Source organism: Acidithiobacillus ferrivorans (assembly GCF_016250455.1).
In the GTDB taxonomy this organism is placed as follows: Bacteria; Pseudomonadota; Gammaproteobacteria; order Acidithiobacillales; family Acidithiobacillaceae; genus Acidithiobacillus; species Acidithiobacillus ferrivorans.
In genome coordinates this window covers 600,001-715,343 of sequence record NZ_CP059488.1, presented here as the reverse complement: position 1 = coordinate 715,343, position 115,343 = coordinate 600,001, and the positions used below count along the sequence as shown (strand labels likewise).

The following is a 115,343-nucleotide window of genomic DNA, read 5'->3' as shown; positions in this document are numbered from 1 at the left end:
TGGCGCTCATGCGCGCGGGCGAACACGAAGTCGCCAGGGCCTATGTGCTGTATCGCGAGGAGCGCACGCGGGAGCGCCGCCAGCAGGCAGCGACGGGAACCCCAGCCGAGATCCCGGCTATTAAGGTCAGCCATCCGAATGGCAGCCAGCGGACACTGGACATGGAACGACTGCGCGCCGTTATCGAAGAAGCCTGCAGTGGCCTGGGCAGCGCCGTGTCGATAGATGCCATCCTCGGCAATACCGTCAAAAATCTCTACGACGGCATCAGCGAGGATGAACTGTTTCAGGCTCCCATTCTTGCCAGCCGGGTACTGATCGAGCGTGATCCTGCCTACGCCTATGCCTCAGCGCGCCTGCTCCTCGACCGCGTGCGCTGGGAAGTGCTCGGTGAAGCAGCAACTCAGGCGGAGATGACTGCACGCTATCCTGAGTATTTCCGCGACTATCTGCAAACCGGCATCCAGAATGAGCTGATTGACCCGCGGCTGGGACAGTACGATCTGGAGCGTATTACCGCCGCGCTCAGGCCGGAGCGGGACCTGAACTTCCAGTATCTGGGTATGCAAATTCTGTATGATCGCTACTTTTTGCACGTGCGGGAGCGTCGCATTGAATTGCCGCAGGCCTTCTGGATGCGGGTGGCCATGGGTCTGGCGATGGATGAAATCGACCGCGAAACCCATGCCATTGCCTTTTATGAAGTGCTGTCCAGCTTCGACTTTGTCAGTTCGACGCCCACCTTATTCAATGCCGGAACCTTGCGCCCGCAGTTGTCCAGTTGCTTCCTGACCACCGTGGGTGACGATCTGGATGACATCTACGAAGCCATCAAAGAAAACGCCATGCTCTCCAAGTTCAGTGGCGGCCTGGGGAACGACTGGACGCCGGTGCGCGCACTGGGGTCTTTCATCAAAGGCACTAATGGCAAGTCGCAGGGCGTCGTCCCTTTCCTTAAGGTAGTCAACGACACAGCGGTCGCTGTGAATCAGGGCGGCAAACGCAAAGGCGCGGTCTGCGCCTACCTGGAAACCTGGCACATGGACATCGAGGAATTCCTCGAACTGCGCAAGAATACCGGTGACGACCGCCGCCGCACCCACGATATGAATACCGCCAACTGGATCCCCGACCTCTTCATGGAGCGCGTGGAGAGCAACACGATGTGGACGCTGTTCAGCCCCAACGAAACGCCAGATTTGCATGACCTCACCGGGTCAGCCTTCCGGGAGCGTTATGAACACTATGAACGCATGGCGGATGCGGGCGAAATCGAATTGTTCAAGCGCATGCCCGCCATTCATCTCTGGCGCAAAATGCTGACCATGCTCTTCGAGACCGGCCATCCGTGGATCACCTTCAAGGACCCGTGCAACCTGCGCAGCCCGCAGCAGCATGTCGGGGCGGTGCATAGCTCCAATCTCTGCACCGAGATCACCCTCAACACCAATGCCAGGGAAATCGCCGTCTGTAACCTGGGATCCGTCAACCTGGTATCTCATTTGCGGGCAACGGCGAGCACCGACACTAGCGCATTACGCGAGGACAGCAGTCCGGAAGAATTGCTGGCGCTGATGGACGAAGAGAAGCTAGGACGTACCATTCGGGTAGCCATGCGAATGCTGGATAATGTCATCGACATGAACTACTACGCCGTTGCCAAAGCGCGCAATAGTAATATGCGGCACCGGCCAGTGGGTCTGGGGCTGATGGGTTTCTCCGATGCCCTGTTGCAGATGCGGATTCCCTACGCTTCGGCCGCAGCCCTCGCCTTTGCCGATATCAGTCAGGAAATCATTTCCTACCACGCCATTGATGCGTCGGCCGATCTGGCCCGGGAGCGGGGCAGCTATCAGAGCTTCCCGGGGTCCTTGTGGAGTCAGGGTATCCTGCCCATCGACAGCATCGAACTGCTCGCGGCCAGCCGCACGCAGGGTGTAGACGTGGACCGCAGCCAGCGCCTGAATTGGACCGCCCTGCGTGACAAGGTCAAAGCGGGGATACGCAACAGCAATTGCCTGGCTATTGCACCGACCGCTACCATCTCCAACATTGTCGGTGTCAGCCAGGGTATTGAGCCGATTTACCAGAACCTCTATGTCAAATCCAACCTGTCCGGCGAGTTTACGGTGGTGAACAGCTATCTGGTCCACGACCTGAAACGCCTGGAACTCTGGGATGAGGTCATGGTCAATGATTTGAAATACTTCGATGGTTCGGTCATGCCCGTAGACCGCATTCCAGCCAGCATCAAGCCCTTGTATGCCAATGCTTTTGAAACCGACCCGGCATGGCTGGTGGAAGCAGCAGCCCGGCGGCAGAAATGGCTGGATCAGGCCCAGAGTCTCAACCTCTATTTCGGCCAGCCTTCCGGCAAGAAAATTGACGAAACCTACCGGCTGGCCTGGAAACGCGGCCTGAAAACCACCTACTACCTGCGCTCACTGGGCGCCACGGCAGCGGAAAAATCTACGGTGCAGACGGGCACTCTCAATGCTGTTGGATCAGGTCAACCCAAAGCCTGTGCGCTTGATGATCCGACTTGTGAGGCTTGTCAGTAATACGGGAATTGTTTAACAAAGGAAATTATCATGCTACGTTTTGAAGAAAATATTCGCAAAGAACCTATTCCCGATGGGCCGTTAACGATGCGTCCAGAGCATGTTAGTGGTATCGAAGAGACTGCCATGACCAGTTTTGAGCGGGTGCGTGCCGAAGATAAACGCATTATTAACGGGTGCGCCGATGTCAACCAGTTGGTGCCCTTTAAATACCAGTGGGCCTGGGATAAGTACCTCGCCGCCTGCGCCAACCACTGGATGCCGCAGGAGATTCAGATGTCCAGGGACATCGCCCTGTGGAAAGACCCCAAGGGGCTGACCGAGGATGAGCGGCGCATCGTGAAGCGCAATCTGGGCTTTTTTGTGACTGCGGACAGCCTGGCGGCCAACAACATTGTACTGGGCACGTATCGTCACATCACCGCCCCGGAATGCCGCCAATATATGCTGCGCCAGGCCTTTGAAGAGGCTATTCATACCCACGCCTATCAGTACATTGTCGAATCCATTGGCCTCGATGAAGGCGAGATATTCAACATGTACCATGAGGTGCCATCGGTACGGGATAAAGATCAGTTTCTGATGCCCTTTATCGACATTCTGGCGGACCCCCATTTCAAAACCGGCACCCTGGAAAATGATCAGAAGTTATTACGCTCGCTGATCGTGTTTGCGGCAATCATGGAGGGCACCTTTTTCTATGTGGGTTTCAGCCAGATTCTGGCGATGGGTCGACAGAACAAAATGGTGGGCGCGGCGGAGCAGTATCAGTACATCCTGCGCGATGAATCCATGCACTGCAATTTCGGTATCGATATGGCCAACCAGATCAAGGTGGAAAATCCGCAGCTCTGGACAGAGGCTTTCCAGCAGGAAATCATCGACCTGATCCGCCGTGGCGTAGAACTGGAATGTGCTTATGCCGACGATACCATGCCCCGCGGCGTGCTCGGCCTGAATGCACCGGTCTTCAGAGAATACGTCCAATATATCGGCAATCGCCGCTTGGTGCAGCTCGGTTTGCCGCAGCAATATCCGGGCGTACAGAATCCCTTCCCGTGGATGAGCGAAATGATGGATCTCAAGAAAGAGAAGAACTTTTTTGAGACGCGGGTCACCGAGTATCAGACCGGCGGAGCGCTGAGCTGGGAATAAGCCATTGGACATCATTGGACGACACATAAAGTGAGACTGGCGCGACACATAAAATGAGATCAAGCGATACCAGGCAGCCAAACGTCGGCTGCCTATTTTGGTGTAGTGATGCCAAAAGATAAAAACCTCGGCTCGCGCGTAATGTGTACCCATAATTCGAATGTCCACAGGGCAGCGTAACCGGACGTACAAAAGTTGGTGGTCAGCACCCATCACAGTTGGGTGACGTTTGCTGGACATAGAAAGATAGACGGCTTTATCGACACACTCAGGGCCAGAAATGGCCCTAAAAGTATCATAAAATAGAGGCGTCATAAAACGTTCATTAAAGTGAGTGGCAAGCTAAAATCGCCAAAATCCAGTTATCCTAACTCAAACCCCACCGTGAGCGCATCTAAATCATGGAATGAGGCGATATTCGCGCATGTGGCCTAGGTGCTGCACTATGCTCTCATGTGTGTCGATGCAGCCTGTAAAGCCCGCACTCCTAATTTTGATTGTGCTTTGAACCATGTCAAAGTCGGTATTCAGCCAACCATCAAGGAATGGCCATGCGGCAATTTCTGCCCAAGGCGTCGCCTGAAGTTTATTCTTTTTGACAATTCTCTCCCATATTGAAGCTTTGTCGGACATCTGCTCAGAGAGCAGCATCGGCTGAGGTGTCGCGGTTGGCATATCGAAAAATTCGGCTATTTCTGACCAAAGATGCTGCCACCGAAAATTATCACCATTAGTGACATTAAAAATCTCATTGCGCGCAGTCTTCGTCGATAATGACCAGAGAACGGCTTCGGCCAGTACCCCTACGTCAGTCATTTGATGCAACGCCGACCACGCACCGAGACTGCCGGGAAAGCGGAGAGGAACACAAAGTTCTCGACTGATCGAAGCAAAACTCGCTAACCCCGTTAGCATATTCATTGGCGAACCGATACTTGGTCCGATCACACCGTCCGGTCGCAGGACGGTCCAGCTAAACCGATCTCGTTCGGCCTGCTCCCACAAAATGTCTTCTTGGTCATTGTAGAAGATAGGCCCCAGGAAGCGCGCATCACTTTCCTTCGCAGGTGTTTTGTAGGGACCGAGGTGCTCACCATAAGATTTGCCACCACCAATCAGCACGACATGATTCAGATTGGCTCCTACATCTTTTAAAGTGGTGATGGTGTTGCTTAACATGGTGACATTGGGGGCAATAGTCGCGGCCATAGTATCACGCTCCGTATAGGCGCAAAACACAATATCCGTGACTGTGGTCAAGCTAGAGAATGCTTTCTTCGTAGATGCCAGGTCCAGCAAGTCAACCTGAACATGTGGTGGTGCAATTTTGCCATTCAACAATTTGTGGGGGGCTTCGCGACGTGCCACGGTCGTCACCCTCCAGTTTGGTAACGGAGAAATTGCATCGACAACGCCGTTTCCCACTACGCCATAACCGCCCACCACAATGAGGTGGCGTGAAAAATTCTTATCAGTTTTATTTTTAGTCATGAGAGATGACTCCATCTTAAGGTAAGCAACTGAGCAGTGCTGAGATTTATATTTTAGCTCTGTTCCCGTTGGAACTTCGGAAGATCGGGATTCATAAAATCCCAATGTGCCGCACTAGATGTGAATATATCAACGTTTGGCTTGAACAGTGAAGCATCATCTAGTGTGCCAGCACGCAGTCCTAAGAGACCAAGATACCGCTCCAATTTTCGAATAATTGAGAGCCACATTTAGGGCAGAACCCGCGACTATCTTTCTTACCGCTGTCGGCTATTGGTTCGTAGCATTTGGCTTCCCCGTATATTTTCACGGAACCATCTGGCATAAATATCGCTGGTGTAAATGCTCCACCAGATGTTCTCTGGCAATCGCGGCAGTAGCCGTTCCCCAAGAAAACCGCATCCCTGTAGCCTCATATAGAACATCTCCACAGAGGCATCCACCATGCATTTTGTTTGTCATAAGCTTGTTATCCCATTAATTGTTTGTTAGGGAGACCTTTTGCATCATACTGTTGCATGGTCGCTGATTCAGGGCTGCAAGTTTGTGGCTATCGTCGAAAAACATGCTAAAGACTAGTGTGTTGTTGTTTTTTAGCTATGCTTTTCCCGCCTATTATCCAACCTAATAAAGGAAACTACCATGAGCAAGTTCACCACCGCCTTGAAAGTAACCGCGCTGATTTTGCCCTTGGGCTTGGCCGGTTGTGCGACCACCTCTGACCTCGGCAAAGTTGCTGCCAAGGCTGACGCCGCACAGTCCACCGCCAACGAGGCTTTGGCCAAGGCCAATTCCGCGCAGAGCACCGCGACAGACGCGCTGAGCAAGGCTAACGCTGCGCAGAGCACTGCTGGTCAGGCGATGAACACAGCCAACGTCGCCAATCAGAAGGCTGATGAGGCCAACGTGAAGGTAGAGCGGATGTTCAAGAAGGCGATGATGAAGTAATTCTCGCGCCGATTGTTTGCGATGGGTCCTGTCGATTCTTTGGCGGGACCTTTTCGCGTTTGAGCGTCGGATAGGATTCGGCGGCAACTTCGTCCGTGTTTGATGCTGGCCACCGTGGTACCTATGTCATAAAAAATCGGCTAAGTCATGCAACTTCATGTCAGGAATCACTTAATTTTTTATTATGTTCAATCGATTTGTTGGTTGGACAAATCTACCGTGGCATGTCCGCCGCCTCGTCATCCATCACGGGCCGGCCTGGGTCGGTACGGATGGCCTGCCAATAGCTGATTTTCGACCCACAACCAGTGCCCGGTATCGGTATTACCATTTGTTACGCCTGTGGCAGTGCTTCGTGCTGGATGTGGCGTCCCCCTTGAATCGCTCCACGGTAACCAGAAGCAGTGCGAGCGCAATAAAACCCACCAAAACCCCCAAGGCATTTGCCAAGGCTTGCTCGTAGCCCAGTTCCGCCGCATTAATGAATGGATAGGGGTAAACACCGGACAGGGCGCCGCGTGTCATGGCATACACAAAATAGAGGACCGGGTAGAGCATCCAGGTGAAAACACTCGTCCAGCGCACATCCCCTCTCGGGACGGCAACCCACCAGTAGACCAGAAAGAGCAACGGCATGACATAATGGAGTAGCATATCGGCCACGAGTTGGAGCCCTTCAGGGTGCCATAGATGTTGCAGAAGCAGGGCGTAGGCGATACCCACCAGGGCGATGCTTGCCGCAATACCTGTATTCACCCCCGGTCGCGTAAAGAATTCGGCAACGCTAGATCGTACCCGCAGCAGAGAGGCGGTCAGCGCCAACGCCACCAGAAAGTTCGTCAGGATGGTGAAGAAGCTGAAATAGATGACCAGCCCGCCAAACACGCCCTTACCGTGCGCGATGGACAATTGCAGGGACAGGTAGAACTGCAGGGCGAGGGTCATCCAGCCGAGACCTGCTGATGTGGCCACGAACGATTTGAACCTGTGCCCCCATATCACGGCCATCTGCGAAGGGAACCTATTCAATGCCGCATCCCCTGCAAACTGTCCACGAGTACACGGTCGGCAAAGTCCACACGGATAAAACCCAACCGGGGATATTCCATATCCATGATGGTGAACAAGGTAACAGAGAGTGCCGAGGCAAAGAGAATAGTCTGTAGCCAGGATATCTTGGGACTGGAGGCCATGCCGTAGCCCGCAAGCAGGGCAGCTATCAGCGCCACGCCGAATAATACGATGAAGATGATTAGGGGCGGGTGGGTACGCGCAGCAACCAGTCGCGTTGTAGTCATGTCGAATGTCGCATTGAGCGCCATGCCATCAGACTGACGATGGCTGTGTTGTTCGTGGCCAGAGGGCTGCGGACGTGCCTTGTTGCCAAAGGGCAGCCTGCAATTTGAGGCTCTGCAAATACGCCGTATGTGCGGCTGGGGATCCCACCGGGGCAAAGTAGTCCGATCAGGGTAAATACGGTTCCATTGATGTGGCTGACCCCGTTATTATCGTTGTCGCCGGACCGGCTTCTCTGTTGTCGGCCGAGATGGTAACCAAAACGCACAAAAACAATGAGAAGAACAAAAAGGGCGACGGAAAACATCCATATGCTATCGTAAGACTTGATCATGAACATCCTTTGTCATTAAACCAGGGTGTAACGAACCCTTTTTTCCCATGCCGGTCATTACCGTGCCAGTGGATTATTATGGCTCATGGCTCCATCGAGTTCGATAGTTCGCCAGTGAACATCACCGATTTTGTCATTTTGCTCCAGCATTTGCTCAGCGCCTATTTTCTGAAAACGCTGTGATGGCACGTGTTGTCTCTCAATGACACGTGCTTTTACACGCTCGGAATGATACGCAGCGAGCCCTTGACCCCTTGACCATATCCCTAGCCGCCGATCGGAATGACCTGAAAATCGACAAGCTCGTCCGGTTCTCCGCTATAGACCTGATACCCGGTGGTCTCGATGGCCAAAAAAGCGCCATGAGCCAACCCTGCCGGGTGCAGAAGGTAGTCCCCCGGGAAAAGACGCTGCCGTCCCGACTTGTCACCGTGGCCGCCAGCGAGAATGTAGATGTGTTCGTCGGAGCGGGCGTTCGCCACGATCTTGATGAGCATTCCTGGGGGTGGGGAGAAGCGGACGATCTGCGCCATGCCGCCGCCTTCGGATCGGCGGTCGCTCAATACCTTGAAATGAACCGTTTCCTCGCCTTGGAAGAGGGACAGATCCCCCAGTGCCTGGCTGCCGGGGATCCACGGAATCTGCTCTGGCGTGGCGATGATGGGGTGCAGGGACATGACATTCTCCTTTTTTTGCGCGTTCACGAAAGAGCAGCCACTATACTCCCGTGAAGGAATCACTGGTTTCGATGATGATCGAAATATGGAATAAGGAGGGAGTGCGCACATGGAGCTGCACAAAGTGGTCGCGTTGCTAGGCGTTCCGGCCCGTGCAGCCATGGCCTGGGCCCTGGTTGGAGGCGACGCGTTACCCGCCAGTGAACTGGCCTACCGGGCAGGGGTGACCCCCCAGACCGCTAGCCACCATTTGGCCCGGATGGTGGATGGTGGACTGCTTGCGGTGGAACGCTGTCTACGCTACCGCTACTATCGTTTGGCCAGTCCGGCGGTGGCCGAAATCCTGGAGAGTCTGATGGCACTATCCGGCCCGCCGATCCTCAAGAATCGCCCAGACCGCGCCGCAGTGGATCCATTGTGCCAAGCACGGAGTTGTTACGATCATCTGGCGGGGAGTCTTGCGGTCGCCTTGGCAGATACCCTACGGCGCAACGGGTGGATAAACCTCCAGGAACGCGATTATCAGGTTACAGAGATTGGCGAACATGGATTCGCGGCTTTCGGGTTGGATCTGCCCGCCCTACGTCATCAGCAGCGGCTTTTCGCGCGGCGCTGTATCGATTGGAGCGAGCGTCGACCCCATATCGGTGGAGCGCTGGGGGCCGCTTTGATGACGCGCTTCCAGGAGTCTGGATGGATACGGAAAAACCCCGGAGATCGAAAAATATGGGTTTCGAGTGTCGGCCAACAAGGGCTGTGGAAAACCTTCGGTGTTGATGCGACACCATAAGTGGTCGCGCTATGCCGATGCACCGCCAAGAAGGCTCGGTCCATATCCTGCCTCTTGCGCATGAATAGTCGCTCCATAAAAACCTCCCTGCTCCGCAAAAGAGGTCATGATAAATAAAACTACACAACGTCGCCGCTGCCTATGGATGACCGTGGAATTCGTGGCCGGATGAGACTGGAATACGTTGGCCCTATGGTGGACTATACGGATAATGTAATGTGATCACCGCCAATGAACGGCCACAATCAGTTTGCAGTCGATGATCAAGCCGCCAACGGCGGCAGGGCAGCGTTATGTATACCTCGCGATTATGTATAGTGGTACAGTTGCGAGCCTTGCTACGCCTGGGTTGTAGGGCCGAATTGTGCTCGCGAGCTCTACATAATAAACGCCATTTTGGAGACTCCAGCAAGATGACTGCCCACCGGCGGTGCCGAATATTGGTGTCAGGCTTCCGGATCGGAAGAAGTGCTAGGATTCACAGGCAACCACCTTCCCGAGCAGTAAGTTAATGGTGATCCAAAGATCTCTGATCAGCATTGTGGCCATGGATCAGACCGGTAGCTGGGGTGTTGATCTGTGGCGCATGCGGAGCCCTGTCGTGGTGACTACACACCGAACCGACCAATTTTATGTATAGCATCACGCGATACCGCTCCTACCAAATGGCGAGCATTGACAGGGCTTACAGCCAGCTCGACATGCGCACTATACATAATCACGAGGTATACATAACGCTGCTTATGTATACATACACATAAGCAGCGGAAGCAGTCATTCACCTGCCAGGAAACTCATCTCGCTGGTCCAAGCAGCTCCATCTAGCCTTTGGGCAGGCGGTATACTCTGAAAAACCAGCCGCAGGAGATGTGTGCCGCATACGAATCTGAGGTCCCCTTTTAAAGAACTTGGCTTTCGATAATGAATCACTCGCCGTCCCTACAGCAGTACCGCGTCGGCTACGGTGGTCACGTCTCGATGATTCATGCCAGTGAGTCATATGAAGCTGACTGGTAATCAGCGTAGACATTCGATTCATTATGGATAGATATCAAAGACTAACCACACAAGAAAGCCCATGACGCAATTCTACTCATTGTTTGCCAGGTCATATCGGCACCTCTCATAGGAGGTGATGAAAAGATGACCCATCTAAATTTAGGGAAACAAGACCGCCACGCAAAACATGCACTACTTTGGTGCATGCAGTGATTGTATGGTGCAGACATACATTGTGCACGGTTCGGGGAGAATTAAAGAAATAATATCCGATTTTAGTTGTAATATGGTGACATGTGAATATTTATGACGCCTTACACCAGACAACGTAAGTTAATGCACAAAATCTGTGCGAACAAAATAGTGCAATAGCCTGTATCAAGGTGATCATACAACTGACTATTTATGTTGAGATTCACCATTCTCTAATGCGATTGGTAGTTCCTTAGCCACCCTCGATATAAAAAACTGCGCCTCGAATCAAAGATCTATCGCCGCCTAAATAGATAGTTTTATTTATGTGTTTCATGCAGATAGCAAGTCACAGGCTTCGCAATGAGGTTGTGATCTTCCGGCATTCAGACCTTAATGTTAAGAGTAATCCAAAAACAAAATATTACATGAGGCGGTAAGAAGATTTACTTGGCACGTCTATTGCTTGTGGTAGGTTGTCGATGTGGCAACCCAGTTGAACCAAATCGACTTATTGAGCAGTAAAGTAAACAATTATTTGACAGACGAAGGATAGAGATTTCTTCAACGTTAAACGCGATGGAAAATTAAATATGTAACCCCAATGTGAAAACCATGCTTGAAGTTATTTTCGTGGGGCAAAGGAGCATACTTGCCTTTATAACTACACCAAACAAAAGATTTTGATAGTCTACCAGATCAACTTGAAGAAATTATGTTTTATAAACGATGAGCATGAAGCAGTTAAAGAATCTCATACTTTTCAGCATGATAAATAACAGGTTAAAAATGATAAAACGTACCGCAATTATATCGACTTGCATTCTAAGTCTAACTGGCATGACACGGATAGCATCAGCCGCAACCCCAGCTTGGTTGGTTGGATCGACCATCAAAGGATTTATTGCTTCATATGACTGGACATCAATAAATAATCAATTCTCTAAATATAACCAATATACATTAACAGAAGGTGGAGGACTATTCCTTGGGACACCAACATATGACGGATTTAGTGTCGCTGTAGAGCCACTGGTGCAAAGTGGTCTCGGTCTTCATGCATCAAACCCAAACCATGTGTCAAGAACTCTGGGGCCATCCGTGACGGCATTAGGTCAAGCCTATATTAAATACCATAATTATAGAACAACATTTAAAGTCGGAGACTTCGAGTTGAAAAACACTCCATGGAACAGTTCTGCCATGGGAATAAGGTTGTTGCCAATGACATTTCAAGGTGTTCACATAAAAACTAGTCCTATGACTGGATTAACTTTTTATGCCACGCGGATTTTTCGTTTCCGATATGTCAACCAAAGTCAGTATAACAGAGGGACCGTATACAGTACTTATAAACCAAACATATTAGATCGAGCATCTTCCGGTTTTTTAAGCGTAGGCGCAGCCTATAATGGAAGGATACTAGGTGATCCCGGAATAAAATCAAACGACAGCTTATGGTTTTGGGATTATTATCAATATGCTAGGCTGTATTTGGCGCAATCTATAAATTCAGTAGAAATGGGATCTATTAAGGGCCTATTTGGCGTTCAGTTGATGCACGCTGGAAAGAAAAATGGCTTTCTTGGTTCAGTCAACGCACAACTATATGGTGGTGAAGTTGGCATGGCATATAAGCCGATTAAGGTTGTGTTCACATATGACTACCTCCCAGCACATCCTGGGACATTTAACTATGGGGGACTGGTAACACCATATAATTCAACAACTGATTCTGGCCCATTGTTTTCCCAGCCAATAACCGACAGTACAGAAGACTTTGGCTCGGGTTCCGCCTATGGGGTACATTTTTATTACACAGGAATAAAAAACTTGTTTACACAACTGCGCTTTATATACCTGCACATGCGCACCTCACAAATTTACTCTAATTTCCGCGATATAAGCCTTATAACGTCATATAAGTTTTCCCATGTACATGGCCTAAGAGTTAAAAATATCGCAAATTTTGCAACGAAGTTACCAGGAACAAATCTACCTAATTTCTTCCAAAATAGACTGATGCTGATATACAACTTCTAGTCATCCACAACTTTTTAAGGAGATGAGATGAACACTATTAGAAACGTGGCACTATCGTTGAGCCTTCTCACACTACCGCTTACTGCATTCGCATCAACCAATCTGCCTGCATGCGTGGCCCTCCAACATCAATATCCTGGATTCGATGGAAAAACGCTTACGCAGGCGCTGACTCCGTATACACCAGGTTACGAGTCCCTTGATCCGAACAATCCTACTAAATATATAGGTTTTGATGTAGATTTAGCGAAAGCTATAGGAGGTTGCCTAGGTTTTAAAGTAGCGTACAAACCGGTTGCTTTTGATGCACTGCTGCCAACGCTACAGGCTGGCCGTGCAAGTTTTGTAATGTCCGACATGTATGCCACAAAACTAAGAGCTAAAGCTGCAAACTTCATTACGTATGGGAAAGTATATGTCGGAAGTCTTGTAGCAAAAGGGAATCCGCTTCACATTACAGGCATTAACACGTCACTTTGTGGGCATACCGTTGCCGAAAATACAGGTTTTGTGGAAGTACTTTTGGTTAATGCTGTTGGACCAAAGTGTACGGCCATACAAAAAGCCCCACCGCATGTGTTACTGTTCAACAACAATGCAGATTGTTTTGAGGCGGTCTTAAATGGTAGAGCCAATGCCTACTTTAATGATGCTAATACAGTAGATCATGCAGTTGATAAAAACCCATCAAAATTAATGAATGCAGCAAACTTAAAGTTGCCGTATTCTTTAGGTCTTGCAGTTCCAAAAGATAACAAGACAGAACTGCCTGCTTTCAAATCCGCACTAGTTATTATTCAAAAAGCGGGTATTCAGAAAATTCTGCTAAAGAAATGGGGGCTTCCTACGAACCTCCAAGAGACCCCAAGAGTTGTTACGTCAAAATAGAAAAGGAATCGCTAAATGCACCTTTTTCTCCACTATTTATTTATGAAGTACCTCCTCGGAGGTATTAAAATTACAATATACGTAACTTTTCTGGGCCTGTTTGGCGGCGCTTTTTTTGGTATTATACTGGCTGGATTGCAACACTCTCGGATAAGACTATTAGCTCTTCTTGCTAAAATATATGTTGGAATATTTAGAGGTACACCTCTGATATTACAAATGGTTTTTGCCTACGATGCATTACCTTATATAGGCATAATGTTACCGGGAATTTTTGCGGGAGGCCTAGCGCTGGCAGCTAATGAAGCACCGTTCATTTCAGAATTAATAAGAAGTGCTCTTTCGAGTGTAGGTAATGGACAAGTAATGGCTGGTGAAACTCTGGGGCTAACCAAGCTGCATAGATCAGTTTATATCATCTGGCCGCAGGCTTTTCGTGCAGCACTCCCAGGTATAGGTAATGAAACAATATCAACGTTAAAAAACTCAGCACTAGCAATGGTCATAGCTGTTCCTGAATTAACGCTGAGGAGTACCCAGCTAGCATCATCTACATTCGACTTCTTCTCAATATTTTTTGCGGCTGGGGTTTGGTATTTGGTTTTAACTGGAGCAGTGAGCTTGGCTCAGGAAGGATTTGAAAGGATTTTAAATCACGAAGGTATTAAGTCGAACAAGAAGTATAGGTTTATGAGCTACTTCAGTAAAAACACATGGAGAAAACCAGAAATTGCCGATTCTGATTTAAAAAAAGTAGTTAATCAGGTGAACATGCAAATCTTAGAATCTAGGTCAAACTATGCTGATATAAGAGACAAAGCTCCTGGCAACTATATAGAAATAAAAAATTTGCATAAAGCATACGGTGGAAATATTGCAATAGCAAATATAAATCTAACTCTCCCTACCGCTACCACAACCGTTTTGCTTGGTTCAAGTGGGGCTGGAAAAAGTACCTTGTTGCGTTGCATAGGTCTTTTAGAATTGCCTGACGGTGGTAGCATGAGGATTGGAACGAGAACGTTTTCATTCGACTCATCAAAGCGATCATTTTATGATGCTGATAAGATGGCTGAGGAGCGTAAAGCAGGTGGCATCACTGTTGTATTTCAGAATTTTAATCTTTTCGAGCATCTAACTTCCACAGAGAATGTAATGCTCGCATTAACTTCTTCTTACAAAATACCCAATAAATACGCAAGAGATGTTGCCACTGAAGCCCTAAATTCTGTTGGATTAAAGTCTCATGCCAATAAATTGCCTAAGCATCTCTCTGGCGGCCAGCAACAACGTGTTGCGATCGCAAGAGCATTAGTTATAAAACCCAAAGTGCTTCTGATGGATGAGCCAACCTCGGCGCTAGATCCTGAGTCTGTGAATGGTGTGATTGACCTTGTCAATGTGCTAAAGGGCAATAAAGATTTGTCTATTATAATAACAACACACCAGCTAAAAGTAGCAAGCTGCTTAGGAGATAGAATAGTATTCATGAATAATGGTGGCATAGTAGAAAGTGGCACCTCTGATAACATATTATTAAATCCTAAGAATCCGCAGACGATTCGCTTTATAGAAGCTTTCCAGTGATTTTATTTGGTCAGAGTGTTTTTCCTTTTAATGTACAAATATGACTTTTTATCTATATTTTTGTGGCCAATAGTTTTCGCATGCCAAACAGTTATAAGGAGGCAAAATGCGGGTTGAGTTTAACATGGTAGCAGGAGCACCAAAGAGAATAGCGCCATATTCACATTCAGTTCTATGTGGCGATTTTCTGATGGTTACTGGACAAATGCCTATAGATCCTACAACTAATGAGTGGGTGCGTGGCTCCATAGAGAATCAAACCATGGTCGTAATGGAGAATATTAAAAATATTCTTATCTATTCACAAATGTCTATTCGGAATATAGTACAGTGCAGAGTCTTCTTATCCAGCATGGAGTTGTATGACAAGTTTAATGTTGTTTACGAGAAAATATTTGTAGACGGTGATCTTCCAGCTAGGACATGCATAGCGGTAAGTGGATTGGCAGGTGATGCCGATGTCGAAATTGATGTTATTGCATGTAGACGCACGGATTGATTTATTCTTAGGAATGTCAGATCTCATAGAGGGATTTATGTTATACAAAATAGTGGCGACACCAAAAAATGTTCATTGGGGATATTTTGATGCCTCATTAAGTCCAGTCCAAATTGTAAAAGACGGAGATATAATAATGATGGAAGCAATTACCCATCATGCTGGTGATGCTCCTAACCTGATGATGGATAAGGGAATAGAAAAAATATTCACCGACATACCAATTGAAGACAGAAATCCTGGTGTTCATATTATGACAGGACCGCTATATGTCCAGGGTGCAAAGCCTGGAGACATGCTTGAAGTCGAGTTTCTAGCTATGGATGTCAGAAATCCGTATGGGTCTAACTATGCTGCACCATGGGGATATCTTTATGAGGAGACAGATAGGAGTGAGAGAGTAACAATATATCGTGCAGACACGGCAAATATGTTTGTCCGGGCTGTATATGCATATGATTATCCAGACGAATATAGTTATCCTGGGAAAATAGTCAACGATGCATGCTGTTGCCACGAGGCGGCCTGCGAAGGGATAGCTGTTACCATGGCTCATCACCTTGGGACAGCAGGCGTTGCGCCCGATCTGCCGGGACGGATTAGCACAATACCTCCTGGTGCGCATGGTGGGAACATAGACAATTGGAGAATTGGTGCAGGGTCGAAAATGTTTTATCCAGTTTTTGTTGACGGCGCTTTATTTTCCATAGGAGATCCTCATATATCCCAAGGTGATGGTGAACTTAATGGTACAGCGATAGAGGCCTCACTGGATGTCGTTATTCGTGTTAAAGTTCGCAGAGATTTTTACTTTCCTACGCCACTTCTTGAAACATCAAATGAATGGCTAGTACACGGATTTGATGTTGATCTTAATGCTGCCATGCGTAATACTGCGGCGGATACATTACGGTTTCTTACTAAAATTAAGAAACTAACTAGAAATGATGCCTATTCTATTGCTAGCATTGCCTGTAACTTCGGAATTACACAAGTTGTTGATGATAAAAAGGGAGTTCACTCCATTATCCCCAAGTCCATGTTCAGACCGGATATAATTAAATTTTTTTGACTTATAAAAAGTTGACAATCATTTTGAAAAAACAAACTTTATTCTTGTCAAAAAAAATGAATGTACCGGAGCTTTAAAACATCTTTAAAAATATTATAAATAACGTTAATAGTGATAGTTATTGGGTTTTGAAATATACTATTATCTATTTTAGAAACCAATTTTGCGGTGATCGTGATTATTAGTTCGTCTTCTATTACGCTAATCGCGTGATTCATACGAGCGACCCGCATCCCTGTGACTACCCCTTTAGTTGCATGCTATAAATCTTATCCAGATGACTTGTTACGTTTTTTTAATGTGATATAAAAGTGGAATTCAATATGAGTATTATTTTTATTTATTTACTGGCTGGTGCATTCGCCGGAGTGTTGTCAGGCATGCTTGGGGTTGGCGGTGGCATCATCTTGGTTCCCATCCTAATCTTAATATTTAGCAGCAGCAGTATGCCGGCAGGCTTGGTGGCGCATATGGCTATTGGGACTTCATTGTCAACTATTATTTTCACTTCAATGTCCGCAATTTATGCTCAGCATAGACGAAGAGCGATTGATTGGGTGCTGACTAGAAAGCTTGCCCCTGGAATCATTCTCGGAAGTTTAATTAGTGGATATCTTGCGGGTCTAATTCCTGGGTTAGTTTTAAAAGTGATGTTTGGCTTGTTTTTATCAGTGGCAGCTTTACAATTGTTTTTTGAATGGCGTCCCGCTCCCTATCGGACATTGCCTGGTCAGGTAACTCTTGTGGGCACTTCGAATAACAAAAATTTCACGACTTGAGAATGGAATATCCCCCTTTCCTCGCCACTTTCAGGCGATTTTTACGCATTATCCCTACTTTATCTGCGTATTTCCAGTATTTTTAGCCTTTTTCGTGGGCTTTGGACGGATTGATCCCTACCTGGCCACCGATTGCTGCATTAAGCAGGTAAATCGCCGCATGTTATAGACCAGATTCATCATGCCGATTTTGACTTCAGCGCGAGCCATACCAATGGTGCGCAGAAACTTACCACCCTGCTGTACCATGGCGCCAAAGGCATGCTCAACCCGTGCGCGGTGGTGTGACCGGCGCGTGTTGGCCAACTCCTGGGCCTTGGTCAAGGGCGGTTGCGTTGCGCCTTCTCGTGGATTCGGCTGCGGTAACCTTTTTGACATAGCATTTGCTCCGCTTCCGTTGAACGATAGGCGCTGTCCGCAAAAACCTGTACGCCCTGATTCTCCGGGTCCAGAAGCGCTTCCAGGCACTGACTGTCATGCACAGCGGCATCCGTGACCATGTACTGATGAATCAGCTTGTGGCGCTTGTCCACGTTGATATGGTTCTTGTATCCGAAGAAACTGCGGCCATTCTTTTGGTCCAGCGGGCATCGGTGTCTTTCTGGCGGCGCTTGGCGGGCTGATCCTGCCACGTCTGGGGCGTTTCGCCCTGATTGACCTGTTCCCGCTCCTTCCGGTGCATCCGTTGCCGTGGAACCGTCACAAAACTCGCGTCGATGATTTGCCCGGCCCGTGCGGCGTAGCCGGCTTCCCGCAGAAAAGCATGGAAGGCCGTGAACAGTCGCTCCGTCAGTTTGGCCTGGGCCAGTGATTCACGGAATAGCCATAAGGTCGTGTTATCGGGTACGGCTTCCTCCAACCCAAGCCCCAGGAAACGCTGAAAACTGAGGCGATCCCGAACCTGGTATTCGGTTTGTTCGTCGCTGAGATTGTGCAGTTGCTGTAACACCATCATCTTGAAGAGCAGCATCCGGTCGTAGGGCTTCCTCCCTCCCGGCCCTTTGGGTTTGGCCTTCGGCACACTCTCCAGAATTGGGCGGAAGCGCTCCCAGGGAATGAGCCGGTTGAGCAGCGGCAGGCCGTCGCCCAGCAAATCCAGTTCCCGCAACCGGCGGTCTCCGGGGAAAAATCCTGTTTGCCCTACCAGTCCTGCCATGGTTGCTCTCCCTTCCAATCGGCTCCCTATATTTTACTGGAAGTGGGGAGTTTTTCGAACCGCCCTTGTGAGTATTGGTACAGGTATAGGAGCGCTTTCTGCTCTACTAGGAATTGGAGGCGGCACGATTTTGGTTCCATTTTTCCATTGGTGTAATGTTGATTTGCGAAAGGCTATTGCTACGTCAACGACTTTGGGCTTTGGGTTGGCAGTTTTAGGCACTATCGGTTTCATCATGTCCGGGCTTGAACGGTCTGGCCTGCCTTCTGGCAGTTATGGTTATGTTTCTGTACCAGCTTTAATTGGCATATCTAGTACAGCAATGCTATTTGCGCCGTATGGCGTTTATTTGTCGCATCGCGTGCCTTTGCGTAAACTTAAACGTATATTTTCTTTGCTCCTATTATGTCTGGCGGTCAACATCGTTGTTGGTTTAATCTGAATATCTTATCGTGCAACAATTCTTTTTCTATTGTTTGTTGCCTTATCACCGGATTTTTACTTGTGAGAATACGTTATGGATAGTACCGACCATGAAATCCTTGCTTTGCTAGTGGAGGACGGTAGAATGTCTTTTGCGGATATTGGTAGAAGTATCGGGATAACCCGTGCAAGTGCGAGGGAGCGTGTACAAAATTTAATTGGGAATGGATTTATTGAAAAGTTTACAATAGTTGTAAACCCTGGACTATTAGATAGAAGCGTCTCTGCCTTTTTTGATGTTCAGGTGACCGCCCAAGCAATTGCTATCGTAGCAGAAACTTTAGCCAATCTAAAAGATGTTTCAAGTCTCTATATTATGAGTGATATGTGCAGCTTACATATGCACGTCTTAGTGAAAGATATGGGCGCGCTGGAAGCCTTTACTCATGCACATCTATTTGGTCATCCAGATATTGTAAACATACAATGTAAGATGCTTATGTCTCGGATAAAACAGCGACGCGGCGGTCCACGAATATAGTAGGATACGCATCATATTTATGAGACTCTTCATCCATATTCTGAGGCAATTCCTCATTTTGTACTATTTTCTGTGTGCTGAAATGGTAAAGATCTTCTGCGTCTACGCTCGCCTCGCCGTCTACTATCCCAGTATGGTTACATTTTTTGTGTTACCTAATGTAGCAAAGGCACCTGCAGACTGGGTAGAATTTCACCGTTCTTATGGCAAGTTGCAATTGTTCGCGAACGACCGCTTCCAGTCTGCTGCCGACCATCGGGGCTTACGGTGGACCCATTGGTCAAGACAGATAGAGGGTGAGTTTAAGCTGGTCCGGTTACTTCCACTGCAGCGGAATGGCGCTGCCCCAAATCATCCATGAGTAACGGCTACGCTGCGATCTTTGGATACTTGTCCACAATACAGGCCCCGCCGCCTTGGCCGGTCAGGCAAACCTGATCCGGTGTAGCATAACCGAGAGACTGGTGCAGACGGCGACCATTGTAGAACTCAAAGTAGGCGGTCAGCCCGATCATCAGCTCCGGCACTTTGCCATAGCCCTTTATGTAGACCTCCTCGTACTTTACGGTGCGCCAGAGCCTCTCCACAAATATGTTGTCCAAGGCCCGACCGCGGCCATCCATACTGATCCGTACATCATGTGCCTGAAGCACGCCAGTAAAGGCCTCAGAGGTGAACTGGCTGCCTTGGTCCGTGTTGAAGATATCTCCGGCGCACCATAGCGTTGCAGAGCCTCTTCCAGGCAGGCCACACAGAACTCCGCTTCCATGGTATTACTAATCCGCCAGCTCAATCCAAGTAAACCACAAGAATCAGGGTACCTCAGTTAACCAGAGCAGCGGCTTATTTTACAAATTTGGTGCGATTTGCCGCAAGGTCGCCAAAGTGGGCTGAAAGAGGTTCCAGACGCTTTGGTCCACCTGAAAACTCTATATCGCCTATGATGCTGGACACGATTCGCTAGCAATTAAAATGCCTTGAAGAGATGGACAAGGATACTGCAGAGATTGAAAAGCGTTTGACGCTGTGGAAGAAAGACCAGGAGGCAGTGACTCGATTGATGGCCATCCCCTGCGTGGAGCTGCTTGCTGGTGGTAATTCGCGGCAAACAGGTCGGTTTTGATCGCGCTCTTTCGTGGTGTCATCTGTCATACCCCATAATTTTCAAATGGTTATATTTTAACATATACGGCTGAAATGGGAAGATTCTTCGAGGCGCCCCAACGTCATCTCCCCTTCTATCGCGTGGGAGGGTTCAGCCACCGAACAGTGTCTGGTGTCTCCCGTCCCATGGGCATGGTATTTACCCTCTCAATGCATCCCAGGCATACCCGGAATCATGGGCATCGTCCGCAGATACAGCTGCGAGAACATCCACCAGGTCAACCCTATCGTAATTACAAACAAGGGAATAAACATGATCAGGGCAACGGTGTTCCAGATGCTGTGTTCCGAAAGGTCCATGTGCAGCAGGAAATAAACCTGTGCGATAATCGCCAGTCCGGCGCAACCCGTGATCGCCAGCAACAGAGCGAAAGGCGGCAATAGATGCCCGCTGACGAGAACGGTCGCCGCCGCCATGAGCAGTGACGCGACGATAAAACCCGTCACATAGCTGCGGTTATTGGCCATCTGCACTTCAGGATGCGCCAACGGGTTACCGTGTCCATGTCTCATGACATATACCCCCACAAATAGACAAACACGTAAATAAACACCCACATAACCGCCTGGAACTGCCAGAACATGCGCAGACTGATCAGCCGGCCGATGACATCCTCGGTAAATTCTTTACGCACCACCTGGTAGATCATCACCAGCATCCAGATTAAACCGAAGAAGATATGCGCGGCGTGTACCTGGGTCAGCATGTAGAATGCCGAGAGGCCCCCACTGGTCTGCGGGGTGATGTGCATACTGAACATCCGCAGAACATCGTGGATATCCAGCCCGAGAAAAACCACCCCCAACACGCCAGCCGCAAGCAACCCGTTGATTACGCCAGCCCGATTGCCACGCTTCAGTGCGGTCATCGAAAACCCATAGGCGAGCACACTGAGAAACAGCACCATGGTCTGAATGAAGGTGTACCAGGGCGCAACAAATTGCGCGGGCGTCGGTCCGGTATAATAGCTGTGCGCATAACTGAGCACACCGTAGGCCGCAAACAGCGTGGCGAAAAGCATGCCGTCGCTCAATATATACAACCAGAATCCGAAGGTGCGCGTGGAAATCACGTCATGTCCTTCATATTCACCGGCCCACAGCACCACCTTTTCCGGATCCACTTTCTCTGCTGCAGAACTCATAAAAACTCCTTATCTGTTTGTCGGTCAGGTGAGGCCGTGAGTCATATCACGACCTCACCTGTACCGCGCGCTTCAGGGACGATGATCGGGAGCACCCCGCAGGTTCGCGGAACCTTCGCCAGCCGCCCCAGAATCGTAAGCGATGGCGCCGCCAAGCACGCCACCGGAATGCCGGGGCAGATCGGCGCGCGGCATGGCGCGTTCCGCCTCACGATCCATACACTCCACTTCTTCCGCCGGGATGACATGGCCGGGATCCCCCTTCGCCGAGCGGTAGATCATCATGACGATGATGGCCAGGAGGCTGATCAGGGAGAGCCACCAGATGCGCCAGGTCAGAGCGAATCCCAGGACAAAGGTCAAGCCCCCGATAATGATGGCGATGCCGGTGTTATTGGGCATATGGATCGCGTCGTAATGGCTCGCGCGCCGGGCCGACAGCCCCTGCTCACGCCGCCACGCCACCTCGTCCCTGGCATTCACCTGCGGCACCACGGCAAAGTTGTAAAACGGCACGGGCGACGCTGTCAGCCATTCCAGAGAGCGGGAAGTTCCCCAGGCATCCGCAGCGGCCCGATGTTGCGCACGATCACGGATGCTCACGTACAGCATGACCACAAACGCCAGTATGGAAAGCACATACACCAGGATGCCAAGCACCTGAATATCCAGGTAAGGTGCCCAGTGTGGATCAAACGGCCAATCCAAACGCCGCGTCATCCCCATGAAACCTTCCATAAACATGGGAATAAAGACCAACGCAGTCCCGGCGCTGAAGAGCCAGAACATGGCCTTGCCCCAGGCCTCGTTTAATTTATAGCCGAATACCTTGGGAAACCAATAGATGACGCTGCCGAAAATCGCATACACGATGCACAGGAGCATCATGTGAAAGTGCGCCACGACGAATACGCTGTTATGCACCATATAATTGATGGCCGGAATAGACAGCATCATCCCCGTCAAACCGCCCACCAGCAGCAGAAATAACGCGCCTAACGCCCAGCACATGGCGGCCGTATAGGTCAGCCGCCCACGGTACATGGTAAATGCCCAGTTGAACACTTTGACACCGGTGGGAATCCCCACCAGCATGGTCGCCACACTAAACTCCGTACTCACATAGGGTCCCATACCCATGGTGAAAAAGTGATGCAGCCAGACCAGCCACGATACGCCCGCGATGGCAAAAGTCGCCAGCACCATGGTGACATAGCCAAAAAGCGGCTTCTCGGAAAACGTGGGGATGATTTCTGAGATCATTCCGAATGCGGGGAGAATGACAAAATATACTTCAGGATGACCCCAGAGCCAGAAGAGATTGGTATACAGCATAAGGTTTCCACCAAACCCCGCTGTAAAGAAGTGCGTACCCAAATAACGATCAGCTGCCGTCAGTCCAATCGCCACCTGCAAACAGGGAAAAGAGGTCAACGCAATGATGTTGGCGGACAGCGAAGTCCAGGTAAACATCGGTAGGCGCGACCACTTCATTCCTGGTGCCCGCATTTTTACAATGGTCGCGATGAAGTTGATGCTACCGAGGGTCGTGCCGAGCGCCACCAGTTGGAGCGTCCAGATCCAGTAGTCCACACCCACCCCTGGACTATAGGCCAGTTCAAAAATAGGTGCATAGCCAAACCAGCCGTTGTGGGCAAAATCACCCACAAACAAGGAAGCCATGATCAGCACAACGGCCGCCGCCGTAATCCACAATCCGAGGGCATTGAGATAGGGATAGGCCATATCACGGGCACCAATCTGCAATGGGATCACAATATTCATAATACCGACCAGTAATGGCGTGGCCGCCAGGAGAATCATGATCAAGCCATGTGCACTATAAACCTGGCCAAAATGAAAGGGGGTAAGATAACCGTGTATGGCGCCCATCATTCCCGAAGCATGTGGACCGACCGCCATCGCCTGCTGAGTGCGCATCATCAGACCATCAATGAAACCCCGAAATAGCATGACCAAGCCAAGAATGATATACATGATCCCCAGTTTTTTATGGTCCACCGTGGTCAGCCATTCTTTCCAGAGATAACCCCACTTCCCATAATAGGTAATACCGGCGACCATCAGCAGTCCGACCACCACCACGACCACGAATAACGGCGCAAGAATTGGATTCGTATAGGGAATTTCGGAGAGTGCCAGGCGCCCCAACCACGGGTTCCATGGACCAGGTAAATTTACAAGCATAGCGATTTCTCCTTCAATCCGGTTAAGCCCGGTGTTCCGCGGCCTGTTTCTTCAAATAGCCCACCATGTTTTCGGTCATAAACATGGGCAAAGGCCACTTCCTGCCATGCATCACTTCCAGGATGACCTGATTAAATAACCCCTTCTGAACCTGAGAAAAATACTCTATCTTATTGTTTATGTTTATATAAGGTTCGGCAAACTGGTTAAATCCCGCAATGCTCAAATTGCCGGTGGATTGCTGGGCATGGTGCACCCAGCTTGCGAAGTCACCCTTGGATAGCACATGGGTCTTAAAGAGCATCCACGAGGTGCCAGCACCACAGTAATCGGCAGCGACGCCCTGATACTGACCAATGCTGTCGCTCTCCAGAGCATCCTTGGTCCGCATGCCGGGCATCACATCAATCATCCCCAGCAATTGCGGCACGAAGAAATCCGTCGTCACCGCCGTAGAAGTCAGTTTGAAGAAAACAGGGGTATGGGCAGGCACCACCAGTTCGTTAGCCACCGCCATATGGTATTGCGGATAAATGAACAACCATTGCCAGTCCGTGGCAATCACATCCACCTCGATGGGATTACCATGGGGTTTCATGTGACGGGTAATCACCGTCGGATTATATGGGTTAACGGCAAATGATCCATTTATCGCTACCGCCCAAGACAGAAACCCTACGGCCACGATGGGAATACCCCAGACGAACACTTCAATCGTGGTCGAATGTGCCCATTTCCCATCATACGTACCGCGGTTTTTACCCTTGTGATAACGCCACATAAACCAGACAATCATAATGCCGGTCAGGCCGACGATACCCAACATCACCACCACGTCGATCATCATGTAATCAAAACTGGCCTTGGCGCCGACCCCGCGAGGATCAAATATCCACCATATAGAGTGCGTCGCGCAGCCATTCAGTAACAGCAGTAAAGGAGCCAGCGCCACATAGCGTACCCAGCGTAGCTGTTGCCATTTTCTAGTAAACATGCGCACCTCTCTGTATCTAAAAGATTGATATTATGCAGTTTTAATGGGATAGAGGCCCATGACCTGTATCTACGATGGGTGGCTCATCTAAAACCTCGCGCGTCGGTTGCCGAGTGGAAGGTCTGAACGCGGTGCCGGAGGCGGCGCCATAGCCGATCCCGGCGATTGCTCGTCGGCGTGATAGCGATATTCGGCAACGACCGTCCTGGCATCCCAGTTACCTCGTTCACGGAGCAGGTAGTCGCCGCGCCCTGGATCGGCGCAAATTTTCAGCGTAAAATCAAAGTTCTCATGGCGACAGACCGCGCCGTTAATAGTCGTTGCCCACGTCCCGTCCGCAGGTTACCCTGCGGTGTGTTTTGGTAATACCCCTGCTTTTTCCAGATAAGTCGGCAGGGTTGCCAAGACCCGGATGCCACGCTGTACATTGGGATCTTTAAGCATGTGGTAGAGCCCGGCAATGCCGCCCGCCTGGTCTTTGGGCTCATGTTCGGTGGCTTCGGCGAGGGCCTGAGTCATTGCCTTGCCGCCGTGCATCAGGCTGGCGACGAGAGCCGGGAGCGGACTGTTTCTGCTGAGTTCGATGAAGGGACCGATCAAGGACTCGATGTCGATGGTCTCCGTCATGAGCCCGATCTGACGGCTGATGTCGGCTACACGGTGCAGATTGCCGTCCTCTTGCAATTGCTTGAGCAGGCGTAATGCTTCGACAATGGTGGTATCCGCCGAGGTCTCTTCCCAGAGGTCGCCAAGTTCCTTGAGTCTGGTTACCAGCGCGTTACCGGCCGGTCCCTTGAGGAAGGTCAGGATATCATCCACGCGCGACAGCAGGTTGCCCAGCATGTGCAGTGCCGCCAGCCATTCGGTAACTGGGATGGTGTGCAGGGTTTCGAGAATTTTGGGTGCCAGCGGTGCCAGGAGTTGCAGGCTTTCGGTCACAAAAGCGGCGTTTTCACTGATGAGTTTGAAGGCGCCAGCCTTGCGCAAGGCCTTCATGGTTTCCAGAATTTCCTCAATCCCGCCATCCAGATCAAAACGCTCGTTCCATTGACCGGCACGTAGTGCCATTGCCATGGGCAAGGTGCCCGCCGGGCCACCCATGAACTGCTCGGCGCCATTGGCGAGATCGCCCAGGCGGGCGAGCCCCACCCATTGCTCGGGGGTTAAAGAGGGGATAAAAGCGTCTTTCGGTTGTGCTGCCATGTGCTGTCTCCTTATGCTTTGCTCGCGGATCAGGGGCCGTAGCCCCCTTGCGTCAGGCCGCGAAGAGTTTCTCGGCAAGCAGTTGAGAGGCATCCAACCCCCACTCCGGCATCTTGCCCTTATTCTTAAAGAAGAGGTTTTTGTATTGCATCTTCAGCAGGAAGGGCATATGGCCCATTTTCAGGACCTGATCCGGACCACCAAACCAGCTGTTGGAACGGATATAGAAGGCTTGGTTGTTGCCCATGTCACCGATGCAGTAGACCACGGGCTCCAGCGGCTTGTCGGCTTCTGCCGCTGCTAGCTTGCCCAGATCCTTAGCGATCTGCCTGGCCACGATCGCGCACTGGGCATGGCCAATGCCGCCGAGCTTGGGCACGGTGATGGCGGCCGCGTCCCCCGCCGCAAAGATGTTTGGATACTTTGGGTTACGCATGGTCACGTCGGTCACCACAAAGCCCTCATTATCACTGATCGGGAGCCCCTTCATGAAGTCGTGGGGTACCCAGTCCGGAAAGACAATTTTCAACTCCGCCTCGATCTTTTTGCCGCTGGCCAGTTCGACCCCCTCTTTCGTGAGACGGGTAATGTCCTTGGCTTCGTTGACGTAGTTAAAGCCCATGCCTCCGGCAATTTCCAGCAGCTTGCCGACTACTTTTTCACCGGCATCTTCGGCGATCAAGCTGCCTGGAGTGAAGACCGTGATTTTGTCCGGTCCACCTTTGCCATGCTGACCCAGCCAGGTGGCCATGGACAGCATGACCTCAACGGGTGGTCCCTCGCAGGCCGCTTCAGCACGGGGGAAAGGATGCCCGCCATACAGAGTGATGTCTTTGGTGCCATCACCCTGATGGAACCGGGCAGAACCAACGGCGATGGGGCCGCCTTTGTAGTCATTGGCCAGAAAATGGCGCAGTTTGTTACCATAATAAAAATCGCTGACGGTCTGACCATGTTCGGCAAAGCCTTCGATTTTGTCATAAGCCAGCCGGTTGCCGACGGCAACAATCAGGTAATCATAGGAGATGCTATCCGGTGCGGCACCGGGCCGCTCATTGGGAACAAAGTCCACCCGCCGGGCCTCAGGATCAATGGCTTTGATTTCTGCCTGCAGGAATTGGACATGGTCCTCTTCCAGGGCGTCCGGGATGTTCATGCGTAATGTCTTGCCCGGATCACGGCCTTCAAATACTTCTGCGGGCACATTGGGAACGAAGAGCAGATAATCCTTGCGGTCGATGACGGTGATACGCACGGAATCACCACAATATTCACGAACCTTCTGGGCGGAGCCAAGGCCAGCAAAGTTACCGCCCAGGATGACGACATGAGAGTTCATTGAGAGTTCATAAGATTTCATAGATGTGTCCCTCCGATTTTTCGACATGAAAAAGTAGGAAAACTACGCATTACCACTAAGGGTAGTACAGATTGCGAAAAGTTCAACGGACCTCCTGCGAGATATTCATTCCGGTGCTTTTGGACAGGATATCCCCCACTAAATATTTTCCTTTAGAACATCAGTTTTTTGCGCCACATGCCCTGTTCCATCATGGGCGCAAAAAACATATAATAGGGACCCTTATCCAAGTGCTGTAATACGCCGTTGTTATGTATCTGGCGCAGGTCATAATCGACCATGACATAACCGAGTCCAGTATGCGCATGTGCAGGAGATTCCCATTCCATGTGAATCAGGTACTGTGCAGGTGTTTGTGCTGGAATAGGCGGCTGAGTAGGGATCTTGGATCCGTAATTGGTATTGTATTTCGGCGGGTTGGCACCCAATGTAGCTTTCAGCATTCCTTCAGGGTCAAGCTGAAACGATCCGATTGCCGAGGCTCCAGTTTGTTTCAGAATCATCCAGCCGATCATGCCCGGAACCGACGCTTTCAGCCATTCGAGAGTCTTGATAACACCCACCTCAAAGTCCTGTTCGTGCCCCTTCATAACCCAATGGTCCCCTACAGTGATAGCGCGTTGCTCCGCCAAAGCGACTTTAGGAACCGGTTGTTGCTTGGCAAAAGCATCTCCCAAAATGGTCGGCACGTCTGTTATTCCCATAATAGGCGGCAAGTCAGATTTGATTATCTCGTAATAGACTTCCCAGGGCCCTTCAATCACCATATCCAGACAGCTTCCACATAATTCGTAGATGGTATCAAAGTTGTCGTGATGCATTTCTTCGTGAGAATGTACATCTTTCCATACCGTGTATTGGTACATGGCGATTGGATTTAAGGTTTCCCGCATGTCTACGGAACCACCGCCATAGCGGCCTGCCATCGGATGAATGCCCGTTTGTATGAGTTGTTCAAAGCCCAGAAATCCCGGGTGGTTGGCCGTGGTAATACAGACTTTCGGTCCTACCTTCATCATGATTTCATGACTTTCTGGACGATTGAATATTTTGGCCTGATTGATCGCAATAATTGGGTTCTTGCTCATGGTTTGATCTCCTCTTGACATAAAATTGTCAGAATCTACCCAAAGCATCATAAATTTTACATATCACTTTGAGTGCTGTATGTGCGGCACAACACATACTTAATGTGTTGTGATGATTTATGATAAAACTTACCGACCAGATTTAACTATAGGCCTTTATGTGCCACTTTGCAAAATGCCAAGGCTGCCTGTAACAGTTTTATTGTATTTGATTGTGTATTTATATTTTTTTTAGTTCAAATTATCGTCTGAAGTTTAGACATTCAATTGCATTCTTGATGCAGTTTAATGGTTGGCATGGTACAACGGAAAAATAGACGGGGCCTTTCATCAGGGATGAGTTATCAATGACCGAACAGATAAGGAGCTGTCCAATGACTTTCAAGACCATCATGCGCCTCGGGCTCGCGGCTTGCGCCATTGCGACCGGGGTGAGTTGTACGGCGCAGGCGGCGGACACGCCTTCGTTCTGGCCGATGTATGCGATGCAGCCAGGCCATAATGCGGCGATGAAATCGCCGTTTCCGGCAGTGAACTGGACCTACGAGGTGCCGGGGGCGGCGGATGCGCGCAAGGCAGTGAAGAACAACACGATCATCCGTGATCTGGTCGGGTTTCCGATAGGAGTTGCGGTGGTCGACGGTGCGGTGTTCGCGCCGAACGATAACGGCTATTTGTACAAGCTCGATGCCAGGACCGGAAAGCTCGAATGGTCGTTCAATGCCCATAACCAGTTGATGAGCACGCCGGTGGTGGCCACTGCCGGTGGCAAGCAGCTTGTGTTCATCGGTGCCGGTAACTCGGTGTTCACATACAGCCATGCCAAGAAATTCGGCGTCAATGGTGTTGCGGTGATTCGTGGGTCCGATGTTTCGGCGGTTGATGCCGTCGATGCCGCGACAGGCAAGCTCGTGTGGACCTATGGGACCAAGGGCGAGGATATGCCCACGGCAGTGTTCGACAAGGGGATGCTGCTGTTCGGCAACGGTGGCGGGCATATCTATGCGCTTGATGCCGTGACCGGGGCGCTCAAGTGGAAGACCGCGATTATGTCCTTCGTCAGCATGTCGTCCGCCACGTTCGATCCGAAGAAGAATGTGATCATCATGGGTGGCACGCATCCAAGCAATATCTATGCGCTCGATGCAGCGACCGGCAAGCCGTTGTGGACGGTGCATCCGAAGAACATCTTTTCGAGCAGCGGCGGGGATGGAACCTGGGCGGTCGGGGGTGATGTCACGATCGGGCAGATCGAAACCCGGACGTCTTCCCAGAAGGCGACCTCGGGTTCGGAGGAAATCGCGATCGATATCGGGACCGGCAAGATCATGTGGTCGAAGACGCTCGGGGTTGGCAAGACGCCGCCGCGCAACAAGGATGCAGTTCCAGCGATCATGGATGGCGTGGTCTATACCGGCAGCCCCGTGACTCACGACGAATATGCGATCGATGCCAAGACCGGCAAGATCATCTGGACTGCGCCGCTCAAGGCGGGAATGAAAGCGGCCCCGACGATCGTGGGAGACGACGTGATCCAACCGACCGGCAAGGGCAAGATCTTCACGCTTGCCAAATTGAGCGGCAAGGTCACTCATGTTTATGACCAGAAGGAGGGCGGCTACGGCCCGCAAAACGGCGTTGCCGTGGGCAGCACGTATTTCATCGGTACCAATGATGGATTCATGCAGGCAATACCACTGAAGATGCTCGGCGCATCCGAGTAGGCTCGATGGCTGGTGGGGTCAGCGCGATTTTTTCGAAGTTCGGGGTTGAGACTGAGGCCTCGGGTTGGAGGGTTTGGAGAGCGGTTTGTCGAAGCGGCAGTCGTCGTCGGGTGGGAAGGTGAAGCTGTAAAGAATCTGTTGAGTGGTGTTCTTGTTGGATCAACCTGAAAGGAGAATGGACATGATCAACAAATCAAATCTGTTGAGCCGCAGAGAAGCAATGAAGCGTGCGGTACTGGGCGCAGGGGTGGTAGCGGTGGGTGCTATGGGCGCCAGCGCCAGCGCCAGCGCCATGGCTGCGGGGATGAGCGGAAACCCAGGTAACCTGTTGCCCCCCGGGGCCAGCACACTGCAGGAATTGAGTAACCGGCTGGCCAAAGCGCCCCGGCGGCGCGATTTCAAAACCGTTCCCATGATACTGACCAGCCCGGACCAATGGGACAGCGAGGCGCTGAACGAGGTGCTTCACTATGCTGGCGGTCCTAAACAGGTTTGGGATAACACCGTCTTGAAAAGCCCGTGGCTCAATCTCATGCGTAATGCCATGAACAGCCAGATATGGTCTTTCAAACATGCTGATTTCTTCTGCGTGTCTGCCACCCATGGTTCCGCGCATCTTGCCTTGTATGACAATTACATCTGGAACAAGTATCTCGCCACCCTCACCAAAGGCAAATGGAAAGCGAACGCTTGGTTGAAACAGCCCCCGGCATCGGCGACCAATCCGGCTGATTTTGAAGACGCAGAGGGCGTTTTCTCTCCCCACGACAACAGCATAATCGTTCTGCAGCGTCGTGGCGCTGTATTCATGGCGTGTCATAACGAGGTATGGGAACTCACCATGGGCTTGCACAAGAAAGGGATCAACCCGTCCAAGCTCAGCCATGTGGAAATGGCTGCGGAATTTACCAACCACCTCATTCCTGGCGCGATCCTGACACCGGGCATCGTGGGTACATTGCCGGAATTGGAACTGGCTGGATTCCAGTACGCGAAATAAATTCAGTTACTCACACGGAACGCCGCCTACCTCACCCACTGACCGTCAGCTAACAGCTTGATCATCGCAAGCTCATGGCGAGGCGGCATAGCAGGTGAGGTAGGGGGCGCGATGAGGCAATGTGAGCCGCACCCATCCGGATTCAGGTCCGACAGGAGGTTTCATGGCAACTACAATGTCTAACACTGCCCTACAAGACTCGGGCAATCGCAGCTGGCGACTCGCCGCTATCGCCCTGCTCGCGATTCGCTTCGTTCAGGGGTGGATTTACTGGGGCGGCGGGACTAGGCGTTTTATCTACGGCCCGCAAAAGCTGGACGTACATGATCACTGGATGGCCTATAAATTCCAGACGGCAATGCCCGGAGCCATACTGGATACGGATCATCTGATAGCATATCTATTGCATCATTTCACCCTGCTCTACGCCGGCGTGATCATTTTCAGCGCCGTTGAAATGATCGCTGGTTTCATGTTGATTGTCGGCTTGTATACCCGCCTCGCAGCCGTCGCCACCCTCGGCTTATCCTTCGTGCTGATGCTGCTGTTCGGTTGGCAGGGCGCCACCTGCATTGATGAATGGACCATGGCCGCCTCCAACTTTGCTATGGGCACCACGCTGTTTCTTGCCGGAAGCGGCGCGTATTCCGTGGACAACTGGCTCCTGTCGCGGAAACCGGCGCTGGCCAAAAATGGTCTGTTCCGCTGGCTGGGGGGTGCCCTGCCTTTGCCTTTGAGTGATGGCGCCTTCAAGAAGTTCGCGTTGACACTGTTCTGGATTACTGTGGTCTTCATCGTCGCCACTTACAGTTATTACCGCGGTTCGGTGTTTACGCCTTACCACGGTGGTCCGGTGAGTCCGGCAAAACATCACTGGAAGTTGGACCATGCCACGCTGCTGACGGACGGTGGTGTGACATTCCACGTCTATGTAGATTCCGGAGTGGCCGCCGAGCCGTCCAATGTGCTCGAGGCAGCGCTGGTCGATATCAGCACCGGCAAGCCAGTGGAGAAATGGACCAGTTCGACCCTCTCCGCGCTGCCCAAAAGTGCCTTTTCCAACGATTTTGCCTACCAGCAGATTCACACCGGTAAGTTCGGTATTACCGGACCTGTCGGTGCGCAGGCCACCGTACGCCTGCCGTCAGCGATGCCAAGCTGGGCAACCATCGGTCAAGGCTCTTACGTTCTGGAGCTGACCTCCGTAAACGGCCACGTATGGAAGGCACCGATACAGCATCCATGAGCACCATCTAGTGTAGTGTTGCATTTTTGATGCTGTTTAATGGTTAGCATGGTAAATAGGCTCCATTCTGAAGAGTCCGATGGAGTCAAAGCATTGCGAGTGGCACCCAAAGTGACTTTAACCAGCGAAGAGCAGTCTGAACTGGCAAGGATAGTGGCTTCCCGATTAAGCAGGGTCAGATTGTCGCAGCGTGCTCAGACGGTGCTACTGGCGGCTGGTGGTCTGCAAAACACCACCAAGCCGCGTTGGTATGCCGCGAGATCTGACCGATGAGTCCCAATGACCGCAATCAGTCTGCTGTCGACCATCAGGGCTCAGAGTTCAACCGCGACAGGGCAGCGGTAGCCGTCATTCGCCGGGGGCGAGGTACAAGAGGATATGATACGCCTCCGGACCATTAGCACCCATGCTGACCAGTGTCGCGAGAGGGTAACGCTGATTCCGTGCCCGTAAAATCTCAGAGCGCGTTTCTGCAAAGACTTCAGGGCAGTACATGGTCGATCTCATGGCGGATTTCCGCAGCATGGGTCAGCAGCACCATATGAGCGCCATCTTCCGGTCGATGATACTGAGCATGAGGAATGCAGGCGGCGATGGCCGCGCCAATGCTAGGGTTGATTACTTTATCATGGGCACCCCCGAGTTCGACAGTTCATCGGCAAAAATCGTCAATTTCGTAACATCGCCCCAGCATTCATAGGGGTTTCAGCGCCTATTTTCTAAAACTTCTGTGGTGGCACGTTTTATCACTTAGGCTCTTTTGTTGACATGCCTATGAACGCTGATAAAGTGGCGGCATGCATGTGAAGATCACCACCTCCGGCAGCCGCCGCTATGTCCAGCTTGTCGAGTCCTACCGGGATGATGCCGGAAAGGTCAAAAAGCGTACCGTCGCCACACTTGGGCGGCTGGATCAGGTCGACAGTCAGTTGAATGCCGTGATTCAGGGCCTGATGAAGGTCAGCGGCCAGGTGCCCACCCCGGCGCCAACGATTTCTTCTCCACCATCCATCGCTTTTGAAACAGCGCGTGCTTTTGGCGATGTCTGGGCCTTGACCGAACTCTGGAAGGAGCTGGGGTTCAGCGCCCTACGTCAGGTGTTCCGCAAGACCCGCCATACGACCGATGTGGAAGCGCTGATCCGGGTGATGGTCCTCAACCGGCTCTGCGATCCCGAATCGAAACTGGGCGTACTGCGCTGGGTGGAAACCGTCGCCTTGCCGGATGTCACCGTGACAACGATTACCCACCAGCAACTCCTGCGCAGCATGGATGCCCTGATGGAGCAACAGAGTGCCGTAGATGCTGTGGTAGCCGGACTGTTGCGCCCCCTGATCGATCAGGACCTGTCCGTGGTCTTCTATGACCTCACCACGATCCGCAGTGAAGGCCTGGTCACGGTTCCCCAGGACGTCCGTCAATTCGGGATGGCCAAGGAAGGTCTGATCGCTCGCCAGTTCATGCTGGGGTCGTGCAGACTGCAGAAGGTTTGCCGATCTACCATGAGGTCTTCGATGGCAACACCGCTGAGACCAAAACGCTGCTGCCGACCCTGGGCAAAGTGCTGGAGCGCTTTCCGACAGTGCGGCGCCTGGTGCTCATCGCGGATCGCGGGTTGTTGAGTCTGGACAATCTGGAGGCGTTGCAGGCGATCCGGCTGGCCAACGGGCAGTCGCTGGAGTTTATCCTGGCCGTACCGGGGCGGCGGTACCATGAATTTACCGATCTGCTGGATAGTTTCCAGCGGAGTCGTGCAACACTGCCACTGAAGAAGTCATCGGTGAGCGCACCTGGAACGACCTGCGGCTGGTTATCGCCCATGATCCCATGACGGCGGCGGACCAGACCGCCAAGCGGAATGCGCGGATCGAAGCGCTGATTACTCAGGGCGACCAGTGGGCCGGCAAACTGGATGATCAGGACGACGGCAAAAGCATCGGGGACGCAAACTCTCCGACAGCGGTGCCAAGGCACGCTTCTACCATGCCGTCTGCGAGGCGCATTTATCGCGCATCATCCAAGTCGATATGGCCGCACAGCAGTTTAGCTACGACATCGACAAAAGCGCACGCACCCTGGCGGAAAAGATGGATGGCAAGCTCCTGCTCGTGAGCAATGTGCAGGACCTGTCACCGGCGGAGGTCGTGGCCCGCTATAAGTCTCTCGCCGATATCGAGCGGGGCTTCAAAGTGCTCAAATCCGAGCTGGAAATCGGCCCGGTCTACCACCGCCTGCCCGACAGGATACGGGCGCACGCAGCGATCTGCTTCATGGCGCTGATTCTGCATCGGGTCATGCGCAGTCGTTTACGTGCGAGTCACACCGGGCTGACGCCGGAACGAGCCTTGGAGCAACTCCACCGCATTCAGCATCACCGAGTTCGTCTCAATGGCGCCCCACCCGTATCCGGGGTGTCTTCCATCCAGGAATGTCAAAGCGAGGTTCTGCATGCCCTCCGGGTAAAAAAACCAGCCGCGTCTCAGCAATTGACGCTGTTGTAGTGGAGCGTTTTGAAATCGCTATTTTCAATATCAAGGAGTTGCGAGATTAACTGTCGAACTCGGGGGGACCGGTTGATGCTCCGGAAATCTGGTCTGTGCTGCGCCGTCAGGACCATCTGCTGTTTACGCTCGCACGTCGAAGTCCTCGGTTGTTCCGTTTGGTGCTGCGCCTAAGTATGCGGGGTCTGCGCCAAAACCCGGAGCGGTTTTCTGCGAAGCTGGCAGCGAAAATGAGTGACCGCGATCAGTCGCTGCTGACGGCTCCAGATACGCTTGCGGTGCTGAATAATGATCTGCGGGAAGCGCTTCATCAAGGGACAAGCGGAATGGCAGATGATCTCATGGTATTAAGCTGGCCCTGGCCATTCCCGCTGGAAGATATTCAGGTACCGGTGCACTTATGGCAAGGTGCCCCCGAGTTCGACAGTTAATCTCGCAACTCCTTGATATTGAAAATAGCGATTTCAAAACGCTCCACTACAACAGCGTCAATTGCTGAGACGCGGCTGGTTTTTTTACCCGGAGGGCATGCAGAACCTCGCTTTGACATTCCTGGATGGAAGACACCCCGGATACGGGTGGGGCGCCATTGAGACGAACTCGGTGATGCTGAATGCGGTGGAGTTGCTCCAAGGCTCGTTCCGGCGTCAGCCCGGTGTGACTCGCACGTAAACGACTGCGCATGACCCGATGCAGAATCAGCGCCATGAAGCAGATCGCTGCGTGCGCCCGTATCCTGTCGGGCAGGCGGTGGTAGACCGGGCCGATTTCCAGCTCGGATTTGAGCACTTTGAAGCCCCGCTCGATATCGGCGAGAGACTTATAGCGGGCCACGACCTCCGCCGGTGACAGGTCCTGCACATTGCTCACGAGCAGGAGCTTGCCATCCATCTTTTCCGCCAGGGTGCGTGCGCTTTGTCGATGTCGTAGCTAAACTGCTGTGCGGCCATATCGACTTGGATGATGCGCGATAAATGCGCCTCGCAGACGGCATGGTAGAAGCGTGCCTTGGCACCGCTGTCGGAGAGTTTGCGTCCCCGATGCTTTTGCCGTCGTCCTGATCATCCAGTTTGCCGGCCCACTGGTCGCCCTGAGTAATCAGCGCTTCGATCCGCGCATTCCGCTTGGCGGTCTGGTCCGCCGCCGTCATGGGATCATGGGCGATAACCAGCCGCAGGTCGTTCCAGGTGCGCTCACCGATGACTTCTTCAGTGGCAGTGTTGCACGACTCCCGCTGGAAACTATCCAGCAGATCGGTAAATTCATGGTACCGCCGCCCCGGTACGGCCAGGATAAACTCCAGCGACTGCCCGTTGGCCAGCCGGATCGCCTGCAACGCCTCCAGATTGTCCAGACTCAACAACCCGCGATCCGCGATGAGCACCAGGCGCCGCACTGTCGGAAAGCGCTCCAGCACTTTGCCCAGGGTCGGCAGCAGCGTTTTGGTCTCAGCGGTGTTGCCATCGAAGACCTCATGGTAGATCGGCAAACCTTCTGCAGTCTGCACGACCCCCAGCATGAACTGGCGAGCGATCAGACCTTCCTTGGCCATCCTGAATTGACGGACGTCCTGGGGAACCGTGACCAGGCCTTCACTGCGGATCGTGGTGAGGTCATAGAAGACCACGGACAGGTCCTGATCGATCAGGGGGCGCAACAGTCCGGCTACCACAGCATCTACGGCACTCTGTTGCTCCATCAGGGCATCCATGCTGCGCAGGAGTTGCTGGTGGGTAATCGTTGTCACGGTGACATCCGGCAAGGCGACGGTTTCCACCCAGCGCAGTACGCCCAGTTTCGATTCGGGATCGCAGAGCCGGTTGAGGACCATCACCCGGATCAGCGCTTCCACATCGGTCGTATGGCGGGTCTTGCGGAACACCTGACGTAGGGCGCTGAACCCCAGCTCCTTCCAGAGTTCGGTCAAGGCCCAGACATCGCCAAAAGCACGCGCTGTTTCAAAAGCGATGGATGGTGGAGAAGAAATCGTTGGCGCCGGGTGGGCACCTGGCCGCTGACCTTCATCAGGCCCTGAATCACGGCATTCAACTGACTGTCGACCTGATCCAGCCGCCCAAGTGTGGCGACGGTACGCTTTTTGACCTTTCCGGCATCATCCCGGTAGGACTCGACAAGCTGGACATAGCGGCGGCTGCCGGAGGTGGTGATCTTCACATGCATGCCGCCACTTTATCAGCGTTCATAGGCATGTCAACAAAAGAGCCTAAGTGATAAAACGTGCCACCACAGAAGTTTTAGAAAATAGGCGCTGAAACCCCTATGAATGCTGGGGCGATGTTACGAAATTGACGATTTTTGCCGATGAACTGTCGAACTCGGGGGTCCCAGACTGCTGACGAGGTGGGCTGCGTAGACACGATCCGGCATTATGTGCGCACAGGCTAAAGCGTAGGGCCCACCTCCTGAGAATCCCAACACCTGGAATCGATCTATATTGAGATGATCGGCGCAGGCGGCGACGGTCGCGGTCACGTCTGCCATGCCCAATCCCAGACATCGGGAAGATTCGCCATAACCCGGCCTATCTATCGCGATCCAGTGCACATTTTCCAGCAATGCACCCGGCAACAAATCCAGTTGGAAGTGTGAGCCGGGGGTGCCGTGAAAGAGGAAGACCGGCATATCGCCAGGATTCCCACGCTCTTCATACGTGATGGCTTGTCCTGGTCTTATCGTCAAAGATTGCTTCATCACTTTATCGGCTCACAAATGCATTCATGGATGAGACGTTTCTCGGTGTCCATATCAGCACCGCTCCTTGGAGATGTCATCATGAGTGTGGCCAATATGGTCATTTCGTGCTTATCCGGCTGTCTCCAAATGCCACTAAATATGGGGTATCCGTTAGGCTCAATGTGGCTACTCGAAGACGGGCCGCATGAAAGAGCGCTCATAGCTAATGAAACACCTTGTTTCTTCGTAGTAACGCATAGCGGCTTGACATTCTGGGTCTCTGCCCGCTTTTAAGCGATACGTTTCATAGGCCGCAAGCGAAGGAAACGAAAACAAGGCAAGAGCGATATTATTAGCACCTTCATGAGGCATGAAGTAGCCGTGATGTTTGCCGCCGAATTTTTCAACTAGTGGTATCCACATCTTTCCATAAGCCTCAAATTCCTTGAGCTTGGAAGGATCGACCACATAGCGAAGATAGCAGGTAATCAAAGTATTCTCCCAAAGGGCCTAATGCAAATTCGATTGCACTAACGGTGCAGCGCGATATTCCAAGTTACAGTATAACACGGCCATTGTCATCCCCAATGAACCCCATCATGAACGGCTTTTACTGGTCGAATGATGTCATTTGCTTTCCGCTGCTGAATGACCGCAATCAGTCTGGCTACCGACCATCACATATCAACGGCGGCAGGGCAGAGTTTGCAGTCATTCAGAAATTGGTGGTCAGTACGCTGCGCGCTTGGGTGACCTTTAGTAAAATCATCATACAATTATTTTCCTCATCGGTTCAGAGAATCCACCAAGTCAGGTCGCATTTCTCGACAGCCGCAGGTGAATAAGCGCAATCCGATTTCCTTTCCTGCCCTGCCGCTCCTCAATGGCGTAAGGTTGAAATCCCAGCTTCTGATAAAACAGTAAGCCGGCAATATTTTGATTGAAACACGACACTATTATCTCGGCCGCCTGATGCTTTGAAAAAGCAAGGGCAATCATCTGTTCGATGAGATAGCGGCCCACCCCGCGCCCACGGGCCGCCGGGGAAACGATGACATTACCAATGGAGCAACGGCCACCAGACTCCCAGCGATAGAAATTGGCAAAAGCAATGACTTCACCACCAAGCTCGACTACCGTTGAGTCCGAACGCTGCGCTATGGCATCCCGTAATTGCGAAGAGGATAACGGGAATTCCGCCTTTGGGAACAAGAAAAATAGTTCGTCTTCACTTTGTGGAAACCCACAAATGATTTGAATGTCTTTCTCGTCAACGGGGCGATGCGTCAGCGGCATGTTCTCAAGCGCCCTAATCGGGACAGTTCTGCACGATACTGACCTGCTTGGCACCCAGTTCCGTCCGGCAGAACAGCCAGGCCCGCCGGCCCATGGGGATCACCCGTAAGCCCCGCTCCAGGTGGTTGGTGTCAAATGGGCACATCGGCATCGCTCATGAAGACCTCCAGCCCCGCCCGGCGTTTGTGGGCATAAACCAGGGCTTTACTCAGTGGATTGCTGGGCAACAATCCAGTATCGACCACCCAGGTGAAGAACGCCTCTACCAAAGGCTTGGCTTTGGTCAGCCGGACATCCTGCTGCTTTTTGGCGCCTTTCAGTCCCTGCTCGCAAATATCGGTTCCACCGCATAGAGGTTGCCGATCATCTCCAGCGCCATGGCCGCCCGCTGCGGATCGGCGTCCTGGCTCTCGAAGAATTCACGGCGGGTGCGCGCCCAGCACTGGGCATGGGTTAGCCCCTCCGTTTTTTGCGCAGTCCAAAATACCTTACTCATCCGGTTGTCCTGCCGCAAGCAGTCCTATGATATATCAGCATGGCCAGCCCGGCGCCGACCAACCCGATAAAAGCTCCACCGATGACATCGGTCGGAAAATGCGCCCCGACTGCTATCCGTGACCAGGCAACCAGCAATGCATATATCAGAGCGGACACCCATATGGCTTTAGGCGATTTACCAAAAAACAAACTGCCGAACAGTAAAAAAGCCAGTGCCGCGTGTCCAGACGGAAAGCTGTGCCAATATTCCGGTTTTCCGATCACATCCACCGCCTTTTTCCCCAGTGCAGTCAATGGGCGAGGATAATCCATGTCGGGTTTGATGGTGGCTATGGCGGCCCATATGGAAAGGCGCGTTTTTGCTAGTTGGTGTCATGGCTACTGCCAGATCCATCAAGTGCTCTTTGGTGCTGATAGCCTGGTAGTAGTTCCATTGGTCCGTCGCTTTGGCTTTCTCCAGTACGACTTCGTTCTTGGCCAGCAGGACTTCGTTCATGAGATGGGTCCCCTGCCCTGGTAGCTGACGATGGCACCGATCGTCGCCAGGAGGGCTGTAAAGATGGCTATCCACTGGTACAGAGAATGCTTCTTGGGATTATGGGATTCTGCCGCCTCATGGACAGCTTCTTCGTGCGGTGCGGGGTATGTAATCCTTCGCTCATAGTTTGTTTTCCTTAAAGTAATTCTCAGTATTCACACTGTTCCTTCATCAGGGCAAAGATCTATGGTTTTCTTTTGTCCAATCCAGGCAGTTTCTCACCGAAGTAGCCACCCAGTAGGCCTACGCGCCGGGCATACCCGACATCTACCAGGGGAGCGAACTGTGGGATTTCAGCCTCGTGGACCCCGACAACCGCCACCGCGACCTACTGCATTGGCTGGCGGGTGCCGCCCGTGGGCAGGACAAAACGGCCCTCGCCCGGGACCTGCTGGACCATCTGGAAGACGGCTGTGCCAAACTCTTCGTCACTTGGCGTGCCATGGATGCCAGGCGCCGATTTCCGGAGGTATTTGCTGGCGGCGCCTACCTGCCCCTTGCCGCCAATGGCGCCTGAGCCGACCACGTCGTGGCCTGTGCACGCCAGGCGAACGGGCGCACCGTAATCACCATCGCCACCCGCTGGTTCGCCACCCTGCTCGGCGATGAAACGCACCTGCCGTTGAGCGAGCCGGTATGGACCGATACAGCGGTGGAGATCCCCGACCTGACCGGGACATGGAAAAACGTGTTTACAGGAGAGATGGTGCGTCCCGATGCCGCCGAAGACAAGCCTCGCCTTTCTCTCGCCCAGACGTTGGCTTACTTTCCCGTCGCCCTGCCGGTTCCGGCGGATACCTGGCGTTGAACCTCTAACGGTCGACCGGCAGCAATGGGTCGGTAACCGCCCATTCAACCAGAGGATGACAAAGCTGACGGGGCAGAGGGGGTTGGCCCTATTCAATCTGGCCATTGATAGCAAGCTTCGTAGATGTAATCTGGTCGCTTTACGGGTGAAGGACGTGGCCCATGGTGGCCAGATCGCTCGCCGCGCCATCATCCTGCAGCGCAAGACCCAGAGACCGGTTCAGTTCGAAATTACTGATCAAACCCGGGAATCCCTGGCGACCTGGATCGCCAAGGCTGATTTGAAGCCCGAGCAGTATCTTTTTCCCAGCCGGCTAAGGGCATCCCCAAATTTGTCCACCCGTCAATATGCCAGGATCGTTGATCGGTGGGTGAGATCCATTGGTCTTGATCCCACGACGTATGGTACCCTCAGCGTGCGCCGGACCAAGGCGGCGACCCTTATTTACAAGCTCAGGTCAATTAATTTAATTTATGAATGGTTTATTTCGAAGGTCATTCACCGGGTGGCTATGCAGCCCGCTCGGCTACTCCACATCAAGGATAGAGCACCATGGGTTTTAACGGCTTTCGAACCTGCCGCCTCCGCGATCCGCTCTTATGGATAAGCGTCGCGCTGCTGATGAGTTTTGCGGGTGACGCCAATGCCACTGGCATCGCGCAAATCATCCACGCACGTAAGGTGCACTTCAGGACACTCGGCAGGACCGACAAGTCTCTGCGGGACCAGATGGATCGCTCGCACCTGAATTGGCGCCTGATCCAAGTGGACGCGAGGCAAATTGCCGTGCTCGCCGCTTCCCTGCCCACATGGTTTCCTGCGGGCAGCGGGAAAGGGCATGGGGTCGGCACCCGAGCGAGCCCGGAAATCTGGGCGAAGCCCGCTGCGTTCACCCAGGCCGCACAGAGAATGCGAATCAGCGCACAAAACATGACGCGGGACGCCGCAGACCACGACCTTCACGCGCTCGCATTGGATACCAGGAGACTCGGTCAGTCCTGCGACAGTTGCCATCGGGTTTTCCGCACGCACAGCAGCTGGTGGTGATGCATGGTCAATACGGGGGGTTCAGTTCGAAAGCGCGTTCGAGTCTGGGATCTGCCGACGAGGATCTGGCACTGGAGCATCCTGATTCTGTTTGCGACCTGCTGGTGGACCGCGGACACCGATCACATGCGATGGCACCTGTTCGCCGGCTATGGAGTCCTCGGTGTCGTGTCTTTTCGGATTTTGTGGGGTTTTTGCGGCGGACAGACTGCCAGGTTCAGCAGTTTCGTTCGCGGACCCGCGGGCGTCTGGCGCTATGCCCGCAAGCTCCGCGATCGCCATGAGTCACTCGGTCACAATCCGCTGGGTGCACTCAGTATCATCGTAATGCTGAGCCTTTTGCTGCTGCAAACAATTCTCGGTCTATTCGCGGTCAATAACGACGGCGGCTCCTCAGGTCCATTGTCCCAGTGGGTCTCTTACACAACCGGACGGCGTTTCGCACATTGGCACGCCGACAATTTCAATCTCCTTTTGCTCCTCATTGGTCTGCATCTCACCGCGATCGTATTCTACCGCCTGGTTCTCGGAGAGAACCTGGTGTCGGCCATGATTCATGGCTACAAGTCGCACCAATCATCCGGTGAAACTCCGTATTTCGTGCCGCTGTGGCGCGCGGCACTGCTCGCCGTCCCGATTCTCATCGGGATCGTATTGTTGGCGAGAATCTAATGACAGCGAGGGGTATAATAAAAATAAGCGGCCATTTTAACTGGGTCCAGTATGGCTCGTCGCAGACAGACAAGTTTTGCTGGGTGAATATCACACGCCGCGCCTGCGGCCCCACCGCAACGCGATAGGTGATGGAAGGCCCGAGCAATCGCTCGGGCCGGTGATGCTGGTAATGACCCGCATCCCTCTCCCGGGTGGCTGCCCTGGCCCGCCACCGTGTGGGGCATCCCGAGTTCGACAGTTCATCGGCAAAAATCGTCAATTTCGTAACATCGCCCCAGCATTCATAGGGGTTTCAGCGCCTATTTTCTAAAACTTCTGTGGTGGCACGTTTTATCACTTAGGCTCTTTTGTTGACATGCCTATGAACGCTGATAAAGTGGCGGCATGCATGTGAAGATCACCACCTCCGGCAGCCGCCGCTATGTCCAGCTTGTCGAGTCCTACCGGGATGATGCCGGAAAGGTCAAAAAGCGTACCGTCGCCACGCTTGGGCGGCTGGATCAGGTCGACAGTCAGTTGAATGCCGTGATTCAGGGCCTGATGAAGGTCAGCGGCCAGGTGCCCACCCCGGCGCCAACGATTTCTTCTCCACCATCCATCGCTTTTGAAACAGCGCGTGCTTTTGGCGATGTCTGGGCCTTGACCGAACTCTGGAAGGAGCTGGGGTTCAGCGCCCTACGTCAGGTGTTCCGCAAGACCCGCCATACGACCGATGTGGAAGCGCTGATCCGGGTGATGGTCCTCAACCGGCTCTGCGATCCCGAATCGAAACTGGGCGTACTGCGCTGGGTGGAAACCGTCGCCTTGCCGGATGTCACCGTGACAACGATTACCCACCAGCAACTCCTGCGCAGCATGGATGCCCTGATGGAGCAACAGAGTGCCGTAGATGCTGTGGTAGCCGGACTGTTGCGCCCCCTGATCGATCAGGACCTGTCCGTGGTCTTCTATGACCTCACCACGATCCGCAGTGAAGGCCTGGTCACGGTTCCCCAGGACGTCCGTCAATTCGGGATGGCCAAGGAAGGTCTGATCGCTCGCCAGTTCATGCTGGGGGTCGTGCAGACTGCAGAAGGTTTGCCGATCTACCATGAGGTCTTCGATGGCAACACCGCTGAGACCAAAACGCTGCTGCCGACCCTGGGCAAAGTGCTGGAGCGCTTTCCGACAGTGCGGCGCCTGGTGCTCATCGCGGATCGCGGGTTGTTGAGTCTGGACAATCTGGAGGCGTTGCAGGCGATCCGGCTGGCCAACGGGCAGTCGCTGGAGTTTATCCTGGCCGTACCGGGGCGGCGGTACCATGAATTTACCGATCTGCTGGATAGTTTCCAGCGGGAGTCGTGCAACACTGCCACTGAAGAAGTCATCGGTGAGCGCACCTGGAACGACCTGCGGCTGGTTATCGCCCATGATCCCATGACGGCGGCGGACCAGACCGCCAAGCGGAATGCGCGGATCGAAGCGCTGATTACTCAGGGCGACCAGTGGGCCGGCAAACTGGATGATCAGGACGACGGCAAAAAGCATCGGGGACGCAAACTCTCCGACAGCGGTGCCAAGGCACGCTTCTACCATGCCGTCTGCGAGGCGCATTTATCGCGCATCATCCAAGTCGATATGGCCGCACAGCAGTTTAGCTACGACATCGACAAAAGCGCACGCACCCTGGCGGAAAAGATGGATGGCAAGCTCCTGCTCGTGAGCAATGTGCAGGACCTGTCACCGGCGGAGGTCGTGGCCCGCTATAAGTCTCTCGCCGATATCGAGCGGGGCTTCAAAGTGCTCAAATCCGAGCTGGAAATCGGCCCGGTCTACCACCGCCTGCCCGACAGGATACGGGCGCACGCAGCGATCTGCTTCATGGCGCTGATTCTGCATCGGGTCATGCGCAGTCGTTTACGTGCGAGTCACACCGGGCTGACGCCGGAACGAGCCTTGGAGCAACTCCACCGCATTCAGCATCACCGAGTTCGTCTCAATGGCGCCCCACCCGTATCCGGGGTGTCTTCCATCCAGGAATGTCAAAGCGAGGTTCTGCATGCCCTCCGGGTAAAAAAACCAGCCGCGTCTCAGCAATTGACGCTGTTGTAGTGGAGCGTTTTGAAATCGCTATTTTCAATATCAAGGAGTTGCGAGATTAACTGTCGAACTCGGGGGGCATGATCCGCGTCCTTGCGATATTGTATTTTTGTACAGCCTATCTCCTAGCTGCGCGATCTTGAATCCTCAGCCGAATTGCCAGCCAGTGTCGCCCCACCCACTCGAGCGATCGGCTACATCAGAACGCTGAGTTACCGCTTTTGGGCCAGGAGCCGACGGCGCGCCATCGGTACGCCACCGGCCGCAACGGGTCGGATGATGTCATTTGCTCTCCGCTGCTGAATGACCGCTATCAGTCTTTCAGTATACCTCGTGATTATGTATAGCGTGCATGTCGAGCTGGCTGTAAGCCCTGTCAATGCTGGCCATTTGGTACGAACGGTGTCGCTATGCTATACATAAAACTGGGCGACCCAGAGTAGTGCCACCACGACAGCGCTCCGCATGCGCTGCAGATCAACACCCCAACTACAGGTCTGATTCATGGCCACAATGCTGACCTGAGATCCTTGGATCACCATTAATTTACTGCTCGGAGAGGTGGTCGTCTGTGAATCATACCACTGTTTCCGAGCGAAAAACCTGATACCGATATTTGGCACCGCCGGTGGTCAGTCATCTTACTGGCATTTCCAAAACAGCGTTTATTATGTAGAGTCCGCGAGTAGGTTTCGGACGTGCGACCGTAGTGTGGGGTGGTTGCTTCCACTGACAACCCCAAAATTCTTAGCTTTCTATTCGCGAGGTGAACCTATGGAATATCGTCAACTCGGTCGTACCGGCATAAAGGTCTCCACTCTTTGCTTAGGAACCATGACGTTCGGCTCCGCTTTTTACAATATCGCGACGGTTGGCCAGAAGGAGGCCGACGAGATTGTGCGTCACGCATGGGAATCGGGCATCAATTTTTTCGATAGTGCGGACGTTTATTCCCGTGGAGAGTCTGAAGAGATTCTTGGAAACGCACTGAAAAATAACGGGATAGATCGAGACTCCGCCGTCATCGCTACCAAGGTACGCGGCACCATGAGTGATGTGGATCCCAATGGATCTGGCCTATCCCGCAAGCACATCATGACGGCTTGCCATGCCAGCCTGCGTCGTCTGGGCACGGACCATATCGATCTCTACCAAGTTCATGGCTGGGACTGCCGTACACCCATGGACGAAACGCTGCGTGCCCTTGATGACCTGGTGCGCAGCGGCAAAGTGCTCTATGTGGGTTGCTCCAACTGGCCAGCTCGGCACATCGCCCGGGCGCAGGCGTTAGCAGATATCGGCCAATGGACGGGTTTCTCCTCCTTGCAGGCCTACTACTCTCTGGTCGGACGAGATCTGGAACACGAACTGCTCCCCCTGTGTCGCGAGCTGGGACTTGGAGTTCTCCCTTGGTCACCTCTGTCGGGTGGCTTTCTCACCGGCAAATATCGTCGGGATACATCCGCGCCTGCGGACAGCAGACGGAAGGACTTTGATTTCCCGCCCATCGACCAAGTGCATGGCTATGACGCTGTTGAAGCCGCCGAGTCCATCGCCCAGAAAATCGGCGCGACCATTCCCCAAGTGGCAATAGCCTGGCTCCTTGCTCAGCCTGGTACCAGCTCCGTGATCATCGGGGCAAAAAGAATGGAACAATTGAAAGACAATCTGGGAGCCGTCCAGGTCCGATTGAGCGAGGAAGATGTGGCTATCCTATCAGCAATAACCGCTCCGGCCCCCCTCTACCCGCAATGGATGGTAAGCAGGCAGAATAGCGATGTGTGAGAGAGCGACATCAGGAGTAGCGTCCGAGTGACAAGCGACCGTGAATGGGTCTTCGGTAATTCATTTTGCTGAGAGTAAGACAGAAGAATGACAGCATCTTCAATGCCAAACCCTAAGGAATACTTGTTTTTCACCCCTGCCGTGAACCCCTGGCTTAGATGAAGCCCCAGCGTCATGGATACAGGGTATCCAGCGTCGTTGTCCCCAGAATAGGGAGGCACAAGGCCCCCGGTTCCTCTCGTTTCTTCGGGTCATTGGAGCTGTGGTATAACAGCTGGCAGTCTCCTCCTCCATCCAACAGACCATTAGTCTTCAGGAATTCCACAAAGAACACCACATGATCTATCCCAAAACCCCTGAAGGCGCCCGTCCATGGCGTTTGCGAACATAACTTTTACGGACTCAGGAATGACCTTTTGTGGGTGATTTTCTTCTTCACCCATAGGGTGAGCCTCCATAATCAGGGAAGCCTAACCCTATCAAGGGTAATCTACCATTTCTGCAGGGGTAACTGCCGGATTTAGGATTATAGAAGCATGGCTTACCGCCGCTCCCACCCCCTAGCCGCGATTCGCCCTCTCGACGCGAACGACAGAATCGCAGCGTAACTGGTCACTCAGAAATTGGTGGTCAGTACGCAGCGCACTTGGGTGGCGCTTACTAGACATAGAAAGATGGATGGGTTAATTGACAGATTCAGGGCCTATTCCTGAGATAACTCACCCTACCCTTTTGGAAGACTTGGTCCATTTTCACCATGTGCCGGTGCCGCAAACAGGTACTCCATAAAGGCCTTGACGATTGGGGAAAGCTGTTTTCCCGCCGGATAAACCGCATACCACTTGCGCTCCAGCGGAAAACCGCGCACGTCGAGTATCGCTAGTTCTCCGCTGGCGAGTTCCGCACGTATCGTACTGGCAGAGAGCACGGCAATGCCCAAACCGCCAGCCACAGACTGCTTGACAGCCTCATTACTACCAAATTCCATACGTGTTCTGAGAACAACGCCGTGTTGCTCGAAAAACTTCTCTGCCGCCAGGCGCGTTCCCGAACCGGGCTCGCGCAAAATAAATGGTGCGTCCTGCAGGCGAGATGGCTCAATGTCTTTTTCCGACATTAGGGGGTGGTCCGGTCGGACCACCACTACCACGGGGTTATCAGCGAAACTTTCCGCGACAACATGCATATGTTCTGGCGGCTGACCGAGGATGTAGAGGTCGTCCTGGTTACGCGCGAGGCGCTCCAGCAGGGTCTCCCGATTACCAATAAACAAAGCACTAGCGACACCAGGATGTTCCGTACAGAATCCTCCCAACATACGTGGGATAAAGTATTTCGTGGTGGAGAGCGTGGCCACCTTCAAGCTGCCCTTCTCCAGTCCCTGGAGGGCGGCTATCTCTTGCGTGAAATATTCCAGTCTATCCAGGACATCGTGGCACGCCGACGTTAGCGCTTCCCCTGCCGCTGTCAGATAGATTTTCTTACCTATTTGATCAAAAAGCGGCTGGCCAACGGCCTCGGCAAGTTGTCGGACCTGGATGGACAGGGCGGGTGGTGTCAAATGCAGTTCTTCAGCGGCACGGGCAAAGCTCATGTGTCGAGCGACGGCAGCGAAGATCTTGAGTTGGTGCAAGGTAGCGTGACGAATAGACATGCAAACAGTAAACCATAGTAAATCATAATAGTAAATATATTTTACTTTTATAAATTTTCAGATCATCCACAATGCCACTCAAGCATTGGTGCCTAGCAGGTGGCTCCAATCATCGTCGTCTACCATGACACAAGGAGAGCAAGCATGGCCGTAAAAAAGTATGAGGCCGGTGTAAAGGACTACCGGCAGACCTATTGGGCCCCCGAGTATATGCCTTTGGATTCCGATATCCTAGCCTGTTTCAAGATTACGCCGCAACCAGGGGTGGATCGTGAAGAAGCCGCCGCCGCAGTAGCTGCCGAGTCTTCTACCGGCACATGGACCACAGTGTGGACCGATTTGTTGACCGACATGGATTACTACAAGGGCCGCGCCTATCGCATTGAAGATGTGCCAGGCGATGACACCTGCTTTTACGCGTTCGTTGCCTATCCCATAGATTTGTTTGAAGAGGGGTCTGTGGTTAACGTCTTCACCTCTTTGGTGGGTAACGTGTTCGGCTTCAAGGCCGTGCGTGCGCTGCGCCTAGAGGATGTACGATTCCCGCTCGCCTACGTCAAGACTTGCAATGGACCGCCGCATGGTATCCAGGTCGAGCGCGACAAAATGAACAAATATGGCCGACCGATGCTTGGCTGTACCATCAAGCCCAAACTCGGTCTATCTGCCAAGAATTATGGTCGTGCAGTCTATGAATGTCTGCGCGGTGGTTTGGATTTCACCAAGGACGATGAGAACGTCAACTCGCAGCCCTTCATGCGCTGGCGTGATCGGTTTCTGTTTGTGGCCGATGCGATCCGCACCGCCGAAGCTGAAACTGGCGAGCGCAAAGGACATTATTTAAATGTTACAGCGCCGTCGCCCGAGGAAATGTATGAACGGGCAGAGTTCGCCAAGGAACTCAATATGCCCATCATCATGCACGACTTCCTCACGGGTGGTTTCTGTGCCAATACCGGTCTGGCGCGTTGGTGCCGGAAGAACGGCATCTTGCTGCACATTCATCGTGCCATGCATGCGGTGGTGGACCGTAATCCGCATCACGGCATCCACTTCCGTGTGCTGGCCAAGGCGCTCCGTTTGTCGGGTGGTGATCACCTGCATACCGGCACAGTGGTTGGCAAGCTGGAAGGTGACCGCGGCGCCACTCAGGGCTGGGTCGACCTGCTGCGCGAGTCATTCGTCCCCGAGGACCGCAGTCGCGGCATCTTCTTCGACCAGGACTGGGGCTCCATGCCTGGAGTATTCGCCGTGGCTTCTGGTGGCATCCACGTCTGGCATATGCCAGCGCTATTAGCCATCTTCGGCGACGATGCAATATTCCAGTTCGGTGGCGGTACGCTGGGGCATCCATGGGGCAACGCTGCCGGAGCAGCTGCCAATCGCGTTGCGCTGGAGGCCTGTGTAGAAGCGCGTAATGAAGGACGTGATCTGGAGCGCGAGGGCAAGGACATCCTCACCAACGCTGCGAAAGATAGTCCGGAGTTGAAGATAGCTCTGGAAACCTGGAAAGAGATCAAGTTCGAGTTCGACACCGTAGACAAGTTGGACGTAGTGAACCGCTGATCCCGGGACCGTCATCGCAAAGGCACAAACGAAAATCCGCGCGGCGTGTGGCTTGACGGCTCGCTCCGCGCACTAAAGAAAGGGATAGAAAATGGCTGACATTCAAGACTACAACTCGACACCCAAGTACGAAACCTTCTCTTATTTGCCGGCAATGGGACCGGAAAAAATGCGCCGTCAGATCGCCTATCTCATAAGTCAGGGCTGGAACCCCGGCATCGAGCACGTGGAGCCTGAACGCGCATCAACATACTACTGGTACATGTGGAAACTGCCCATGTTCGGCGAGCAGTCGGTGGACACCGTTATCGCTGAGTTGGAGGCATGCCATCGCGCTCACCCCGGCCACCACGTGCGCTTGATCGGGTATGACAATTACTCGCAGAGCCAGGGCAGCTCCTTTGTGGTGTTTCGCGGGCGCTAAGCAAGATGGGTGCTGGGCTATCCAGCGGATGGCTCGCACAGGGGTTTGATGGATACGGAAGGATCAAGGCATGAGCGACTCTATGGCAAACAATATGGCGTCTCCGCGCTCGGCGCGTGCTGCAGCACTGGAGCGGCGGCGGGCGCTGTCACACAACGGTGCCGCCGCGCTGGGGGCAAAATCCCCCGCACCGGCGCGGACAGCGGGCAATACGGCGGGCATGGCGGCGCCAGGGGCTACCGGCAAGTCGCTTTCCCGTGCCCGCCGTGAAGCATTGTCGCAAGGCGGCGGTGCCATAGAATCGCCGCAGAGCCAGTCTGCGGTGCGCACGGGGATTCGTGTACTTGCCTCGGACCTGCCGACTACCACCACGCCTGCGGAAACGGTTGCTGCAGCACCAGGCGCCGCCTCTTCTGATAGCTGCGGCTGCCAAGGGAAGGCGGCAACTGAAATCGCCGAGCGGGAGCAGTTGCTTGAGGCAGTATGCACGCTGGTAGACGAAGATCCGGCATCTGTGGCCGGGTCGAGCACCTCTGCGGTGCGCAAGCTTTGCCAGGAGCGCCGCCGCGCGCTGTCCCGTCAGGGAAAAATGGCAGAAGGGCCCGCGCGGATCCCTGTTTCGCGTACATCATTGAGCGGGCGCGACGCAGCCCAGATGCGCCGTGACGCGCTCTGTCAGCAAGGGCGCGGCGACCAGCCTGCGTGCCGACCCAGCGGCCGGATCCGTCAGAAACCTGCAGCACCTGCCAAAGTGGAGCAAGGAACCACCCTGAGTGGCACCCCCGTGACTGGCACCCAGGTGGAGCGTAGCACCAGGGTCACCGGTACCGAACCGGGCAGTTGCCGGGCCATCACCGGCACTGAATATATCGGCATCGAGCAGTATGGCACGTTATGCGCCGCCATCCCCGAGCCTGCTCCGGCTAAGGTGGGCGTAGGCCGTACCGCCCGAGGTCAAAGTGTGAGTGGTGCGGAGATAGGCCGTAGCGTGAAGGTCACCGGCGACGAACACGGCTCCTGCAAGGCCGTGACCGGCACCGAATATCTCAGCGCCGACAAATTTGAATCCTTTTGCGCAACCCGGCCGGCGCTTACGCCAGCCAAGGTCGGCGTAGCCGCCACCGAGGCTGGTCAGCGCGTGAGTGGAACCGAAGTCGGACGCAGCGCCAGAGTGACTGGGGATGAGCCCGGATCCTGCCGCAAGCTCACCGGCAGCCAATATTACCAGCCGGAGTCGTTCGGTAGCCTGTGTCGCGATGGCGGCAGTGCTCCGCACAAGGTGAGCGTGATGAGTACGCTGCGCGAGCAGGCTTTGACCGGTACGGAAACAGCCCCCGGAGAGCGCGTGACGGGTGCAGAACGTGGGGTCTGCGCCAGTGTGACGGGCACAGAATCTGCAGGACTGGCGCAGTATCAGGCCTGCAACCGGAAGCCCGTTTCCGTAGCGGAAAAAGTCAGTGTGATGCGCACCTGGCACGAGCAGTCGGTATCCGGAACGTCGGTGGAACGCAGCCCCAAGGTCACCGGAGATGAATATGGCGGCTGCCAGCCGGTCACGGGCACGGAATATGCGGGTCCCGATCAGTATGTGGCATTTTGCGCAGCGGACCATCAGACCACGGCACGGGCCCTGATGGCGAGCCGAAGTGGCGTCGCCAGTGCGATGATGACCGGTATCCGGCTGGGCCCGGACAGCAAGGTGACTGGTTCCGCCCGTGGTGAAGGACTGGTTTTAAGTGGAACGCCCTATGGCGGCGAGGATCAGCGGGCATTGCCGAATGGCGATGGGACGCGGATGCATCCACTCACCCGTGGTCCGGTCGATGCGCTGCGCATGGCAGTCGCTGCCCCGGAGGTGGCAGCGGTCCGCGGAAATTTTAGCGTCACGACCCCGGCGCGCAGCGCGCAGGGGGGGGCACTCAGCCGTGTTACCGGTACCGCCTATGGTGCGGTGGGGCGCATTACCGGTCCGGTGAATCTGGCGGCAGGTCTGGTTTCCGGCACCCCCGAGTTCCGTTATCGGGATGAGGCCTATAGTGCCGCACCGGTGGCCGCACCTGTGGCCGCAGCGCTGGAAGCGCCGCGCAGCCGCCTCACCGGGGATGGACGTGAAGGGGGTTTTGCCATCACGGGGGCGGCCTGGAGACGGAATGAAAGCATTACCGGCACCGAAGGCACCTCTACGCGCCGCAACCCGACCTTGCGCGGAGATCAACGCGGTACGCTGGTCGGGGCTGCGCAGTTGAAAGACCGCGAGCGGCCGGAATTGCCCATCAGTCGAGTGACCGGCAGCAGCGGCAACGATGCCAAAGGCTCTTCTATCACCTATTCCGGCGGTGCACGAGGTTAATGTGATACCTACGGCGACTGCACGCCCATCCACGAAGCGCGGACCAGAGATTGCGATGAACACGAGAAACCGTCCCGGGCGGCATCTGAGCCCTCAGCCAGGAGCAAACCGACCCCCTTATGGTCTGGGTACGCCAGCCAGTGCGTTACAAGCACGGCCGCCGTCGCGGGCATTCGCATCACACGAACTGCTGCACAGCCCAATGCATGCAGCTAACCCGGCTTGCGCTATGGACCAGGGACGACCTTGTCGGCACCCGCTCAGCAATGAGTCGGAGAACCGCCGCCTGCTGGCCCACGAGCAGGCGATAAAGGGGCACTTCGCGGCCATCATTCCGGCGCTGAAGCGGCTTGCCGCCCAGCAGCATGAGGCCGATTTTCCTGAGCGCGCACAGCGCCTTGCCGACGCGGATCTGGGCTTCACGTTGCCCGTCGGCATTCTGGAGGATGCCTGGATAGCCAAGCTGGATATGCGCGCGCTGTATGGAGCGTGCGTCATGCACACCATTCGCCTCATGGCGGAACAAACGCAGGTCGCGCCGCCGCTGCAGAACTCGGACGAGATGAGCTCATTCTTGCTCGACTGTGGTTACCACGCGGTGGATATCACGCCGTGCTCGGATGGGCGTCTGAAGGGGCTGATACGCTACATACTGCGTCTGCCCGATGACGCGGTGCGCAGCCGCAAGGCTTACGCCGGTGCCATGTTCGACGTGGAAGCCAACGTAAAACGCTGGATCGAGACCGAACTGATGCGCTATCGCGAAGGCCGTCCGGTGCCTGCCGACGCGGGTACGCGGTACTTGAAAATAGTGGTGTACCACTGGAGCAGTTCCGATCCCGCCCACGAGGGTTGTGCGGCGCATCACAGCAACGAAAGGGATGCAGCAGAAGCCGGCCTGGGGCGATTGCGCGAATTCCGTCAGGCCATCGAAAACAGCTTCTGCTGCGGGGCCTCGGTAGATACTTTGCTGATCGGGGTGGATACGGATACCGATGGCATCAAGGTGCATGTGCCCGATGCCGATGGCGAAATGAGTTTGTATCGTTGGGTCAGCAATCTGACCTTATATAAGGAAACGCTCAACGAGGATGCCAGCACTGCGCGACTCAAGGTGTATCAGGCGATTCAAGCCGCCAGTGCTACGGATGGCTGGGGCAAGGGCAACGGCGAGCCACACGAAGGCATGCGCCGACTCATCGCCACACTACTGATCAACAACCTGTCGCAGATTGAGTATGTATGCGGCAACTGGGAAGGACGCTACCCGGACATTGGCCACAACGAACGCTTCATCAGTGTGGGGGATGGATTCGAAGAATTCCAGGTGCGTAATCTGGCGTATTTCGTGTATTTGCACACGGTGGAGGAAGGGGGGCCAGATCTCGACGTGGGCATTCAGATTTTTAGCCGGATCAATGTTCTACACGGATTACCCGTGCCGGTGGCGATTCATTTCCGCTATGACCGTCGCGTGCCCGGCAGTCGCGAACGCACGGTAGAACACTGCCAGCGGGTCAAGGCCGCGATCGAGTCGCGCTATGCGGAATTGCATCGGCAGGGTTTGCTGGTATGCGGCATGACCGTGCAGGACAAGGCCTCGGGCAGCCCGATCGAAGCGCTCGAGGCGAATGGTGCCGCGGCATTACGGAGCGCACGATGAAGATTTGTCAAGTGGAAAAAACCCTGGTTTCGACCAACCGGATCAAGGAAATGGGGCACCGGCCACTGCTGGTGGTCAAGGAAATGGGCGGTTCAAGAAGCATCGCCGTGGATGCAGTGGGCTGTGTCACTGGCGACTGGGTGATTTGCGTCGGTTCGTCCGCAGCGCGCGAAGCGGCGGGCAGTAAAGACTTCCCGAGCGATCTTACCATCGTCGGCATCATCGACCACTGGTCGGAAGATTAAGGGGGCCGATTTGGACATCATGCGCGTCGTCTCTGATCTCGTGGCCACCCGACGTATACCGGGCCTGCAGAATGCATCGCTCCGGGTACTCACCGATGCGAAGGGTCGGCTCAGCGTGGCCGCCGACCCGGTCGGTGTGCCACCAGGCAAATGGGTGATTGCCGTGAGCGGTTCGGCCGCCCGTTACGCTGCGGGGGATTATCGGATACTGACTGACCTGACCATCGCCGGGATCATTGATCACTGGGATCCCAGTGCTGGACAGACAGGGAATTAAACGTTTTTTTAACCGAAAGGAGTAGTTGAAATGGCAAACGTCAGCGGAGTGGCACTGGGTATGATTGAAACGCGCGGCCTGGTGCCGGCGATCGAGGCGGCGGACGCGATGACCAAGGCGGCGGAAGTGCGCCTGGTGGGTCGCCAGTTCGTGGGCGGCGGCTATGTCACCGTGCTGGTGCGCGGTGAGACCGGCGCGGTGAATGCGGCGGTGCGAGCCGGGGCGGATGCGTGTGAGCGTGTCGGCGATGGCCTGGTGGCCGCCCACATCATCGCCCGCGTGCACAGTGAAGTGGAAAATATTCTGCCCAACAGCCCGGTGGAATGAGCAGTATTACTTAGCGTCAAGCGAACCAGAAAAGGAGTAATGAAAATGGCAAACGTCAGCGGAGTGGCACTGGGTATGATTGAAACGCGCGGCCTGGTGCCGGCGATCGAGGCGGCGGACGCGATGACCAAGGCGGCGGAAGTGCGCCTGGTGGGTCGCCAGTTCGTGGGCGGCGGCTATGTCACCGTGCTGGTGCGCGGTGAAACCGGTGCGGTGAATGCGGCGGTGCGGGCCGGGGCGGATGCGTGCGAGCGTGTCGGCGATGGCCTGGTGGCCGCCCACATCATCGCCCGCGTGCACAGTGAAGTGGAAAATATTCTGCCCAGCAACCCGACGGAATAAATGGTTTAAACGGATCAACCGAAGCAGTACATGGAGTAATGAAAATGGCAAACGTCAGCGGAGTGGCACTGGGTATGATTGAAACGCGCGGCCTGGTGCCGGCGATCGAGGCGGCGGACGCGATGACCAAGGCGGCGGAAGTGCGCCTGGTGGGTCGCCAGTTCGTGGGCGGCGGCTATGTCACCGTGCTGGTGCGCGGTGAAACCGGTGCGGTGAATGCGGCGGTGCGGGCCGGGGCGGATGCGTGCGAGCGTGTCGGCGATGGCCTGGTGGCCGCCCACATCATCGCCCGCGTGCATTCCGAGGTGGAGAACATACTACCGAAGGCGCCCGATGCCGGTGACAGCGGGCTGGATGGCGTGGTCAGCCAGTCGCTCAGCTAGCGCCGACCCGGCCATGGCGAACGATCCGCGAATGACGGGCTACCTGACGCGCGCGCTCAGTGCCGAGATGGCTGCCGTGCAGCAGTATCTCACCCAGTCCAGCCTGACCGCGATGTGGCAGTTGAAGGAATACAGTAGCCGTTTCCGCCGTGATGCGGAGGAGGAGCTTGGGCATGCGCAGCGACTGATCGAGCGCATGCTGGTGTTGGGTATCCCATCCAATGGTACTCAACTGCCGCCCATCCGACCGGGCCGTTCGCTGGAGGAAATGCTGCTGATCGACCGCGAGCTGGAGATCGAGGTCATTCGTCTGTACGAAGAAGCCGCCAACTACTGCGCCCGAGTGCGTGCAGCAGAGACGCAAACTTTATTCGCCGACCTGCTGCAAGAGGAACTGGGTCACTTGCGTGATCTGGATGGCATGTTGACCGGGATGCATCAAGGAGAGACGTCATGAATGCTGGAACTAATCCAAGTGCGGCACCATCAGGGCCACAGGAACGTCTGCCCACGCTGAACTGGCGATTTGAGTTCGGGAGCTACGCCAAGACGCGGCATTTTCTGGACCAAATGGCCGATCTGTCCAAACGCGAGGATTATTATCCAAATGTGAGCTTCAGCAAAACCTACGTCAACATCAGTATCGATGCCGAAGGTCAGGTTGCGCTGGCCGAGCGCAAATCCAGCTTCATGGGCGAGATGGAAGCGCTGGCCACTGCGGACAGGGCCTAAAGCGGCGGACCGACAGCAGCGGCAGCAGGGGCAAACATGGCGGACAGCATCATCGCAGTAATGAACCAAAAGGGCGGTACCGGCAAGACCACCCTGGCGCTGAATCTCGCGGCGGGCCTGGCACGACGCGCTGCCACCCACTTGGTGGATGCTGATCCTCAGGGTTCGATCAGTCAGTGGGTCGCCATGGCCGCGACCCACACTGGCCTGCCGCCGGTGGCACAGCCTGGCGCTGATCCCTTCGCCACCATTGCGCAACTGGCATGTACCCACCGCTACGTGGTGGTGGACTGCCCGCCAGCTATTCAGGGTGACCTGGTCGCCGCGGTGATGCGCTCGGTTCAGGTGATATTGATTCCGGTGTTGCCCTCCCCGATTGATCTGTGGGCCAGCGTGGGGATGGCGGCAGCGCTGGGCGAGGCCCGGCACTTGAATCCGGACTTGCGCGCAGGACTGGTGCTGAATCAACTGGAATCGCGTAATGCCCTGTCTCGCGCCATGCGCGAGGCCCTGGCGGAGTTCGATATACCGATATTGCAGGCCGGCATGCAGCGGCGTGCGGCTTATCGCAGCGCCGCGGTCGAGGGGACAAGCGTTTACGGACTGGGCAAACGCGCCCAAGCAGCCGTGGCGGATATGGAAGCGATCATTGAGGAGGTCTTATGCCTGTGAAGAAGTTGGGATCCAAACTGGCGCAAGGGGTACGCCAGGTTCAAGCGCAGCAAGTCGATACCCCGTCGCCGACGACAGAGGCGTGCGCGTCGGCCGCGCCGGATGACCAAGCGAAAGGCAGCAGTACGGCCCATCCGGACGAGAAGCCGCCGCTATCACCGCGCGCATCGGGGGACGAACGGTCCTCCACACGGCGCTCAAAGGGTCACAAGAACCTGCACCCGCGGCGGGTGTGGCCCGATTAAATGCCTTATTTTTGGCCTCAGGAGTGAAATAATGTCACCCGAAATTGATCCATATCTCGTTCAAGATATGCCCTACTACCGTGCGGTAGCCGACGAAGTAGAATTATACGAAGCGGCCTATTCGGTACGCATGCCCATGATGCTGAAAGGACCTACTGGTTGCGGGAAAACACGCTTTGTTGAATACATGGCGTGGAAGCTGGGCAAGCCACTGATTACCGTGGCGTGTAACGAGGACATGACGGCATCCGATCTGGTCGGCCGTTTCCTGCTCGACGCTTCCGGCACCCGCTGGCAGGATGGCCCACTGGCCATTGCCGCGCGTTTTGGGGCCATCTGCTATCTCGACGAAGTGGTAGAAGCGCGCCAGGACACGACGGTGGTGATCCACCCGCTTACCGACGCGCGACGTGTGCTGCCGCTGGAAAAGAAGGGCGAACTGGTACAGGCCCATCCCGATTTCCAAATGGTAATTTCCTACAACCCGGGCTACCAGAGCTTAATGAAAGACTTGAAGCAGTCGACGAAACAGCGTTTCGGTGCACTGGATTTCAGCTATCCCGCCCACGCTATTGAAACCGAGATCGTTGCCCACGAAACCCGTGTCGGTGTTGAAATCGCCGGCAAACTGGTGTCCATCGCCGAACGCGCGCGCAATCTCAAGGGGCATGGCCTCGACGAGGGGATCTCCACACGTATGCTGATTTACGCGGGCAGCCTTATTACCAGGGGTGTGGAGCCATTGGCGGCATGCCGTATGACGCTGGTTCGGCCGATCACCGATGACCCAGATATGCGTGACGCACTCGACGCTGCGGTAAGCACGTTCTTCTGATATCCGGAGCCAAAGATGGCGGTCGAACTCGAAAAATACCAGGACATATTGGCCGAACTCGGGGAGCACGCCAGCGAAGTGCTGCGTGCCTCCTGGGATGAGGCAGCGCGGGTGTTCACCCCGCGTGGACTGGAAAATGGCTATTTGAAAGGCGCGGCCAGCCTGAAGTCCCTGGGACGCGGCACCGATCTGGTGGTGTCATTTATCCAAAGCGCACCGGCGGTGGCGCGCGAACTGGGCGAAGATGCCGTCCATGACATGCTCGCTGCCGGGATCAAAATGTATTCCAAGACCAGCGCCACGGTCATTGCAGCGATGTTTTCCAGCAGTCCCGTGGCGGCCACGCGACTGGGGGATCCGGAGCTGTTCCGTGCTTATTTGCACTTGCTCGATATGCTGCTCGCCCAGGCGCCGCGCGGGGTGCGTCCGATGCTGGACCACCTCGGCATACTCCTGGGCCAGCTTACCCTGGGCGGGCTGCGGCGCTGGGCGCTGTGGGGCGCGCAGGCGCACAAGACCGATTTTGATGGCCAGGCAAAATATTTCGCGTTGGAAAGCCCGGAATCTATGGGCATTCTGCAAAAGGAACGCAAAGGCACGCTGTTCATCGACGTGCAGCGCCGCATCGGCATGTATTTGCGCGCCTTGTGGGGACGCGATTTCTTCATGCGCCCCACCAGCGGCGACTTCGAGCGGCGCGAAGGCTACCGCCCCTCCATTGAGGGATACATTATCCATCTCCCCGATGCGTACGATGATTTGGTGTGGCTGGCACCCTCAGGTGAGGAAACACGCATTTCCGGCATTGCACTATACCGCGCCAGTGCCGCCCACGCGGCCTGTCATCAGGTATACACCACGCACCAATTTGACAGTGCCGGGCTTAGTGCGATGCAAATGACGCTGGTCGGATTGGTTGAGGATGCCCGTGTGGAAGCCATCGCCCTCAAGCGATTTCCTGGGCTCGGGCAAATCTGGTTGCCGCTACACACGGCAACACCCGCATCCGGCAACGATGCCGCGCCCTTGATGGCGCGCTTGGCACATGCTCTGCTGGACCCGGAATATTTCGATGACCATCCTTGGGTGGCGATGGGCCGCCAGATGTTCAGCGAGCAGCAGAATCGCCTGCGCTCCCCCGAATGGGCGCGTGAGGTCGGTTTGCACCTTGCTGCGGAAATACAGCAACTTGGGGTGGTCTATTCAGGCACAGCGGACCTGCCGGATATTCCCTATCGGGACGACAACCGTTATATGTGGGAGTTCGAGGATGTCCGCGAAGTCGGGCAGGTGATCGCCGGCGTCACCACGCAGCAAATCCGCAAGTACGTCAGCGTGATGGAAATGGTCAATGCCATCGACGTGCCCGGTGCAGGCGATGACGCCAACGAAATATGGGTACTATCCAGCGAATTCTTCCGCGATGAGGAACCCACCAGTCTCAATCAACAAGAGGGTCGCGAGCCACCGCCGGAGCCCTATCATTACCCGGAGTGGGATTACCAGATGCAACTGGAGCGACCAGGCTGGTGCACCGTGCTGGAAAAGCGGGCCAAAAGTGGCGCTTTGGAGATCATTGATGAAATTGTGGCCAAGCACAAGCCTGTCATCGGTCGACTCAAATATCTGATCGAAGCGTTGCAACCGCAAGGTGTGCAGCGCCTGCGCAAGCAAGAGGATGGCGATGAAATCGACCTGAACGCCGCTGTACGTGCCATGATTGAGATGCGCATGGGCGAGCAGCCCGATTTGCGCATCATGATGCGCAACGTGCGTAAGGTGCGTGATCTCTCAGTACTGCTGCTGATCGATCTGTCCGAATCCACCAATGACCCGGTGCTGGGTTCGGAAAGCACCGTATTACAACTGGCACGTGAGGCTACGGTGCTGCTCGCCGATGCCCTCAACAAAATAGGCGACCCCTTCGCCATTCACGGATTCGATTCAAACGGTCGTCATGATGTGGAATATTTTCGCTACAAAGATTTCGGCGCAGCCTACAACGACCGTGCCAAGTCCCGTCTGGCGGGCATGAGCGGCCAACTATCCACCCGCATGGGTGCGGCAATCCGCCATGCTGGCTCGATTTTGAAACGTCAGCCCAGCAACAAAAAACTCTTGCTGGTGATCACCGACGGTGAGCCGGCGGATAACGATGTGCGCGATCCCCAATACCTGCGATATGACGCCAAGAAAGCCGTCGAAGAACTGACCCAGATCGGCATCTCTCCCTACTGCCTGAGCCTCGATCCCCGGGCTGACCAGTACGTATCCCGCATTTTTGGCGCGAACAACTATGTGGTTCTGGATCAGGTGCAGAGATTGCCCGAAAAATTGCCGATGCTCTACATGGGGCTCACCCGATGAAAAACCAGCCGAACGATGATGGGTAAACGCTTTGTTCAGGGTCAGGAATTACCGGAGCCGGTGCCGGTGATGCGGCGCCGGGAATGGAAATCTTTCCGTACAGGATTCATTCGGGGGATAGCGTTATGCCTTTGGTGCACATGAAAGATCTACTGAACCATGCCTATGCGCACGGATACGCGGTAGGTGCTTTCGACGTCGTGAGTCTGGAGTTCGTCGAGGGCGTCATGGCCGCTGCCGAGCGGTCTCGCGCCCCGGTAATCCTCTCTCTGGCCGAATCGCACCTGGAGCACTACGATTTCGAGCTGCTGATGTCAGGGGTAGAGGCAGCGGCACGCCGTAGCGCGGTGCCGGTAGCTCTCCACTTTGACCGTGGAGCGAACTTGGAAGCGGCGGTGCGGGCTATCCGTCTGGGTTGCAACGGCGTGATGGTGGACGCCTCGCAGTCGACTTTCTCCGATAACCTGACGCATACGAAGACCGTGGTCGAAATGGCCCATGCCTGCGGTGTGCCGGTCGAAGGGGATTTGGGTTACATCCCCGACGCAGAGGACATGGACGCCCAACGGCGTCCTGCCACGTTACCCTACACCACTGTGGCCGAGGCGAAAGGCTTTGTCGAGCGCACGGGAGTAGACTTCCTCGTGGTGTCCATTCAGGCGGAACAGATCTGTCCAAATGGTAAAGCCAAGCTGGATATTCAGCGCCTGCGCAGCATCAACCAGGCACTGGGTATTCCGTTGGCAATCCACTGCAGAACCCGGTTCGACGATGACCAATTTCGGCGACTCATTGTCCATGGCGTGGCCAAGATCAACTATTTTATCGCTTTGGCTGAAGCCGCGAACGCGGCGATCCGCGCCCGGGCAAAATCGTCGCCGGGCGCTGGCTACCTGGACTTGGTTCAGGACGTTGGTGCAGCGATCAGCGCCGAGGCTGAGCGCTGTATGCGCGTGTGGGGTGCTGCCGGGAGGGCCGCCGAGGTATTGGCATGCTGTCGACCGTGGGCATTCGTGGAACACCTGATCATCCACAATGTTATGGGCATTTCTGAAAAGGAAGTGACCGCGATGATGATCGAGGGGCAGCAGACGCTGAGCACCATTCCGGGGGTGCGGTCAGTGATTACGGGTAAGGCGATGAGAGAACGCGCTCAATACCGCTACTGCTGGCGGGTGCGTTTTGCGGCACCGGAAGTAATCAATTCCTATCATGAGCATCCTGACTATGTGGCCTTCACTAACCGGCGTTTCCGGCCCGTGGCCGACCGGGAAATCAGTATCGACTACGCCATGGAAGGCCTATGAAAACCATTAGCGACGTTGTTATGTCAGATATTGCAGGCCTCACCGGGCTCTTTGTTACTGGCACTGACACGGGTGTCGGCAAAACCTGGGTGGCGGCAACACTGACCCGCCTCATGGTGCAGCGGGGCCTATTGGTGCGCTCGCGCAACCCAGTGGAATCCTGGCGTGCCTCGGGTGAGGTCGGCCTGCTGCCCCAAAACGCTATTGCGTTATGGGGGCTGCTGGCGGTACCGAATCAAAAAATATTATCAATGGAAGAAAATGTCGATAATATTTTGATTAAATAAAGATGAAAAATAATTGTGGACGTATTCTGTGCAAAAAGATCAATCAGAAAGCTTTTGTAGAATTCTGTAAGTTCAAAGATCTCGATACCTCCTACGATGGTAAGGTGAAAGGACGTCTTGCCGACATGACGGGACAGCTTTCCACGCGCATGGGTGCCACTTTACGTCATGTGGGACATTTGCTAGATCAGCATCCAAGCCAGAAAACCCTCGTTCTTTTACTGACAGATGGTGAACCAGATGATAATGATGTGCGCGATCCCCAATATTTGCGCTTCGCTACAAATAAAACGGTGGAAGATATTAATCGTAAGGGTATCCGCACGTTCTGTTTGTTACGGGATATTTATGTCGAATAATATATATTTATGACCTTCGCTCAACGTAATTATTGGGTTCTGTATCATGCCGATAAAATGCCAGGGAAACTACCACAACTCCATATTTCCATGACCAAATAGCTTTATAGGAAGGCGTAAGAGGACGAGATGGAAATTCTGACAATAATCACACCATTTCTGCCGGTGTTGTCGGCAATCATTATATTTCTATTCCTGCGTTCAAAACGCATAATATCTGCACGGGTCAGCGTGATAGCCACATTGGTCACGTTTTTTCTGTCACTGGTCATGCTCGGTTACTATGTGGTCGCTGGCCATTCGCAGGTGGTACATATCGGTATCCATTGGGGCAGCATCTGGTTAGATCCTCTCAGTTTGATCATGTGGGTATTTGTCAGTGGAATTAGTTTGCTAGTACACATGTATTCGGTACGGTACATGGTTGAAGAACCGAACTATACACGGTTCTTTGCTTTATTGGATTTAATGACTGCGATCATTTTGTTCATGGTTTCTGCGGCAGATTTGGTTACCTTGCTGGTGGCCTGGTTCCTCGTCGGTGTGGTTCTTTATTTTCTCCTCGGCCATGATACCAACCGCCCCGCAGCGGGGCGCTATGCCTTCTGGACACAAATCACTTACCGGGCAGGCGACTTGCCGCTTTGGTTCGCCGCATTTGTGTTGATCAAAACCTACCATTCCATATCCTTGCCAGTTATTTTTGCGCAGATACAGATAAATCCGCATCTTCGTGCTTTTTGGGGATTATCTATTCCGGAGCTGGTGGGCTTTCTTCTGGTTTTTGCGGCTTTCGCCCGCTCTGCACAGTTTTTACTCCATGGATGGTTGCCTTATACCATGGACGGACCGACCCCGGTTTCCGCATTGATGCACGCAGGCATCGTCAATGCCGGTGGATTTCTTTTTAATCGTTTCGCACCGGTTTTCGAGTATGCGGGCGGCGCTCTGCACATGGCTTTCATAGTGGGCTTGGTCACGGCGATTATCGGCTCGGCCATGATGTTGATTCAAAATGATGTGAAACGCTCTCTGGGCTATTCCACCATGGGGCAGATGGGTTTCATGGTCATGGAGTGCGGCGTGGGCGCTTTTCCCCTCGCCATTTTCCATTTGATAGCCCATGGTTTTTTCAAGGGCTCGATGTTTCTGGGTGCGGGAAATGTCATCGGTGAAGCACGTGCTCACGATGGTGTGCCCCCCGATTCCATTTACACCGCCATTGTTGAGCGGCGACCGGCGAAGCCTTCCCGCTTGCCTTGGCTCGCGGCGGCGGCTCTAACCATTCTAGTGCCGGTGGCGGTTTTGAGCTTGTCCCATTTCTTTGTGTCTTCGGAATTGCTTTACGAGCAGGGCGTCATCATTCTTCTGTTTTTCGGCTGGGTAACTGGAGCGCAGGCGCTATTTGCAACCCATAAGATGACGCACACTAATCCGTGGCGGCTTATGGGTGGGATATTAGGATCATTCGTGCTCGTTGTGATTGGTTACACTCTGATCAGTCATTATTTTGGTAGTTTTCTCTACCCGCATGGCGTCAGCCAAAAGCTTTATGCTGCCGCCAGTATTAATGCATTCGCTTTTGATGCGCTGGTCATTTTTCTTGCCTTTTTATTCGTTGGTGGCTGGGCACTGACCTTCTTTGCCGATTCTTCCGGCTGGTGGGATCGTGTCGATAAGGGACGCAGGCGCGGAGCTTATCTTTCGATGTATGCCCTGCTCTCCAGGGAATTATATGTGAACGATCTTTATGCAAGGCTGACGCAGCTTCTCTTGGTTTTTTCGCATCGCTTGAATATTTTGTTACGGTGGTGCTGATATGGATATCTTGATCTGGATCATGGCTGGGACATTGCTTCCGTGGTTTCCGTTAAGCTGGATTTTTAACAAGCTGCTTGCCAGCGCTCCGGGATTCTGGGCTCAGGCTCTGGCTATTCTGGTGTTTCCACAGTTGGGTTTGCTGCTTTTGATACATTCTGGAGCATGGCAGGCATTACCGGTTGGGCTGGATCCCGACTTGCGCGTCGTAGCGCTTTTTACGGCAGTGTTCTACGCCTTTCGTGCGGCTAGTACCCGTGAAGTGCAGGTCTGGGCACGGCTGATGACGACGTCTGGGCTCGCACTAACCTGGTTGCTACATGGGCAGAACCTAGATCCCCTGATTCTACAGTCAGTTGCGCTGGCTTGGTCGATCCCCGGCGCGCTGATGCTGGTCTGGGCAGGACTTCTCAAGCAGCGGATGGGAGGTGCCTACCTGGGGCTGACGGGTGGACTGGCGACGGTCTTGCCCCGTCTTTCCGCGCTGGTCACGCTCACCGCCCTCGCAGCTTCGGCGACGCCGATTTTCCCCAATTTTTTCATCCTACTCCACGTGGTAAAGGCTCTGCCGTTGCTATGGATCCCAGGGGGCCTTCTGGTTTTGTTGCTTTGGGGCTGGGCCGTAGGACGGTTTTTGCAGGATTTACTCTTCGGTATCTACCGGGGTGAGTTACTTGAGGATCTGACAGTGGGCGGCACCTGGTTGGGCGGCCTCGTGCTGGGACTATTTGCGGTTGGAGGCATTTTTTGGGGGGGCGCATGGATAATAAATTAACCTTGGGCGACCGGCTCAATGTTCGTTCGATGATTTATGTGGCCAGTGAACCGATCCCACGGTTCTGGCCGATGCGTACCTTCATTCATCACAATCCGCTTTTTGGTCTTGAGCATCTGTCTTTTGAAGCAGCGATAGAAGAAGCCAACACACTTTTCCACGGTCGTGGATATCTTTCAAGAAGTCAGTACCAAGAATATCGCCTTGCCGGAAAAGTGGATGATGCCAAGCTTGAAAAGTATCTTGACGATTTCTTGAGTGCGATTCCCGGGGTATTGCCCGGCGTGGCGCTCCGGAAGTGGCTCTGGTCTTTACTGACGGTTTGTCAGAGTGAGCAGGTGGTACCGAAAACGGACTGGCTCAACGGACAGCTTCTTCATGACGTTCTGCATGGTCAATCAACGACCATGGATAGGGACACGCAGCAGCTTCAGCTTGGTGTGATACTCGCTCATAAAATTGCTCCGGATGGCCCGGTTTACGCCAACATTGATCGTCTATTTGGAACGGATATCGGTCAAACCTTGGACGAACTTCTCATCAAGAGTTGTCTGGATTTTTTTGATGAAGGGCAATCCGCCTGGCAGGCACCGGGACGTGACCAGGGATTTTTTGCTGCCTGGAAGGAGGTAGCACAGCACAATGTGCGTTTCTTCTTGCGTGGCTTGCAGTTGCGACAGCTGCTGGAGTCTGAAGAGACTCCCGAGGGAATGATCGCGCACATCCTGAAACGGCTCAAAGTGCCTGAGGAATCCTGGCAGAGATATATCACTCGACAATTGACTCGACTGCATGGGTGGGCCGGGTTTATTCGCTATCGGAGCTCGGCAAGACATTACTATTGGGCGGAGCAGTTTCCGGCGGATCTAACGGATTTTCTGGCGGTGCGTATGGTTCTGGGGATGGCGCTTCTGCAGGAGGCGGTCCGGCATCATGACTGTCCGGCGAACGCCGAGGCGGTGCAGGCATTTGTTCATGCCGATCCCCTGGGGGCTTATCTGCGTCTTGAACTACATACCGGATCCATCCTCCCGGCGTGGGCCCATCGTGTCGAGGATGTTCTGGCTCGCCGCCGTCGTCCCAGTTTTGAAAAACTCGCCCATGCGTACATGGATAACAAATCCCGTTGGGAGGGCGAGCGTCAGGCGTCCCATCTGCGTCGACTGGCCGCGACCATGGGTGGAGATGCGGAGGCAGAGTTGATGGCGATGACTCCTGCGCAATTGCACGAATTTATGGAGGTTGTGCGTAATTGGGAGAAGGGAGAGGGCTTTGTCTGGCTGCGTTCCATGGAAATGCATTACATCAAGGCGTTGATCAATCGGGTCAATATTCCCAAAGCCTCGGCTCCGCCAGTAGATAAACGTCCCTTTGCTCAGGCCATGTTATGTATTGATGTGCGCTCCGAGCCTATGCGTCGACATCTGGAGGCTATTGGTGATTATGAGACATTTGGCATCGGTGGCTTTTTTGGCGTTCCGATCAGTTTTTTGGGATACGGCAAAGGCACTGAGGTACACCTTTGTCCTGCGATTCAAACCCCAAAAAACCTGATTCTCGAAATTCCTGTAGCACTGGAGCTCGAAGAGGAGCCACTTTATGGCGCTCTGGAACATGTGCTGCATGACCTCAAGGGATCGGTGCTTTCACCATTTGTGGCCGTTGAAGCCGTCGGTTTGATATTTAGTCTCGGATTGATCGGCAAGACTGTGGCACCACTTACTTATCACCAGCTGCACGACCGTCTGCATGCGGATAAACCCGTTACGCGCCTGCTACTGGATAAGCTGAGTCATGACCAGGCGGACTCTATTTTGCGTGCGGTACAACGTGCCATGATTGTTCGTGCCTTGATCAAGGAGTGGAACATACCTCGTGATCAGGTGACCGATGATGATGTCCGGCAATTGCGGGAAATTGCCCTCGAAAATGCACAGGGCCCCAGCGACTTGGCGCAGAGGCGACATATTAGTGATCAGGATGAAACGGCATTTATCCAGAAGCTGCGTGATATCTATCGGGTAGAGCGTCATGAAATGAGTTTGCAGATGGAGCGACTCGGACGCATCGGCTTTAGTGTGGATGAACAGGTTCGTTATATTTCTCAATCGCTTCTTTTGGTTGGGCTGATTCGTAATTTCTCCCGTTTTGTACTGATGGTGGCGCATGAAAGTCAGACCCAAAACAATCCTTATGAATCAGCTTTGGATTGTGGTGCCTGTGGTGGTGGCAAGGGCCTCCCCAATGCGCGTGTTTTTGCCGCCATGGCCAACAAGCCGGAAGTCAGACGACGTCTACGTGACTTAGGTATAGTCATTCCGGAGGATTCCTGGTTCATGCCCGCCGTTCACAACACCACGACGGACGCGGTCGAGCTCATGGATATCGATTTGTTACCGGCCCGGCATCTGCTCTATCTGGAACGTTTGCGTAATGGACTTTCTGCTGCCTCCCGACGCTCGGCAGCAGAGCGTATGCCCACCTTGGGTGGTCCTGGACGCTTGGCTGAGGAACCTTACGCGGCGGCAATGATGGCTCGACGGCAGGCGCATGACTGGTCTCAGGTGCGTCCGGAGTGGGGGCTGACCCGGAATGTCTATGCGATTGTGGGCAAACGCGAACTGACAGAAGGGCTGGATCTGGAAAGTCGGGCTTTTCTGCATTCGTACGACTATCGCCTCGATCCCAAGGGACGTCTTCTGGAGACGATTCTGTCCAGTCCTATGGTGGTCGGCGAATGGATCAACTTGGAACACTATTTTTCGGTGGTGGATACCGAGCACTATGGTAGCGGTAGCAAAGCGTATCATAATGTGGCCGGCAGATTTGCGGTGATGACCGGTAATCAGAGTGACTTGCGTACCGGCTTGCCTACCCAGACTGTTCTCAAGGACGGCAAACCTTATCATGAACCGGTACGTCTGATCGTGCTCGTGGAGGCGCCGCTGTCCTTTGTGCAGAAAGCGGTCGGTAATTTGGTGAAAATTAAGGCGCTGGTGGGCGGTGCCTGGGTACGAGTCATTATTATGGACCCGGAAGACGCGTATCGTGCCTATGTGCTGGATGATGGTGCGTTCCGCTTGCAGGAACGATCCGAGTTATCAATGAGTCAGCCCCTTATGGAGGATATTGCATGAAAACCCTGAATCTGAGCCCACTGAAGAAGTTGGAGATCATCATGGAAGGTGTCCACAAAGACTTTGCTACGGATCTCCTAGATCGTTCTGGTGTAAAGGGATACACCATTGTCGGAAATCTTTCCGGAAAGGGCAGTCACGGTATTCATGGTGGGCATGTCATGTTTAACGAAGATGATGTGTTGATCATGATCATTGTGGCTGTTCCAGAGGAGTTGGTACCTCCCATCCTGGAAGGTTTCGCCCCTTTTTTTGAGAAGCACACTGGAGTGGTTTTCGTGACCGATATTCAGGTCAGCCGTCTGGTGAAGTTCAAGAATTAACTTTGCAAGGTATTTTTGTGAATAGCGCTCAATACCGCTACTGCTGGCGGCGGGTGCGTTTTGCGGCACCGGAAGTAATCAATTCCTATCACGAGCACCCTGACTATGTGGCCTTCACCAACCGGCGTTTCCGGCCCGTGGCCGACCGGGAAATCAGCATCGACTACGCCATGGAAGACCTATGAAAACCATTAGCGACATTGACATGTCAGATGCTGCAGACCTCACCGGGCCTCTCGTTTCTAACGTTCAATCTGTTACGGCCCCCTTACTGGCCGAGGAAACCAATTTGGCGTACTTCGCCAAAACGCCGCGCGTGTGGCGCGGTGCGGGTGCTTGCCAGACGGCGCGGCGGCGTTCAATTTCTTCATCAGACACATTGAGTTGCAGCAAACGCTGTTCGGGATCTATAGTCACCGAGTCGCCCTCGATGACGAGGGCAATCGTGCCCCCCACTGCAGCTTCCGGCGCGACATGGCCGACCACCATGCCGTACGTCGCCCCGGAAAAGCGACCGTCGGTAATGAGGCCGACCGAATCGCCCAGTCCTTCACCGATGATCGCCGAGGTGGGAGACAACATTTCGCGCATGCCGGGGCCGCCCTTGGGTCCTTCGTAGCGGATGACCACGACATCGCCGGGCTTGATTTTCTGCGCCAGGATCGCTTCCATGCACGACTCCTCGGATTCAAAAACCCGTGCCGGACCGGTGATTTTGTGCATTATAAAGCCGGTTATTTTCGCCACAGCACCTTCCGGCGCGAGATTGCCCTTCAGGATGGCAAGGTGCCCTTGGGCATAAATGGGATGGTTCCACGGGCGTATCACCTCCTGATCCGTACGCGCTTCGCTCGGCACATCCTGCAAAACTTCTGCAAGCGTCTGACCGCTGATGGTCAGCGCATCGCCGTGCAACACGCCGTGGGCGAGCAGCATTTTCATCACCTGGGGAATGCCGCCCGCCCGATGCAGATCGGTGGCGACGTAACGGCCCGATGGTTTCAGGTCGCAGAGTACCGGCACACGCCCGCGCATGGCCTCGAAATCATCAAGGGTGAGCGGTACCTGTGCTGCATGCGCAATGGCCAGCAAATGTAATACCGCGTTGGTGGAGCCGCCCACGGCCATGGCCACCGCAATGGCGTTTTCAAACGCCTGCCGCGTCAATATCTGGCGCGGCAGGATTTGTTTTTGGATGGCGCTTACCAATACCTCTGCGGACTGTGCCGCACTCTCCGCTTTTTCTGCATCCTCCGCCGCCATGGTGGAGGAGTACGGCAAACTCATGCCCATGGCTTCGAAGATGGAAGACATGGTGTTGGCGGTATACATGCCGCCGCAGGAGCCCGCGCCAGGGCAGGCGCGACGCTCGATTTCCAGCAGTTCTTCGTCGTCAATTTTATGGACGGTGTGTTGCCCCACTGCCTCAAAGGCGCTCATGATGGTCAGATCTTGGCCCCGGTAGTGGCCCGGCTTGATGGTGCCGCCATAAACGAAAATGGCTGGAATGTTCATGCGGGCGATGGCGATCATTGCGCCCGGCATGTTCTTATCGCAGCCGCCGAGGGCGAGCACGCCGTCCATGCTCTGGCCCTGACACACCGTTTCAATGGAGTCGGCAATCACTTCGCGTGACACCAACGAATATTTCATGCCGGCGGTACCCATCGAAATACCATCGGAAATGGTGATGGTGCCAAACGTTTGCGGCATCGCCCCAGCCGCCTTGAGTGCCGTTTCCGCACGCGTGGCAAGCGCGCCGATGCCGATATTGCAAGGCGTGATGCTGCTGTGCGCATTCGCCACGCCGACGATAGGTTTGTCGAAGTCCTGATCACCAAACCCCACCGCACGCAGCAGGGCCCGGTTGGGGGAGCGCTGCACGCCCTGCGTGACGGTCTTGCTTCTGCGGTTGTCAGACATCATTACCCTCCTGAGTATGTGTAAGCCGCAGCAAAATGCAGCGGAAATTTACGGAATCCTGGGAGTCGACACGCTGCCGGCTCATGTCAGCACTGTCCACGCCATCGTTTTGCCGGCGCGCAGCGGCACCACCGTGTCCTGCCCGAAATGCAGTTCTTCGGGTACCGTCCAGCTCCGCCGCTCCAGGGTGAGGGTGTCCCGGTTGCGCGGCAGTCGGTAGAAATCGGGCCCGTGGAAGCTCGCGAAGGCCTCCAGGCGGCCGAGCGCACCGGCGCGCTCGAAAATTTCGGCATACAGTTCCATTGCGGCATGCGCGCTATAGATGCCGGCGCAACCGCAGGCGGACTCCTTGGCGTGTCGCGGATGCGGCGCGCTGTCGGTGCCGAGAAAAAACTTCGGGTTGCCGCTCGTGGCCGCGGCGACAAGCGCTGCGCGCTGCGTCTCCCGCTTCAGGAGCGGCAGGCAATAATAATGTGGCCGTAACCCGCCCTCGAATAGCGCGTTGCGGTTGAGCAGCAAATGGTGTGCGGTAATCGTCGCGGCGACGTTGTCGGGGGCCTGCCGGACGAAGTCGACCGCCGCGTGCGTGGTGATGTGCTCCAGCACCATGCGCAGGCCGGGAAAATCGCGCGTCAACGGCATGAGGTGCCGGTCGATGAACACCGCCTCACGGTCAAACACGTCCACGGTCGGATCGGTCACTTCGCCGTGCAGCAACAACGGCAGATCCTGCTTTTCCATCGCCGCGAGCACCGCATAGGCACGCTTCAGATCGGTCACACCATGCTCGGAATGGGTGGTCGCGCCGGTCGGGTAGTACTTGACTGCCTGCACAAAACCACTGCTTTTTGCCTTCGCGATCTCGGACACCGGCATATTGTCCGTGAGATAAAGGGTCATGAGCGGCTCGAAGCACATCTCCGCTGGGAGTGCCGCGAGGATGCGGTCGCGATAGGCCTGCGCCAGATCGACTGTCGTGATGGGAGGTTGAAGATTGGGCATGACAATGGCGCGCGCAAAACGCCTCGCCGTGTCGGGGAGTGCCGCGGCCATCATCGCGCCATCCCGAAGATGGAGATGCCAATCGTCGGGGCGTATGAGCGTCAGTCGCTTTACCATGGGTACCTTCCTGGCACATAAAGTCGGAGTATAACCATCCTGGTCGGGTTTTACCGTGTTCATTTTTTCAATGGCATGACAGTTCATCCTGTAAGGACAAAGCACCCGTATCCGGGTCGCAATAAATCGGGTCGGCAATCCGAAGCGGATAGCGCAGAGTCAGTTGCTTGATCTCGGCGTGCACTTGCTCCATGGGGGTGCCACGCGCGAAAACCGGTGAATAAACGCCAACGGTTCCGGTGTCTCCCTGCGTAAGCGCAATCAGCGCATCAAGCAATAGGTTATGGGAAAACCCCATCCCCTCATTGGTCTCCCGACATACCGCCTCGATCGAGGCAACTGACCAGATACCCCACAAGGCAAAAATTTCCCGTATCGTTAGCAGAAGGGTCTGAGTGGCTGACAATGGCCGCCCCCATTCTTGAGGAAGGTTGGTGACTGTGTGCTTATCCACCCAGGCACCCAAGAAACGTTCATTGGCGAAGGAATCGCTTGGGCGACTGCGACAATACGCAAGAAACTCTTCGACCTGCCGGCAGGCACTGGCAAGGTCGTCTGCTCTCCGCACGAAAAGAAACAGACGTGCTACTGAAACATCCTGCACTGCCTCGGTAATCGTTGTCATGATGGGATACTCCTCAATTCGGGCTGCCGACACATGGCTGCCATGCCGTTTCTGATTCACGGATTGCACCAGTCGCAGTGGCCCGCTGGAGCGGCCTTCTCCTGGCGTTCCAGCGCGACCTGGTGGCCACACCTGGCACAACGGTGGATGTCCGCCCGGGTGTCCCGCGTCGGGGAATCACAATCCTCACAAGGCAAGCCGGGAATGCGCTCCACGATCTGGAAGCCGGGCGTGTTGCAGATCGGGCATGGGGTGCAAAGCTTGCGTGCGAGATCCCGTGTGGCCGAAGCAATGATCTCCATGCGCATGGGGTTCATATGGGCACGCACGTCGGTTTCCAGGAAGGCGCAGCCGTTGTCCGCCTCGCCGCAGGCCCAGAAAAAAGCCTCACGCAGCGATTCCCAGTCGGCAATCCCTTTGCGGATGCGGGAGTCGTCCTCATGGCGCGGGCGCACTATGATCCCGTGTTCGGGAAAATCTGTCGCACGGGCGAATGCCTCGGCCTGCTCCCAGTTGGCAGCGAGCAGATGAGAGAAGTTGGTTCTACCCGAGGCAACACCCACCACTTCGATCCCGAGCGTATCGTCGATCCAGACGATCATTTCTACGTTCAAGGAAAACAGCCCGGTAAACGGGTCCGGCCCAAAACTGCCCTCGCTAGCGAGTCCCAGGGGCAAATGCGCCAGATCCATACCAATGCGTGCCTTTTTCCGCACCGCCTCAATCTGGGTGCCAGCACGGGGGATGCCGCGGGTAAAGGTACCCAGCTGGTCCGTGTCAAAGCCTGTCACCAGGACAACATCGCAACCAATGGCGGCGGCCAGTATAGGAGCAACGACTTTCTCCTTGCCGTGCTGGGTAAGTAGCGCCACGTTTGAATCTTTGTAGATGGCGTTTTTCAAACGCGAATATTTTGCATGCTCTATCTCGGGCATTTACTGGCATGACTCCCAAAAAAGCACAGGCATGGGGTTGCCAGGGCAACCCCGACTTCATTTGCTCAATCCGCCACATTCCAGTGGGTTCCAACATGACCGGCACGGAGCCATGCCAAGTAACGGCGCGCTTCATGGATACTAAGAAGAGACGGCTCTTGATCGTGGTGATAACGTACGCAGACATAATGCCCCGCCGCCCGGGCGTGGGCGCCGTTGAATTCTTCAAGGGACGGCGCCCCCTTTGACGAAATGGCATCAATGTCCTGAGCAAGTTCGAAAGCCGAAAGCCTCAAATCTGCTGCGGGTCTTACCAACTTCCTGAAAAGCGACATAAAACCTCCCGTTGCTCCATTCAAGACAGGCATCGTCTGGAACACTCTTTAGCGTGTATCACGAGACCTCATGGCTCGCACCCGATATCACATGGGGAAAATGCTCTCCATCGGGTCCGTCGGCGCGCACAGAGGGGCGATGACTGGAGAAGAGTGTGGGGGAGACTTTGTTTTAATAAAAGTTAAATATTATTACCAATATATTTAATGATAATTAAATATATTGGTGTTTTCTGTCCTGCGGATCGATGTCATCTTCCACATCTAATCATCCTTAGGTATGCCACTCACGATCATGGTAACGATTCCTCAATATCTTCGGTCCTCCGCGACGGAAAGAAACGCAAGACCACAGTGAGCAACTGAGTCTGGACCATCTCCTTACCGTTTACCGGAAAAGCCAACGCAGACCACAAGCCACCTCAGAGACTAAGCCCACTTCCGGGCGATTGCCATAAGGTATAGTCTAGCAAGGGTTACTGTGCAAAACCCACGAGATAGGATGAGGATCCTCTACTCCGGACGTTTGATCCAGATCAATGAATGTCCGAAAAAACGGCCAAGAATGGTTCGGTATTCATTTGATGATATATGGAGAAACCATGCCCTTCATCAACAATCACGACCCGCGTGCCCTCTTGGAACAATTGCGCGCCCGGTACGGGGAGCGGGTGGAGATCGCCTATGAGCAGCGCGAGCTACGAAACATCCGCATTCGCTTCACGGTGCATGCAAGCGCTTCGGCATGAGACTTTTGGGCAATGCCGCCCCTTCCTTCGACGATCCCGTGAGGCTGCTCCGGGCCTGCCATGAACGCATCCTGGGGCACTGCGAGACCTTGGAGCGCCTGGCCGAACACTTGGCGCGAGTCGGTGCCGACAGCGAAGCACGGCTGGCCGCTGCACGCATCCGCCGCTACTTCCATGTGGCCGGTCCCGCCCACCATGCCGACGATGGCAGCGGCCGTGGCTGGGTCCTGAGCCCGGAGCGACCGGGCTGGATACCGCCGGACCTGTCGCACCGGGTGGAGTTCATGGGCCCGGTACGCTTCTACGTGAGCTTTTGGCGCTGAGCCAACCCCATGAAAAAGGTAGCGGCACGACCTTTGCCGTAGGCGACCCTGTCACCTGGAACTCGGAGGCGGGCTGGGTGACGGGCGTGATTATCGCAGTACAGATGGCGGATTTTCCGGTCCACGGCTATATCCATCATGCCAGTTCCGAAGACCCCCAATATGCTATCCAAAGCGACAAAAGCCGCCATGTGGCCTATCATAAGGGCGGTGCCCTGCGACTCGTGGGGGAAGGCTCGCAGAGCTGATGGTCCGAGTTTTTCCGAGAGGGACAGCCGACATGGAAAGGAATGGGAGGGGTCTGCCTCGTCTGCTGGATGCTGCCGTACAGGACCTGGCCCCCGCCTATTTCGCTCTGGTGATGGCCACGGGCATCGTCTCCCTGGCGGCCCAGGCCATGAGCATTCCGCTCCTCGCCCGATCGCTCTTCTGGCTCAACGGGACATTCTACGGAGTTTTGTGGTTCCTGACGGTTTGGCGCATGCTGCGCTTTGGTCAGTGGTTGAGCGCGGATATCAAGGATTACCAACGCGGCCCCGGTTTTTTTTCCGTGGTGGCTGGATCCGCTATCCTCGGCGGCCAGTTCATACTCCTTGCGAATGATGAAATGACAGGAATGCTGCTCTGGGGCCTTGCCATGGCTCTTTGGCTGCTGCTGAACTACGGCATCTTCACTGCCTTCACCATCCAGAAGCACAAACCTTCCCTGGAAGATGGCATCACCGGCACTTGGCTTTTGGCGGTGGTTGCTGCTCAATCCATCGCCGTGCTCGCTGCGCTGCTGGATGCCCACTGGAACCCCATGCATCGCCTGGAGTTCAATTTTGTCGCGCTCTCCCTGTGGCTCTGGGGCGGCATGCTCTACATCTGGATCATAGTCCTCATTTTTTACCGTTATAGTTTCTTCCCCTTTGCGGCGGAGGATCTGGTGCCGCCCTACTGGGTCAACATGGGGGCCATGGCCATTTCCACCCTGGCGGGCTCCCTGCTCATCGATAACGCCGCCAAGGCCCCCTATCTCCATTCGCTGCTCCCCTTTCTGAAAGGCTTTACGGTCTTTTACTGGGTAACAGGAAGCTGGTGGATCCCTCTGCTGGTCGCCCTGGAGATCTGGCGCCATGGTATCAAGCGGCTTCCCATCCGCTATGACCCGCTTTACTGGAGCCTAGTCTTCCCCCTGGGCATGTACAGCTTGTGCACCATCCATATGGCGCAGAGCATGGATCTGCCCTTTTTGCTCCCTCTCGGGCATATCTTCTTTTATCTGGCGCTACTGGCTTGGGCGATCACTCTCTACGGGATGATCCGCAGGATGGTATTCAACGGTTCTTTGGTGCGTGGCTGATTGAGAACACCGCATTGAGAGAGCGGCATGGAACAAGCACCCATCAATGCAGAGGTATGCCTCTGAGGGTATCGCAGAAGGTCTCCCTTTACTTTTGCGGCACTATTTTCAAGAAAAACCAGATTTGTCCATAGTTTTATGCATAGGTCAACCCATTTAGATAAGTAAAACGTTAAGGTTATAAATCTTAACTTATTATTTATTAATAAGCGGGTTACTGTTCACTTCGCAAGACTGTAGCAAGCGGTCACCGGGTTACATTTCAGATTTCACGCAGGAGTTGCGTATGATTGCGATTATTGCATCCTCTCTTCTTATGTTGGTTGCACCATGGCCATTGCTATTGGTGGGTTTACTGGTCGGAATCCGCGCGGACCATCATGCACGCTGGGTCAAGACACTGAGCGACGGTGCCAATTGGTTTGCGCTACTTTGTAGCATTTCTGCCACGGCAATGTATGTGACGATGGCACAGCATTCACAGACCTTTCTGTCGATGCCTCTGCCTTGGGAATTAGGCTCATTTGCCATCCGAACGCTGGTTAATCCATTGACGCTCGTCATGTTCACGTTGGTCTCCTTCATGGGAATGATTGTCTCTCGATACTCCGCCACGTATATGGTAGGGGACGCTCATGAGGGACGGTTCCACCGGTGGCTGAGTCTGACGGTTGGCGCATTTCTAGTGCTGATTGTGACAGACAATATCTGGGGATTCTGGATTTCATTTATCGCCGCCAGCCTGTTTTTACATCAGCTATTGATATTCTATCGCGAACGTCCACTCGCCGTGATAGCCGCACGCAAAAAATATTTGTTTTCGCGTATCGCCGATGTGAGCCTTTTCACTGCTTTTCTGCTGATAGTACGGACCACCGGAAGGACAGAGTTTTCAGGAATCGCACAGTGGATGCACGCGTGGCACGGAAGTCTTCCGGCCAACTTGCAGATCGCAACAGGCCTGATTGTGCTCTGTGCTATTTTAAAGAGCGGGACATTCCCTCTGCATGGTTGGCTTATTCAGGTTATGGAGGCCCCCACGCAGGTTTCGGCGCTATTACATGCGGGACTCATTTATACCGGGGCATTCCTGCTCTTGCGTGTCAGTCCCATGATCACCCACGTAAGTTGGGCCTGGACCGTACTCATTCTCGCTGGGCTTTTATCTGCAACCGTGGCATCTCTCATGATGATGACGGAAACCAATATCAAAGAATCGCTGGCATATTCCACTTCTGCGCAACTGGGTTTCATGCTGATGGAATGTGGTTTGGGTTTGTACAGTATCGCCGTACTCCATATTGTCGCTCACTCTGTCTATAAGGCGCATGCGTTCCTGTCTTCCGGAAGCGTGGTAGACAATTTCCGTGGACCGATGATCCAGAAGCTCAATATTAAGCAAACGCTCGGACGCGCGGAATTGGCAATTCTTATATCAGGGCTGGTCACCTTTGGCGTTGCCATGGCATTTGGCTTCGATTTGCAAAAGCAGCCCACTTTGCTGACGATCGGCGCCATCGTCGCCATTGCGATGGGTCAGCTCCTGCTGCAAGCCCTCAATAGATCTGGAGTCGGAGCTGGCACCTTGCTTTCCCGAGTGGCTCTGTTAAGCATCATTGTCTGTTCAGCCTATTTTGGGCTGCCATGATCTGTCCACCGACTTGCTGGGAAGCAGCATTCCCAGTGATACCCTACAGGCTGATCATATTCCAATCTGGTTACTGGCGCTTATTGTTGTGGCTTTCCTTTCCTTGTTACACATTCAGCAACTGTTGCCCCGGTTGCAGAAGTCATCTTTTTGGCAGGCCGTGTATGTGAACCTATATAATGGACTGTATGTTGATCTTGTTTTTAGTCAGATGGCCTTTCTTCACGCCTCGAAGATTGGGGAAACACTGGGTGCGGCAAATCCACAAGTTCAGTTTCCGGAGGAGTAGACATGAAAGCAGCAGCGACATCAAACTTGTATCAGGACATCAAAGCGAACATTGAAGGCGCATGCCAGAGAATTGCTCCCCTCTGGCCACTCAAGCACTTTGTTGCGGTAAATCCATACGTTGGCTTGCGCGACCAACCGTTCTGGCAAGCGGATCAGACGCTTCGCAAGATCACCGGTGAGGGGCTGACTATGCCGCGGCCCTATTATGAAGAGCAGATCGCCAGCGGACGGATCACCCAAGAGGATTTGGACGAAGCACTGAAGGAAATGCACAGTATTTGGGGAGTGACCCGGCTCAAACAGGCGATGAAACAACGATCGGCAAGCCGAAATGTGCCCTTTCCGGTCTTCGCTGATGCCATGTTTGCCGATGATCGTCGCAATTGGCCGGGCTTCGTTGTGGAAAGGATTAGCCAATATTGCGCGGCGTACTTTGACGAGGGGCAGGCCACATGGAGCATGCCGTGGCGCGATGGCCCGATGTATCAGGGCTGGTTAAAGTTCATGCATTTCGACAAGAGCCCGCGCATGATCGGCTTGCGCGGAATTGGAGATGCGGCCGCCGCACTCCCGGCAGCCGCAGAAACGGCCATTGCCTGGGCGCTGAAGGAACTCTCCGTCCCGTTTGATCTGACCGATGATTATCTCTTTGCAGCACTCCTGAGTATCGGAGGCTGGGCGGGTTGGGCTAGATATTTGCGTTGGCAGGCCGAATTGAAGGGTGAGACCGATCAATCCTTGCGTGATCTCCTCGCCATCCGCGTGTGTTGGGATGCCATTCTTCACAAGACCTGCGCCGATATCGCCGTACGAAAACAATGGCACCGGATGTTGCGCAGCCAACAAAATAGGGCGATAGAGAAACCGTCGGAGCATGTTGATGCCATTTTGCAGACCGCACTGGAGATCGGCTACCAGCGTTCATTAATCAAATCACTAATAAAAGCATCGGAGTCAAGCAATGCAGTCACTGAACGACCCATGGCGCAGGCTGCGTTTTGCATAGACGTGCGCTCCGAAATCATCCGCCGGGCGCTGGAAACAGTGGCGCCAGGCATCCAAACCTTGGGATTCGCGGGCTTCTTTGGCGTACTCATGGAATACGTTCCATTCGCTGCGAATACGCCTAAAGGGCATCTCCCCGTCATTTTCAATCCGCCTTATCGGGTATGCGAGGACCTGAGTCATGCGAGCGCGGATGAAACGCAACGGCATGCCGCAAAAAGGCAATTACGCCTACGGGTAGCCACCGCCTGGAAGAGTTTCAAAACATCAGCCGCGTCGACTTTCACCTTTGTGGAAGCCACTGGATTGATATATGCCCCGAAGCTTTTCGGTGACAGCATGGGTTGGACCCGCACCGTACCCCATCCGGACGAAAAGGGCCTTAATATCGAGACGAAACAGCGACTGCGCCCACGCTTGATCGCTAGCGGTAACGGTAAAGCCAGTACCAAAAGTACCGGAATACCAGAAACTGAGCGGGCGGGGGTCGGGGCGTTCATCCTTAAAAACATGGGGCTGACGCAGACATTCGCACGCCTGATCTTGTTGGCGGGCCATGGCAGTACTACGGTCAACAATCCGCAGGGGACTGGACTCGATTGCGGCGCTTGCGCCGGGCAGACGGGAGAAGCCAGTGCCAGGATTGCGGTAAGCTTGCTAAACGATCCGGCGACCCGCCGGGGTCTTGAGGAGAAAGGGCTTAAAATTCCGGAAGACACCTATTTCATCGCCGGATTGCATGACACCACAACAGATGAAGTGATGCTCTTCGATACGGAAGATCTGCCGGCAACACACGCCAAAGATCTGGCGCAACTCCGCCAATGGCTGGCCGATGCGGGTGAACTTACACGGATGGAACGCGCCACCCTGCTGGGTACGGCCTCTCAAGTTCCTGAGGTGGTCACGCGCGACATGCGGCGACGCACTCGGGACTGGGCCGAGGTCAGACCCGAATGGGCACTAGCGGGCAACGCCGCTTTTATTGCGGCTCCCCGCCAAAGGACAAGGGGCGTTGACTTGGGGGGTCGGGCTTTTTTGCATGATTATGACTGGCAAAAAGATGTTGGCTTCTCCACATTGGAATTGATTATGACTGCACCCATGGTGGTGGCAAACTGGATCAATATGCAATATTACGGCTCTATGGTAGACACTTTGCGTTTCGGTAGCGGCAATAAGGTGCTACATAATGTCGTTGGGGGATCTATCGGTGTTCTTGAGGGGAATGGAGGGGACTTGCGTGTCGGCTTTGCCTTGCAGTCTCTGCACGACGGTAATCATTGGGTTCATGAACCGATCCGTCTCAACGTGTTGATTGAGGCACCCCAGGCGGAGATGGAGAGCATCATTTCCCGCCACGTTCTCGTCCGGGAACTGGTGGATAATGGTTGGCTTTATCTTTTCCAAATCGATGATGATGGCAGCGTTTACCGTCGCGTATTCGACAAACAGTGGCAACGGATGACGTGAAAAATTCCTGCCGCATCGCGGCTTGGGCCAATGACACGCAACGTGCGATGTTCGACGCCAGCCTTGGCCTGGCAAAACAGCTCGGGATGGAAGTGGTGGCGGAAGGGGTGGAAGATCTGGCGGACTGGGATTTTCTGCGCCAGCGGGGCTGCGACCTGGCCCAAGGCTACTTCATTGCCAAAGCCATGCCAGCCGAGGATATGCCCGCCTGGCTGGTCACCTGGGAAGCGCGTCGTCCAAAAGTAAGTCCAACAAACACACTACCAGGGGCAGATTGAAAATGTACCATATTGCCTTTTAGGCAGATGGTGACGTAAAGGCTGGAAGCGCAGCCCACCTGCAGTGTGTTGTGCCAAGGGCTAATACTTCGTCCACCCCTTCATATAGAACATCCCCTCGATGCTACTATATTGTTAATGGGTGTTTTCTGAAGGTGGAGGCTGTGCCTTGGCTACCGCTGCGTTGTCCCGCATGTCCTTCACCGCCTGCCCCAGCCCTTCCTGAAAGCGGTGACTATGCCCATGCAACTGGCCGAGCAGGCGATGGAGTTCCTCGCGCGTTCCACTTTGCCGTACCTGAAGGATTTCCCGACCCAGGATATGCACTGTTTCGTGCTCGGCCAGCGAGGTCTCCACCTCGGGCAGTTCCGATGCATGGGCGTGCAGCCAGGTCGTGATCGGGCAGGCGGCCAGTTCCGTATGCTCGTAATCCTCATGATTCATCACCGACTCTGCTGCCGCCCGCACCCATCCCAGATGCTGGTACAGGGCCAGCATCGGCGTGTCCGCATCCCCGACGCCGAGGACAAAGCTGCGCACAAAATCCGCCACCGCCACCGCTTCCGCCTCCATCGGCCTGGCAATGGCGTATCCCTGGAGATAGTTGATTTTCATCTCGCGCAGGAGGGCGATGTGCGCTTCGGTTTCCACCCCTTCCACGGTGATGAGGACGCCCATCGCCAAGCCCAGATTGACGAGACTTTCGACGAAAATCAGGTCCTGGGGCTTCTCGGGTTGAGTCATCGAGGGTTTCTACCGTGGAAAGAATGAGATGCTACCCCACACGGTCGATGGATATCAGCACAGGAAAACAATCCGGTGTGTAATGCTGCATTAAAGCGACAAAGTCCCGTACTCATAACTGATTGTATTAAAATTGGTATAAACACGTTCTCCTATAAAAATGGGTTGACAATATGCAGGCGCCCCTCAAGAATCTGTCCATGATGCATATCCTCCGTGTATAACGTGACGCAATGCGCCATGAGGGCTGAAGCCACGATCATGGCATCCCAGATATTGTACTGATAGCGCTCTGCAATCTGGATGCCCTGAATATGCGTGTCCAGGGTAACCGATGTGACTTCACAGAGGCGATAGAGAGGCGTTAGTACCTCCCGGACTTCTGGTAAGGACATCGCCATCTTACGCCGGGCGACAGAAGCAAACTCGTTCAGCACCTGGGCGCTAATGATGCCCCCCTGCACGATGACACTTTCTGCTCTATCTGCCTTGACGGTGTCCTCGGATAGCAGATACAGCAACACGTTTGTGTCGAAGAATGCCTTATCACTCGTCATGGGCTTCCAGTCGGTCAAATCGGAAGTCCGCTGGGAGCCTGCCACGATAACGCCTTAATCGAGCGAGCAGTTCAGCATTTTGCAGTGTGCGCTGAATTTGAAATTGCTTTTCGCCCAATACCTCAATCTCGATGTTGTCGCCTTCTTTGAGTCCCAAGGCTGCAACAACGGCAGCCGGGAGACGAACGGCCAGGCTATTCCCCCACTTGGACACTTGCATGCTGAACTCCTAATAAGGTAATTCATGATAAACACTGTTGGCAGTGTATATCATTGGACGGGCGAGCGTGCAAGAAGCGGTGACACAATGGATGCGCACCTTTAGCGGAGAAGTCCATCCAAATTGGATCTGACTGTTTCAGGATGCTGAAGTGGCATGGTGCTCAGAGTATGCCACCGAGTAATAGGCCATCGTCGGCCTACAGCTGCCATCCAGAAATTTATGATACAGTGTACAATGCGTTTGTTGCGCACCCATGCTGTCAGCCCCAGTGAGACAGCGGTGGGGGATGCAACAAGCAACCAGCGGCCGCCGTAGTTGCTCAGGAGGCCGAAATCGATGCCTGTATTCCAGGCCATCACAAGATTGAGATAGGGCCCATAGTCAGAATTCTTAAAGCTATCATCTATCCTGGTTCTCGTTGGAACTTAGGAATATCTGGATTCATAAAATCCCAACGTGCCGCACTGGAAGTGAATATATCAACGCCTGGATTAAATAGCGAGGGGTCATCTAGCGTACCAGCGCGTATGCCTATTATGTCAGGCAGAATTTCTAATTTTGCACATAACTGGGAACCACATCCAGGGCAGAACCCGCGACTAACTTTTCTACCACTATAGGCGGTTGATGCGTAGTATGTGACTTCGCCAGAAATTGTTATAGAAGTCTCTGGTGCAAATAATGCTGGCGTATAGGCTCCACCAGATGTTCTCTGACAATCTCGGCAGTGGCAATTCACCGAGAACACCGTATGTCCTCTAGTCTCATATAAAATAGCCCCACAGAGGCATCCACCAAGCAGTTTTTGGTCATAATAAGTTTCCTTTAGTCAGATGGCTCTATACGGGACATTTTGTATGAATTTGTCTTGTGGCCGCAGTCCCCATCTGGACAAGCGGCCTAATTTTTCCGGGTTCTCAACCTGCCGAATGAGGGTTATTTTGAAGCAAAAAGTAAGGCTTATTTTCCTCGCAGCTGGCAATTGTCCAGCCTGTCGTATCGTTGCCATTGTGGTCTCTCTTTCCTTCATGTCCTTATGAAGGAATCATAGTGCAATTCAGCGGGCCACGTCATCCATTATGTGATCGGTTCCTGAATACTAACTGGCATATGGGCAACCGAATGACCGCAAACAGTTTTAACCCGTCATTGGTGGTTTCGGAACACGCACGGGCATACAGTCGGCCGCTTGAAACGGGACTGCCTACTATTGCCAGGCTATTTCACTCAACGAACTGTGCTCCCCTATAGTTTGGCTATAGCAACAAGGAGCATCTCGCACCGAATAGCGAGGGCAGCAACAGTTTCTCTGGTCAGGCATTGGTCTGGTCCAGATTTAAAATCAGCCTGTGGCGACAGGAGTTAATAGACTTATTGACGAACATGCAATATATAATTAGAATTTTAACCGGTTAATCGAATCTTGGCGAAGATTCGGATATTTAAGTGACAGACTGGATCGGATACCGCTGACTGGCTGAGCGCTATAACGTCTCGGCGGTGCGGCCATTGCGCTCCCAAAGCGCCATTGCCGCATCCAGAGCCACCGTGCGGGAGGGCGGCCACGTCCATGAATCTATAACCCCGGTAGCCAGGTAGTCTGGCCTGCCAACACCTTGGCTGGCCATTTGGCCTTCGCGCTTAAGCACGAAGGCATCCATCTGGAGTTCCTGGCCAGACTATTGAACAGGAAATGCGCAAGGAGGCGAATTATCTGCGCAACCTGCGCATGGCCCGCGAACGCATCAAGATGGTGATCGAAGCGAAGGTCCAGATGGGGATATCGACCACATCCTACGATCCGTGCGTGATAACGGCGGCAAGGTGTCCAACAAGCTGCTCAAGGAGTTCCCGATATTGGCCGACAAGGCCCTAACCAACGAGGTGGATAGCATTATCCAGGCCGCGCCTGTGCAACCATAAGCCTCATTTATTTCTGAGTGCGCATCGTCATTTTTGGTTCCTATATTGGTTTTCTTCTGGCTGGCACCTCTAAAGACCGGCGTAGACTGGCGTGTACTTCACCTTTCCCTGTTCCCTACTTCTGGACATTGGCATGCACCAATTACGATTTCCTGTGCTGGTGTTGACGCCACCAGCACAGACTGACGCGACCCGGGCGTTGGCTTCGCGCAGCGGAATAATCGCGCTAACCAGGTATAGTTATATGAAGACAGATCGCAGGTTATCACATAACGCTACATCCAAAGTTTCCACCATGGTTTAGTTTTTACATTTGTGATCCCCTCAGTAAATGGGGCTTTATTTTCAGGATTCGACATCGGCGTCGTAACAAGTCGTGTGATCGCCCTTGAACCGCACTCAGGGCAAGTTAAACATGCTTCAACATCATCTTCATCCATTTGAATTGTTTTTCTCCAAGCACATGCAAGGCACCCTAATACCACATATCTTTGACGAACTGGATTTTTGATATTCTGTTTCCTTGTTGTTTCAGGTGGTTCGTAATGTAACAAAAAATCCAACATCACTAATCTGCTTTTGTAAAAGTAGTGTGCAATGGCAGACTTGGCAAAATGTATCACCTGTCCTATGACCATTATTTGCCTATTTATTGAGGTGCATAACAGTTTCAGACAACGAGCCACTCATAACGGGCGGCGCGTCGCGTTTTTGCCGCTAAGGTGCACACGCACCTCCCGGGGGGGATCCTGGTCCACAGGGGCCACCTAGTGGAGATCGCGGGGGCCGAGGCGGAGGGGCACCAGCCGGCATTTCCCCACCTTCCCATCTGGCACCCATGACATTTAACAAATAAAATTAGTTGCTTAAGAATTTAAGGCTGATCGAAGGTTCTTAGGTAGGATTTATTCCGCCTTTCAGCGGTCCCTTGTCTCCCGTGATCAGGCGTGTGCCTCGTTTGAAAGTGAGATAGGCCCAGAACCAGTTGAACATCACCGAGATGCGGTTGCGCAACCCGACCAGAAGCGCCACATGAATCAGACCCCATAGCCACCAGGCCGGTGCGCCGCTCACGTTGACACCATTGAAGCTTGCCACTGCAGCTTTCCTGCCGATGGTGGCGAGGCTGCCCATGTGATGGTACGCAAATGGCGGTTGCGCTGGCTGTCCCTGCAGTTTCCGGCGAATCGTCCTTGCCACGTAGGCCCCGCCCTGCTTCGCCGCTGGTGCCAGGCCGGGCACCGGTTTCCCTTTCCAGGCATTGGCCAGCGCCGTATCACCGATAACAAACACGTTTGGTAGACCCGTTACCGAGAGGTCCGCTTCGACTTTCACCCGTCCGCTGCGATCGGCTGCGGCATGGAGCCATCGCGCTGCCGGGGATGCCACGACCCCCGCTGCCCACAATACGGTGCGAGATGCCAGGCGTTCGCCATTGATGCGCACCCCCTCCTGATCGATGTGCTCCACCCGGCTCTCCAGCATGACCTTAACGCCCAACCGTTCGAGTGACCGCTTCGCTTTTTCCGATAAAGTCTCGGGAAAGGTCGGTAATAGGCGCGGAGCCGACTGGACCAAAACTACGCGAGCGCTGGCCGGGTCGAAATAGTGGAACTCCTTCTCCATGCCGTAGCGCGCCAGTTCGGCAACGGCCCCTGCCAACTCGACCCCCGTAGGCCCACCCCCTACAATCACGAAGGTGAGCAGGCTCTGCAGATCAGCGGGATCTTCGGCGGCTTCCGCCCGCTCGAAAGCAGAAAGTACGCGCCGCCGCACTTCCTCCGCGTCATCAATGGTCTTTAACCCCTGCGCATGGGGTTCCCAGTCGTCCCGCCCAAAATAGCTGTGAGACGCGCCCGTAGCGAGCACCAGATAATCATATGGCACACGTCGTTTGCCGATTAACACCTCTTGCTGCACGGTATCGACCCCTGTCACTTGTCCCAACAGCACCCGTACGTTGAAATAATCGCTAAACAGGCCGCGCACCGTAGCAGCGATATCGGCGGGAGACAGCGAGGCCGTGGCGACCTGGTACAATAACGGCTGGAACAAGTGGTAGTTATGGCGATCGATCAAGGTCACCTGCACCGGCGTTTTCGTCAACTTCGCCGCGCAAGTCAACCCACCGAAACCTGCGCCCACGATCACCACGTGCGGCGCCCCTTCCAGCGAGAATATTTGCCTGCCGCTAATCTGTGGCAGGACGCTAAGGATCAGCCTGTCGAGCGACAGGTTACCGGGCCCATACAACGCAACAAGTGCGAGCGTCATCACGAAATATACATCCGCCGGCCCAACCGCGCCGACTATATGCATCCCGGCAACGGCCATGATAAGCACTAGCGCGGCGGGACGGGCAACAAAGCCGAAAGCAAGAAGTAGCGCACAGACCAGCGCCATCATAGGTGTTGGTGCAAAATGAGCCAGCGATTTTTCCGGAATCAGTTTTGCCAGCCCGACGGGTATCGCCGCTCCCAGACTTACCACCAGCAGTGCCAAGCCAAGCCACAGACGGACAACCAATTGATAGTATGACTTGAGGTACTGCGTAACGGCGCCTGCCAGGCGGGTCAGAGCCGTGGCGAAGGGCAGCGCGGTATCCCCTAATCCGCGCGCCAGGAGATGATCCAGCGACAGCGGCCCCGCGCCACATATCACGAACCACCCGAATAGCACTGCCGAGTACAGGTTAATATCCAGGGCGAGGTAGTTGAACTGGACCACCAGCACGAGAATGAGCATGTACAGCGCGGCCCACCGAGTTGCCAACCCCAGCGCGAGCAATACCGGAATAAGCATCTGTATCGCTGCCCCCAGGTAGGTAGGGCTTAGCGGCTCCACCCAAGGCACGGGATAGGCAGCATTAGACAGATAGGGTGCGATGCTCAGATCGAAAATCTTCAATATCCCCGACACAAAGAAGACCTTCGCCAGCCACAGACGGATCAGGAGTCCCACCACGGGTCCAACCGATCGTTCCATCACTCGGTAAACGGCACCGATAATGCCCATCAGCACCAGCAACCAGCGAATGCCATCGGGTGCGAACCGGAGCCGACGGTCGTTAGTGTTCAGCGACACTACCGAAACCCTTTAACAGCAACATTGCAGGAACTTTCATGAGTTGGCAACCGCGATGCATCTTTAGAAATCCTTGTCATATCCAGAGCACTATTCGCTAAAGTGCAATCAAGGTGAGGTGCATACAGCTCTATGAAAGCGGTTAAATACTGGCGCAAATAAGTCTCTTTCCTTAGCGCAAGGTAAGTGATACTCGGCTCAAAAAAGTGGCTGGCATCAAGCATGCCAAGACTTGAATCCCGCGTCGAATCATAAGCCATACTAGCTACAATACCAATGCCTAGCCCCAGTTCTACATAGGCTTTAATTACATCCGGATCAATCGCTGAAAGCACGATATTGGGTGACAATCTGTGATAGGAAAAAGTTTTATCAATCAATGAGCGCCCCGCAACGGCTTGATCATAGGTGATAATAGGATAATCCGCGATTGCTTCCAAGGTCAGCCGTTGGCTTTTCAGCAGATAATGGCCGAGCGGCGCGATGACAACGCGATTCCATTGATAGCAAGGAATGGCAACAAGACCAGCATGAACGTTTAATGCCTCGGTTGCAATAGCCATATCCGCATCACCAGAGGCAAGCAGCTCCGCGATCTGGGTAGGATTACCCTGGCGCAGTCGTAACTGGGCATTCGGGTAACAACGGCCCGTAAATTTTTTTACCGCGCCAGGCAGCGTATATCGGGCTTGGGTACGGGTAGTGGAAATCACGAATTCCCCATAATCTCCAGAAGAAAATCCTGTCCAACTTTGCGAATATTCTCTATATCGCGTATCGCCTGCTGAGCAAAGTGAAAAACCCTTTCACCCTCTGGGGTCATTCCGACTATTCGTTTGCCCCTACGCAAGAAACGTTCAACGTGGAGTTCAGCCTCCAAAAGCTGGATCTGTTTGCTCACCCCAGGCTGCGACGTATGCAGGTTGTCGGCAGCGGCACAGAGCTGTAGTAAGTTCATCCGGATTATTATCACCCAATCTAATCGGCATATAGATATAATATATCGGTCTTTCCACCTTTGTACATCCGTGCTTAGAATCAAAGCCCTTGATGAACTTGGCAAGTTTCCCGCCGTACACATGGGGGTATGCACTTTTGCCAGCGTGGACCGGACTGTCCCAGTCTTTCTGGATCTCGGATTTGCCACGGGATCCCAAGAGGAGAAGGGATCTATGGCTAAGGACTGCCGGGAAGCCACTGCTGCCAGGATACCCACAAAAATATAACCATGTTTTGGAAAGGAGCTCTAACTGATGATTATCAATCGTAAAAAGGCCATTGAACGTGCCACGATTCTTACCCGAACAAGTAGTTTGAACGCGGCGACGATTGCGGTTGGGGAACAACTAGCAGGGGCGGCGGAACTCTCCATGGATATGGCCATAGCCGTGCTCGGCAACAATCAGATCGCCGAAATGGCCGGATTCCTCAATGATAGCAAGACGTGTAAGGAACTTGATGTACCCTGCGACGGCGTGGGATTAGACCTTGATGAGTTGCGGGAGTGGGGCTTGACGAGAAAACAATATTGCGTTGCCCATGAAATCGCGCTGGTTGCCCATATGGTTGATCGGGCTCGTACACACCACAATGAATCTACAGATACACCAAGAATCCTAAGAGCCTATGCTTCTTGAGACTCCCAGAAAGAAAATCGCAGTCATTCGAGCTGCGCTATAAATAATTGTAAAAACCTTAAGGATGACATGGAATCGCTTCAACGATCAGATGTTCCGCTGACTTTCTCCAAACAGGAAGACTTGCGGCGTTTCGCCGAAAGTTTGAACCGCGAGCAATTACTCTGGGCCAGCGGTTACCTGACGGGCGTTGGGAATACGGTCAACGTTCAACGGATATCAGGAGATGCCGATGCGCGTATCACTATCTTGTTTGGTACGGAGACCGGCAACGCCAAAAGGTTGGCGGAGGCTCTGGTAACTAGGGTACAAGCCGCGGGTATGCAGGCTGATCTCCAGGATATGCTGACGTACGGTCGCGCCAAGATGCGGCGGGATCACACCCTGCTGGTTATCGTGAGCACGCATGGCGATGGCGAGCCCCCTGACAGCGCCCGTGCCCTGCACACCCTTTTAACGAACCGCCAAGCGCCGGATTTGCGCCACCTCCGCTTCTCTGTATTGGCATTGGGCGACGCGAGCTACCCTCGGTTTTGCCAGGCCGGAAGGGATTTCGATGCGGCCTTCGCTGCCGCTGGTGCGCATTGCCTGGTCCCCCGAGTCGATTGCGATGTGGATTATGAAGAGCGTGTTACATGCTGGATGGAGCATGTCCTGGAAGCCCTCACCGTTGGCGATTCCTCTCCGGCGGCATCGCTTCCCGCCCCCACTCCGAAACAGGGATACTCGAGCCATGCCACTTTTCCTGCCGTTCTACTGGACAAGGTGAATCTCTCGGGCCGCGGATCGAGCCGGGAAGTCTGGCATCTCGAACTCGACCTCGATGGATCGGGCCTTCACTACGCACCGGGTGATATCCTTTCCGTGAACCCGGCCAATCCGCCGCAACTGGTAGAGGAACTGCTCGATCGGCTCGCACTGGATCACCGGGCTCCGGTACGGACCAGACAGGGTGAAATGCCGCTGGTGGAGGCCCTCGCCGCGCACTATGAAATCACCAGAATCACCTGGCCATTTCTGGAGCGTTACGCGCGCCTCAGTGACGCGAAGGCTTTGCAAAGCGCGATTGCCGGGCGGGATGTCAACGGTCTCGACACCTGGACGGACGGCCGTGATGTCATCGACGTCGTTGGGCAATACCCCGTCAAGGGACTCAGCGCGCAATCCTTCACCGACTGCCTGCGACCCTTACCGCCGCGGCGTTATTCCATCGCTTCCAGCCTTCTGGCCGTCCCGGGCGAAGTCCATCTGACCGTCGCGGCCGTCCGCTACAGCAGCCACGGACGGGAACGCATGGGTGTTGCCTCGACATTTTTGGCCGATCGTATTGCTGTCGGTCGGCCTGTACCCATATTTATCGAGCCCAACGCCGAATTCCGGCTACCCGAAGATTCCGGACAGGCAATGATCATGATCGGGGCCGGGACCGGGGTGGCCCCCTTTCGTTCCTTCTTGCAGGAACGAGAGGCGTTGGGCGCTGCCGGGAATAACTGGCTTTTCTTCGGTGACCGCCACTTCAGCACCGATTTTTTGTATCAGCGGGAATGGCTACGTTGGCTCAGGGATGGACGCCTCACCCGGCTCGACGTCGCCTTCTCGCGCGACCAGGAACGCAAAATATACGTCCAGGACCGTTTACGCGAGCGTGCCGGTGATGTGTTCGCATGGCTTGAAAAAGGTGCCGCCGTGTATGTTTGCGGGGCCGAAGCGATGGGCAGGGCGGTACAGCAATCTCTGGTGGATATCGTTCAATCGGCCGGGCGCACGCAGGTTCAGGCCGAGGAATATATTCTGGAATTGAAACAGACGGGGAGATATCACCGAGATGTCTATTAATGACAAAGCACTTTCCGACGTGGAACGGATCAAGGCGGAGAGCCAGGGGCTGCGTGGCACATTGCGGGAGAGTCTACACAATCCCGTCACCGGTGCGCTGGCGGAAGATGATGTTCAGGTCATCAAATTCCACGGCATTTACCAGCAGGACTATCGCGACCTGCGGGCGGAACGCCACCAACAAAAACTGGAGCCCCTGTATCAATTCATGGCCCGGCTGCGCTTGCCGGGCGGCGTATTAAGCGGAGCACAATGGCTGGCGTTGGGCGATATCGCCCGCACCTACGGCAATGGCGGTCTGCGTATCACCAGTAGACAGAGCATACAATTTCACGGACTGCTCAAGCCGCATCTCCAGCCGACGCTGCAAGCCCTCGATCGGGCACTGCTCGATACGGTCAGCGCCTGCGGCGATGTCAACCGCAACGTCATCGTCAGTTCCGCCCCGCAAATCTCCGCCTTCCATGCCGAGGCATACGGCTGGGCGCAGAAAATTGCCGAGCACCTGCTGCCGCGGAGCCATGCCTATCATGAAATCTGGCTCGACGGCCAGCAGATAACCGCGCCGGAGGAGGATCTCCTGTACGGACCAACTTATCTGCCCCGCAAATTCAAGATTGCCATCGCCGTGCCACCGCACAACGACGTCGATGTGTTCACGCAGGATCTTGGGTTCATCGCCATACACGAGGGTGGGCGGTTGCTGGGATTTAATGTGTGCGTTGGGGGAGGCCTGGGCCGCAGCCACAACAAACCAGATACCTACCCGAGACTGGCGGATGTCTGCGGATTTTGCGCCCCCGGGCAGGTGTTGGCCATTGCCGAAGCCGTGCTCACTACCCAACGCGACTACGGGGATCGGAGTGACCGAAGCCATGCCCGCCTCAAATACACGGTGGACCGTATGGGTTTGGATCGCTTCATACAGGAAGTGCAGCACCGCACAGGGTTCCCCTTATCCCCGTCACGCCCATTTCACTTCGAGACTTCGGGAGATCGTTTTGGCTGGCTCGAGAACGATGATGGAACCGCCTGCCTTACCCTTTTCATACCCGGCGGCCGAATTGCTGATACCGATAATGATCCCTCACTCTGCAGCGGGCTGGATGCACTCGCCCGCCTGCACCATGGCGAGATCCGGCTGACCTGCAATCAAAATCTGCTGATCGCTGGCATTTCCCCTGTGGAACGCCCCCTTGTCGAAACCGTGCTCGCTGAATACGGGCTCAACAGACTGCGGAATCTCACCCCTGTCCGTACCCACGCGATGGCGTGCGTGGCGCTGCCCACCTGCCCTCTGGCGATGGCCGAGGCCGAGCGCTACCTGCCGGTTTTTCTGGATCGCATCGAGGCTTTGCTTGCCGAGACCGGTCTGGAAGGAGAAGCATTGTCGGTGCGTATGACCGGGTGCCCGAACGGGTGCGCCCGGCCCTATCTTGCAGAGATTGGCCTCGTCGGCAAGGCACCCGGTCTTTACGATCTTTATTTGGGCAGCGATCGGACCGGCATGCGCCTAAACACACTTTACCAGGAGGCAATGGGCGAAGAGGCCCTGCTGGATACCCTGCGTCCCTTGTTGAAGCGCTTTGCCGGGCAACGCAGGGCCGGCGAGACATTCGGGGACTTTGTCCGACGACAGAATTTATTACCGCCGGAGCCCGGCCTTCCGCATACAGGGAGGCAGTGAGGAACCCATGAGTGCAGAGACCAGAATACAGGAGGTGCTCCTCCTTTTTGGGGAATTGCGCAACGCGCCATACGCACCAGCGACTTTTGCCACCAGCTTTGGGGCGGAAGACATGGTGCTCACGGACCTGATTGCGAAGCATGCGCCCTGGATGGAGATATTCACCCTCGATACCGGCCGTTTGCCGGAGGAAACCTACCGACTGATGCAGGAAACCCTGGGGCATTATCGCCTTCCCATCCAGGTGTATTTCCCGGAGCACGGGACAGTGGAGCGCTACGTCCGGGAATATGGGCCCAACGCCTTTTATGAAAACCAGGAATTGCGCAAGACCTGTTGCCATATGCGCAAGGTCGAACCCTTGCGGCGGGCATTGCGGGGGAAAGGGGCCTGGGTGACCGGAATGCGCCGGGAGCAGGCGCTGTCGCGGCAGGACCTCGCCGTCCGGGAATGGGACGCGGCCCACGAGATACCCAAGTTTAATCCCCTGGCCGATTGGCATGGCGAGGAAGTCTGGGACTACATCCGTCGTTTTGAGGTGCCCTACAATCACCTTCATGATCAGGGTTACCCCAGCATCGGCTGTACCCCCTGCACGCGCGCCGTCGCCCCCGGCCAGGATATCCGCGCGGGTCGTTGGTGGTGGGAAAATCCGGATACCAGAGAGTGCGGCTTGCATGTCGTTGACGGCAAACTGATCCGCACCAGACCTGCAACACCACAAAAAACAGCAGGACAAATATGATGCATACTGTAGTCGAAAAACATGTTCCCGATGCCGCCAGCAATCACCATCTGGACTGGCTGGAATCAGAAGCGATTCACATCATGCGCGAAGTCGCCGCAGAATGCGGCAATCCGGCGCTGCTGTTTTCCGGCGGCAAGGATTCGGTGGTGCTGGTGCGCATCGCCGAGAAGGCCTTCCGTCCCGGCAAGTTCCCGTTTCCACTGGTACATATCGATACCGGCCACAACTTCGCTGAAGTCATCGAATTCCGCGACCAACGCATTGCTGAACTGGGTGAGCAACTGATCGTGCGTTCGGTCGCGGAGTCGATCAGGCGCGGCAGCGTGCGCCTGCGTAACCCCGCAAGCGATTCGCGTAATGCGGCGCAGGCCGTCACGCTGTTGGAGGCCATCGCTGAGTTTCAGTTTGATGCCTGCATCGGCGGTGCCCGTCGCGACGAAGAGAAGGCGCGCGCCAAGGAGCGGATTTTTTCATTCCGCGACGAGTTCGGGCAGTGGAATCCGAAGGCGCAGCGCCCGGAACTCTGGGATTTATATAACACCCACATGCACCCTGGCGAAAATATGCGCGTGTTCCCGATCTCCAATTGGACCGAATTGGACGTCTGGCAATACGTCGCCCGCGAAAAACTGGCGCTGCCGCCGATTTATTTTGCCCATGCGCGCCAGGTCATTGCGCGCAACGGCTTTCTGGTACCGCTGACCACGCTGACACCGGCCCAGGAAGGCGAGGTAATCGAGACCCGAGTCGTGCGTTTCCGTACGGTCGGCGATATCTCATGCACCTGCCCGGTGGCGTCGGATGCCGCCACCGTCGAGGCCATCATCGCCGAGACCGCCATGACCAAAATCACCGAACGCGGTGCAACCCGGATGGATGACCGGACATCGGAAGCCTCAATGGAACAACGCAAGAAGGCAGGATATTTCTGATGAACGCGGCCATTCCCAAACAGTTTTTGCAGGAGCTGACCAGAGAGCGCGGCTTGCTGCGCTTCATTACTGCCGGTTCGGTAGATGATGGCAAGAGCACCCTGATCGGCCGTCTGCTGTTCGACAGCAAGGGCATTTTTGCCGACCAACTGGACGCTATGTCGCGCGCCAGACACCGGCGCAGCACCGGCGACACGATCGACCTGTCGCTGCTGACGGATGGTCTGGAAGCCGAGCGCGAGCAGGGCATCACCATCGACGTCGCTTACCGCTACTTCGCCACGCCCCGGCGCAAGTTCATCATCGCCGATACCCCAGGTCATGAACAGTACACGCGCAACATGGTCACCGGGGCATCCACCGCCGACGCCATCATCATCCTGATTGACGTCTCGAAAGTGCGGCTGGGCGACGATGGCAGCGTGGAATTACTGGTGCAAACCAAGCGCCATTCGAGCATAGCCCACCTGTTGCAGATCGAGCATGTCGTGGTCGCGGTCAACAAGATGGATCTGGTGCATTACGACCAGACGGTATATGACCGTGTCGTACAGGCATATCGGGAATTCGCGCAGCAAATGGGCGTGGCGGACGTCCGCACGATTCCACTGTCCGCCCTGGCAGGCGACAACGTGGTTATCGCGGGCGACAGGATGCCCTGGTATCAGGGGCCAACGCTGATCGCACTGCTCGAATCCCTGAGCGTCTATGACGCATGCCATGACGAGCCGTTGCGTTTTCCGGTACAACTGGTGGCGCGCCACAATGGTCACGAGGCCAATGACTTCCGCGGTTACATGGGTCGTATCGAAGCTGGAAAAGTCAGCAGGGGCGACCGACTGGTAGTGCAGCCAGGCGGCTCGACGGCGACCGTGAAAGACATCCTGATACTTGATCAGTCGCTGGAATCGGCTGTCGTCGGCCAATCGGTAACGCTGCTGCTGGAGGAACACCTGGATATTTCGCGCGGCGACATGCTTGCATCCGCCGATCGTCCGGCCAATCCGCTCAAAACCGTCACCGCCGACGTCTGCTGGTTGTCGGAAGAGCCACTCGATCTGCGTCGCAAATACTGGCTGAAACACACAACCCGGCAAGTCACCGCGCGCGTCACCACAATCAACACGTTGCTCGACATCAATACACAGCAAAAACAGCCGGCAGCCACCTTGCAACTGAACGATATCGCCAATATCACGCTGAACGTGCAACAACCGCTCGCTGCCGATGCATATGACGCCATTCGCTCGACCGGTGCGTTCATTCTGATTGATGAAGTGACCCATCAAACAGTCGCCGCGGGGATGATTCGCCGCGACGCTTCTGGAGTGGAAAATGTATCAGGATGCTAAAAACTTCTTTCTCCAGAATATAGAGGATTACCACCAGCGTTGCCCTGTCGGCGGGATGTGGCTCCTGCGGAGAGATGGAGGATTGCGTCTATGAGCGGAGTTAGTTACGGCAGCGCTGGAAAAGTCTGGATTGTTGGGGCGGGTCCCGGCGACCCGGAACTCCTCACCCTGAAGGCGGCCACGCTTGTAGGCATGGCCGACATCATCTTCCATGACGCACTGGTTAATATTCGCATCCTGGCAATGGCACGACCAGATACCCAATTGGTGAACGTCGGCAAACGTGGCGGCCAGCCCTCAACTTCTCAGGTGAGCATTCATACACGTATGATTCACGCCGCGCGGCAAGGCATGCGGGTAGTTCGCCTCAAAGGTGGTGATCCCTTTATTTTTGGGCGCGGTGGTGAGGAATGTATAGCCCTGTGGACGGCTGGTATCGACTATGAAGTGGTGCCCGGCATCACCAGTGGCAGTGCCGCCGCTGCCGCTGTCGGCGTGCCACTTACTTACCGCACAATCAGCCAATCTGTCCTATTTGTAACGGGACATGCGGCCCCGGGGGACCCTCCGATAGATTGGGCTCATCTCGCAAAGGCTGCGGATACACTGGTAATTTACATGGGGCTAGCACAGACAACGGAGATCCAGGGCGGCTTAATCGCCGGTGGGCGGCATCCAGACACGCCCGTACTGGCGGTACATTGGGTGACCTTGCCACAACAGCGCCATGTGTGTACCCGGCTAAACCGGTTTGCCGATGTCATCCATGAAGCTAATCTTGGTAGTCCGACAATCATCATTGTGGGTGAGTCGGTACGCCTGTCGCAACGCCTGTCGTTGGAGGAAAACATCCATTCGGAAGATTTTCAGCGGACAAAAACACGTAACATTACGGAGGTTTTTAGCGTATGACTGAAGAAAACTTATTGCTTTTATATAGCCGAATGGAGTTGTTACTTTTAGAACATACCCGCCATGCACGGAGCGGTTACCACCATTATTATAGAGGATGTTCAGCACCTGATTGACCTGGTATAGATTTCAGGAATACATGCACATTGACGGACTACAGAGACAAAGTTTACAGATATTGCAAACAATATTAACTGCACTGACTGGATGTATTTTCATCACGTAAAATCAGGAGCGTATGACAATGAGAGAAACTACCGTTCATATTTTTAAGGATAAAGAGCGTCACATTGTAGCATGCCAACTGGAAGACTCTAAAAATATAATTTTAAGGTTTTCTTTGGATGATGCACAACTCACCCCATTGCACATGTTAAACATAGCTCTTGGTCAATGCATAGCTGAACTCGCCTTGCGGTTTCTGGAGCGCAGGAATCTAAAATCATGTTGCCTGACAACCATCTGCATGGCAGTAAAAAATACCGGTTCCGTTCGGATAGAATGTGCTGATATTATATTGAAATTACCTTTACAACTGTCGGCAGAAGACGAGACAGTTCTGATTAGGATGTTGCACCAATGTCCGATACATTCGGCCATTTCAGGGAGCGTTTCAATTAGGATTTCAATATGCGATGGCCGTGAACTAATTTCGCAGTACGAACAGAATCTATTAACCAACGTGTAGCACACGGCAGCAGCCATTTATGATTTGGCAAGTAGTATATCATCATTTGCGGCGATGGCGATGTGGGGATCGGAAGGACACATTAAATTTTTGTCGATAAATGCCTTTCCGTATATTGCGAAGGAGCACAGATCCTCATTTTTAATGCTGTTGAGCAAGGAGCTGGTGATGAGCATACAAAGAGTCGTAGATGCCCGTGGCAGTTTTTGTCCCGGGCCGTTGATGGAATTGATATCAAATATGAAGATGATGGCTGTGGGCGATGTCCTGGAACTCCTGTCCACGGATGCCGGTTCCGCCGCCGATGTCCCGGAGTGGATCAAGAAGGTCGGCCATACAATGATCAATACGGAACAGGATGCCGAAGGGACCTGGCATATTCGAGTCCGCAAAGAAAAATAACCCATCATTACGAAGGAGTGCATCATGAAGATTCTCGTCATCGGCGGCGGTATGGGTGGTACTATTTTTGCCAACCATCTGGCCCGCCGTCTCCCACACGAAATGAAGACCGGCAAGACCCAGATCATCATGCTCTCGGCCAACCACCAGCACATCTATCAGCCTGGCTGGTTGTATGTGGCCATGGGCCGTGCCACCCCGGATGAACTGGTCCGTGAGCAGGCAAGCCTGTTGGAGCCTGGCATCGAGTTCCATGTGGACCCGGTGGAAGAGTTTCACCTCGCCGAGAATCACGTCAAGTGCAAGAGCGGCAAGGTCTATGAGTATGATCTCATCGTCATCTCCACAGGTTCCCGGCCCACGCCAGAGACCATCCCCGGCCTCCGGGAGAACTCTATCCACTGCTATACGGCGGATGACGCGCTGAACTTTTTCAGGCAACTGTCGGCGTTCAAGGGCGGACGCATCGTCATCACCGTCGGCCTGCCGCACAAATGTCCGATGATTCCGCTGGAAATCACCTTTGCCATGCACGACTTCATCAAGGATCGCGGTCTGCTGGACAAGACGGAGTTTTACTACACCTATCCCATCGGTCGCGTCCATAGCCTGGAGAATGTCGCCAAGTGGGCGGCACCGGAATTCGACCGCATGGGCATCCGATATGAAACCTTCTTCAACATGAAGGAGGTGGATGGCAAAAATGCTGCCGTCCTCAGCGAGGAAGGTGCTGCCGTGAAATACGACCTGTTGGTGGCGGTTCCGCCGCACAAGGGTCAGGAGGTTATCGAGAAAAATGGTCTCGGTGAAAACGGTTGGATCCCTACCCATCGCAACAGCCTGCATATGGAAGGTGAATATGGTAAAAATGTTCTGGTACTGGGCGATACCACCAATATTCCCATCAGCAAGGCCGGTTCCACCGCCCATTATGAGGCAGAGGTCGCCGCTGAAAATGTCGCGGCACTGATCAAGATTGGGTGCCCGGTGCGGGAATATGACGGCAAGGTCTTCTGCTTCATTGAAGCGGGCAAGGAGCGCGCCACCTATGCTTCGTTCAACTACCAGACGCCGCCCCAGCCCAAAGTGCCAACCGGTGCCGTCCATGCCTTCAAGATGGCCTACAATCAACTCTACTGGGCGACTGCCCGTGGTTTACTCTAAAGAGGGAGGACAGCATGGCTACCGTAATCTCAGAACACCATACCCACGATGCCGAACTGCGCCGGGCCCAGGAGGCCTTGGCCGAGCTGGTCAACAATGGCGACCTTGACCGCCTCGTCCAGCTCGCGCGCTTGATCGGCTCTGCCCAGGATGCCATGAGCGACGAGATGATCAGCCGGATGGCTGGCATGGCGGGGGATGCCCTCTGTCTGGTGGACCGCATCACGCGCGCAGGCACGGCGGAACGCCTGCTAGAGGTGGCCGAGCAGATCGAAAAGACCCATGTCATGACGGATCTCCTCCAGTCTCTCGCCGGCGCCGCTGAAGAATCCGCCCATGCCCCCACGCCCAAGGGCGGCGTGGGCGGCCTCTGGGAGATCATCAGGCAACCCGAAACCCAGCAGACCATCCAGTTCCTCATCCTGGTGGGCAAACATTTCCGCTCCCGCCGGCGCGCCCATCCTGCCGAAGCATAGGATCTTGCTTGCCGCACTTGCCGCCCCCGCACGCCTAACCACCAGAAAATATTGTCGGCACAGCACCGCAAACGGCTTCCGCAAAGGACGTCCGTAGCGCGTCCTGTACAGACCCCGCCGCAACGATTTATCATTTGCCCTTAATTTTTCATGAAATCACTGAAAATGGCACTCATCGTACAGAAGTTTGGCGGCACCTCCGTTGGCAGCGTGGAACGCATCCGGGCCGTCGCGGAACGGGTCACGGCCAGTCATCGCACCGGTCATCAGGTAGTGGTGGTCGTCTCCGCCATGTCGGGTGAAACCGACCGTCTCCTGCAACTGGCGCGCGCCCTGGCCGATGCCCCGGCGGAACGCGAACTGGACACCCTGCTCAGCACCGGCGAGCAGGTGACCATTGCGCTGCTGAGCATGGCGCTGGAGAGTATCGGTCAACCCGCCATTTCGTTCACCGGCGGGCAGGTCGCCATCATGACCGATTCTGCCCATACCCGGGCGCGCATTGAGCATATTGACGACCATAAGATCCGGGCAGCACTGGATGCCGGCAAGATTGTGGTCGTCGCGGGCTTTCAGGGAGTCGATCCGCATGGCAATATCACCACCTTGGGGCGCGGCGGTTCGGATACCACCGCAGTGGCCCTGGCGGCGGCGCTGCATGCCGATGAGTGCGACATTTTCACCGATGTGGATGGCATCTACACTACCGACCCGCGGGTAGAATCCCGGGCACGCCGCCTGGATCGCATCACTTTTGAAGAAATGCTGGAAATGGCCAGCCTCGGTGCCAAGGTTCTACAAACCCGTTCCGTCGAATTCGCCATGAAATACCATGTTCCCGTGCGGGTCTTGTCGTCTTTTCAGGATGGTCCCGGCACTCTGGTTACCAATGAGGAAAATTCTGTGGAAGCTCCCCGTGTCTCCGGTATCGCCTTCTCCCGCAATGAGGCGAAAATCACCGTCGTCGGTGTGCCCGATCATCCGGGCATTGCCTATGCCATTCTGGGCCCGATTTCCGCGGCCAATATCAATGTGGACGTAATCCTCCAGAATGTTTCGGAGGCGGGTAAAACCGACTTCACCTTCACGGTGGAGCGCAATGATTTCGCCAAGACCCAGGGTATTCTCCAGGGCGTGGCCCGGGAACTCGGCGCCGAGGATGTACGGGGCGATACCCACATCGTCAAGGTTTCCGTGGTGGGCGTCGGGATGCGCTCCCATGCCGGTATCGCCGCCACCATGTTCGAAACGCTGGCACGGGAAAACATCAATATCCAGATGATATCCACCTCTGAGATCAAGATTTCGGTCGTCATTGAAGAAAAATATCTGGAACTGGCGGTGCGGGCACTGCACGCGGCTTTCGCCCTGGACGGAGAGGTACCCGCCTGATGCCACTCATGTCCACTTATGCCCGACTACCAGTCGCTTTTGCGAGGGGCGAGGGAGTATGGCTCTATGATACCGAGGGGCGCCGTTATCTGGACGCCCTGGCAGGGATCGCCGTCTGTGGCCTGGGTCACAGCCATCCGGCCGTGACCCGCGCCTTGCAGGCCCAGGCCGGGCAACTGCTACACACCTCCAATCTCTACCACATTCCTGCGCAGGAAAAACTGTCTGACACCCTCTGCGCGATCAGTGGGATGGATGCGGCCTTTTTCTGCAATAGCGGTGCCGAGGCCAATGAAGCGGCCATCAAAATCGCCCGTCTCCATGGTCATGGCAAAGGCATCGCCGAACCGCAGATTCTGGTATTCAGCAACGCTTTTCATGGCCGCACCCTGGCGGCACTGACGGCCACCGGTAATTTTCGCATCCAGGAAGGCTTCGGCCCCTTGATGCCAGGCTTTGTGCGCGCCCCTTATGGCGATCTCCACACCGTCCGCGCGCTGGTTGCAGCCAACCCCGGCATTTGCGCCATTCTCGTCGAACCTGTTCAGGGCGAAGGCGGTGTACGCCCGGCGCCTGAAGGTTTTCTGATGGGCTTACAGGAAGTCTGCGACGCGCATGGACTACTCCTGATGCTGGACGAAGTGCAGACAGGCATCGGTCGTACCGGGGCTTTCTTCGCCTACCAGCAGATTCCTGGTCTGCTTCCCGATGTGCTCAGCCTCGCCAAAGGACTGGGCAACGGGGTACCCATCGGTGCCATGCTCGCCCGCCAGTCGACCACTGCCCTCTTCGGACCGGGCAAACACGGCACCACCTTCGGTGGCGGGCCTTTGGTCTGTGCCGCCGCGCAAGCCGTACTGGATACCATGCAGCGGGAAGCCATACCAGCCCACGCCGAACGTATGGGTGCCCTGCTGCGCCAGCGCCTGCAAGAGCGCCTGGGACAACATCCCGAGGTGGTGGAAGTGCGCGGCATGGGCCTGATGGTCGGTATCGAACTGGCCCATAAGCCCGAACGTCTGGTGGAACGCGCCCTGGAAGCGGGACTACTTATCAACGTCACTGCCGAACGGGTGATCCGTCTGTTGCCGCCACTGATTCTGCAAGCGGCGGAAATCGACCTCCTCGTCGCTGGCCTGGCCAGCCTTCTGGAATCCGCATCATGAATATTCGTCACTTTTTACGCCTCTCCGATCTCGGCCCCAGCGAACTGCGGGCACTCCTGCAGCGCGCCATCGCCCTGAAGAAAATCCAGCGTGCGGGCGAGCGCTACGCCCCTTGCGCGGGCCGGACACTGGCGATGATCTTCGAGAAATCCTCCACCCGCACCCGGGTGTCATTTGAGACGGGCATGGCGCAGTTGGGCGGTCACGCCCTTTTTCTCTCACCACGGGATATCCAACTGGGGCGCGGCGAGAGCATTGAAGACACCGCCAGGGTAATCTCGCGCATGGTCGATATGGTGATGATTCGCACCTTCGGTCACGACAATCTCATCCGCTTTGCCGCCGCCTCGCAAGTGCCGGTGATCAACGGGCTCTCCGACGACCACCACCCCTGTCAACTTCTGGCCGATCTGATGACGGCGACGGAACACTGGGGTGACCTGCGCGGCAGGACTGTGGCCTATATCGGCGACGGCAGCAATAATATGGCTCACTCTTGGATGGAAGCCGCCCGGATTTTCGACTTTCGACTGCGCATCGGCGGCCCTGCAGGGTATGTACCCAGCACCGAAATGCTACAGACCGGCGGCAACCAAGTCACAGTCCTGCACGATGCAATGGCCGCAGCCTGCGGTGCCGACCTGATCGTCACCGACGTCTGGACCAGCATGGGGCAAGAAGAAGAGGCCGCCGCACGCAAAGCGATTTTCGCCCCTTTCCAGGTCAACACCACGCTCATGGCCGCGGCGGCGGCGGACGCCTTATTTATGCACTGCCTTCCTGCCCACCGTGGCGAGGAGGTCAGCGCCGATGTCATCGATGGACCCCGGTCTGTCGTCTGGGAAGAGGCGGAAAACCGCCTGCACGCCCAGAAAGCCCTGATGGAATTATTATTTGGCATCGGCCCCGTGGCCGCACTGCAAGGAGATTGATGCATGGTCAAGAAAGTCGTTCTCGCCTATTCCGGTGGTCTGGATACTTCGGTCATCCTCAAGTGGCTGCAGGATCAGTACCAGTGCGACGTAGTCACCTTCACCGCCGACATCGGCCAGGGTGAAGAGCTGGAACCGGCGCGCGCCAAGGCGGAGAAGCTCGGTGCCAGAGAAATCTTCATTGATGATCTGCGCCAGGAATTCGTCCGTGATTACGTGTTCCCCATGTTCCGCGCCAACACCATCTACGAGGGCGAGTACCTGCTGGGTACCTCCATCGCCCGGCCCCTCATCGCCAAACGCATGGTGGAAATCGCCGCCGACGTCGGTGCCGATGCCGTCGCCCATGGGGCTACCGGCAAGGGTAACGATCAGGTGCGTTTTGAGCTGGGAGCATATGCCCTCAACCCCGACATTCAGGTCATCGCCCCCTGGCGGGAATGGGATCTGAACTCCCGCGAAAAGCTCCTCGCTTATGCCGAACAGCATGGCATTCCGGTGGAACGCCACGGCAAAAAATCCCCCTACTCCATGGATGCCAACCTTCTGCATATTTCCTATGAAGGCGGCATTCTCGAAGACCCCTGGGCGGAAGCCGAGGACAGTATGTGGCGCTGGACCACCGCGCCGGAACAAGCGCCAGATCAGCCCCGTTATCTGGAGATCGCCTTTGCCCACGGCGACCCGATCGCCATCGACGACGAACCGCTCACGCCCGCGCAGTTGCTGGCGCACCTCAACACGGTCGGCGGCGAGCACGGCATCGGGCGCCTGGATATTGTCGAAAACCGCTACGTCGGCATGAAATCCCGAGGTTGCTATGAAACCCCCGGCGGCACCATTCTGCTCAAGGCCCATCGCGCTATCGAATCTATCACCCTGGACCGGGAAGTCGCCCATCTCAAGGATGAGCTCATGCCCCGCTACGCCAGTATCATCTACAACGGCTTCTGGTGGAGCCCGGAACGCCGCGCCCTGCAAACGCTCATCGATCAGACCCAGCGACTGGTCAATGGTGTGGTGCGCCTCAAACTCTACAAGGGGAGTTGTATGGTGGTGGGACGGCAGTCCCAAGAGAGTCTTTTTGATCCACGCATTGCCACCTTTGAAGATGATGCCGGCGCCTACGATCAGAAAGATGCCGAGGGCTTCATCAAGCTCAATGCGCTGCGTTTGCGCATCGAAAAACGTTTGCAGGGTTAACGGCGATGGCTCCCGAGCAGCATGTACCGGCCAACGCACTGGGCAAAACCAGCCGCATCTCTCTGGACGGGCGACGCAGTGAACGCAGCGTTATTCTCGCCGATGGCAGCATGCACAGTCTCACCCTTCTGCACCCGGGCATCTATACTTTGCGCAGCGAAGTAATGGAAACCATGCAGATACTCAGTGGAATAGCCTACTATCGCGCCGAAGGCGCCAATGACACTCAGGAGTTGCATACTGGCGACAGCATGGTCATTCCTGCCAACCAGAGCTACCGGCTAGAAGTGGTGGAGCCTCTGGATTACCTGCTTTCAAGTTAAGGAGATTCTCATGCGCATACTGCACACCATGCTTCGCGTCGTCGATTTGGATCGCGCCATTGCCTTCTACACAGAGGTGCTCGGCATGCATCTCCTGCGCCGTAAAGATTATCCCGAGGGCGAATTTACCCTGGCCTTCGTCGGTTATCAGAACGAGAGTGCCGGGGCGGTCATCGAGCTGACCTATAACTGGGGCGTGGAACATTACGAGCTCGGCGACGCCTTCGGGCATATCGCCATTGCAGTAGAAGATGCCGGGGCGGCCTGTGACCGTATCCGCCAGCGGGGCGGGAAGGTGGTGCGCGAGGCGGGGCCCATGAAGCATGGCAACACCGTCATCGCCTTCGTGGAAGACCCCGATGGCTACCGCATCGAGTTGATCGAGCGCAAAGCAGACTTTGCCGAATATCCGGCCTGAACAGCGAAATTGCGCACTCGGGTCATTCCTTTTTAATCCTCAGACCACAATGCTGTGGCCCCCATATTCCGCAAATATTGCTGATGGACCGCGCACTCCTCGGGACTGGCGCGAATCACCCGCAAGGGGTCTCGTGGCCGCGCTAATGCCGCCGGAATGACCGCGCTCCGACCATTCGCAGAGCGTTGCGCTTCCGCTGCGGCATGGGAGCCACCCGCAGCACCCAACAACCCCATCATATCCACCTGCCCACCCGTCATAGCCAGGTAGACCTCAGCGAGTATCTCGCAGTCCAGCAAGGCACCGTGCAGATCACGACGACTGTTGTCCACACTATAGCGTCGGCACAAACTGTTCAGATCATTTTTCTGGCCGGGGTGGCGGCGGCGCGCATCCACCAGGGTATCCATTACCGCCTGCCTTAATGGTGCTTTTTCCACCTGTTGCAGTTCATGATTCAAAAAACCCAGATCAAAAGGCGCATTGTGAATAATGAGTTCCGCGTCACCCAGGAAGTCCAGAAAGGCGTCCGCGACCTCCGCGAAACCCGGCTTATCCTGCAAAAACTCGGCGGTCAGTCCATGCACCCGCAAGGCCTCGGGATCACTGCTGCGCTGCGGATTGAGATATTGCTGGTAATGTACCCCTGTCACCCGCCGGTCGATAAGTTCCACGGCACCGATTTCAATCACCCGATGCCCTTGCCTCCAGTCGATGCCCGTGGTTTCCGTATCCAGCACCACCTGCCTCACAGCCATCCTTCCCCCTCCTGTGCCTGCCCACCCGCTGCATATTGATCCATGACCAGATTCAGCAACGCGTCTACCCGTTCATTCTCGATATGCCCCGAGTGCCCTCTCACCCACTCCCATTGAATCTCGTGAGGTGCCGCCACCGTCACCAAGCGCTCCCAAATGTCCTTATTTTTTACCGCATCCCCAGCGGCCGTCCGCCAGCCCCGGCGCTGCCAGCCAGCCAGCCATTGGGTCATACCATCGCGCAGATAACGGGAATCACTGATTACCCGCACGACGCTGGGACGTTTAAGTGCCTCCAGGCCACGCAAAGCCGCGGTCAACTCCATCCGATTGTTCGTCGTTTCTGGAACGAAGCCCCATAAGACCTTCTCCTGCCCTGCCAGCCGCAGACACGCACCCCAAGCCCCCATACCCGGATTACCGCGGCAACCCCCATCAGTAAATAACTCTATGATTTTTTTTGGCATGATACAGGGTTCTCAGCAGGATTGGGGGCATCATAAGCAACCGGCGCTTCGGAACGGACTTTTTGACGTCCAGAACGCAATTTGAGCGGACGCAGCGCGCCGACCAACGGGCGCTCGGGATCACGCCGCTGTGCCAGCAACAAATAGGCGTTGGCCCCTGCCGGCCACCAGCGGTCGCCCATCAGTTCCATCCATTGCGCATTGCGCTTCAGGCCCGGCACGGAATATTGAAAGTAGCGTCCCTCGCGCAGCACAAAATCCTGCTCTTCCAGCAGGGTGCGCAGTCGTCCCAGTGGCAGAAAGGGACGCCGCCACGGCCAGGCGCGGTCCCGGCGCCAGAGGTGCCAGCGGCGGACTACACTCAGACTACCCCCTGGGTTGAAGTCCATAATCAGCACATGTCCCTCGGGACGCAGCACCCGCCAGCACTCCTCCAACACTGCCTGCGGATTGGCTATCCGGGTAAGACAGAAAGGGACGATAACCAGATCGAAACGCATGGCCGCAAAAGGCATCGCCTCACAGGCGCCATAGGCTTGCAGATACTCGTCGGCAGGCAAGACAAAGCCATCATTGAGCAACACCCAGGTATGATCATGGCCGGGCGGCAGTCCCCAGAAAACGGGTTGCCCGAGTTGCAGAATGGTCTCCGGCTGCAAGCGTTCTACCCAGCGCGGCAGAATATCCCGGGCACGGTCCAGCAAGAGGCGACCGCTACTCCCATCCCACCAGATGGCGGCACGACGCTCCCGCGGTCGACTGCGACGTCCCAGACTCTGCATATCAGCGCAATAGCCTTGCAGCGGCAGAAAAAGAAAACACTAGCGTCGGGTACCCCAATTCAATGCCATAATGGGCCTATGGTACCTTGCCCGGAGCGAGATGCAAAAATGCCCATTCATTTTATCCCCGCCTTCACGGATAACTACATCTACATCGCAGAAACACCCAAAGGCGCATGGATTATCGACCCCGGTTGCGCCGACCCCGTCTTCGCTTGGTGCGCAGAACATCAGCTCCGTCCTAGCGCCATTCTCTGCACCCACCATCATGCGGACCACACCGGTGGCGTGGAAGCACTGGTGCAACATTTCCGGATACCGGTCTATGGCGCCAATCAGCGCATTCCACAACTCACCCACGCCGTCCGTGCAGGTTCTTTAGCACTGGACGAGGGGTTGCTCACCGTGCTGGAAGTGCCCGGTCATACCCGCGATCATCTCGCCTATATCTGGAAAGACGCGCTTTTCTGCGGCGACACCCTCTTCGCCGCGGGTTGCGGGCGCCTCTTTGAGGGCACGGCAGCGCAGATGTTCCACAGCCTGCAACAGTTCGCCGCATTGCCGAAGGATACCGCCGTCTATTGCGCCCACGAATACACCCTCAGCAATCTGTGCTTCGCAGCACAGGTCGACCCGGAGAACCCGGTCATAGCGCAGCGCCAAAAAGAGGCCACCGAACAGCGCGCGCGCAACGCACCTACCTTGCCCTCCAGCATGGCCCTGGAGTGCGCCAGCAACCCCTTCCTGCGCTGCCATGAGCCCGCCTTGGTCAACAGCGCCAACGCTTTCGACCCGAATACCGGCGACGACCCTATCCGCGTCTTCGGCACGCTGCGCCGTTGGAAAGACCACTTTTCCTGAGTTCAGCGCCGTGTCGGCAGGCACATCAATTCAAAACGCTCGGTCCAGGCCTTACGCAAGACCCGCCACACGGCATCGGCGTCCACTGCAGCCAGGATCTGGAGAGACTCTTCCACCGGAATCAGGCGTCCCAGATAGAGCCATTGACGCGTCAGACGGCTCATGCGAATTTCCGCGTCCTCCTGCCCCAGCAGGAGCTGAATCCGCAGACTGCGCTTCGCCCAGGCCATATCCTCCGGCTGCGGTCCGTGCTCCAGTAATGTAGCCAGGACCTCCGTCACCGCTTCTGCCGCCTGAGCTTGCTGTGCGCCCGGCGTAGCTGCATAGAGCGTCCACTCTCCGCAATCCCGGAGGGGGTCAAGATGGGAAAATACCTGATAGGCCAACCCCCGTTTTTCACGCAGTTCGCGGAACAGGTAAGACGCCGTGCCGCCACCCAGTATGGCATTGGCTACCACATAAGCCAGGTAATCGTCTGCAGCAACGCTGCAAGCCGGCGCCATCCAGATCAGATGCGCCTGTTGCGCCTGGGCGCGGTGCAGGCGTTTCTGCCCGCCATGAAACTGCGGGGCCGACATGGCGGCACGGGTGCCATGGCGTGGCCCCCGGAAAGCCGCCGCCGCCCAGGCACAGAGCGCCGCATGTTCCACCTCCCCGACGGCGGTGACTATCAGTGGCGATTCAGCGAGGACCCGCTGATGGTAGGCGCGCAGCCGTTTCTGACTCGCTGCCCGAATACAACGCGCATTCCCCAGCACCGGCCAGGCCAGGGGATGATCTCCCCAGATTTCCACGAGAGCACGCTCCTGCGCCCAGTCCTCTACATCCTCAGCGGCCATGGCCGCCTCTTGCGCGACTACCCGCTTTTCGAGGCGCAGGTCAGCATGGTCAAAGCGCGGTTTCGTCAGCAGCTCGGTCAGCAGTGTAAAGGCTTCAGCAGCATCTTCCGCCAGTACGGTCCCGTGAAATACCGTGCTTTCGCGATCCGTAAACGCATTGATGGTGCCACCCAGCGACTCCATGGCCGCATTGAGCGCATCGCCATCGCGCTCCGTGCTACCTTTGAAGAGCATGTGCTCCAGCAAATGGGCAAAGCCGTTTTCGTCGGCGGCCTGATCACGGCTGCCATTGCCGACGGTCAGTGACAAAGCCACACTCCGGCGTCCGGGCAGGCGCTCACTGATCACCGTCACACCATTATCCAGCGTTGTGCAGAGCGATCCGGTAGCGCGCGTCATATCAGGAAAAAATTATAAAAGAGTGTATGCAAAGAGAGAGACCTTTCTAAGACCATCTATTTTCAGGCGACATCCGCGCACCGGTAGCCCACAAAAAGCAAGGGTGGACCATACCCGTCCACCCCCACCCCCATTGGCGTTCAACAATATTGAAATGATGTCAGCGGACCACTTATTGCGGGATATCCTTCATACTCAGTTTGATCTTGCCCTGACGATCCACTTCCAGGACCTTGACACGCACTGCCTGCCCTTCCTTGAGGTGATCGTGGACGTCACTGACCCGCTCGCTGCTGATCTGGGAAATGTGCAGCAAGCCATCCCGTCCCGGCAGAATCGTCACAAAGGCACCAAAATCCATGATCTTAGCCACTTTGCCATCGTAAATGGTATCAACCTGCACATCCGCCGTCAGCAGTTCAATACGCCGCTTCGCTGCGGCGCCAGCTTCACCATCCACAGAAGCAATGGTTACCGTACCGTTGTCCTGAATATCAATGGTCGCACCCGTTTCTTCGGTCAGGGCGCGGATGACCTTGCCACCCGGTCCAATGACGTCGCGAATACGATCCGGATTGATCTGGATGGAGATAATACGCGGTGCATAGTCAGACAGCTCGCCACGGCTCATAGACAGCACGCCATTCATCAGCCCAAGGATATGCAGCCGCCCAGCCAGCGCCTGCTTAAGCGCCTGTGCCATGATTTCCCGGGTAATCCCGTCAATCTTGATATCCATCTGCAGGGCGGTCACCCCCTGTTCGGTGCCCGCCACCTTGAAATCCATATCACCCAGGTGATCTTCGTCACCCAGGATATCGGTGAGGACGGCAAAGCGGTCGCCTTCCTTGATGAGACCCATGGCCACACCCGCCACGGGCGCCTTGAGGGGCACACCGGCATCCATCAGCGCCAGGGAGGCACCGCAAACCGTCGCCATGCTGGAAGAGCCATTGGACTCCAGCACTTCAGAGACCACCCGCAAACTGTACGGGAATTCGCTGTTACTTGGCAGGACCGCCGCTATCGCCCGTTTCGCCAAACGCCCGTGACCGATTTCCCGGCGTTTGGGGGAGCCTACCATGCCCGTCTCACCGGTAGAGAAGGGTGGAAAGTTATAATGCAGCATAAAACGATCACGACTCTCCCCTTGCAGGGCATCAATGATCTGCTCATCGCCCTTGGTGCCCAACGTCGCCACCACCAAGGCCTGGGTTTCACCCCGGGTAAAGAGCGCCGAACCGTGGGTCCGCGGCAACACGCCCGCCTCAATGGTGATGGGACGCACCGTCCTGCTGTCCCGACCATCAATGCGTGGCGCACCATCCAAAATGCGGCCGCGCACAATGCTCGTTTCAATTTTTTTCAACAGACCACGAACCAGATCGCCGCGCTGTGCATCTTCTGCGGCAAAGGCTATCGCCATCGACTGCTGCACGTCTTCCAGGCGCTTACTGCGTGCTTGCTTCTCTGTCAGGGCATAAGCCTCCTGCAAGAGCGGGGTGGCTTTCTCGCGCACCTGCGCGCCCAGTGCCACATCGGCCACCGGCGCCACCCACTCCCAGCGCGATTTACCGGCTTCCCGCGCCAGAGCCTCAATCGTCTCAATAACCGGCTGGAACTGCGCGTGCCCGAACATCACCGCTTCCAGCATGATCTCTTCGGACAATTGCTGCGCCTCAGACTCCACCATGAGTACCGCCTGCCGGGTCCCTGACACCACGAGATCCAGTTGCGAGGTAGTCAGTTGCGAGTAACTGGGGTTCAGCACATATTGTCCGTCGATATAACCCACCCGGGCCGCACCAATCGGACCATTGAACGGAATGCCGGAAATCGCCAGGGCCGCTGAAGCACCGACCAACGCCAAGATATCGGGATCATTATCCCGATCCACTGACAATACCGTGGCGATAACCTGCACTTCATTCATAAAGCCCTTGGGAAAGAGCGGCCGGATGGGACGATCGATCAGACGTGAAGTCAGCGTCTCTTTTTCAGCGGGCCGCCCTTCACGCTTAAAGAAGCCACCAGGAATTTTGCCCGCTGCATAGGTCTTTTCCTGATAGTTCACCGTTAACGGAAAGAAATCCTGGCCCGGCTTCATCTCCCGGCGGGCCACTGCCGTTACCAGAACGACCGTATCCCCGCTAGAAACCAGTGCCGCACCATCTGCCTGGCGTGCCATTCGGCCCGTTTCCAGCTGCAGGCGACGACCGCCAAAATCCACTTCTTTCCGAATAATGGTCAAAATCTTCTCCTTATTTCCGCAGACCCAGACGTTCGATCAGCGTGCGATAACGATTCACATCCCGTCTCTTCAAGTAATCCAGCAACTTGCGGCGCTGGCCGACCATTTTCAAAAGGCCTTGACGGGAATGATGGTCATGTTTGTTGATCTTAAAATGATCTGCCAGCCCTTCAATACGGGTAGTCAGCAGGGCGACCTGTACTTCCGGAGAACCCGTATCCCCCACATGTGTGGCATAGCCCTGGACAACTGCTGCTTTGATATCACGAGACAACGACATAATTCCTGCTCCTCGGAAATTCTAAAAAACAATAACCCCTAGTTTACGCTCATGAGGCGGCGAGGCGCCACCTTTCCGTCGTCCATAACCTCTCCCAAACCGAGGAACTGGCCCATCGGTCCATAGAGGCGAATGCGCCCAAGGGAAGCAGGTGTATGGGCAACCACGACCCCCTGTCCCTGACGCAGGTAATAGGCAGTGTTCTCCGTCAGAGTCACCGCCGGCAAATAATCTAAAGCCAGATCCATGGCTTTAAGCGGGCATTCCTCACGCCCAAGCACCTCAGCAAGCGCTTCCAGGGTCAACGCCTGCGCAATATCAAAGGGACCGGTAGAGGTCCGCCGCAAGCCATTGACATGCGCACCACACCCCAGTGCTGCACCGATGTCTGCTGCCAGACTGCGGATATAGGTGCCCTTAGAACAGCGCACATCCAGCACCAAACAGTCGCCGTCCAACAAAATCAGGTCGAGCGCATCGATCCGTACCTGCCGCGCCGCCCGCTCCACTTCCAGGCCCTTGCGCGCCAGTTCGTACAGTGGCTTGCCACCCTGTTTGATCGCCGAATACATAGGCGGGATTTGCGCGATCACACCGGAAAACTGCGGTAATACCATACACACCTGCTCTTCGCTGGTGGTAACCGGTCGCTCTTCGAGGATTTCTCCTTCGCTGTCACCGGTTGTCGTGGTTTGCCCCAAACGCAAAGTTGCTCGATAGGACTTGTCCGCGTTGAGAATATAATCAGAGACTTTGGTGGCCTCACCAAAGAGCAAGACCAGCAACCCGGTAGCGATGGGATCGAGGCTTCCCGTATGCCCGGCTTTTTTAATGCCGAGCAGGCGTTTAACCCGCTGCAAGGCTGCATTAGACGTCAGTCCCGCAGGTTTGTCGAAGAGTAGCAGACCATGTTGACAATTCATGGCAGATCCTCTTGTTCCGGTTCCTGCGCCGGTGGCAGATGTGCCAGGAGTTCCGCCATTTCTGCACCCCGATCAAAACGCGCATCGTAAATAAAATGCAGGGGCGGAATACGCCGCAAGGCCAAACGCCGACCCAGCAGCTGACGGATTTCTCCGGCATGATCCTGTAACACCTGACGCACTGCACCGGCCCGCTCAGGACCATCCATCAGCGAAAAATATACGGTCGCCGAGCGCATATCCGTTGGCAAATCCACCATGGTGATACTGGGGGGCAGCAGAACCAAGTCGGAAGGCATCCCATGCAGGCGCGGCAACACCGCTGCTATTTCTTCCCGCAGTAAATGGGCCACCCTGGCGCCGCGCGGATACGCGCGATGAGAACTATGCAAAACCGACTCCTAGACCGTTCGTGCCACTTCGGTGGTTTCGAAAGCCTCAATCACGTCGCCGTTTTTCAGATCATTGAAGTTGCGGACACCCACACCACACTCAAAGCCTTCACGCACTTCTTTGACATCTTCTTTGAAGCGCCGCAAGGAATCCATTTCTCCGGCATGAATGACCACATCCTGACGGAGCACCCGGACCTTGGCGTTACGCCGCAAGATGCCGTCGGTAATCATACAACCAGCAATCATACCCACCTTGGGCACCCGGAACGTATCGCGCACCTGCGCATGACCCAGAACACGCTCACGGATTTCGGGAGCGAGCATACCACTCATCGCGGCCTTCACCTCGTCCACCGCATCATAAATGACGCTGTGATAACGGACATCCACGCCGCTATGGTCAATCAGACGCCGGGCAGGCGCTTCCGCCCGCACGTTGAAGCCGATGATAACCGCCTGAGATGCCGCGGCGAGATTCACATCAGACTCCGTAATTCCACCGACCCCGGAGTGAATGACATTGACCTTCACCTCGGCAGTGGAAAGGCGCTCCAGCGTCGTGGCCAAGGCCTCTACGGAGCCCTGTACGTCCGCCTTAATCAGCAAGTTCAACTGCTGCAACTGACCATCTGCAGCGGCCTCGAACAGGCTTTCCAGCGTCGCTTTCTGATGCTTCGCCAAACGCACATCACGGAATTTACCTTGGCGAAAAAGCGCGACTTCGCGGGCTTTACGCTCATCGGCAACCACGACCACCTCGTCACCGGCGTGCGGTACATCCCCCAGACCCAACACTTCTGCCGGCATGCCAGGAGCCACCAACTGTGTCGACTGGCCCGTATCGTCCACCAACGCCCGCACCCGTCCAAACTGTGCTCCAGCCAGAAGCATATCACCCGTATGCAAGGTACCCTGCCGTACGAGCACAGATGCCACGACGCCGCGTCCACGATCCAGTCGGGACTCGATGACCACACCCTTCGCCGGACCGTTTACCTGGACTTCCAGATCGAGCATCTCCGCCTGTAACAGAATCGCGTCAAGCAAATCATCAATATGCAACCCTGTCTTCGCGGAAACATTCACAAATTGAGTGTCACCGCCCCACTCCTCAGGCACCACTTCATGCCCGGCGAGTTCCTGGCGTATGCGTTCCGGGTCTACGGACGGCTTATCGATTTTGTTGACCGCCACCACGATGGGCACTTTAGCGGCCTTGGCGTGGTGAATCGCTTCAATCGTCTGCGGCATCACGCCGTCATCGGCGGCCACCACCAGCACGACAATATCCGTCGCCTGCGCACCACGGGCACGCATGGCCGTAAACGCCTCATGGCCCGGTGTATCGAGGAAGGTCACCATCCCCTTGGGCGTCTCCACATGGTAGGCACCGATGTGCTGGGTAATACCCCCAGCCTCACCACTGGCCACCTGTGCAGAGCGAATCCGATCCAATAGTGATGTCTTGCCGTGGTCCACGTGCCCCATGACCGTCACCACCGGAGGCCGTCGACCCATGATCGGTGTCTCCGCAATCCCATCCTCTACTAAAAAAGCCTCGGGACTGGTGATTCCCACCAACTTCACCTTGTGCCCCAGTTCCTCTACGACAATGGCGGCGGTTTCCTGATCAATCACCTGATTGATAGTAGCCATCACCCCCATCTTCATCATCGTTTTGATCACGTCAGTGGCCTTGATCGCCATCCGGCTAGCCAACTCACCCACCGTAATCGTTTCTGGAACCGCCACTTCACGGATGACCGGCGCTGCCGCCCATTCACTGGCGGCAGGACCGCCCTTGCCGCGGCCGCGTTTATCTCCGGACTTGCGACGCCGTGCCAGGGCATCGGCATTGCCGCCCTCATCACTACGTCGCCCGCCCCGCCGGGCAGCACCACTGCGGCGGGCATCATCATCCCCGGCGCGCGCGCCCCCCGGCCCGGCTTTTTTGCCTTTCGCTGGCGTCGCCGCGGCAGGCGTTCTGCTGGCCGGCGATGCTGCGGCGGGACGTGCGCGATCCGTACTGATTGTCGGTGTTCGGCTGCGATCAGGACTAGACCGTTCTGGAGTACGCGAAGCTGTGGGTACCAGCTTCGCTTCAGAGCGCGAAGGGGCCTGCTGCACAAGAGGTTCCATCGCCGCCGCCGCGGGTGCCGGCTGCACCTGCTGATCGGCCACGTCTTCCGCAGGCACCGGCGCCTGCACTGGCTCTCCTGCAGAAACCGCTTCTGTAGCTACCACAGACTCCAGCGCCGACTCTATTAAAACCGGGATCACCTGATCAGCACTCGGAGATGGCTCAAGGACAACAGATTCCGCCGCCTCTTCGACCGCCGCTTCGCGTTTGACGTAAGTTCGTTTGCGGCGCACTTCCACCTGCACCGTACGCGATTTCCCGGCGCCTACAGACTGTTTTATTTCCGTGGTGCTGGTGCGGTTGAGTGTAATGCGGCGCAACTCCCCACCGCCCTCTCCGTGCGCGCTGCGCAACGAAGCGAGAAGACGATGTTTATCATCCTCAGTGACCACATCCTCGGCCGTATTCTTAGGAATGCCCGCAGCGTTCAACTGCTCTAACAGCCGAGCATTCGTTACACCCAATTCAGCAGCAAAATTGGCGACAGTTACCGTCATAATCCTCATTCTCCAAAACCGCTACCCAGCAGACATACGTCGCGGGGACAGGGTCTGTATCAAACAAACCAGGGCGCACGCGCCTCCAGAATGAGAGCCTTGGCCCGCTCTGCATCCACACCGACCATCTCGCATAGCTCGCTCGTAGCCAGTTCCGCCAAGTCCTCGGAAGTAATAACACCCTTGCTGGCCAGCAAGTGCGCCAAGCCCTTATCCATATCTTTCAGGGACAGCAAATCCTCTGCGGGTTCACTGAGTGCCACCTGTTCTTCCTGAGCAATAGCCTTATTGAGCAGGACATCGCGCGCACGGCGCCGTAATTCACCGACGA

At 55.1% G+C, this 115,343-nt stretch carries 116 protein-coding genes and 6 pseudogenes (2 of these 122 only partly in view); 73 read left to right on the top strand and 49 right to left on the bottom strand.

What is annotated here, in order from left to right; translation table 11 throughout:
* Window positions 1-2,561 carry the 3' portion of a ribonucleoside-diphosphate reductase subunit alpha gene (locus tag H2515_RS03615; protein WP_198660929.1) on the top strand. It extends 292 nt beyond the left edge of the window, so the window shows 2,561 of its 2,853 coding nt (coding positions 293-2,853); the start codon falls outside the window, past its left edge; it ends in the stop codon at window positions 2,559-2,561.
* A gap of 87 nt (window positions 2,562-2,648) precedes the next feature.
* A complete protein-coding gene (locus H2515_RS03610) occupies window positions 2,649-3,716 on the top strand; it encodes a ribonucleotide-diphosphate reductase subunit beta (RefSeq protein ID WP_049786905.1) in 1,068 nt (355 codons plus the stop codon).
* 399 nt (window positions 3,717-4,115) lie between these two features.
* Here the strand turns inward: H2515_RS03610 and H2515_RS03605 are convergent, their stop codons facing one another.
* Together H2515_RS03605 and H2515_RS16000 are read right to left on the bottom strand one after the other, a co-directional pair.
* The gene (locus H2515_RS03605; protein ID WP_198660928.1) at window positions 4,116-5,207 is read right to left on the bottom strand and encodes an SDR family oxidoreductase; all 1,092 of its coding nucleotides are present in this window, start codon (window positions 5,205-5,207) and stop codon (window positions 4,116-4,118) included.
* A 181-nt stretch (window positions 5,208-5,388) separates the two neighbouring features.
* On the bottom strand, window positions 5,389-5,532 hold the full coding sequence (locus H2515_RS16000) for a GFA family protein (RefSeq protein WP_231551025.1): 144 nt from the start codon (window positions 5,530-5,532) through the stop codon (window positions 5,389-5,391).
* 317 nt (window positions 5,533-5,849) lie between these two features.
* On the opposite strand from H2515_RS16000, the gene H2515_RS03595 reads away from it, so the two are divergent.
* Window positions 5,850-6,155: an Lpp/OprI family alanine-zipper lipoprotein gene (locus H2515_RS03595; protein ID WP_085537857.1), complete on the top strand. Its 306-nt coding sequence runs from the start codon at window positions 5,850-5,852 to the stop codon at window positions 6,153-6,155.
* Window positions 6,156-6,479: 324 nt separating this feature from the next.
* Here H2515_RS03595 and H2515_RS03590 read toward each other — a convergent pair whose 3' ends face one another.
* Both H2515_RS03590 and H2515_RS03585 read right to left on the bottom strand, forming a co-directional pair.
* On the bottom strand, window positions 6,480-7,127 hold the full coding sequence (locus tag H2515_RS03590; protein ID WP_198660927.1) for a Pr6Pr family membrane protein: 648 nt from the start codon (window positions 7,125-7,127) through the stop codon (window positions 6,480-6,482).
* 53 nt (window positions 7,128-7,180) lie between these two features.
* Entirely contained in the window at window positions 7,181-7,453 is a 273-nt protein-coding gene (locus H2515_RS03585) for a hypothetical protein (protein ID WP_198660926.1), read from the bottom strand.
* Between the two features lie 191 nt (window positions 7,454-7,644).
* On the opposite strand from H2515_RS03585, the gene H2515_RS03580 reads away from it, so the two are divergent.
* Entirely contained in the window at window positions 7,645-7,968 is a 324-nt protein-coding gene (locus tag H2515_RS03580) for a hypothetical protein (RefSeq protein ID WP_198660925.1), read from the top strand.
* Window positions 7,969-8,051: 83 nt separating this feature from the next.
* Here the strand turns inward: H2515_RS03580 and H2515_RS03575 are convergent, their stop codons facing one another.
* On the bottom strand, window positions 8,052-8,462 hold the full coding sequence (locus H2515_RS03575; RefSeq protein ID WP_198660924.1) for a hypothetical protein: 411 nt from the start codon (window positions 8,460-8,462) through the stop codon (window positions 8,052-8,054).
* Between the two features lie 109 nt (window positions 8,463-8,571).
* Here H2515_RS03575 and H2515_RS03570 point away from each other — a divergent pair, with 109 nt between their 5' ends.
* From H2515_RS03570 to H2515_RS03540, 7 genes are all read left to right on the top strand, one after another.
* The gene (locus H2515_RS03570) at window positions 8,572-9,252 is read left to right on the top strand and encodes an ArsR/SmtB family transcription factor (protein ID WP_014027884.1); all 681 of its coding nucleotides are present in this window, start codon (window positions 8,572-8,574) and stop codon (window positions 9,250-9,252) included.
* A 1,980-nt stretch (window positions 9,253-11,232) separates the two neighbouring features.
* Window positions 11,233-12,486, top strand: coding sequence for an OprD family outer membrane porin (locus tag H2515_RS03565; RefSeq protein WP_232821536.1), 1,254 nt, complete (start codon window positions 11,233-11,235; stop codon window positions 12,484-12,486).
* A gap of 27 nt (window positions 12,487-12,513) precedes the next feature.
* On the top strand, window positions 12,514-13,374 hold the full coding sequence (locus H2515_RS03560) for an ABC transporter substrate-binding protein (RefSeq protein WP_198660922.1): 861 nt from the start codon (window positions 12,514-12,516) through the stop codon (window positions 13,372-13,374).
* 15 nt (window positions 13,375-13,389) lie between these two features.
* Window positions 13,390-14,961, top strand: a complete 1,572-nt coding sequence (locus H2515_RS03555; protein ID WP_198660921.1) for an amino acid ABC transporter permease/ATP-binding protein — start codon at window positions 13,390-13,392, stop codon at window positions 14,959-14,961.
* Window positions 14,962-15,067: 106 nt separating this feature from the next.
* A complete protein-coding gene (locus H2515_RS03550; RefSeq protein WP_198660920.1) occupies window positions 15,068-15,460 on the top strand; it encodes a Rid family detoxifying hydrolase in 393 nt (130 codons plus the stop codon).
* Window positions 15,420-16,532 (top strand): acetamidase/formamidase family protein, encoded by a 1,113-nt coding sequence (locus H2515_RS03545; RefSeq protein ID WP_232821535.1) that lies wholly within the window; start codon window positions 15,420-15,422, stop codon window positions 16,530-16,532. Before H2515_RS03550 ends, H2515_RS03545 begins: the two co-directional genes overlap by 41 nt.
* A gap of 323 nt (window positions 16,533-16,855) precedes the next feature.
* Window positions 16,856-17,311, top strand: a complete 456-nt coding sequence (locus tag H2515_RS03540; RefSeq protein WP_232821534.1) for a sulfite exporter TauE/SafE family protein — start codon at window positions 16,856-16,858, stop codon at window positions 17,309-17,311.
* A gap of 117 nt (window positions 17,312-17,428) precedes the next feature.
* Here the strand turns inward: H2515_RS03540 and H2515_RS16465 are convergent.
* Window positions 17,429-18,467, bottom strand: a pseudogene (locus H2515_RS16465) (IS5 family transposase).
* Between the two features lie 67 nt (window positions 18,468-18,534).
* Between H2515_RS16465 and H2515_RS03520 the strand changes: the two are divergent.
* Window positions 18,535-18,909, top strand: a complete 375-nt coding sequence (locus H2515_RS03520; RefSeq protein ID WP_232821533.1) for a sulfite exporter TauE/SafE family protein — start codon at window positions 18,535-18,537, stop codon at window positions 18,907-18,909.
* 75 nt (window positions 18,910-18,984) lie between these two features.
* The gene (locus H2515_RS03515; protein WP_198660919.1) at window positions 18,985-19,431 is read left to right on the top strand and encodes an Lrp/AsnC family transcriptional regulator; all 447 of its coding nucleotides are present in this window, start codon (window positions 18,985-18,987) and stop codon (window positions 19,429-19,431) included.
* A gap of 368 nt (window positions 19,432-19,799) precedes the next feature.
* Here the strand turns inward: H2515_RS03515 and H2515_RS03510 are convergent.
* A pseudogene (locus tag H2515_RS03510) lies at window positions 19,800-20,224 on the bottom strand (transposase); the annotation flags it as partial.
* 29 nt (window positions 20,225-20,253) lie between these two features.
* Here H2515_RS03510 and H2515_RS03505 point away from each other — a divergent pair.
* Window positions 20,254-20,518, top strand: a pseudogene (locus tag H2515_RS03505) (IS110 family transposase); the annotation flags it as partial.
* A gap of 224 nt (window positions 20,519-20,742) precedes the next feature.
* On the opposite strand, the gene H2515_RS03500 reads toward H2515_RS03505, so the two are convergent.
* The 7 genes from H2515_RS03500 to H2515_RS03470 all read right to left on the bottom strand — a co-directional run bounded on the left by H2515_RS03500 (window position 20,743) and on the right by H2515_RS03470 (window position 28,593).
* Window positions 20,743-21,108 (bottom strand): cytochrome o ubiquinol oxidase subunit IV, encoded by a 366-nt coding sequence (locus tag H2515_RS03500; protein WP_035192239.1) that lies wholly within the window; start codon window positions 21,106-21,108, stop codon window positions 20,743-20,745.
* Window positions 21,105-21,740, bottom strand: a complete 636-nt coding sequence (locus H2515_RS03495) for a cytochrome c oxidase subunit 3 (RefSeq protein WP_014029927.1) — start codon at window positions 21,738-21,740, stop codon at window positions 21,105-21,107. The genes H2515_RS03500 and H2515_RS03495 overlap by 4 nt, the downstream gene beginning before the upstream one ends.
* A 72-nt stretch (window positions 21,741-21,812) precedes the next feature.
* The gene (locus H2515_RS03490) at window positions 21,813-23,948 is read right to left on the bottom strand and encodes a cbb3-type cytochrome c oxidase subunit I (protein ID WP_198660918.1); all 2,136 of its coding nucleotides are present in this window, start codon (window positions 23,946-23,948) and stop codon (window positions 21,813-21,815) included.
* 22 nt (window positions 23,949-23,970) lie between these two features.
* Window positions 23,971-24,942: a ubiquinol oxidase subunit II gene (locus H2515_RS03485; protein ID WP_014029929.1), complete on the bottom strand. Its 972-nt coding sequence runs from the start codon at window positions 24,940-24,942 to the stop codon at window positions 23,971-23,973.
* 342 nt (window positions 24,943-25,284) lie between these two features.
* Complete coding sequence (locus H2515_RS03480; protein WP_035192235.1) at window positions 25,285-26,145, bottom strand: DUF1641 domain-containing protein; 861 nt, start codon at window positions 26,143-26,145, stop codon at window positions 25,285-25,287.
* A gap of 52 nt (window positions 26,146-26,197) precedes the next feature.
* On the bottom strand, window positions 26,198-27,505 hold the full coding sequence (locus H2515_RS03475; protein ID WP_014029931.1) for an NAD(P)/FAD-dependent oxidoreductase: 1,308 nt from the start codon (window positions 27,503-27,505) through the stop codon (window positions 26,198-26,200).
* A 152-nt stretch (window positions 27,506-27,657) separates the two neighbouring features.
* A complete protein-coding gene (locus tag H2515_RS03470; protein ID WP_014029932.1) occupies window positions 27,658-28,593 on the bottom strand; it encodes a sulfur oxygenase reductase family protein in 936 nt (311 codons plus the stop codon).
* 374 nt (window positions 28,594-28,967) lie between these two features.
* On the opposite strand from H2515_RS03470, the gene H2515_RS03465 reads away from it, so the two are divergent.
* The 3 genes from H2515_RS03465 to H2515_RS03455 all read left to right on the top strand — a co-directional run bounded on the left by H2515_RS03465 (window position 28,968) and on the right by H2515_RS03455 (window position 32,563).
* Entirely contained in the window at window positions 28,968-30,317 is a 1,350-nt protein-coding gene (locus H2515_RS03465) for an outer membrane protein assembly factor BamB family protein (RefSeq protein ID WP_198660917.1), read from the top strand.
* 181 nt (window positions 30,318-30,498) lie between these two features.
* Window positions 30,499-31,317 (top strand): thiosulfate dehydrogenase, encoded by an 819-nt coding sequence (tetH, locus tag H2515_RS03460; RefSeq protein ID WP_198660916.1) that lies wholly within the window; start codon window positions 30,499-30,501, stop codon window positions 31,315-31,317.
* 163 nt (window positions 31,318-31,480) lie between these two features.
* A complete protein-coding gene (locus H2515_RS03455) occupies window positions 31,481-32,563 on the top strand; it encodes a TQO small subunit DoxD (RefSeq protein ID WP_198660915.1) in 1,083 nt (360 codons plus the stop codon).
* Window positions 32,564-32,911: 348 nt separating this feature from the next.
* Here H2515_RS03455 and H2515_RS03450 read toward each other — a convergent pair whose 3' ends face one another.
* Window positions 32,912-33,058: an FMN-binding negative transcriptional regulator gene (locus H2515_RS03450; protein WP_232821532.1), complete on the bottom strand. Its 147-nt coding sequence runs from the start codon at window positions 33,056-33,058 to the stop codon at window positions 32,912-32,914.
* Here H2515_RS03450 and H2515_RS03445 point away from each other — a divergent pair.
* The 3 genes and pseudogenes from H2515_RS03445 to H2515_RS03435 all read left to right on the top strand — a co-directional run bounded on the left by H2515_RS03445 (window position 33,057) and on the right by H2515_RS03435 (window position 35,495).
* Window positions 33,057-33,263: a hypothetical protein gene (locus tag H2515_RS03445; protein ID WP_198660914.1), complete on the top strand. Its 207-nt coding sequence runs from the start codon at window positions 33,057-33,059 to the stop codon at window positions 33,261-33,263. The genes H2515_RS03450 and H2515_RS03445 overlap by 2 nt on opposite strands.
* Window positions 33,264-33,360: 97 nt before the next feature.
* Window positions 33,361-35,064, top strand: a pseudogene (locus H2515_RS03440) (IS1634 family transposase).
* 95 nt (window positions 35,065-35,159) lie between these two features.
* Window positions 35,160-35,495 (top strand): hypothetical protein, encoded by a 336-nt coding sequence (locus H2515_RS03435; RefSeq protein WP_198660913.1) that lies wholly within the window; start codon window positions 35,160-35,162, stop codon window positions 35,493-35,495.
* 46 nt (window positions 35,496-35,541) lie between these two features.
* Here H2515_RS03435 and H2515_RS03430 read toward each other — a convergent pair.
* From H2515_RS03430 to H2515_RS15990, 7 genes and pseudogenes are all read right to left on the bottom strand, one after another.
* A pseudogene (locus H2515_RS03430) lies at window positions 35,542-37,245 on the bottom strand (IS1634 family transposase).
* 117 nt (window positions 37,246-37,362) lie between these two features.
* A complete protein-coding gene (locus H2515_RS03425; protein ID WP_198660912.1) occupies window positions 37,363-37,764 on the bottom strand; it encodes an alpha/beta fold hydrolase in 402 nt (133 codons plus the stop codon).
* A 180-nt stretch (window positions 37,765-37,944) separates the two neighbouring features.
* Window positions 37,945-38,250 (bottom strand): NIPSNAP family protein, encoded by a 306-nt coding sequence (locus H2515_RS03420; protein WP_198660911.1) that lies wholly within the window; start codon window positions 38,248-38,250, stop codon window positions 37,945-37,947.
* 318 nt (window positions 38,251-38,568) lie between these two features.
* A complete protein-coding gene (locus tag H2515_RS03415) occupies window positions 38,569-39,054 on the bottom strand; it encodes a GNAT family N-acetyltransferase (RefSeq protein ID WP_035192223.1) in 486 nt (161 codons plus the stop codon).
* Between the two features lie 25 nt (window positions 39,055-39,079).
* Window positions 39,080-39,529 (bottom strand): annotated as a pseudogene (locus H2515_RS03410) (IS66 family transposase); the annotation flags it as partial.
* Between the two features lie 17 nt (window positions 39,530-39,546).
* A complete protein-coding gene (locus tag H2515_RS03405) occupies window positions 39,547-39,816 on the bottom strand; it encodes a phosphatase PAP2 family protein (protein ID WP_332873293.1) in 270 nt (89 codons plus the stop codon).
* A complete protein-coding gene (locus H2515_RS15990) occupies window positions 39,728-40,048 on the bottom strand; it encodes a DUF4337 family protein (RefSeq protein WP_232821531.1) in 321 nt (106 codons plus the stop codon). The genes H2515_RS03405 and H2515_RS15990 overlap by 89 nt, the downstream gene beginning before the upstream one ends.
* Before the next feature lie 343 nt (window positions 40,049-40,391).
* Between H2515_RS15990 and H2515_RS15985 the strand changes: the two genes are divergently transcribed.
* From H2515_RS15985 to H2515_RS03375, 6 genes are all read left to right on the top strand, one after another.
* Entirely contained in the window at window positions 40,392-40,607 is a 216-nt protein-coding gene (locus tag H2515_RS15985) for a hypothetical protein (protein WP_065413947.1), read from the top strand.
* A gap of 12 nt (window positions 40,608-40,619) precedes the next feature.
* Window positions 40,620-40,898, top strand: a complete 279-nt coding sequence (locus H2515_RS15980; protein WP_035192220.1) for a hypothetical protein — start codon at window positions 40,620-40,622, stop codon at window positions 40,896-40,898.
* A complete protein-coding gene (locus H2515_RS03390) occupies window positions 40,807-41,505 on the top strand; it encodes a tyrosine-type recombinase/integrase (protein ID WP_332873292.1) in 699 nt (232 codons plus the stop codon). Before H2515_RS15980 ends, H2515_RS03390 begins: the two co-directional genes overlap by 92 nt.
* Window positions 41,451-41,945: a c-type cytochrome gene (locus H2515_RS03385; protein WP_081919354.1), complete on the top strand. Its 495-nt coding sequence runs from the start codon at window positions 41,451-41,453 to the stop codon at window positions 41,943-41,945. Before H2515_RS03390 ends, H2515_RS03385 begins: the two co-directional genes overlap by 55 nt.
* Window positions 41,946-41,948: 3 nt before the next feature.
* Window positions 41,949-42,617, top strand: coding sequence for a cytochrome b/b6 domain-containing protein (locus H2515_RS03380; RefSeq protein WP_035192219.1), 669 nt, complete (start codon window positions 41,949-41,951; stop codon window positions 42,615-42,617).
* Between the two features lie 387 nt (window positions 42,618-43,004).
* Window positions 43,005-44,711: an IS1634 family transposase gene (locus tag H2515_RS03375; RefSeq protein WP_198660910.1), complete on the top strand. Its 1,707-nt coding sequence runs from the start codon at window positions 43,005-43,007 to the stop codon at window positions 44,709-44,711.
* 401 nt (window positions 44,712-45,112) lie between these two features.
* On the opposite strand, the gene H2515_RS16285 is transcribed toward H2515_RS03375, so the two are convergent.
* Window positions 45,113-45,241 carry a hypothetical protein gene (locus H2515_RS16285; protein WP_269802059.1) on the bottom strand — a complete coding sequence of 43 codons (129 nt, stop codon included), beginning with the start codon at window positions 45,239-45,241 and terminating at the stop codon, window positions 45,113-45,115.
* A gap of 232 nt (window positions 45,242-45,473) precedes the next feature.
* Between H2515_RS16285 and H2515_RS03370 the strand changes: the two genes are divergently transcribed.
* Window positions 45,474-46,484, top strand: a complete 1,011-nt coding sequence (locus H2515_RS03370; RefSeq protein ID WP_035192218.1) for an aldo/keto reductase — start codon at window positions 45,474-45,476, stop codon at window positions 46,482-46,484.
* 305 nt (window positions 46,485-46,789) lie between these two features.
* Here the strand turns inward: H2515_RS03370 and H2515_RS03365 are convergent, their stop codons facing one another.
* Complete coding sequence (locus tag H2515_RS03365) at window positions 46,790-46,927, bottom strand: hypothetical protein (protein ID WP_156103839.1); 138 nt, start codon at window positions 46,925-46,927, stop codon at window positions 46,790-46,792.
* 281 nt (window positions 46,928-47,208) lie between these two features.
* The gene (locus H2515_RS03360; protein WP_065413986.1) at window positions 47,209-48,138 is read right to left on the bottom strand and encodes a LysR family transcriptional regulator; all 930 of its coding nucleotides are present in this window, start codon (window positions 48,136-48,138) and stop codon (window positions 47,209-47,211) included.
* Between the two features lie 144 nt (window positions 48,139-48,282).
* Between H2515_RS03360 and H2515_RS03355 the strand changes: the two genes are divergently transcribed.
* The 22 genes from H2515_RS03355 to H2515_RS03250 all read left to right on the top strand — a co-directional run bounded on the left by H2515_RS03355 (window position 48,283) and on the right by H2515_RS03250 (window position 68,757).
* The gene (locus H2515_RS03355) at window positions 48,283-49,704 is read left to right on the top strand and encodes a form I ribulose bisphosphate carboxylase large subunit (protein ID WP_014030447.1); all 1,422 of its coding nucleotides are present in this window, start codon (window positions 48,283-48,285) and stop codon (window positions 49,702-49,704) included.
* A gap of 91 nt (window positions 49,705-49,795) precedes the next feature.
* Window positions 49,796-50,128, top strand: a complete 333-nt coding sequence (locus H2515_RS03350; protein WP_014030446.1) for a ribulose bisphosphate carboxylase small subunit — start codon at window positions 49,796-49,798, stop codon at window positions 50,126-50,128.
* A gap of 70 nt (window positions 50,129-50,198) precedes the next feature.
* Window positions 50,199-52,478: a CsoS2 family carboxysome shell protein gene (locus tag H2515_RS03345; RefSeq protein WP_198660909.1), complete on the top strand. Its 2,280-nt coding sequence runs from the start codon at window positions 50,199-50,201 to the stop codon at window positions 52,476-52,478.
* 55 nt (window positions 52,479-52,533) lie between these two features.
* Window positions 52,534-54,141, top strand: coding sequence for a carboxysome shell carbonic anhydrase (locus H2515_RS03340; protein WP_035192216.1), 1,608 nt, complete (start codon window positions 52,534-52,536; stop codon window positions 54,139-54,141).
* Window positions 54,138-54,386 (top strand): carboxysome peptide A, encoded by a 249-nt coding sequence (locus H2515_RS03335; RefSeq protein ID WP_198660908.1) that lies wholly within the window; start codon window positions 54,138-54,140, stop codon window positions 54,384-54,386. Before H2515_RS03340 ends, H2515_RS03335 begins: the two co-directional genes overlap by 4 nt.
* A gap of 19 nt (window positions 54,387-54,405) precedes the next feature.
* Window positions 54,406-54,663 (top strand): carboxysome peptide B, encoded by a 258-nt coding sequence (locus H2515_RS03330; protein ID WP_408626820.1) that lies wholly within the window; start codon window positions 54,406-54,408, stop codon window positions 54,661-54,663.
* Between the two features lie 30 nt (window positions 54,664-54,693).
* Window positions 54,694-54,990 (top strand): BMC domain-containing protein, encoded by a 297-nt coding sequence (locus H2515_RS03325; protein WP_014030441.1) that lies wholly within the window; start codon window positions 54,694-54,696, stop codon window positions 54,988-54,990.
* A gap of 45 nt (window positions 54,991-55,035) precedes the next feature.
* Window positions 55,036-55,332, top strand: a complete 297-nt coding sequence (locus H2515_RS03320) for a BMC domain-containing protein (RefSeq protein WP_035192213.1) — start codon at window positions 55,036-55,038, stop codon at window positions 55,330-55,332.
* Between the two features lie 44 nt (window positions 55,333-55,376).
* Entirely contained in the window at window positions 55,377-55,715 is a 339-nt protein-coding gene (locus H2515_RS03315) for a BMC domain-containing protein (protein WP_014030440.1), read from the top strand.
* A complete protein-coding gene (locus H2515_RS03310; protein WP_232821530.1) occupies window positions 55,666-56,172 on the top strand; it encodes a ferritin-like domain-containing protein in 507 nt (168 codons plus the stop codon). The genes H2515_RS03315 and H2515_RS03310 overlap by 50 nt, the downstream gene beginning before the upstream one ends.
* Window positions 56,169-56,447 carry a hypothetical protein gene (locus H2515_RS03305; protein ID WP_065413624.1) on the top strand — a complete coding sequence of 93 codons (279 nt, stop codon included), beginning with the start codon at window positions 56,169-56,171 and terminating at the stop codon, window positions 56,445-56,447. The genes H2515_RS03310 and H2515_RS03305 overlap by 4 nt, the downstream gene beginning before the upstream one ends.
* A 36-nt stretch (window positions 56,448-56,483) precedes the next feature.
* The gene (gene parA, locus H2515_RS03300) at window positions 56,484-57,119 is read left to right on the top strand and encodes a ParA family partition ATPase (RefSeq protein ID WP_035192211.1); all 636 of its coding nucleotides are present in this window, start codon (window positions 56,484-56,486) and stop codon (window positions 57,117-57,119) included.
* Window positions 57,120-57,395: 276 nt separating this feature from the next.
* Window positions 57,396-58,199: a CbbQ/NirQ/NorQ/GpvN family protein gene (locus H2515_RS03295; protein WP_035192209.1), complete on the top strand. Its 804-nt coding sequence runs from the start codon at window positions 57,396-57,398 to the stop codon at window positions 58,197-58,199.
* A 15-nt stretch (window positions 58,200-58,214) separates the two neighbouring features.
* Window positions 58,215-60,566, top strand: coding sequence for a nitric oxide reductase activation protein NorD (locus H2515_RS03290; protein WP_035192208.1), 2,352 nt, complete (start codon window positions 58,215-58,217; stop codon window positions 60,564-60,566).
* A gap of 140 nt (window positions 60,567-60,706) precedes the next feature.
* On the top strand, window positions 60,707-61,873 hold the full coding sequence (locus H2515_RS03285) for a class II fructose-bisphosphate aldolase (protein WP_232821529.1): 1,167 nt from the start codon (window positions 60,707-60,709) through the stop codon (window positions 61,871-61,873).
* Window positions 61,870-62,160, top strand: a complete 291-nt coding sequence (locus tag H2515_RS03280) for an AAA family ATPase (protein ID WP_065413620.1) — start codon at window positions 61,870-61,872, stop codon at window positions 62,158-62,160. The genes H2515_RS03285 and H2515_RS03280 overlap by 4 nt, the downstream gene beginning before the upstream one ends.
* A gap of 2 nt (window positions 62,161-62,162) precedes the next feature.
* The gene (locus H2515_RS03275) at window positions 62,163-62,519 is read left to right on the top strand and encodes a vWA domain-containing protein (RefSeq protein ID WP_065413619.1); all 357 of its coding nucleotides are present in this window, start codon (window positions 62,163-62,165) and stop codon (window positions 62,517-62,519) included.
* A gap of 306 nt (window positions 62,520-62,825) precedes the next feature.
* Window positions 62,826-64,337, top strand: a complete 1,512-nt coding sequence (locus H2515_RS03270) for a proton-conducting transporter transmembrane domain-containing protein (RefSeq protein ID WP_232821528.1) — start codon at window positions 62,826-62,828, stop codon at window positions 64,335-64,337.
* 1 nt (window position 64,338) lies between these two features.
* Window positions 64,339-65,112: a hypothetical protein gene (locus H2515_RS03265; protein ID WP_065413617.1), complete on the top strand. Its 774-nt coding sequence runs from the start codon at window positions 64,339-64,341 to the stop codon at window positions 65,110-65,112.
* On the top strand, window positions 65,097-68,249 hold the full coding sequence (locus tag H2515_RS03260) for a DUF2309 domain-containing protein (RefSeq protein ID WP_198660906.1): 3,153 nt from the start codon (window positions 65,097-65,099) through the stop codon (window positions 68,247-68,249). The genes H2515_RS03265 and H2515_RS03260 overlap by 16 nt, the downstream gene beginning before the upstream one ends.
* Complete coding sequence (locus H2515_RS03255; RefSeq protein WP_014030429.1) at window positions 68,246-68,572, top strand: P-II family nitrogen regulator; 327 nt, start codon at window positions 68,246-68,248, stop codon at window positions 68,570-68,572. The genes H2515_RS03260 and H2515_RS03255 overlap by 4 nt, the downstream gene beginning before the upstream one ends.
* Before the next feature lie 17 nt (window positions 68,573-68,589).
* The gene (locus H2515_RS03250; protein WP_232821527.1) at window positions 68,590-68,757 is read left to right on the top strand and encodes an antibiotic biosynthesis monooxygenase family protein; all 168 of its coding nucleotides are present in this window, start codon (window positions 68,590-68,592) and stop codon (window positions 68,755-68,757) included.
* 64 nt (window positions 68,758-68,821) lie between these two features.
* On the opposite strand, the gene ilvD is transcribed toward H2515_RS03250, so the two are convergent.
* The 5 genes from ilvD to H2515_RS03225 form a co-directional block, all read right to left on the bottom strand.
* The gene (gene ilvD, locus H2515_RS03245) at window positions 68,822-70,498 is read right to left on the bottom strand and encodes a dihydroxy-acid dehydratase (protein ID WP_232821526.1); all 1,677 of its coding nucleotides are present in this window, start codon (window positions 70,496-70,498) and stop codon (window positions 68,822-68,824) included.
* Window positions 70,499-70,576: 78 nt separating this feature from the next.
* Window positions 70,577-71,614 carry a dihydroorotase gene (gene pyrC, locus H2515_RS03240; protein WP_198660905.1) on the bottom strand — a complete coding sequence of 346 codons (1,038 nt, stop codon included), beginning with the start codon at window positions 71,612-71,614 and terminating at the stop codon, window positions 70,577-70,579.
* Between the two features lie 67 nt (window positions 71,615-71,681).
* On the bottom strand, window positions 71,682-72,239 hold the full coding sequence (locus H2515_RS03235; RefSeq protein WP_176712601.1) for a hypothetical protein: 558 nt from the start codon (window positions 72,237-72,239) through the stop codon (window positions 71,682-71,684).
* A gap of 56 nt (window positions 72,240-72,295) precedes the next feature.
* Window positions 72,296-73,174, bottom strand: a complete 879-nt coding sequence (locus H2515_RS03230; protein ID WP_065413612.1) for a DUF6671 family protein — start codon at window positions 73,172-73,174, stop codon at window positions 72,296-72,298.
* 65 nt (window positions 73,175-73,239) lie between these two features.
* Entirely contained in the window at window positions 73,240-73,542 is a 303-nt protein-coding gene (locus tag H2515_RS03225; RefSeq protein WP_232821525.1) for a hypothetical protein, read from the bottom strand.
* A gap of 569 nt (window positions 73,543-74,111) precedes the next feature.
* On the opposite strand from H2515_RS03225, the gene H2515_RS03220 reads away from it, so the two are divergent.
* The 7 genes from H2515_RS03220 (at window position 74,112) to H2515_RS03190 (ending at window position 80,621) form a co-directional block, all read left to right on the top strand.
* Entirely contained in the window at window positions 74,112-74,258 is a 147-nt protein-coding gene (locus H2515_RS03220) for a DUF2249 domain-containing protein (RefSeq protein ID WP_198660904.1), read from the top strand.
* 5 nt (window positions 74,259-74,263) lie between these two features.
* Window positions 74,264-74,581, top strand: coding sequence for a cupin domain-containing protein (locus H2515_RS15975; protein ID WP_232821524.1), 318 nt, complete (start codon window positions 74,264-74,266; stop codon window positions 74,579-74,581).
* Window positions 74,572-74,829 carry a hypervirulence associated TUDOR domain-containing protein gene (locus tag H2515_RS03210; RefSeq protein WP_232821523.1) on the top strand — a complete coding sequence of 86 codons (258 nt, stop codon included), beginning with the start codon at window positions 74,572-74,574 and terminating at the stop codon, window positions 74,827-74,829. Before H2515_RS15975 ends, H2515_RS03210 begins: the two co-directional genes overlap by 10 nt.
* A 32-nt stretch (window positions 74,830-74,861) precedes the next feature.
* A complete protein-coding gene (locus H2515_RS03205) occupies window positions 74,862-75,926 on the top strand; it encodes a tellurite resistance/C4-dicarboxylate transporter family protein (RefSeq protein WP_198660903.1) in 1,065 nt (354 codons plus the stop codon).
* Between the two features lie 286 nt (window positions 75,927-76,212).
* Complete coding sequence (locus H2515_RS03200; RefSeq protein ID WP_232821522.1) at window positions 76,213-77,574, top strand: proton-conducting transporter transmembrane domain-containing protein; 1,362 nt, start codon at window positions 76,213-76,215, stop codon at window positions 77,572-77,574.
* 291 nt (window positions 77,575-77,865) lie between these two features.
* A complete protein-coding gene (locus H2515_RS03195) occupies window positions 77,866-80,343 on the top strand; it encodes a YbcC family protein (RefSeq protein ID WP_198660902.1) in 2,478 nt (825 codons plus the stop codon).
* The gene (locus H2515_RS03190; protein WP_065413606.1) at window positions 80,340-80,621 is read left to right on the top strand and encodes an EAL domain-containing protein; all 282 of its coding nucleotides are present in this window, start codon (window positions 80,340-80,342) and stop codon (window positions 80,619-80,621) included. The genes H2515_RS03195 and H2515_RS03190 overlap by 4 nt, the downstream gene beginning before the upstream one ends.
* 135 nt (window positions 80,622-80,756) lie before the next feature.
* On the opposite strand, the gene H2515_RS03185 is transcribed toward H2515_RS03190, so the two are convergent.
* From H2515_RS03185 to H2515_RS15970, 9 genes are all read right to left on the bottom strand, one after another.
* Window positions 80,757-81,365, bottom strand: coding sequence for an EAL domain-containing protein (locus H2515_RS03185; RefSeq protein WP_232821521.1), 609 nt, complete (start codon window positions 81,363-81,365; stop codon window positions 80,757-80,759).
* Window positions 81,366-81,517: 152 nt separating this feature from the next.
* Window positions 81,518-81,922: a PIN domain-containing protein gene (locus H2515_RS03180; RefSeq protein ID WP_085537859.1), complete on the bottom strand. Its 405-nt coding sequence runs from the start codon at window positions 81,920-81,922 to the stop codon at window positions 81,518-81,520.
* The gene (locus tag H2515_RS03175; protein WP_065413603.1) at window positions 81,912-82,142 is read right to left on the bottom strand and encodes an AbrB/MazE/SpoVT family DNA-binding domain-containing protein; all 231 of its coding nucleotides are present in this window, start codon (window positions 82,140-82,142) and stop codon (window positions 81,912-81,914) included. Before H2515_RS03175 ends, H2515_RS03180 begins: the two co-directional genes overlap by 11 nt.
* A gap of 406 nt (window positions 82,143-82,548) precedes the next feature.
* On the bottom strand, window positions 82,549-82,947 hold the full coding sequence (locus H2515_RS03170) for a GFA family protein (RefSeq protein WP_198661397.1): 399 nt from the start codon (window positions 82,945-82,947) through the stop codon (window positions 82,549-82,551).
* 682 nt (window positions 82,948-83,629) lie between these two features.
* Window positions 83,630-83,806 carry a hypothetical protein gene (locus H2515_RS03165; RefSeq protein WP_176712600.1) on the bottom strand — a complete coding sequence of 59 codons (177 nt, stop codon included), beginning with the start codon at window positions 83,804-83,806 and terminating at the stop codon, window positions 83,630-83,632.
* A 537-nt stretch (window positions 83,807-84,343) separates the two neighbouring features.
* Window positions 84,344-84,634 (bottom strand): hypothetical protein, encoded by a 291-nt coding sequence (locus H2515_RS03160; protein ID WP_198660901.1) that lies wholly within the window; start codon window positions 84,632-84,634, stop codon window positions 84,344-84,346.
* A 328-nt stretch (window positions 84,635-84,962) separates the two neighbouring features.
* On the bottom strand, window positions 84,963-87,152 hold the full coding sequence (locus H2515_RS03155; protein ID WP_232821520.1) for an FAD-dependent oxidoreductase: 2,190 nt from the start codon (window positions 87,150-87,152) through the stop codon (window positions 84,963-84,965).
* Entirely contained in the window at window positions 87,152-87,865 is a 714-nt protein-coding gene (locus H2515_RS03150; protein ID WP_232821519.1) for a LysR substrate-binding domain-containing protein, read from the bottom strand. Before H2515_RS03150 ends, H2515_RS03155 begins: the two co-directional genes overlap by 1 nt.
* Window positions 87,862-88,110, bottom strand: a complete 249-nt coding sequence (locus H2515_RS15970; protein WP_232821518.1) for a LysR family transcriptional regulator — start codon at window positions 88,108-88,110, stop codon at window positions 87,862-87,864. The genes H2515_RS03150 and H2515_RS15970 overlap by 4 nt, the downstream gene beginning before the upstream one ends.
* Window positions 88,111-88,405: 295 nt before the next feature.
* Here H2515_RS15970 and H2515_RS03145 point away from each other — a divergent pair, with 295 nt between their 5' ends.
* From H2515_RS03145 to gloA, 16 genes are all read left to right on the top strand, one after another.
* Window positions 88,406-88,789 carry a hypothetical protein gene (locus H2515_RS03145; protein WP_035193812.1) on the top strand — a complete coding sequence of 128 codons (384 nt, stop codon included), beginning with the start codon at window positions 88,406-88,408 and terminating at the stop codon, window positions 88,787-88,789.
* A gap of 69 nt (window positions 88,790-88,858) precedes the next feature.
* On the top strand, window positions 88,859-90,625 hold the full coding sequence (locus H2515_RS03140) for a diflavin oxidoreductase (RefSeq protein ID WP_035193813.1): 1,767 nt from the start codon (window positions 88,859-88,861) through the stop codon (window positions 90,623-90,625).
* Complete coding sequence (cysI, locus tag H2515_RS03135) at window positions 90,615-92,312, top strand: assimilatory sulfite reductase (NADPH) hemoprotein subunit (RefSeq protein WP_198660900.1); 1,698 nt, start codon at window positions 90,615-90,617, stop codon at window positions 92,310-92,312. The genes H2515_RS03140 and cysI overlap by 11 nt, the downstream gene beginning before the upstream one ends.
* A 7-nt stretch (window positions 92,313-92,319) precedes the next feature.
* Window positions 92,320-93,057 (top strand): phosphoadenylyl-sulfate reductase, encoded by a 738-nt coding sequence (locus tag H2515_RS03130; protein ID WP_065413601.1) that lies wholly within the window; start codon window positions 92,320-92,322, stop codon window positions 93,055-93,057.
* A complete protein-coding gene (gene cysD / locus H2515_RS03125; protein ID WP_197052769.1) occupies window positions 93,054-93,992 on the top strand; it encodes a sulfate adenylyltransferase subunit CysD in 939 nt (312 codons plus the stop codon). Before H2515_RS03130 ends, cysD begins: the two co-directional genes overlap by 4 nt.
* Window positions 93,992-95,344 carry a sulfate adenylyltransferase subunit 1 gene (locus H2515_RS03120; protein ID WP_035193816.1) on the top strand — a complete coding sequence of 451 codons (1,353 nt, stop codon included), beginning with the start codon at window positions 93,992-93,994 and terminating at the stop codon, window positions 95,342-95,344. The genes cysD and H2515_RS03120 overlap by 1 nt, the downstream gene beginning before the upstream one ends.
* 90 nt (window positions 95,345-95,434) lie before the next feature.
* On the top strand, window positions 95,435-96,256 hold the full coding sequence (gene cobA / locus H2515_RS03115; protein ID WP_065413600.1) for a uroporphyrinogen-III C-methyltransferase: 822 nt from the start codon (window positions 95,435-95,437) through the stop codon (window positions 96,254-96,256).
* A gap of 856 nt (window positions 96,257-97,112) precedes the next feature.
* Window positions 97,113-97,346 carry a sulfurtransferase TusA family protein gene (locus tag H2515_RS03110; RefSeq protein WP_065413626.1) on the top strand — a complete coding sequence of 78 codons (234 nt, stop codon included), beginning with the start codon at window positions 97,113-97,115 and terminating at the stop codon, window positions 97,344-97,346.
* Window positions 97,347-97,370: 24 nt separating this feature from the next.
* A complete protein-coding gene (locus H2515_RS03105) occupies window positions 97,371-98,510 on the top strand; it encodes an NAD(P)/FAD-dependent oxidoreductase (RefSeq protein WP_065413598.1) in 1,140 nt (379 codons plus the stop codon).
* Between the two features lie 14 nt (window positions 98,511-98,524).
* Entirely contained in the window at window positions 98,525-98,986 is a 462-nt protein-coding gene (locus tag H2515_RS03100) for a hypothetical protein (protein ID WP_051984855.1), read from the top strand.
* A gap of 165 nt (window positions 98,987-99,151) precedes the next feature.
* Window positions 99,152-100,378: an aspartate kinase gene (locus tag H2515_RS03095; protein ID WP_035193819.1), complete on the top strand. Its 1,227-nt coding sequence runs from the start codon at window positions 99,152-99,154 to the stop codon at window positions 100,376-100,378.
* Entirely contained in the window at window positions 100,378-101,544 is a 1,167-nt protein-coding gene (locus H2515_RS03090; protein WP_198660899.1) for an aspartate aminotransferase family protein, read from the top strand. The genes H2515_RS03095 and H2515_RS03090 overlap by 1 nt, the downstream gene beginning before the upstream one ends.
* Window positions 101,541-102,476, top strand: a complete 936-nt coding sequence (argF, locus tag H2515_RS03085) for an ornithine carbamoyltransferase (protein WP_198660898.1) — start codon at window positions 101,541-101,543, stop codon at window positions 102,474-102,476. Before H2515_RS03090 ends, argF begins: the two co-directional genes overlap by 4 nt.
* 3 nt (window positions 102,477-102,479) lie before the next feature.
* Entirely contained in the window at window positions 102,480-103,679 is a 1,200-nt protein-coding gene (locus H2515_RS03080; RefSeq protein WP_065413594.1) for an argininosuccinate synthase, read from the top strand.
* 5 nt (window positions 103,680-103,684) lie between these two features.
* Window positions 103,685-104,002, top strand: a complete 318-nt coding sequence (locus tag H2515_RS03075) for a pyrimidine/purine nucleoside phosphorylase (RefSeq protein WP_065413593.1) — start codon at window positions 103,685-103,687, stop codon at window positions 104,000-104,002.
* A gap of 10 nt (window positions 104,003-104,012) precedes the next feature.
* The gene (gloA, locus tag H2515_RS03070) at window positions 104,013-104,420 is read left to right on the top strand and encodes a lactoylglutathione lyase (RefSeq protein WP_035193826.1); all 408 of its coding nucleotides are present in this window, start codon (window positions 104,013-104,015) and stop codon (window positions 104,418-104,420) included.
* Window positions 104,421-104,452: 32 nt separating this feature from the next.
* Here the strand turns inward: gloA and dnaQ are convergent, their stop codons facing one another.
* From dnaQ to H2515_RS03055, 3 genes are read right to left on the bottom strand one after another with little or no spacing between them, the layout of a single operon-like run.
* Entirely contained in the window at window positions 104,453-105,178 is a 726-nt protein-coding gene (dnaQ, locus tag H2515_RS03065) for a DNA polymerase III subunit epsilon (protein ID WP_035193828.1), read from the bottom strand.
* Complete coding sequence (rnhA, locus tag H2515_RS03060) at window positions 105,169-105,645, bottom strand: ribonuclease HI (RefSeq protein WP_035193830.1); 477 nt, start codon at window positions 105,643-105,645, stop codon at window positions 105,169-105,171. Before rnhA ends, dnaQ begins: the two co-directional genes overlap by 10 nt.
* Complete coding sequence (locus H2515_RS03055; RefSeq protein WP_035193832.1) at window positions 105,627-106,427, bottom strand: class I SAM-dependent methyltransferase; 801 nt, start codon at window positions 106,425-106,427, stop codon at window positions 105,627-105,629. Before H2515_RS03055 ends, rnhA begins: the two co-directional genes overlap by 19 nt.
* Before the next feature lie 108 nt (window positions 106,428-106,535).
* On the opposite strand from H2515_RS03055, the gene gloB reads away from it, so the two are divergent.
* A complete protein-coding gene (gene gloB / locus H2515_RS03050; protein ID WP_065413591.1) occupies window positions 106,536-107,288 on the top strand; it encodes a hydroxyacylglutathione hydrolase in 753 nt (250 codons plus the stop codon).
* A 2-nt stretch (window positions 107,289-107,290) separates the two neighbouring features.
* On the opposite strand, the gene H2515_RS03045 is transcribed toward gloB, so the two are convergent.
* The 7 genes from H2515_RS03045 to nusA all read right to left on the bottom strand — a co-directional run.
* The gene (locus H2515_RS03045; RefSeq protein ID WP_232821517.1) at window positions 107,291-108,481 is read right to left on the bottom strand and encodes a M16 family metallopeptidase; all 1,191 of its coding nucleotides are present in this window, start codon (window positions 108,479-108,481) and stop codon (window positions 107,291-107,293) included.
* Between the two features lie 217 nt (window positions 108,482-108,698).
* Window positions 108,699-110,777, bottom strand: a complete 2,079-nt coding sequence (pnp, locus tag H2515_RS03040) for a polyribonucleotide nucleotidyltransferase (protein ID WP_065413589.1) — start codon at window positions 110,775-110,777, stop codon at window positions 108,699-108,701.
* Between the two features lie 10 nt (window positions 110,778-110,787).
* Window positions 110,788-111,057 (bottom strand): 30S ribosomal protein S15, encoded by a 270-nt coding sequence (gene rpsO / locus H2515_RS03035; protein ID WP_014029974.1) that lies wholly within the window; start codon window positions 111,055-111,057, stop codon window positions 110,788-110,790.
* Between the two features lie 38 nt (window positions 111,058-111,095).
* Window positions 111,096-111,980, bottom strand: coding sequence for a tRNA pseudouridine(55) synthase TruB (gene truB, locus H2515_RS03030; protein ID WP_198660897.1), 885 nt, complete (start codon window positions 111,978-111,980; stop codon window positions 111,096-111,098).
* Window positions 111,977-112,372 (bottom strand): ribosome-binding factor A, encoded by a 396-nt coding sequence (locus H2515_RS03025; RefSeq protein WP_035193841.1) that lies wholly within the window; start codon window positions 112,370-112,372, stop codon window positions 111,977-111,979. The genes truB and H2515_RS03025 overlap by 4 nt, the downstream gene beginning before the upstream one ends.
* 9 nt (window positions 112,373-112,381) lie before the next feature.
* Window positions 112,382-115,012, bottom strand: a complete 2,631-nt coding sequence (gene infB, locus H2515_RS03020) for a translation initiation factor IF-2 (RefSeq protein ID WP_198660896.1) — start codon at window positions 115,010-115,012, stop codon at window positions 112,382-112,384.
* A 59-nt stretch (window positions 115,013-115,071) separates the two neighbouring features.
* Window positions 115,072-115,343, bottom strand: partial view of a transcription termination factor NusA gene (gene nusA / locus H2515_RS03015; protein WP_065412422.1) — the 3' end only. The gene runs 1,210 nt beyond the window's last position; the window shows 272 of its 1,482 coding nt (coding positions 1,211-1,482); the start codon falls outside the window, past its right edge; it ends in the stop codon at window positions 115,072-115,074.

Bases quoted from the DNA above. Each gene is read 5' to 3' on its own strand.
- H2515_RS03575 (WP_198660924.1), bottom strand. From the start codon at position 8,462: ATGTCCCTGCACCCCATCATCGCCACGCCAGAGCAGATTCCGTGGATC.
- H2515_RS03255 (WP_014030429.1), top strand. From the start codon at position 68,246: ATGAAAACCCTGAATCTGAGCCCACTGAAGAAGTTGGAGATCATCATG.
- H2515_RS03540 (WP_232821534.1), top strand. From the start codon at position 16,856: ATGAGTATTATTTTTATTTATTTACTGGCTGGTGCATTCGCCGGAGTG.
- H2515_RS03335 (WP_198660908.1), top strand. From the start codon at position 54,138: ATGAAGATTTGTCAAGTGGAAAAAACCCTGGTTTCGACCAACCGGATC.
- H2515_RS03175 (WP_065413603.1), bottom strand. From the start codon at position 82,142: ATGCAAGTGTCCAAGTGGGGGAATAGCCTGGCCGTTCGTCTCCCGGCT.
- H2515_RS03390 (WP_332873292.1), top strand. From the start codon at position 40,807: ATGCCGCCGAAGACAAGCCTCGCCTTTCTCTCGCCCAGACGTTGGCTT.
- H2515_RS03330 (WP_408626820.1), top strand. From the start codon at position 54,406: ATGCGCGTCGTCTCTGATCTCGTGGCCACCCGACGTATACCGGGCCTG.
- tetH (WP_198660916.1), top strand. From the start codon at position 30,499: ATGATCAACAAATCAAATCTGTTGAGCCGCAGAGAAGCAATGAAGCGT.
- H2515_RS03305 (WP_065413624.1), top strand. From the start codon at position 56,169: ATGAATGCTGGAACTAATCCAAGTGCGGCACCATCAGGGCCACAGGAA.
- H2515_RS03470 (WP_014029932.1), bottom strand. From the start codon at position 28,593: ATGAGCAAGAACCCAATTATTGCGATCAATCAGGCCAAAATATTCAAT.
- H2515_RS03130 (WP_065413601.1), top strand. From the start codon at position 92,320: ATGAGTGCAGAGACCAGAATACAGGAGGTGCTCCTCCTTTTTGGGGAA.
- H2515_RS03475 (WP_014029931.1), bottom strand. From the start codon at position 27,505: ATGAAATCTTATGAACTCTCAATGAACTCTCATGTCGTCATCCTGGGC.
- H2515_RS03165 (WP_176712600.1), bottom strand. From the start codon at position 83,806: ATGGATGCCTTCGTGCTTAAGCGCGAAGGCCAAATGGCCAGCCAAGGT.
- H2515_RS03485 (WP_014029929.1), bottom strand. From the start codon at position 24,942: ATGTTTACTAGAAAATGGCAACAGCTACGCTGGGTACGCTATGTGGCG.
- H2515_RS03320 (WP_035192213.1), top strand. From the start codon at position 55,036: ATGGCAAACGTCAGCGGAGTGGCACTGGGTATGATTGAAACGCGCGGC.
- H2515_RS03445 (WP_198660914.1), top strand. From the start codon at position 33,057: ATGGTCGATCTCATGGCGGATTTCCGCAGCATGGGTCAGCAGCACCAT.
- infB (WP_198660896.1), bottom strand. From the start codon at position 115,012: ATGACGGTAACTGTCGCCAATTTTGCTGCTGAATTGGGTGTAACGAAT.
- H2515_RS03285 (WP_232821529.1), top strand. From the start codon at position 60,707: ATGAAAGATCTACTGAACCATGCCTATGCGCACGGATACGCGGTAGGT.
- cysD (WP_197052769.1), top strand. From the start codon at position 93,054: ATGATGCATACTGTAGTCGAAAAACATGTTCCCGATGCCGCCAGCAAT.
- cysI (WP_198660900.1), top strand. From the start codon at position 90,615: ATGTCTATTAATGACAAAGCACTTTCCGACGTGGAACGGATCAAGGCG.
- rnhA (WP_035193830.1), bottom strand. From the start codon at position 105,645: ATGCCAAAAAAAATCATAGAGTTATTTACTGATGGGGGTTGCCGCGGT.
- H2515_RS03495 (WP_014029927.1), bottom strand. From the start codon at position 21,740: ATGAGTTCTGCAGCAGAGAAAGTGGATCCGGAAAAGGTGGTGCTGTGG.
- argF (WP_198660898.1), top strand. From the start codon at position 101,541: ATGAATATTCGTCACTTTTTACGCCTCTCCGATCTCGGCCCCAGCGAA.
- gloB (WP_065413591.1), top strand. From the start codon at position 106,536: ATGCCCATTCATTTTATCCCCGCCTTCACGGATAACTACATCTACATC.
- H2515_RS03450 (WP_232821532.1), bottom strand. From the start codon at position 33,058: ATGTACTGCCCTGAAGTCTTTGCAGAAACGCGCTCTGAGATTTTACGG.
- rpsO (WP_014029974.1), bottom strand. From the start codon at position 111,057: ATGTCGTTGTCTCGTGATATCAAAGCAGCAGTTGTCCAGGGCTATGCC.
- H2515_RS03295 (WP_035192209.1), top strand. From the start codon at position 57,396: ATGTCACCCGAAATTGATCCATATCTCGTTCAAGATATGCCCTACTAC.
- H2515_RS03225 (WP_232821525.1), bottom strand. From the start codon at position 73,542: ATGCCTGTCTTGAATGGAGCAACGGGAGGTTTTATGTCGCTTTTCAGG.
- H2515_RS03100 (WP_051984855.1), top strand. From the start codon at position 98,525: ATGGCTACCGTAATCTCAGAACACCATACCCACGATGCCGAACTGCGC.
- H2515_RS03275 (WP_065413619.1), top strand. From the start codon at position 62,163: ATGAAAAATAATTGTGGACGTATTCTGTGCAAAAAGATCAATCAGAAA.
- H2515_RS03075 (WP_065413593.1), top strand. From the start codon at position 103,685: ATGGCTCCCGAGCAGCATGTACCGGCCAACGCACTGGGCAAAACCAGC.
- H2515_RS03260 (WP_198660906.1), top strand. From the start codon at position 65,097: ATGGATAATAAATTAACCTTGGGCGACCGGCTCAATGTTCGTTCGATG.
- H2515_RS15990 (WP_232821531.1), bottom strand. From the start codon at position 40,048: ATGAACGAAGTCCTGCTGGCCAAGAACGAAGTCGTACTGGAGAAAGCC.
- H2515_RS15970 (WP_232821518.1), bottom strand. From the start codon at position 88,110: ATGAACTTACTACAGCTCTGTGCCGCTGCCGACAACCTGCATACGTCG.
- H2515_RS03220 (WP_198660904.1), top strand. From the start codon at position 74,112: ATGCCCTTCATCAACAATCACGACCCGCGTGCCCTCTTGGAACAATTG.
- H2515_RS03090 (WP_198660899.1), top strand. From the start codon at position 100,378: ATGCCACTCATGTCCACTTATGCCCGACTACCAGTCGCTTTTGCGAGG.
- H2515_RS03265 (WP_065413617.1), top strand. From the start codon at position 64,339: ATGGATATCTTGATCTGGATCATGGCTGGGACATTGCTTCCGTGGTTT.
- H2515_RS03235 (WP_176712601.1), bottom strand. From the start codon at position 72,239: ATGACAACGATTACCGAGGCAGTGCAGGATGTTTCAGTAGCACGTCTG.
- H2515_RS03055 (WP_035193832.1), bottom strand. From the start codon at position 106,427: ATGCAGAGTCTGGGACGTCGCAGTCGACCGCGGGAGCGTCGTGCCGCC.
- H2515_RS03120 (WP_035193816.1), top strand. From the start codon at position 93,992: ATGAACGCGGCCATTCCCAAACAGTTTTTGCAGGAGCTGACCAGAGAG.
- H2515_RS03110 (WP_065413626.1), top strand. From the start codon at position 97,113: ATGAGCATACAAAGAGTCGTAGATGCCCGTGGCAGTTTTTGTCCCGGG.
- H2515_RS03555 (WP_198660921.1), top strand. From the start codon at position 13,390: ATGCACCTTTTTCTCCACTATTTATTTATGAAGTACCTCCTCGGAGGT.
- H2515_RS03200 (WP_232821522.1), top strand. From the start codon at position 76,213: ATGATTGCGATTATTGCATCCTCTCTTCTTATGTTGGTTGCACCATGG.
- H2515_RS03415 (WP_035192223.1), bottom strand. From the start codon at position 39,054: ATGCCGCTGACGCATCGCCCCGTTGACGAGAAAGACATTCAAATCATT.
- H2515_RS03315 (WP_014030440.1), top strand. From the start codon at position 55,377: ATGGCAAACGTCAGCGGAGTGGCACTGGGTATGATTGAAACGCGCGGC.
- H2515_RS03185 (WP_232821521.1), bottom strand. From the start codon at position 81,365: ATGACTCAACCCGAGAAGCCCCAGGACCTGATTTTCGTCGAAAGTCTC.
- H2515_RS03145 (WP_035193812.1), top strand. From the start codon at position 88,406: ATGATTATCAATCGTAAAAAGGCCATTGAACGTGCCACGATTCTTACC.
- H2515_RS03310 (WP_232821530.1), top strand. From the start codon at position 55,666: ATGCCGGTGACAGCGGGCTGGATGGCGTGGTCAGCCAGTCGCTCAGCT.
- H2515_RS03340 (WP_035192216.1), top strand. From the start codon at position 52,534: ATGAACACGAGAAACCGTCCCGGGCGGCATCTGAGCCCTCAGCCAGGA.
- H2515_RS03605 (WP_198660928.1), bottom strand. From the start codon at position 5,207: ATGACTAAAAATAAAACTGATAAGAATTTTTCACGCCACCTCATTGTG.
- H2515_RS03160 (WP_198660901.1), bottom strand. From the start codon at position 84,634: ATGTTGGATTTTTTGTTACATTACGAACCACCTGAAACAACAAGGAAA.
- H2515_RS03500 (WP_035192239.1), bottom strand. From the start codon at position 21,108: ATGAGACATGGACACGGTAACCCGTTGGCGCATCCTGAAGTGCAGATG.
- H2515_RS03570 (WP_014027884.1), top strand. From the start codon at position 8,572: ATGGAGCTGCACAAAGTGGTCGCGTTGCTAGGCGTTCCGGCCCGTGCA.
- H2515_RS03380 (WP_035192219.1), top strand. From the start codon at position 41,949: ATGGTCAATACGGGGGGTTCAGTTCGAAAGCGCGTTCGAGTCTGGGAT.
- H2515_RS03205 (WP_198660903.1), top strand. From the start codon at position 74,862: ATGGAAAGGAATGGGAGGGGTCTGCCTCGTCTGCTGGATGCTGCCGTA.
- H2515_RS03360 (WP_065413986.1), bottom strand. From the start codon at position 48,138: ATGTCTATTCGTCACGCTACCTTGCACCAACTCAAGATCTTCGCTGCC.
- H2515_RS03350 (WP_014030446.1), top strand. From the start codon at position 49,796: ATGGCTGACATTCAAGACTACAACTCGACACCCAAGTACGAAACCTTC.
- H2515_RS03325 (WP_014030441.1), top strand. From the start codon at position 54,694: ATGGCAAACGTCAGCGGAGTGGCACTGGGTATGATTGAAACGCGCGGC.
- H2515_RS03490 (WP_198660918.1), bottom strand. From the start codon at position 23,948: ATGCTTGTAAATTTACCTGGTCCATGGAACCCGTGGTTGGGGCGCCTG.
- H2515_RS03465 (WP_198660917.1), top strand. From the start codon at position 28,968: ATGACTTTCAAGACCATCATGCGCCTCGGGCTCGCGGCTTGCGCCATT.
- cobA (WP_065413600.1), top strand. From the start codon at position 95,435: ATGAGCGGAGTTAGTTACGGCAGCGCTGGAAAAGTCTGGATTGTTGGG.
- H2515_RS16285 (WP_269802059.1), bottom strand. From the start codon at position 45,241: ATGGTGATCCAAGGATCTCAGGTCAGCATTGTGGCCATGAATCAGACC.
- H2515_RS03515 (WP_198660919.1), top strand. From the start codon at position 18,985: ATGGATAGTACCGACCATGAAATCCTTGCTTTGCTAGTGGAGGACGGT.
- H2515_RS03610 (WP_049786905.1), top strand. From the start codon at position 2,649: ATGCGTCCAGAGCATGTTAGTGGTATCGAAGAGACTGCCATGACCAGT.
- H2515_RS03345 (WP_198660909.1), top strand. From the start codon at position 50,199: ATGAGCGACTCTATGGCAAACAATATGGCGTCTCCGCGCTCGGCGCGT.
- H2515_RS03230 (WP_065413612.1), bottom strand. From the start codon at position 73,174: ATGCCCGAGATAGAGCATGCAAAATATTCGCGTTTGAAAAACGCCATC.
- H2515_RS03365 (WP_156103839.1), bottom strand. From the start codon at position 46,927: ATGGGTGAAGAAGAAAATCACCCACAAAAGGTCATTCCTGAGTCCGTA.
- H2515_RS03105 (WP_065413598.1), top strand. From the start codon at position 97,371: ATGAAGATTCTCGTCATCGGCGGCGGTATGGGTGGTACTATTTTTGCC.
- parA (WP_035192211.1), top strand. From the start codon at position 56,484: ATGGCGGACAGCATCATCGCAGTAATGAACCAAAAGGGCGGTACCGGC.
- gloA (WP_035193826.1), top strand. From the start codon at position 104,013: ATGCGCATACTGCACACCATGCTTCGCGTCGTCGATTTGGATCGCGCC.
- H2515_RS03480 (WP_035192235.1), bottom strand. From the start codon at position 26,145: ATGGCAGCACAACCGAAAGACGCTTTTATCCCCTCTTTAACCCCCGAG.
- H2515_RS03375 (WP_198660910.1), top strand. From the start codon at position 43,005: ATGCATGTGAAGATCACCACCTCCGGCAGCCGCCGCTATGTCCAGCTT.
- H2515_RS03195 (WP_198660902.1), top strand. From the start codon at position 77,866: ATGAAAGCAGCAGCGACATCAAACTTGTATCAGGACATCAAAGCGAAC.
- H2515_RS03560 (WP_198660922.1), top strand. From the start codon at position 12,514: ATGAACACTATTAGAAACGTGGCACTATCGTTGAGCCTTCTCACACTA.
- dnaQ (WP_035193828.1), bottom strand. From the start codon at position 105,178: ATGGCTGTGAGGCAGGTGGTGCTGGATACGGAAACCACGGGCATCGAC.
- H2515_RS03385 (WP_081919354.1), top strand. From the start codon at position 41,451: ATGGGTTTTAACGGCTTTCGAACCTGCCGCCTCCGCGATCCGCTCTTA.
- H2515_RS03140 (WP_035193813.1), top strand. From the start codon at position 88,859: ATGGAATCGCTTCAACGATCAGATGTTCCGCTGACTTTCTCCAAACAG.
- H2515_RS03585 (WP_198660926.1), bottom strand. From the start codon at position 7,453: ATGACTACAACGCGACTGGTTGCTGCGCGTACCCACCCGCCCCTAATC.
- truB (WP_198660897.1), bottom strand. From the start codon at position 111,980: ATGAATTGTCAACATGGTCTGCTACTCTTCGACAAACCTGCGGGACTG.
- H2515_RS03355 (WP_014030447.1), top strand. From the start codon at position 48,283: ATGGCCGTAAAAAAGTATGAGGCCGGTGTAAAGGACTACCGGCAGACC.
- H2515_RS03280 (WP_065413620.1), top strand. From the start codon at position 61,870: ATGAAAACCATTAGCGACGTTGTTATGTCAGATATTGCAGGCCTCACC.
- H2515_RS03095 (WP_035193819.1), top strand. From the start codon at position 99,152: ATGGCACTCATCGTACAGAAGTTTGGCGGCACCTCCGTTGGCAGCGTG.
- H2515_RS03290 (WP_035192208.1), top strand. From the start codon at position 58,215: ATGGCGGTCGAACTCGAAAAATACCAGGACATATTGGCCGAACTCGGG.
- H2515_RS03545 (WP_232821535.1), top strand. From the start codon at position 15,420: ATGTCGAAATTGATGTTATTGCATGTAGACGCACGGATTGATTTATTC.
- ilvD (WP_232821526.1), bottom strand. From the start codon at position 70,498: ATGATGTCTGACAACCGCAGAAGCAAGACCGTCACGCAGGGCGTGCAG.
- H2515_RS16000 (WP_231551025.1), bottom strand. From the start codon at position 5,532: ATGCCAGATGGTTCCGTGAAAATATACGGGGAAGCCAAATGCTACGAA.
- H2515_RS03370 (WP_035192218.1), top strand. From the start codon at position 45,474: ATGGAATATCGTCAACTCGGTCGTACCGGCATAAAGGTCTCCACTCTT.
- H2515_RS03080 (WP_065413594.1), top strand. From the start codon at position 102,480: ATGGTCAAGAAAGTCGTTCTCGCCTATTCCGGTGGTCTGGATACTTCG.
- H2515_RS03550 (WP_198660920.1), top strand. From the start codon at position 15,068: ATGCGGGTTGAGTTTAACATGGTAGCAGGAGCACCAAAGAGAATAGCG.
- H2515_RS03595 (WP_085537857.1), top strand. From the start codon at position 5,850: ATGAGCAAGTTCACCACCGCCTTGAAAGTAACCGCGCTGATTTTGCCC.
- H2515_RS03180 (WP_085537859.1), bottom strand. From the start codon at position 81,922: ATGACGAGTGATAAGGCATTCTTCGACACAAACGTGTTGCTGTATCTG.
- pyrC (WP_198660905.1), bottom strand. From the start codon at position 71,614: ATGGTAAAGCGACTGACGCTCATACGCCCCGACGATTGGCATCTCCAT.
- H2515_RS03455 (WP_198660915.1), top strand. From the start codon at position 31,481: ATGGCAACTACAATGTCTAACACTGCCCTACAAGACTCGGGCAATCGC.
- H2515_RS03565 (WP_232821536.1), top strand. From the start codon at position 11,233: ATGATAAAACGTACCGCAATTATATCGACTTGCATTCTAAGTCTAACT.